This is a genomic window from Streptomyces sp. NPDC058691 (assembly GCF_042714775.1).
In the GTDB taxonomy this organism is placed as follows: domain Bacteria; phylum Actinomycetota; class Actinomycetes; order Streptomycetales; family Streptomycetaceae; genus Actinacidiphila.
Map to the genome: position 1 here is coordinate 1 of NZ_JBHXSO010000026.1, position 114,579 is coordinate 114,579.

The window sequence follows — 114,579 nt, forward strand, 5'->3', positions numbered from 1 at the left end:
CCGCCACTCGGCGGTCGCGGGCCCGTCGGCGTTTCCGGAGGGCTCTCCGGATGCGGGTGTGGATCACTCGGGCCACTCTGAGTGCACTTGTTGTTCCGGAGGGTGAGGAGAGTGCATGCGTTCCTCGATCCGCTCGATGATCGGCGGACTGACGCTGGCATCCGCGCTCGCGATGCCGCTGGTGGTCCCTGCGTACACCGCGTACGCCGCCGCCTTTGAGCCCGCCGCGCCGGGCGTGGAACCCGTGGCCCCGGAGGCGCGGAGCGTCGCCGTGCCCGAGGCCGCGTCGCAGGAGGGGGAGGGGGCCTCGTACGCCGCGGAGGCGGAAGGAGCCTCGGCCGCCGAACCGGGCCAGGAGTCCATAGCCCGGGGCGCGGGATCCTCCGCGCCACTCGGCCGGGCGGCGGCGCCCGCGGCACCTGAGGCGCGCCGCGACGTGGCGAGTCCGAAGACGCCGGCACAGGGTGCCACCGGAGCCGTCATAGGCGGTGCGCCCGTGTCGACCCAGCAGTACCCCTGGGCCGTGGCCCTCTCCAGTCGCTCCCGGTACGGGACGACACGCTCGGGGCAGTTCTGCGCCGGTGCCCTCGTGGGGCCGGCCACCGTGGTGAGCGCCGCGCACTGCTTCACCCCGGCCGCGCTGGGCGGGGACTGGAGGCAGGTGCCGGATCTGCGTGTCATCGGCGGTCGCACGGACCTGAGCGGCACGGGGGGCAAAGAGGTGCCGGTCAGCAAGGTCTGGGTGAACCCGGCCTACGATCCGGCGACCAACAACGGCGACGTGGCGGTGGTCACGCTCGCCGAGCGGCTTCCGGCGTCGTCCGCGATCCCCATGGCCAAGCCCGGCGACAGTGCCGTCTACCGTTCCGGCACCCCGGCGAAGGTGCTCGGCTGGGGCGACACCACGGGGCTCGGCACGTACTCGAACACCTTGCGGGCGGCCCCGGTCAAGGTGCTTTCCGATTCGGTGTGCCGGCAGGCCTACCCGGGAAGCGTCGACGGCAAGTACCTGCCCGGCTCCATGGTGTGCGCGGGTGAACTCACCGGCGGCCGGGACTCCTGCCAGGGGGACAGCGGCGGCCCGCTCGTGGCGGGACAGCGGCTGATCGGCCTGGTGTCCTGGGGCTCCGGCTGTGCCCAGGCGGGCCACCCGGGGGTCTACACCAGGGTCTCGTCGGTCTCCGGGCTGGTCGGGCAGCACTCGTGACCGGGTGATGACGGATGATCGTGCACCGTGGCGCGTCCAGGCGCCACGGATGCGCGGTGCGGATGGCGCCACGGGCCCCATGCCGCGATGACGAGGTGCGGACAAGCCGACGGGCGGCCTTCCATGCGGGAGGCCGCCCGTTGCTGCAAGCTCGTCGCAGTGCTACGCGTCAGCGTTCGTCATCGACCGCGACGGTCGGCGTGGCCGTGAGGCGGCCGCTCTCGTCCTGTATTTCCACAGCGATCTTCTTCAGTTCGGGCTCGAACTTACGCCCATGGTGCGCGCAGAAGAGCAGCTCACCGCCGCTGATCAGAACGACGCGCAGGTAGGCCTGGGCGCCGCAACGGTCGCAGCGATCCGCCGCCGTCAGCGGGCTCGCGGGGGTCAGAACTGTAGTCACGTCGCCTCTTCTCTAGCTCGACGAGCTGTCGTACCAGGGTCAACATCCAACCAGGCCGATACTGTTCCCGCTCATGCCTTTTTCCTGGAAACCGTTGTTGTAGCGGCTGGATGCTACCGATTGGCGGCGAATGATCCTCTGGTGTGGTTATTTGTCGTATTTGGGGCAATCAGGCGGAACTGGTCAGATTCTTCAGTTATGTCCCGCCGGCTGGCTTGCCGGTTGTTGATGAGGACGTGCCCGCAGCCTAAATGGTTCATGCCTCCAGGGGAACGTGACATGTGTATCACTCAAACGAGGGATCGAACATGCCTTCGATAGCGGGCTATCGTGGACCGCATACCGGGTCGCGGCGAAACGGCCGCGCGCGGCCTCGGTACGCTCTGACCGATACGGCTGTAGAACTTCATCGAGGAGACGTCCCGCGTGACCGCCGAAACATCCGTGCCGTCCACCGCGTTGCTGACCGGTGCAGATCGTGACGGCTCCAACTACACCGCGCGGCATCTGCTGGTACTCGAAGGCCTGGAGGCGGTGCGTAAACGCCCGGGCATGTACATCGGCTCCACCGACAGTCGCGGCCTGATGCACTGTCTCTGGGAGATCATCGACAACTCCGTCGACGAGGCCCTCGGCGGGCACTGCGACCACATCGACGTCGTCCTCCACGAGGACGGCTCGGTCGAGGTGCGCGACAACGGCCGCGGCATCCCCGTCGACATCGAGCCCAAGACCGGGCTGTCCGGCGTCGAGGTCGTCATGACCAAGCTGCACGCGGGCGGCAAGTTCGGCGGCGGGTCGTACGCGGCCTCCGGCGGTCTGCACGGTGTGGGCGCCTCGGTCGTCAACGCCCTGTCCGCCCGGCTCGACGTCGAGGTCGACCGCGGCGGCCACACCCACGCCATCAGCTTCCGGCGCGGCGTCCCCGGCCGCTTCGCCAAGCCCGGCCCGGAGGCGCACTTCGAGCCGGAGAGCGGGCTCGACAAGTCCAAGAAGGTGCCGCGGACCCGCACGGGCACCCGCGTGCGCTACTGGGCGGACCGCCAGATCTTCCTCAAGGACGCCAAGCTCGCCCTGGAGACGCTCCACCAGCGTGCCCGCCAGACCGCGTTCCTGGTGCCCGGCCTGACGATCGTCGTCCGCGACGAGCGCGCCGAAAACGGCTCCGAGGACGGCAAGCCGGTCGAGGACACCTTCCACTTCGACGGCGGCATCAGCGAGTTCGCCGACTACCTCACCCCGGACAAGCCGATCTGCGACGTGCTGCGGCTCTCCGGCAGCGGCACCTTCAAGGAGACCGTCCCGGTCCTCGACGACCGCGGCCACATGAGCCCCACCGAGGTCACCCGCGAACTCGGCGTGGACGTGGCGCTGCGCTGGGGCACGGGGTACGACACCACGCTGCGCTCCTTCGTAAACATCATCGCGACGCCCAAGGGCGGCACCCACGTCCGCGGCTTCGAGGGGGCCATCACCCGGACGGTCAACGAGGTGCTGCGCGCCAACAAACTGCTGCGCGTCGCCGAGGACGACGTCGTCAAGGACGACGCCCTGGAGGGCATGACGGCCGTCGTGACCGTGCGGCTCGCCGAGCCGCAGTTCGAGGGTCAGACCAAGGAAGTGCTCGGCACCTCCGCGGCCAACCGCATCGTCTCCAACGTGGTCGCCCGCGAGCTGAAGGCCTTCCTCACCTCGACCAAGCGTGACGACAAGCAGCAGGCCCGCGCCGTGATGGAGAAGGCCGTCGCCGCGGCCCGCACGCGGATCGCCGCCCGGCAGCACAAGGAGGCGCAGCGCCGCAAGACCGCGCTGGAGTCCTCGTCGCTGCCGGCCAAGCTCGCCGACTGCCGCAGCGACGACGTGGACCGCAGCGAACTCTTCATCGTCGAGGGCGACTCGGCGCTCGGCACCGCGAAGCTCGCGCGCAACTCCGAGTTCCAGGCGCTGCTGCCGATCCGCGGCAAGATCCTCAACGTCCAGAAGTCCTCGGTCTCGGACATGCTCAAGAACACCGAGTGCGGTGCGATCATCCAGGTCATAGGAGCCGGCTCAGGCCGTACCTTCGACATCGACCAGGCCCGCTACGGCAAGATCATCATGATGACCGACGCCGATGTCGACGGCAGCCACATCCGGTGCCTGCTGCTGACGCTCTTCCAGCGCTACATGCGGCCCATGGTCGAGGCCGGCCGGGTCTTCGCCGCCGTCCCGCCGCTGCACCGGGTCGAGCTCACCAACCCCCGCAAGGGGCAGGAGAAGTACGTGTACACGTACTCCGACCGCGAGCTGCGCGACACGCTGCTGGAGTTCGAGCGCAAGGGCATCCGCTTCAAGGACAACATCCAGCGGTACAAGGGCCTGGGCGAGATGGACGCCGACCAGCTGGCCGAGACGACCATGGACCCGCGCCACCGGACACTGCGCCGGATCAACATCAGCGACCTGGACGGCGCCGAGCTGGCGTTCGACTTGCTGATGGGCAACGAGGTGGCGCCGCGCCGCGAGTTCATCACCAACTCCGCGGCCACCCTGGACCGCTCGCGCATCGACGCCTGACGTCCACCCGGTGCGAACCGGGGCGCCCGCCAGGCTCTTTAGGCGAAACCGCCGTCCCCCACCCCTCGGGGTGGGGGATCGTCACCTGATGGGGTGAAGGTTTCTGCTTGGGGCCTCCCGGATCTTCCCGCAATGTCCATGCTTGGGCGCACGGCCGAACGGTCCGTGAAGCGAGGAGAGTCCGTGAAAGAGCACGACGGGGCGGAGCCCAGCGGGCTGCGGGTGGACGACCCCTGGTACGACGCCCTGGCCGCCGGGGACTGGGAGGGACCGCAACCGCCACCGGCGCCCGTACCCCCACAGACCCCGCCGTCCGGCCGCGCCGCCGTGTACCGGGAGGTGCAGCGCAGCGGCCCGTTCCAGGAGGTCCGCGGCCGCTACCGGCGGTTCGTCTTCCCGGCGACCCTGGCCTTCCTCGCCTGGTACCTGCTCTACGTCGTGCTCGCGACCACGGCCCCCCGCCTGATGGCCCGGCCGGTCGCCGGCGAGCTCAACGTCGCGATGGCCCTGGGACTCGCCCAGTTCGCCTCGACCTTCCTGCTGACCTGGGCCTACGCCCGGCACGCCCGGCTGCGCCGGGACCGGGCCGCCCTGGAACTGCGGTGGGACACCCAGGAGCGGATGCGGTGACCGGCAACCACCAGGGACTCGCACTGGTCCTCTTCACCGTCTTCGTCTCCGTCACCCTCGCCATCACCGCCTGGGCCGGGCGGCGGCGCAGTTCCTCCGTCGAGTTCTTCGCGGGCGGCCGGCTCTTCTCCCCCCTGGAGAACGGATTCGCCATCGCGGGCGACTACTTGTCCGCCGCGACCTTCCTCGGCATCTCCGGCCTCATCGCGCTCTTCGGGTACGACGGGATGCTCTACTCGGTCGGCTTCCTGGTCGCCTGGCTGGTCGTCCTGTTCCTCGTTGCCGAACTCGTCCGCAACTGCGGCCGCTACACCCTCGCGGACGTCCTCAGCGCCCGGATGAAGCAGCGGCCCGTGCGCATTGCCGCGGGCACCGCCTCGGTCGTCGTCTCCGTGCTCTACCTGGTCGCGCAGATGGTGGGCGCCGGAAGCCTGGTCGCACTGCTGCTCGGCGGCCAGGGGTCGGCCGCCCGCACGTGGACCGTGGTCGGGGTGGGCGCCCTCATGGTCTTCTACGTCACCTTCGGCGGCATGCGGGCCACCACATGGATCCAGATCGTCAAGGCGGTGCTGCTGATGGGCGGCACGCTCGCCCTCACGGTGCTGGTCCTGATCCGCTTCCACGGCGATCTCGGCGGCCTGCTGCGCGCGGCTGCCGACGGCAGCGGCCACGGCCGCGCCTATCTCGCCCCGGGCCTGAAGTACGGCGAGAACTGGACCTCCCGGCTGGACTTCATGAGTCTCGGCCTCGCCCTGGTGCTGGGCACGGCCGGCCTGCCGCACATCCTGTCCCGCTTCTACACCGTGCCGACGGCCCGCTCGGCCCGGCGCTCGGTGGTCTGGGCGATCGGCCTCATCGGCAGCTGCTATCTGATGATCATCGTGCTCGGGGTGGCCGCGGCCGCCGTCGTCGGCTCGGACGCCGTACGGACCTCCAACGCCGCCGGCAACACCGCGGTGCCCCTGCTCGCCCTCGACCTCGGCGGGGGAGCGGGCTCCACGGGCGGGACCGTGCTCTTCGCCATCGTCGGCGCCATCGCCTTCGCCACGATCCTCGCCGTCGTCGCGGGCATCACGCTGGCGTCCTCCGCCTCCGTGGCGCACGACCTGTACGCCACGCTGCGCCGCCCGCGCCCCGGCGGCGCCCCGCGCCGCGAGCACGAGGAAGTGCGTGTCGCACGACTGGCGGCCGTCGGGATCGGCGGCGTGGCGATCGGGCTGAGCCTGTTCGCGCAGGGGCAGAACGTGGCGTTCCTGGTGGGACTGGCGTTCGCGGTGGCGGCTTCGGCGAACCTGCCGGTGCTGCTCTTCACCCTGTTCTGGCGGAAGTTCACCACCCGGGGCGCGGTGTGGTCGGTGTACGGCGGGCTGGTGCCGGCCATGGCGCTGGTCGTGCTCTCACCGGTGGTCTCCGGTAGCCCGGACTCCCTCTTCCCGGGTATGGACTTCGCCTTCTTCCCGCTCCAGAACCCGGGGTTGGTGTCGATCCCGCTGGGCTTCCTGGCCGGCTGGGCCGGGACGTTGCTCACGCGTGAGCCCGCCGACGCCGACGCGTACGCGGAAGTTGAGGTCCGGGCCCTCACGGGCGCAGGAGCGGCGTAGGAGGCCTTGCCCCGCCCCGGAGTCCACACCGCGCCTCTCGACGCCCGAGGACGGCACCGGAACGCGTGGAGCGGGTCCTCCAGGCGTTCGGCCCGAACCCGTGGAACGCGGGCCCTACACCGCGGAGTTCGTCAGGACCGCCGGCTGAATGCCACTGATCTCCATGCGCAGCGGTGCCCCCAGGGCCGCCCCGCAGCTCTCGGGCCGGGGCGGCTCCGCCGCGACCGCGGTCACCCCGACGTCCCAGACCCGGCCGTCGACGTGCCGCACGCGCGTGCCGTCCACGGTCAGCGCTCCGGCTCCGTCCTCGCCGGTCAGCCGGCGCACGGCGAGCTCGGCCGCCTGACCCGGGCGCTCCCACGCGGAGCGCCCCCGGCAGCCCTCCAGCACGACACGGCCCTCGCGGGCGGCCTCCAGGACCTGCCGCGCCAGCGGGAGGTCCACGCGGCCGTAGGCGTAGCCGTACGGCAGCACCAGCATGGTCGGCGAGAAGCGGTGGCCGCCCAGGTGGGTCACCTCCCACACCTGACCGAGCCGTGCGGCGGCGAGTTCGGCCGCCAGCGGGCGGCCGTTGAGCGCGCAGCAGCGGTCGCGCTTGCCGTTGGTGCACACCAGGGCCAGCGGATCACCTTCGTACGGCATCCCGAAGCCGCGGTGGTCGCCGCGGCCGAGCGCCGTGAAGTCCAGCCCCAGCAGGGCCTTCGGGTCCTCCAGGACGGCCTCCCGCACCCACGAGCGCCCCGGCACGGTGTGCGCCACGTACGCCGTGCGCCGGGGGACGTCGCGCCGCCGGTCGGCATGCGGCCCGGGCCGCCGGATGAGCCCCACGCGCACCCCGGTACCCGCCGCGGCCCGCTCCAGCGCCCGTCCCACCCGCGGATCCAGATGGCTCCCGGTCAGCGCCTTGGGCCCCCACGGCCCTGGTTGCTCCAGCAGCAGCCATGTGCGCGCGGTCGCCGCGGTCGCGGCGACGGGCTCCGCCAACGAGCTGGACACGGTCGTGCAGGTGCTCATGAAGGTAAGCCTAACCTTCTGAATCACCCCACGGCTCTCCAGCCCCTCCCGTGTAGCGCGAGTGACCCCTCAGGCGTCCGGAATATCCACCTTTGCGCGCACCATGGTCTCGCGGGTGATGACCACGATCCGCTCGTACTCCGCCACCCCGGCGTCGGCGGGGAGGCTGTTCTTGAGTTCACCGGTCATGTCCGTGCCGATCACGGCGAAGCGTCCATCGCTCAGCTCGAAAATGTCTGGACATGTCGACCCGCTCATGCTTCCGCGCAGGCGAGGGGGCACACCAAGACGACGTGCGATCTTCACGAACACTCCTAAGCGCTCTCCCACGGGGAGGCGCCGGGAAGCGGGAAGTTCGCGCGCGGGCCGCCCCGCGGTCAGCGATGCGATTTTTATATGAATTGAGGTCAAAACGGGCAAGGTCATCGTGCCATGGCTGGGTTGGGCTGCGCGTCGACACGTCCCAGCGGCTGTGAAGTTACGGCATTCGAGTGACGGTTGTCGCTAAAACCTGGGACCTCGACCTGTGTGACGTGTGTTCTTAATACGGTTGTATGGATCTGCCGCGTTCGTACTCCGTGATCGCCGCGTCGACGAGCCTCCCGAACTGCACCTCGTCGCCGTCCGGGTCCAGGACGGCGCGGTGTGGGCTGGTGAACGCCCAATAGTCGCGGAACTTCGCGCTCTGCACCAAGACTCTCAAATGGCCCTGCATCTCGGAGGGTCGAAGATTGTCAAGGCGGAAGGCGAGCAGGTGCTGGGCGAACACCAGGTTCGCGTAGAGCAGTTCCTTGCCGCGTTCGGCCGGGACGGACTCGAAGCCGGGCCACACGGCGATGAGTTCCGGATTCTCAATGGCAATCTTGAGCAGTTCGACATGCACGGCCCGTACGTCCGCCTCGGCGCTGCGGTACAACTGCGCATGGGTGCGGGTGAGTTCACGCCGCTGCATGGACAGCTCGTGCCGGTGGTGGCGTGCCTTCCGCTGCTGCACGGCAAACGTCACCAGCACCGCTGCGAGTGCCAGTCCGGAGAACGCCGCGTTGGCCGCCATGAAGGTGGATGCGGCAGAGTCCGCGCCCGTGCCCGAGGGCGACGCGAGGGTGACCATGAGCTTGCCCAGTGCCACGGCGACGACGGCCGTGAGCACCAAGACGGTGGTGACCCCGATGACCAGCAGAGCGGCGATTCCGCCCACCTCTCGGGAACGCGCCATGTGACCCCCCGATCCGCGCATGGCCGTTGTCCCGACGGCCGCAGCCCGAAGAAACGATGCTCCGGGCAGGTGCGAGCGGCTCTGATCGGCTGCCTCGGAGAGGTGAGAAGCACGCAGGGAGGTGCGGATCCGGCACCCGCCGTCCAGGGAGTGTTACCCGCTGGGGCCTGGTGTGAAGCGCGCTATTCAGGTCAGGCGGCCGCTGTATTGGCCCAGGTTGTGGGAGTGTGCAGAGCTTTCACCTCATCCGCCCCTCCTGCGTACCCCCGATACCGCCGGCCCCAGTGGTTTGCGCAAGCGCGCAAACCACTTGCATGGCGTGTCGTATGCTTGCGCACATGACGCGACGGCTTGCCGAAGTAGCGAAGAAGGTCGGGGTCAGTGAGGCCACCGTCAGCCGTGTGCTGAACGGGAAGCCGGGGGTGTCGGAGGGGACCCGGCAGGCGGTGCTGACGGCGCTGGACGTACTGGGGTACGAGCGGCCCACACAGTTGCGGGGGAACCGGGCGCGGCTGGTGGGGCTGGTGCTGCCTGAGCTGCAGAACCCGATCTTCCCGGCGTTCGCTGACATCGTTGGCGCGGCGCTGGCGCAGCAGGGGCTCACGCCCGTGCTGTGCACGCAGACCGCGGGCGGGGTGTCGGAGGCGGACTATGTGTCGCTGCTCCTGCAGCAGCACGTCTCGGGCGTGGTGTTCGCCGGTGGGCTGTACGCACAGGCGGACGCGCCGCACGACCACTACCGGCTGCTCGCGGAACGCAATCTGCCGGTTGTGCTGATCAACGCGGCCATAGAGCACCTCGGCTTCCCGCGGGTGTCGTGCGACGACTCGGTGGCGGTCGAGCAGGCGTGGCGGCATCTGTCCTCGCTCGGCCACGAGCGGATCGGCCTGCTGCTGGGGCCCTCCGACCACGTGCCGTCGCGGCGCAAGCTGGTGGCGGCCCGCGCCGCGGCCGCCGCGACCGGGACGTCGCTGCCGGACGAGCACGTCGGCAGGGCGATGTTCACCCTTGAGGGCGGCCAGGCGGCGGCGGCGAAGCTGTGGGAGCGAGGGGTCACCGGGATCATCTGCGCCAACGACCCGATGGCGCTGGGTGCGGTGCGCGCGGCGCGCCGGATGGGGCTGTCGGTGCCGGGGGACGTCTCCGTGATCGGGTACGACGACTCGGCGTTCATGACGTGCACGGACCCGCCGCTGACGACCGTGCGCCAGCCGATCGAGGCGATGGGACGCACCGCGGTCGAACTCCTCGCGCTGAAGATCGCGGGCAAGCAGGTCGCCTCCGACGAGCTGCTGTACGAGCCGGAGTTGGTCGTCCGAGGCACGACGGGGCCGGTACGCGGCTGAGCCCCGCGCGCCGCGCGACGGCGTACCCCCACAGAGCCCGCGGTGCCCGGCACCGCGGGCTCCCTCGCGTCCCGGCCGGCTGCCTCCGCCCGGACGCGGCAGGCCCGCCGGTCACGCCCTGCCCCGGCGGTTGAAACGCTTCGCAGAGCACCTGCGCAAGCTCGTCAGTCTTTTGCGAAAACTGCGCGACATCTTGCGGACATCTGCGGGGAGTGCTTGAGTGTGCGGCGCCCCCGCTGTGCGTAGCCGGGGGCTTCCACGCTCATGCCCGAAGGGGACCACCGATGAGAAGCTCCTGGTTCCGCCCCGCCCGCCGTGCCTCCGCGGCCGCGCTCGTCTCCGCGCTGGCCCTGGTCGCCCTCTCCGCCTGCGGCACCAGCAGCAGCGGGGACAACGACGACAACGCCGGCGGCGCATCATCGTCCGACCCGACCGCCCCGCTGGACCCGAAGGCCAAGGTCACGCTCACCATCGACTGTATGCCGCCGGCCGCCAAGAAGGCGGAGCTCAAGGAGTGGAAGGAGGACGTCGCCACCTTCAACAAGCAGTACCCGAACGTGACGATCGACGGTAAGTCGACGCCCGGTCAGTGCGAGGAGCCGGCCCGCTTCACCGCGGCGCTGAAGGCGAAGTCCCAGCCGGACGTGTTCTACACGTACTTCACCGACCTGCAGCAGGTGCTGGACAACGACGGGGCCGCGGACATCTCCGCGTACGTGACGGACAAGACCGTCCCCGCGCTCCAGGACATCGACCCCAACGTGCTGAACGTCCTGAAGAAGGACGGCAAGCTCTACGGCCTGCCCACCAGCAACTACACCATGGGCCTGCTCATCAACCGCAAGCTCTTCACGCAGGCCGGCCTCGACCCCAACAAGCCGCCGACCACGTGGGAAGAGGTACGCACGGCGGCCAAGGCCATCGCGGGTCTCGGCAAGGGCATCGCCGGGTACGGCGACTACAGCGCCCAGAACACCGGCGGCTGGCACTACACCGCCACCATGTACGGCTTGGGCGGCGACGTCGTCTCCGAGGACGGCACCAAGGCGGCCTTCAACACCGACCTCGGCAAGCAGATCGTGCAGAACCTGCACGACATGCGCTGGACCGACAACAGCATGGGCCAGACCCAGCTGCTCAAGTGGGGCGACCTGCAGAAGCAGATGGCGGGTGACAAGCTCGGCATGTTCCTGGCCGCGCCCGACGACATCACGTACATGGTCCAGCAGCTCGGCGCCGACTACGCCAACTTCGGCATGGGCCCGATCCCCGGCGGCAAGGCCACCCTCTTCGGCGGCAACGACTACATGATCAAGAAGGGCAGCTCGCCCGACAAGATCAAGGCCGCCATCGCCTGGCTGAACTTCAAGACCCTCACCCCGGGCAAGGGCCAGTTCGAGTACGCACGGTCCAAGGCGGACGGCCTGCCCGTCGGTCTGCCCCAGCCGGCCTTCTTCACCGGCGCGAGCAAGGCCAAGGACGACCAGCTCAAGTCGGCCAGCGCCACCATGCCGGTGGAGAACTTCCGCGCCTTCATGGACAACCCGATTCCCGGCAAGGCCGAGCCCGCGAAGGCCCAGGAGATCTACAAGGTCCTGGACAACGTGATGTCCGGCGTCCTCACCAACAAGAACGCGGACGCCGCCAAGCTGCTGTCCACCGCGGAGACCCAGGTCAACCAGGTCCTCGCCAACCAGTAGCACCGGACCGGACCCCCGGCCCCCCGGCACTCAGGAGTAACGATGTCGGCCCCCAGCGCCCCCACCCTGCCCGCCAGCACTCCCGCGAAGAGCCGGTCGCGCCGCTCGGCACGCCGCCCTGCCCCGGATCCCCACCGTCCGGGGCGGGCCGGCCGCTCCGTGCGCCGCAACCTCACCGCGTACGGCTTCCTCATCGGCGCCGTGCTGTGCTTCGCGTTCTTCTCCTGGTACCCGATGGTCCGGGAGTTCGTACTGGCCTTCCAGAAGACCAAGGACGGGCACACCACCTGGGCCGGCTGGTCCAACCTGAACTACGTCTTCCACGACCCCGCCTTCTGGCAGGCCTGGCGCAACACCCTGCTCTTCACCGGCCTGGCGCTGCTGCTCGGATTCGCGGTGCCGTTCTTCGTCGCGCTGCTGCTGAACGAGCTGCGGAAGGCGCAGGGCTACCTGCGGCTGCTGGTGTACCTGCCGGTGATGCTGCCGCCGGTCGCCTCGGTGCTGCTGTTCAAGAACTTCTACAACCCCGAGTACGGCCTGTTCAACCGCATCCTCGAGACGCTGCACCTGCCCGCCCAGCAATGGCTGCAGTCCACCGACACCGCCATGCTGTCGGTGGTCATCGCGTCCACCTGGATGAACATGGGCGGCGCCACCCTGATCTACCTGGCCGCCCTGCAGGGCATCCCAGGCGAGCTGTACGAGGCCGCCGAGCTCGACGGGGCCGGACTGCTGCGCAAGATCTGGCATGTGACGATCCCGCAGACCCGGCTCATCCTCTCGCTGATGCTGCTGATGCAGATCATCGCCACGATGCAGGTCTTCACCGAGCCCTTCCTGCTGACCGGCGGCTCCGGCCCGGAGGGCTCCACGACCACCGTCGTCTATCTGATCTACCAGTACGCCTTCAACTTCAACAACTACGGCGGCGCCGCGGCGCTCGGCCTGGTCCTGCTCGTGCTGCTGGCGGTCTTCTCCGCCGGCTACGTGCGGCTCAGCCGGGCCGCGGACGAGTAGGGCGGGGAACCCCACGATGAGCAGCACGAGAACGCTGATATCGCCGACACAGCTGGCGACCCGGCGCGGCAAGATCCTCTACCGGACGGTCCTCGTCCTGGTGGTCGCCGTCTTCACGCTGGTCTTCCTCGGCCCCCTGTACTGGATGGCCGCCAACGGCCTGAAGTCCACGGAGGAGTTCGCGCAGATCCCGCCCACCGCCTTCCCGCAGGCCTTCCACCCCGAGAACTACAAGAGCGCCTGGGACGTGATGGATCTGTCCCACTTGCTGATCAACACCCTCTGGTACGCCTTCGGGGCGCTCGCCTTCCAGCTGGTCCTCGACGTGGCCGCGGCCTACTCGCTGTCCAAGCTGCGCCCGGTGCTGGGCAACGTGATCCTCGGCATGATGCTGGCGACGCTGATGATCCCGGCGGCCGTGCTGGTCGTGCCGCAGTACCTGACCGTGCTGGACGTGCCGATCTTCCAGCGCAACCTGCTCAACTCGCCCTGGGTGATCTGGCTGCCGTCGGTCACCAACGCCTTCAACATCTTCCTGCTGAAGCGGTTCTTCGACTCGGTGCCGCAGGAACTGCTGGACGCCTCCGCCATCGACGGGGCCTCCCAGTTGCGCACCCTGTGGTCGGTGGTCCTGCCGATCTCCCGCCCGATCCTCGGAGTGGTCTCCATCTTCGCGATCGTCGGAGTCTGGAAGGACTTCCTCTGGCCGATGCTCACGCTGCCGGATCCGACGAAGCAGACGCTCAACGTCGGCATCTACTCGCTCGCCAGCGGGGTGCCGGAGAACTGGCTGCTGGCGGCCATCGCCATGGCCTCCGTCCCCACCCTGCTGATCTTCCTCGTCTTCCAGCGCAACATCATGAGCGGCCTGACCGCCGGCGGCCTGAAGGGCTGAGGCCCGCACCCGCCCACCGCACGACCGCTTCCCACCAGCGCCACGCCGCCCGCCGCACGGGCCGGCGGCGTGGTCCCAGCTGCCCGAAAGGACCAGTCACGTGGCAGACACCCAGCCGACCGAGGCCACCGACGAGTGGTGGCGCGGAGCCGCCATCTACCAGGTGTACGTACGCAGCTTCGCCGACGGCGACGCGGACGGCACCGGCGACCTCGCCGGGGTGCGGTCCAGACTGCCGTACCTGGCGGCGCTGGGCGTCGACGCCCTCTGGTTCAGCCCCTGGTACCCCTCGCCCCTGGCGGACGGCGGCTACGACGTCGCCGACTACCGGGCCATCGACCCGGCCTTCGGGACCCTGGCCGAGGCGGAGAAGCTCATCGCGGAGGCCCGCGGCGTCGGCATCCGCACCATCATCGACGTCGTCCCCAACCACATATCCGACCGGCACGTCTGGTTCCAGGCCGCGCTCGCCGCGGGACCGGGCAGCGTGGAGCGTGAGCTGTTCCACTTCCGCTCCGGCCGCGGTGAGAACGGCGAACTGCCCCCGAACGGCTGGCGGTCCCAGTTCGGCGGCCCCGCCTGGACCCGGCTGCCCGACGGCGACTGGTACCTGCACCTGTTCGCACCCGAGCAGCCCGACCTCAACTGGGAGCACCCCGCGGTCCGCAAGGAGCACGAGGACGTCCTGCGCTTCTGGTTCGACCGCGGCGTCGCCGGGGTGCGCATCGACTCGGCGGCCATGGTCGCCAAGGACCCGGCGCTGCCCGACTTCGAGGAGGGGCGCGACCCGCACCCCTACATCGACCGCGACGAACTGCACGAGATCTACCGCTCCTGGCGCACCCTCGCGGACTCCTACGGCGGTGTCCTGATCGGCGAGGTGTGGCTGCCGGACGCCGAGCGCTTCGCCCGCTACCTGCGGCCCGACGAGCTGCACACGGCCTTCAACTTCGACTTCCTGTCCTGCCCCTGGGACGCGGAGCGGCTGCGTACCTCGATCGACGTGACGCTGGCCGTGCACGCGCCCGTGGGTGCGCCGGCGACCTGGGTGCTGGCCAACCACGACGTGACCCGCACGGCCACCCGCTACGGCCGCGCGGACACCGGTTTCGACTTCAAGACCAAGGCCCACGGGATCCCGACCGACCTGGCGCTGGGCACGCGCCGCGCCCGCGCCGCCGCCCTGCTCACGCTCGCCCTGCCCGGCTCGGTCTACCTGTACCAGGGCGAGGAACTGGGCCTGCCCGAGGTCGAGGACATCCCGGCCGACCGGCTGCAGGACCCCATGTACTTCCGCTCCGGCGGCACCGACCCGGGCCGTGACGGCTGCCGGGTGCCGCTGCCCTGGTCCGGCGACGCGCCGCCGTACGGCTTCGGCGGGGAGCAGCCCTGGCTGCCGCAGCCCGCGGACTGGGCGCGGTACACCGCCGATGCGGAGCAGGCCGACCCCGGTTCCATGCTCGCCCTGTACCGCACGGCGCTGGACATCCGCCGTGCCGAACCCGGCCTCGGCGAGGGGCCGATGAGCTGGCTCGACAGTGCCGGCGAGGTGCTCGCCTTCCGCCGCGAGGGCGGTTTCGCCTGCGTGGTCAACCTGTCGGGGACCCCGGTGGACCTTCCCCGCCACCGGCAGCTCGTGCTGGCCAGCGGCCCGCTCGGCGAGGACGGCCGGCTGCCCCAGGACACGGCGGTGTGGTTGCGCCTGGAGGAGTAGCCGCCGCACCGCGCCGCACCGGCGGCCCCCTCCGTCCCCACGCAGGAGAGGTGTGGTTGTCATGCGCGCAGCAAGGCTGGAGGTCCTGTCGAGCGCGCCCGCGTACGTCCGAGGACCTCGGCGCCAACCGGGGCGGCACCAGGCGCACTTGGAGCTTTCGGCGCACCGCTTCCCCGGCGCCCTGCGGGCCCCGCCGTCCTGCCCGCGGGCCCGCCCGTACCGGGGCACGCGTCCAGGTCGCCCGGACCACCGCCAGGCCCGCGAACGCCCTGTCCGTCACGGACCTCGTGGCCGGCCCCGCCGGAGCGGGCGGCTGACCTTCACGGGCACCACCGGCCGGCCCGCCGCCCGACTCGGCGGGCTGGAGGCGTACGCGTCCTGACCGCGTACGCCGAGGGGCGCGGCACCGCATCGGTGCCGCGCCCCTCGCCTTGCCGTGATCAGGCCCGTCACACCGGGCCGGCCACCACCGCGACCCTCTTGGTCAGCGCCACACCCGAGCCGTCCCGCCGCGGGTCCTTCGGCGGAAGGTCGGCGGGGGCACCGGTGGACGTGGCGGCGCGGGCGGGGGCGACGCCGGCCCAGGCCAGCAACAGCACGTCCTCGCCCTTCAGGAAGCGCTGGCAGCGCACGCCGCCGGTCGCCCGGCCCTTGCGCGGGTACTGGTCGAACGGCGTGAGCTTGGCCGTGCTCTCCTCGGCCCCGGTCAGCACCTCACGGGCGCCGGCGAGGGTGAAGACCACGGCGTCGGCCGACGGCTCCACCACCGTGAAGGAGATCACCTTGGCGCCCTCGGTGAGCTTGATGCCGGCCATGCCGCCCGCCGGGCGGCCCTGGGGACGCACCTGGCCCGCCGGGTAGCGCAGCAGCTGGGCGTCGTCGGTGATGAAGACCAGGTCCTCCTCGCCGGTGCGCAGCTCGACCGCGCCGACGATCCTGTCGCCCTCCTTGAGGGTGATGACCTCCAGGTCGTCCTTGTTCGCCGGGTAGTCCGGCACGACACGCTTGACGACGCCCTGCTCCGTGCCGAGCGCCAGGCCCGGTGAGGACTCGTCCAGTGTGGTCAGGCACACCACCTGCTCGTCCGGCTCCAGCGACAGGAACTCCGCGAGCGGCGCGCCGCCCGCCAGGTTCGGCGTGCCGGACATCTCCGGGAGGATCGGCAGGTCGATCACCGCCAGCCGCAGCAGCCGCCCGGTCGAGGTGACCGCCCCGATGTCCGCCCGCGCGGTCGTCGGCACGGCCGAGACGATCACGTCGTGCTTGACCCGCTTGCCGTCGCCCGGCGACAGGGCCTCGCCGTTCGCGGTGCGCGCCATCAGGCCGGTGGAGGACAGGAGCACGCGGCAGGGGTCGTCGGCGACCTCCAGCGGCACGGCCGCGATCGGCGTCGCGGCCGAGTCCAGCAGGACCGTGCGGCGTTCGGTGCCGTACTTCTTGGCCACCGCCGCCAGTTCGGTGCTGACCAGCTTGCGCAGTTCGGCGTCGGACTCCAGGATCCGGGTCAGCTCCTCGATCTCCGAGGTGAGCCGGTCCCGCTCGGACTCCAGTTCAATGCGGTCGAAGCGGGTCAGCCGGCGCAGCGGGGTGTCGAGGATGTACTGGGTCTGGATCTCCGACAGCGAGAAGCGCTCGATGAGCCGCTCCTTGGCCTGGGCGGCGTTGTCGCTGGAGCGGATGATCGAGATGACCTCGTCGATGTCGACCAGCGCGACGAGCAGGCCCTCGACCAGGTGGAGCCGGTCGCGGCGCTTCCCGCGGCGGAACTCGCTGCGCCGGCGGACCACCTCGAAGCGGTGGTCGAGGTAGACCTCGAGCAGTTCCTTCAGACCCAGCGTGAGGGGCTGGCCGTCCACCAGGGCCACGTTGTTGATGCCGAAGGACTCCTCCATCGGCGTCAGCTTGTACAACTGCTCCAGGACGGCCTCGGGGTGGAAGCCGTTCTTGACCTCGATGACCAGCCGCAGCCCGTGCTCGCGGTCGGTGAGGTCCTTGACGTCGGCGACGCCCTGCAGCCTCTTGGCGCCGACCAGGTCCTTGATCTTGGAGATGACCTTCTCCGGGCCGACCGTGAACGGCAGCTCGGTCACGACCAGGCCCTTGCGGCGGGCGGTGACGTCCTCCACCGAGACCGTCGCGCGGATCTTGAAGGTGCCGCGCCCGCTCTCGTACGCGTCCCGGATGCCGTCCATGCCGACGATGCGGCCGCCGGTCGGCAGGTCGGGGCCCGGCACGTGGCGCATGAGCGTCTCGAGGTCCGCGTTCGGGTAGCGGATCAGGTGGCGGGCGGCGGAGATGACCTCGCCGAGGTTGTGCGGCGGCATGTTGGTCGCCATGCCGACCGCGATGCCCGAGGCGCCGTTGACCAGCAGGTTCGGATACGCGGCGGGCAGGGCGACGGGCTCCTGCTCCTGGCCGTCGTAGTTCGGCGTGAAGTCGACGGTGTCCTCGTCGATCGACTCGACCATCAGCATCGCGGCCGGCGCCGTGCGGCACTCGGTGTACCGCATGGCGGCCGGCGGGTCGTCATTGCCGAGTGAGCCGAAGTTGCCGTGTCCGTCGACCAGCGGCACCCGCATCGAGAACGGCTGCGCCATGCGCACCAGGGCGTCGTAGATCGACGCGTCGCCGTGCGGGTGGAGCTTACCCATCACCTCGCCGACGACGCGGGCGCACTTCACGAAGCCGCGTTCGGGACGCAGCCCCATCTCGTTCATCTGGTACACGATCCGGCGGTGCACCGGCTTGAGCCCGTCGCGGGCGTCGGGGAGCGCGCGCGAGTAGATGACCGAGTAGGCGTACTCGAGGAAGGACCCCTGCATCTCGTCGACGACGTCGATGTCGAGGATCCGCTCCTCGAAATCGTCCGGCGGCGGGGTCTTCGTGGTGCGGCGGGCCATCAGGGCGCTGCTCCTTCGGCTGGACCTCATCGGGTGCGGACATGTGACTGACGCGGACCATTGTGGACCGCCCCACCGACAGCCCGGACCACCCCCCGGCTCCTGCGCGCCGGTGACGGGAACTTCGCAGGCTGTTTGTCCGCTGCCTAGAGTGGCAGGTCTAGGCACGAAACAACGAGTACGCGACGGGAAGGACAGCTTGCCCATGGGTCACACGGCCACGCCGGAGGCAGAATCCGGCGGCCTCACCGCGACCGAGCACCGCCTGGCCAACGGCCTGCGTGTGGTGCTCTCCGAGGACCACCTCACCCCGGTCGCCGCGGTCTGCCTCTGGTACGACGTCGGTTCCCGTCACGAGGTGAAGGGCCGTACCGGACTCGCCCACCTCTTCGAGCACTTGATGTTCCAGGGATCGGCGAACGTCAAGGGCAACGGACACTTCGAACTGGTCCAGGCCGCCGGCGGCTCGCTCAACGGCACCACGAGCTTCGAGCGGACCAACTACTTCGAGACCATGCCGGCCCACCAGTTGGAGCTGGCGCTGTGGCTCGAGGCCGACCGCATGGGCAGCCTGCTGTCCGCGCTGGACCAGGAGAGCCTGGATAACCAGCGCGACGTGGTCAAGAACGAGCGCCGTCAGCGGTACGACAATGTTCCCTACGGCACCGCGTTCGAGCGGCTGACGGCCATGGCGTACCCGGACGGGCACCCGTACCACCACACGCCCATCGGCTCCATGGCGGACCTTGACGCCGCCTCCCTGGAGGACGCGCGCGCCTTCTTCCGGACGTACTACGCCCCGAACAACGCCGTCCTGGCGGTGGTCGGCGACATCGACCCGGAGCAGACGCTCGCCTGGATCGAGAAGTACTTCGGCACCATCGCGTCCCACGACGGCAAGCCGGCGCCGCGCGACGGTTCACTCCCTGGAGTGATCGGCGGGCAACTCCGCGAGGTCGTCGAGGAGGACGTCCCCTCCCGTGCCCTCATGGCCGCCTACCGGCTGCCGGAGGACGGCAGTCGCGCGGCCGACGCCGCCGATCTGGCGCTCACGATCCTCGGCGGCGGGGAGTCCTCCCGGCTCCACAACCGGCTGGTCCGCCGGGACCGCAGCGCGGTCGCGGCCGGCTTCGGCCTGCTGCGGCTGGCCGGGGCGCCGTCGCTCGGCTGGCTGGACGTCAAGACGTCCAGTGGTGTCGAGGTGCCCGACATCGAGGCCGCCGTCGACGAGGAGCTGGCCCGCTTCGCCGAAGAGGGCCCCACTCCCGAGGAGATGGAGCGGGCCCAGGCCCAGCTGGAGCGGGAGTGGCTGGACCGGCTGGCCACGGTCGGCGGTCGCGCCGACGAACTGTGCCGCTACAGCGTGCTGTTCGGCAGCCCGCAACTGGCACTGACCGCGGTCAAGCGGGTCCTGGAGGTCACCGCCGACGAGGTGCGTGACATCGCGGCGGCCACACTGCGGCCCGACAACCGTGCCGTGCTCGTCTACGAGCCCACGGGCTCCGCGGCGGCTTCCGGCGAGGACTCCGACGAGTCCGACGAGTTCGAGGAGGGCGTGGAACAGTGACCGAGGTCCACAGCACCATGACGTTCCACCCGCGGCCCGAGCCCGGGGAGCCCAAGCCCTGGGACTTCCCGGCCCCCGAGCGGTCCCAGCTGCCCAACGGGCTGACCGTGCTGCGCAGCCACCGCCCCGGCCAGAAGGTCGTCGCCGTCGAGGTGCTGCTCGCGGCGCCGCTCGACGCCGAGCCCGAGGGCCTGGACGGCGTGGCCACGATCATGGCCCGCGCGCTGTCCGAGGGCACCGACAAGCTCACCGCCGAGGAGTTCGCCGCCGAGCTGGAGCGCTGCGGCGCCACGCTCGACGCGCACGCCGACCACCCCGGCGTCCGGGTCTCGCTGGAGGTCCCCGCCTCGCGTCTCGACAAGGCCCTCGGCCTGATCGCCGACGCGCTGCGCGCCCCGGCGTTCCCGGAGAGCGAGATCGAGCGCCTGGTCGGCAACCGCCTCGACGAGATCCCCCACGAGCTCGCCAACCCCGCGCGGCGCGCCGCCATGGCACTGTCCAAGGAGCTCTTCCCCGCGCAGTTGCGCTGCTCCCGGCCGCGCCAGGGCTCGGAGGAGACCGTCTCCCGGATCGACGCGCCATCCGTCCGCGCCTTCTACGACGCGCACGTACGGCCGTCCACCGCGACCGCGGTCGTGGTCGGCGACCTCACGGGGATCGACCTCGACGCGCTGCTCGGCAGCACCCTGGGGGAGTGGAGCGGCAAGCCCGCCGAGCGCCGCCCGCTGCCCGCGATCACCGCGGACGACACCGCGCGCGTGATCGTCGTCGACCGGCCGGGCTCCGTCCAGACCCAGGTGCTCATCGGGCGCACGGGCTCGGACCGCCACGACCCGGTCTGGCCGGCCCAGGTGCTCGGCACGTACTGCCTCGGCGGCACGTTGACCTCGCGCCTCGACCGTGTGCTGCGGGAGGAGAAGGGCTACACCTACGGCGTCCGCGCCTTCGGGCAGGTCCTGCTCTCCACGCCGGAGGGCACCGGCATCTCGCTGCTCGGCATCAGCGGCTCCGTGGCGACCGACGTCACCGCGCCCGCGCTGGCCGACACCTGGCAGGTGCTGCGCACCCTGGCGGCCGACGGGCTCACCGACGAGGAGCGGGACGTCGCCGTCCAGAACCTCGTGGGTGTCGCGCCGCTGCGCTACGAGACGGCCTCGGCCGTCGCCGGCACCTTCGCCGACCAGGTCGAGCAGTTCCTGCCCGACGACTTCCAGGCGCGGCTGTACGAGCGCCTGGCGGCCACCGGCACGGTCGAGGCCACGGCGGCGGCCGTCGCCGCGTTCCCGCTGGACCGGCTCGTGGTCGTGCTGGTCGGTGACGCCTCCGCGATCGCCGACCCGGTCCGCGAACTCGGCATCGGCCCGGTGACGGTCGTCACGGGCGCCTGACCCCACCCGCCCACCCCGCGGCCCCGGACGCCCCAGCGGCGCCCGGGGCCGCGTGCTGCGCGGCGGTCCCGCCGAGGGTGAGCCGGACCGGCGCCGACTGGAGGCCGGGGCCGGTCGCGAAGGGCCCCCGCCCCCGGCGCCTGCCCTGCGGGGCAGGACGGTGACGTCCGTCACGTCCCCTGGCAGCGGGTCCGCGGCGGAGGCGCGGAGGGTGCGTCGTGGTCCGTGCACACCGACGCCGGCCTGCGAAGACGTGGCTTTCAAGGCAGTTGGCGCCAGTTGGGCGGCAGTGTGGCATCCCGCACAAAAGGCCGGATTTTTTTGGAGCGGCCGAGGGGGCGCGGTTAGCGTCCTCGGGTTGTCCGGCGGAATCAGCCGCCTCCCGCGGCACCGGAGCAACGATCGCCGAGTCCCCGTCGGGCGTGAGCCTGGGGAGCCGGGGACCCACGTAAGTCGTCCCCCTGGGGTGAATCGGGCCCGCCCTCACCGGGGCGCCCGTAGGAGACCTTCCTGCTCCGAACCCGTCAGCTAACCCGGTAGGCGAGAAGGAAGGAAAGGATCTCCGCCTGCCCATGGCGTCATTCACCATACGTACCACCGTCGCCTGCGCCGCCGCGCTCACCGCCGTCACCACCGGCACACTCACCGCCTCCGCCCAGGCCGCGGACGCCGACCGCTCCGCGTTCGCCAAGTGCGCCGCCGTCAGCGGCGAACTGGCGGCCCACCTCGCGGAGCAGGCGGAAGCCCAGCACAAGGCGGCGGTCACCGCGGCGAAGAAGGCCAAGAAGCAGCACGCGGCGCACGTCGCGGACGTGATGAAGGAGCGGGCGGCCAAGAAGGCCGAGGCGGTCAGGGCCGCCAAGGCCGCCAAGGCGAAGGCCGCCGCCAAGCACCGCGCCGAGGCGCGGGCCGCGGCCCGCGGTGGCGCGGCGCACGCCTCGCGCTCGCACGGCCGCACGTCCCTGACGTCCTGGATGCTGCCGGTGCACGGCGGCATCGGCACCCCGTACCACGCGACCAGCAGCCTGTGGTCGTCCGGCTACCACACGGGCGTGGACTTCCAGGCGGCCACCGGCACCCCGGTGCACGCCGTCGGCGCCGGCACGGTCGTCCAGGCCGGCTGGGGCGGCAGCTACGGCAACAACGTCGTGATCCGGCACGCGGACGGCATGTACACCCAATACGGCCACCTGTCCTCGATCGGCGTCTCGGTCGGCCAGACGGTCTCCGCGGGCACGCGGATCGGCCTGTCGGGCGCCACGGGCAACGTGACCGGCCCGCACCTGCACTTCGAGGCCCGGACCACCCCGGAGTACGGCTCCGACGTCGACCCGGTGTCCTACCTGCGCTCCCACGGCGTTCTCTTCTGACGGTCCCGACGGTCCCGACCGTCCTGACTGTCCCTGGCCTTCCCGGCCTCCCAGTCCACCTCCCTCCCCCCACCCGAAGGCCCCGGTTCCCCCCGCCGGGGCCTTCGGCATGCCCGGAGGTGTGTCCAAAAACGCTCCATGAATTCAGGGCCGCCGCCGGAATCGGCCGCGTACTGGAATAGAGTCGCCACGGAAACGCCGGCACCTGCGTTACGCGGAAATTAAGCAGCAGTCGTCGGCAGCAAATGGAAGGAACCGGCGATGTGGGACCGGACGTGAACGGGACGGGCGGCGCGGGGCGCCGTATCTCCGCCCAGGCGGTGTGCACGGCGATCCGTGACGACATCATCAGCGGGCACTTCGCGCCGGGCAGCCGGCTGACCGAGGAGCAGCTCGCCAAGCGCTACGGGGTGTCGCGGGTCCCGGTCCGCGAGGCGCTGCGCACCCTGGAGTCCGAGGGCTTCGTCCGTACCCGCCGGCACGCCGGCGCTTCCGTGGCCGAGCCCACCGACCAGGAAGCCGCGGACCTGCTGGAGATCCGCGGCCTGCTGGAGCCGCTGGGCGCCGCGCGCGCTGCCCAGCGGCGTACGGAGGCGCACGTCAAGGTGTTGCGCGGACTCGTACGGCTCGGACAGGAACGTTCCGCGCAGGGGCAGTTGTCCGATCTGCCGGCGCTGGACGGCTGGTTTCACGAGACGCTGGCGCAGGCCTCGGGAAGCCCCACGCTGGTGGCGCTGCTGACGCAGCTGCGACACAAGATCGCCTGGGTCTACGCGGTCGACTCGCCGGGCCGCGCGGTGGAGTCCTGGGAGGAGCACGGATCCGTCGTGGACGCCGTCGCCCGCGGGGACGCGGAGCGCGCACGCACGGTGATGGCCGACCACGTGGAGCGCGCCACCTCGGTGCACCGGCTGCGCCGCCCGGAGCGCGCGGGCCGCGGTGCGCCCCCTCGGTGAGGAATTGGAAACATGCCGTACACACAGCGAGCGGTCACGTTTAACAGTAGTGCCGTATACAACTGGGAGAATAGGGCCGCACTGTAATTCGCGCGCCTGATTCCGCCGTGTGCCGCGCCGAATTCGACAGCTGCGCGAAAAAACCCGGGCCGCGAAATCCGGTCGGATTTCGCGGCCCGGGCTCACATATCCGGCGACCGGGTCACACGGTCTCGGGAAGCTCTTCCAGGCCCTCGGACACGAGCTTCGCCAGGCTGTCGAGCGCGGCGTCGGCGCCCTCGCCGTCGGAGGCCAGGACGATCTCCTCGCCACCCGCGGCGCCCAGGCTCAGCACGGCGAGCATCGAGGCGGCGTTGACGGGGGCGCCGTCGGCCTTGGCGATGGTGACGGGGACGCCGACGGCGGTCGCGGCGCGGACGAAGATCGCTGCGGGACGTGCGTGGAGGCCCTCGGCCCAGCCGACGGTGACGCGGCGCTCAGCCATGGTGTTGTCCTTCTGGTCGTTCCAGGGTGGTCTAGACCAGTCTGCCACGCCGGGCGCACCGATCCGTCCCTGCCATCGTCGCACCGTGCCGCGCACCCCGATGCCCGTACGCTGGGCCCATGACGACCCCGCCGCCCACGGCAGAGCGCGAGTACCCGGTGCACTGGGAGGCGGACGTCGTCCTGCGCGACGGCGGGATCGCCCATGTCCGGCCGATCAGGCCCGACGACGCGGGCCGGCTGGTCAGCTTCTACGAACAGGTCTCGGACGAGTCCAAGTACTACCGCTTCTTCGCGCCCTACCCCCGGCTCTCCGACCGGGACGTGCACCGCTTCACGCACCACGACTACCGCGACCGGGTGGGGCTCGCGGCCCTCGTCGGCGGCGAGTTCATCGCGACCGTCCGCTACGACCGCACGGAGACCGACGAGGCCGAGGTCGCCTTCCTCGTCCAGGACGCGCACCAGGGCCGCGGTGTCGCCTCCGCGATGCTGGAGCACGTCGCCGCCGTCGCCCGCGAGCGCGACATCCGGCGGTTCATCGCCGAGGTGCTGCCCTCCAACCGCAAGATGATCAAGGTCTTCACGGACGCCGGCTACACCCAGCAGCGCAGCTTCACCGACGGCGTCGTCCGGCTCGAATTCGACCTGGAACCCACCGAGCAGTCCGTCGCCGTCATGCGCGCCCGCGAGCAGCGCGCCGAGGCGCGGTCCGTACGGCGGCTGCTCAGCCCGTCCTCGATCGCCGTGATCGGCACCGGACGGCGGCCCGGAGGCGTCGGCCGCAGCGTGCTGCGGCACATCACCGAGGCCGGCTTCACCGGCCGCGTACACGCGGTGAACCGTTCCTTCGACGCCGGCCTCCCGGTCCTGGAACCCGAGGGCGTCCCCGCTCACCGCTCCCTCGCGGAGATCCCCGGACAGGTCGACCTCGCGGTGATCGCCGTGCCCGCGGAGAGCGTCGCCGAGGTGGTCGACGACTGCGGGCGGCACGGCGTCCTCGGCCTGCTCGTCCTGTCCTCCGGCTATGCCGAGTCCGGTCCTGAGGGCGGCCGCCGGCAGCGCGCCCTGGTCCGCCAGGCCCGCTCCTACGGCATGCGCGTCATCGGGCCCAACGCCTTCGGCGTCCTCAACTCCGCCGACGACGTCCGGCTCAACGCCTCGCTGTCCCCCGAGCTGCCCCAAGGAGGTCGGCTCGGGCTGTTCACCCAGTCCGGGGCCATCGGCATCGCCATGCTGTCCGGGCTGCACCGGCGCGGCGCCGGGCTGTCGTCCTTCGTCTCCGCGGGCAACCGCGCGGACGTCTCCGGCAACGACATCCTCCAGTACTGGCACGACGACCCGGCCACCGACGTCGCGCTGCTCTACCTCGAAACCCTCGGCAACCCGCGGAAGTTCTACCGCCTCGCCCGCCGCACCGCCGCGGTCAAGCCGGTCGTGGTGGTCAAGGGCGCCCGCCACTTCGCGGCCACCCCGCCCGGCCACACCGTGCCGGCCACCCGCATCCCGGACAGCACCGTGTCGGCGCTGCTGCGCCAGGCCGGCGTCATCCGCACCGACACCGTCACCGAGCTCATGGACACCGGACTGCTGCTGTCCTGCCAACCGCTGCCGGCCGGACCCCGCGTCGCCGTGCTCGGCAACTCCGAGTCGCTCGGGCTGCTCACCTACGACGCGTGCCTCACCGCCGGGCTGGAACCAGGCCGCCCCGCCGACCTCACCACCTCCGCGACGCCCGAGGATTTCCGGGCCGCGCTCACCGCCGCGCTGCGCGACCCCGCCCACGACGCCGTAGTCGTCACGGCCATCCCGCGCGTCGGCGACGAGCTGCAGGGGCACCCCGAGACCGGCGACGACCCCGAGCTCGCCGCCGCCCTGGAGCGCGCCGTCGCCGAGGCCGGGGTCGCCAAGCCCGTGGCGATCGTCCACACCGCGCTGGAGGCCATGGGCACCCGCCTCGCCGCCGCCGGCATCCCCGCCTACGCCGCCGCCGAGCGCGCCGTGAAGGCCTTCGCCCAGGCGGCCGCCTACGCCCAGTGGCGGCGGGACGCCGGGACCCCCGGCAGGGTGCCCCAGTTCGACGACGTGGACGAGGCGCAGGCCCGCCTGGACGTGGCGCGGCTGCTCGGGAACACGGGCGAACGGGCCGCGGACGGTGCCCCCGGCGTCACCTTGGACGACGCCTCCGCCGCCGCGCTCCTGGCCCGCTACGGCATCGCCGTGCGCCCCACCCTGCCCGCGCCGGATGTTGCCGCCGCCCTGGACGCCGCCCGCCGCCTGGGCCACCCCGTGGCGCTGAAGACCACCGCCCCGCACCTGCGCCACCGCGCCGACCTCGGCGCGGTCCGCCTCGACCTCGCCGACCCCGACGACCTGCGCCGGGCCTACGAGGAGCTGACCGCGCGCCTCGGCAAGCCCGAGGAGCTGCACCTGGTCGTGCAGGCCATGGCGCCGCGCGGGGTGGACACCGTCGTCCGCGCCACCGTCGACCCGGGCGCCGGCGCCGTGCTGTCCTTCGGCCTGGCCGGCGCGGCCTCGGAACTGCTCGGTGACACCGCGCACCGTCTCGTCCCGGCGACCGACCGGGACGCCGCCCAGCTGGTGCGCTCCATCAAGGCGGCCCCCCTGCTCTTCGGCTGGCACGGTTCCGAGCCGGTGGACACCGCCGCCCTGGAGGAGCTGCTGCTGCGGGTCTCGCTCCTGGTCGACGACCTGCCGGAGGTCGTCTCCGTCGACCTCGAACCGGTCGTCGTGGCCGCCGAGGGGCTGACGGTGCTCGGCGCCTGCGTACGCCTCGCGCGTCCCCCTGCCCGAACGGACCTCGGACCACGCGCACTGTCGTCCTTCTGAACACATGCGCCGCACTAGGATGGTGCGCATGGCGAAGACCGGTACGACCACTCAGGGGCTGCGCGCGGCGATCGAGCGCAGCGGCTACTACCCGACCCTCGTGGCCGAGGCCGTGGAGGCCTCCGTCGGCGGGGAGCCGGTCCACTCGTACCTGGTCCACCAGGAGACCACCTTCGACGCCAACGAGGTCCGCCGGCACGTCACCGTGCTCGTCCTGACCAGCACGCGCTTCATCGTCAGCCACACCGACGAGCAGGGCGCCGACGACACGTCCCCGACGCCGTACGCCACCACCTCCACCGAATCGGTGAAGCTGGAGCGGATCTCCTCGGTCGTGCTCAGCCGGGTGGTCGCCAACCCCGAGTCCTACACCGTGGGCACCCTGCCCCGCGAGGTCGTGCTCACCATCGGCTGGGGCGCCGTCAGCCGCATCGACCTGGAGCCCGCCGCCTGCGGCGACCCCAACTGCGAGGCCGACCACGGCTACACCGGCTCCTCCACCGCCGACGACCTGAGCCTGCGGGTCAGCGAGGCGGGCGACGGCCCCGAGACCGTCCGCCAGACCCTGGCCTTCGCGCAGGCCCTCTCCGAGGCGACCGCGAGCACGGCCGCCTGATGGCCCATCCCGTCCCCCCGTACGAGTCCGCGCCGCTGGATCCCGCGGGCGCGCCCGCCCCGCGCTACGGCACCGCCTCGCTCAGCGACGTGCTGCCCGCGGTGGCCGCCGGCCTCGGTGTGACCACGGTGCCGCCGACCGCGTTGCGGCTCGAACCGGCCGACCGGGTCTGCGTCTTCCTCGTCGACGGCATGGGCTGGGAACTGATCCGGCGCCACCCCGACGAGGCACCCTTCCTCACCTCGCTGCTGGGCTCCTCGACCGGCGGCACCGGGCAGCCGCTCACCGCGGGCTTCCCCTCGACCACCGCGACCTCGCTCGCCTCGGTCGGCACGGGTCTGCCGCCCGGCGCCCACGGGCTGGCCGGCTACACCGTCCTCAACCCGGGCACCGGCGAGCTGATGAACCAGCTGCGCTGGCAGCCGTGGACCTCCCCGCAGGAGTGGCAGCCGCACCCCACCGTCTTCCAGCTCGCCCAGGACGCCGGCATCGAGACCTGCCAGGTCACCTCGCCCACCTTCCAGCACACCCCGCTGACGAAGATCGCCCTGAGCGGCGGCACGTTCCACGGGCGGCTCACCGGCGACGAGCGCATGGACTTCACGGCCGAACGGCTCGGCGCGACCGACCGGGCGCTGGTCTACACCTACTACAGCGAGCTGGACTCCATGGGCCACCGGCACGGCGTCGACTCCGACGCCTGGCGCGGCCAGCTCATGATGGCCGACCGCCTGGTCCAGCGGCTCGCGGAGCAGTTGCCGCCACGCAGCGCGCTCTATGTCACCGCGGACCACGGCATGATCGACATCCCCTTCGACCCGGAGTCGCGGATCGACTTCGACGAGGACTGGGAACTGGGCGCCGGTGTCGCCGTCCTCGGCGGCGAGGCCCGGGCCCGGCACGTCTACGCCGTCCCCGGCGCCGCCGCCGACGTGTTCGCCGTGTGGAGCGAGGTCCTCGGCGAGCAGATGTGGGTCGCCACCCGTGACCAGGCCGTCGCGGCGGGCTGGTTCGGCCCGCACGTGGAGGACCGGGTGCGCGGCCGTATCGGCGACGTCGTCGCTGTCGCCCGGGACGACGTCGCCGTCGTCGCCACCCGCCGCGAGCCGGGGGAGTCCACGATGGTGGGCCTGCACGGTTCGATGACCCCCGTCGAGCAGTTGGTGCCGCTGCTCGAAGTACGCTCCTGAGTCCCGCACTTCCCGCCCGCCCCCGCTGTCCCGCCCCGCCGCCGTCCACCGCCGCCCGCCCCGAAAGGCCGTCGCCTCCTCATGCCTGAGCTTGTGTTCTTCTCCGGAACGATGGACTGCGGAAAGAGCACGCTCGCCCTGCAGATCGAGCACAACCGCTCGGCCCGGGGCCTGGAAGGGCTGATCTTCACCCGCGACGACCGGGCCGGGAAGGGCGTCCTGTCCTCCCGGCTGGGGCTGGAGACCAAGGCCGTCGAGGCCACCGACGACTTCGACTTCTACGCCTACCTCGTCTCCCACCTGTCCGGCGGCAACCGCGCCGACTACGTCATCGTGGACGAGGCGCAGTTCTTCGCCCCCGGGCAGATCGACCAGCTCGCCCGCATCGTGGACGACCTGCGCCTGGACGTCTTCGCCTTCGGCATCACCACCGACTTCCGCACCAAGCTCTTCGCCGGCTCGCAGCGGCTGGTCGAGATGGCCGACCGCATCGAGGTGCTCCAGGTCGAGGCGCTGTGCTGGTGCGGCGCCCGTGCCACCCACAACGCCCGTACGGTGGGCGGCACGATGGTCGTCGAGGGCGAGCAGGTCGTGGTCGGCGACGTGGGCCGTCCCGATGGCGAGACCGGCTACGAGGTCCTCTGTCGGCGGCACCACATCCGCAGGATGACCGCGGCCGCGGCCCGTGCGTCCGCGATCTCGCCGGACGTTCTGCCCGTGGACTGAGTCAGGCCGGCAGCGGCTCGGTGCGAGGGCTGCCCGGTGGGCGCGTTCACGGCGTGGGCCGGGGGTCCGCCGCGCGATCGTGGTGCTACGGGTCGAGGCGTTGTGCTGGTGCGGCGCTCGTGCCACCCATCACGCCCGCATTGTGGTCGGCACGACATCCGCAGGATGACCGCGGCCGCGGCCCGTGCGTCCGCGATCTCGCCGGATGTCCTGCCCGTGGACTGAGTCAGGCCGGCAGCGGCTCGGTGCGGATCACGGTGAACACCGCGCCCTCGGGGTCGGTGACGGTCGCCACCCGTCCGTACGCGGAGTCGCGCGGTGCGCGCAGGACGCTGCCGCCGAGCTGGACGACCTGGCGGGCGGCCGCGTCGGTGTCGGCCACCTCGAAGTACGCCATCCAGTGCGCGCCGCGGTCGCGCGGCAGACCCCGGCCGACGCCGTGGATGCCGCCCACCGGGCGGCCGTCGAGCTGGAGGGTGAGGTAGTCGAAGTCGGTCGAGACGACGTGCTGGGTCTCGAAGCCGAAGACCAGCGAGTAGAACGTGGCGACCATCGACGTCTCGCGGGTGACCAGTTCGTTCCAGACGGGCGAGCCCGGTTCGCCGGAGGTCTCGATGCCCCGGTGGTGCACGGCCTGCCAGATCCCGAACACCGCGCCCAGCGGGTCCAGGGCGATCGCCAGGCGTCCCGCGTCGTCCGCGTCCAGCGGGCCCACGCCGACGGTGCCGCCGCAACCGCGGACCAGTTCGGCGGTCTTGTCCGCGTCGTCGGCGGCGAAGTACGTGGTCCACGCAATGGGCAGGGGCCGGTCGCGCGGCAGTTCCCCGATGCCCGCCACGTTCTTCCCGTTCAGCGAGGCGCGCACATAGGTGCCCAGCGAGGACGGACCAGGGTGGAACTCCCAGCCGAACAGACGGCCGTAGAACTCCTGCGTGGCCTCGACGCCGCGTGCCAGCAGGCTGACCCAGCACGGTGTCCCGTGCGGGTGGCGGTTCCCTACCTCGGTCATCAATTCTCTCCTGGGGAGCGGCGCTCGGGGTTGCGGAGGAGGTACCACAGCAATGCTCGCACCACAGGGCGTGCCGCGTACGGGGGCCGCGCCGCAGGGTCCCCGTGCCGGGTGACCACAATGGGCTTATGCATCCTGTCATTACCGTAACCGAATTGGCCGCGCAGCCGAAGGGCGCGTCAGGCGAGGGGCCCGTACTGCTCGACGTCCGCTACCGGATGGGCGGGCCGCCCGGACGCCCCGAGTACGAGGCGGGCCACCTCCCCGGCGCGCACTACGTCGACCTGGAGAGGGAACTCGCCGGGCCGCCCGGCGACGCGGGCCGCCATCCCCTGCCGGACGTGGCGGTGTTCACGGCCGCCATGCGCCGCGCGGGCGTCGGCCCGGACCGCGATGTCGTCGTCTACGACGACTGGCTGGGCTGGGGCGCCGCCCGCGCCTGGTGGCTGCTGCGCTGGGCCGGGCACGAGCGGGTGCGGGTCCTGGACGGCGGCCTCGCGGCCTGGAAGGCGGCGGGCCTCCCGCTGGAGACGGACGTCCCTGCGGGCGAGGACGGGGACTTCACGGCCGTCCCCGGCGGAATGCCCCTGCTCGACGCCGACGGCGCGGCGGCACTCGCGCGCGGCGGAGTGCTTCTCGACGCCCGGGCCTCCGAGCGCTATCGCGGTGAGGTCGAGCCCATCGATCCCGTCGCCGGCCACATCCCCGGCGCGGTCAGCGCCCCCACGACGGAGAACGTCGACCCCGCCACCGGCCTCTTCCTCGCGCCCGCCGACCTCGCCGCCCGCTTCTCCGGCGTCGGCGCCACCGCGGGCGCCCCGGTCGGTGTCTACTGCGGCTCGGGTGTCTCCGGTGCCCACGAGGTCCTCGCCCTCGCCGCGGCCGGCGTCCCCGCCGCCCTCTACGTCGGCTCCTGGAGCGAGTGGTCCCACACCGACCGCCCGGTCGCGACGGGCCCGCAGCCGGGCTGAGGCCCGGGACTCCCGGTGCCCCCCTTCCCGCCCGGCGGTTCCGGCCCGCGGGCGGGCGGGGGAGCCGGACAGCGCTCATGGACGCGCCTTCCGACGCGCCCCCAGCCGCCGTGAAGTGACGGCGTATCCGGTCAGTCCTGCTTCTTGCGCCGGCTCCCGAAGACGATCTCGTCCCAGCTCGGCACCGTCGCCCGGCGCCCCGGCCGTACCCCGTCCGCCTCGGCCTGCCGGTCGGTGGAGCCGACCAGCCGGTCACGATGGGCGCCCACGGACCGCGGCATGAGGACGTCCGCGTACGCGGATCCCGCGCTCGCGGCGGGCGCCGGAGGCACGGCCTCCTCCGCCTCGGGGTCGTCGGCCACACCGTCGGCGGCCGCGGCCGCCGCGGGGGGAACCTCGGGTGCCGCGGGCGATGCGGTCTGCGAGGGGACGACCATGTCACCGCGGAAGCTCGGCACGGCCTCCAGGAGGCTGGTCAGGGAGTCACGTTCCTCCTCGGCCCGCTCCTCGGCGCCGGTCGCGCGCTCCGGCCGCTCCAGTGCCCGGTCCCGAGGCAGTCGCGCGATCCGCGGCACGAAGGGGTAGCTCGGTTCCGCGGCTTCCTGCGTGGCCTCGCCGATCAGCGCGCGCGCCTCGTCGTCGACGGCCTGGACCAGCCGCCGCGGCGGGTCGTACGTCCAGCTCGCCGAGTGCGGCTCGCCCGCGACGCGGTAGACGAGCAGCACCTCCCAGGTGCCGTCGTCGCGTCGCCAGGAGTCCCAGACGACGGAGTCCTTCTCGGCGCCCCGCAGCAGCAGCCGTTCGGCGACGGCCTCGCCGAGCTGCGGACCGGTGCTCTCGCCCTGGCGCCGTACCGGCGTCTTGCGCGCCCGCTCCGCCATGAAGGCCCGCTCCGCGAGCACGGGGCCCTCGAAGCGCCGCACCCGCTCGACGGGGATGCCGGCGAGCTGCGCGACCTCCTCGGCGGTGGCGCCCGCTCTTATCCGCGCCTGGATGTCGCGGGGGCGCAGATGGCTCTCGACCTCGATCTCGATCTGGCCCAGCCGCGCCCGGTCGTTGCGAATGGCGGCACGCAGGCGCTCGTCGATCGGAAGTGTGTATTCCGTGCTGTCGGCAGCCTTGAGCACCAGTCGTGTGCCGTCGTTGCTGACGGCCACGACACGCAATTCGGGCACGGTTACCTCCCGGGTGGTGCCTGCCGACGTCACGTGCGTCGCTGCTCCCGATGGACGAGTGTGACCTGCCCGGGTGCAGCCTGCCACAACCTTGCTGAGTTTCCCGGCGTGTCGGGCATGTGCCGTGACGCGCCGTTATGGCACGGTTACCTCTTTGCAACGCTGAGTGACCAAAGGCTTCACTCGGCGTCACGTGTCTCCGGGTCGCTCGACAGCACCCCGGGATGAAGTGCGCCGTCTCCCCCCGGAGCCAGGATTTGTCACAGTACTCCATTTGGGCCACGCTGGTGGGGCGCCGCGCCGTCGAACTTTGTGCGGGTCAAGGGAGTTGACCCAGGGCCGTTACGAAATCTCCACAACCGGAAGCCTGGGGACTACTCGCCCAGCACCCGCCGCAGGTAGTCGTTGCGGAACAGCCGGTCGGGGTCGAGTCGGTCCCGCAGCGCGGTGAACTCCCCGAAACGCGGGTACACCTTGGCGAACCAGTCCGCGTCCCGGGTGTGGATCTTGCCCCAGTGCGGCCGGCCCTGATGGCCGGTCATGATCTCCTCGACGGCCGTGAAGTACTCCTGGTAGCGGCTCCCCCGGTACATGTGGACCGCCACATAGGCGCTGTCGCGGCCGGACGCCGTCGACAGCGCGATGTCGTCCGCGGGGGCGACCCGCACCTCCACCGGGAAGCTGATCCGCAGGGCCGAGGAGTCGACCATCGACTTCAGCTCCCGCAGCGCCTCCACCGCCGCGGCCCGCGGAACGGCGTACTCCATCTCCACGAAGCGGACCCGGCGCGGGTGGGTGAAGACCTTGTACGGGATGTCGGTGTAGGTGCGTGCCGACAGAGCGCGGCTGGAGACCTGCGCGATCCCGGGGATCAGCGACGGGGCGGCCTGCCCCAGCGCGCAGGCGGCCCGGAAGACGCCGTTGGACAGGAACTCGTCGTCGATCCAGCCGCGGACCGCGGGCACCGGCGCGGCGGGACCCTGGCTGCGGTTGTTGCGCTTGGTGTTGCAGCCGTCGGTGTGCGGGAACCAGTAGAACTCGAAGTGCTCGTTCTCCTCGACCAGTTGGTCGAACTCCCCGAGCACCCGGTCGAAGCGCATCGGCTCCTCGCGCGCGCTGAGCAGGAAGAGCGGCTCCACCGCGAACGTGATCGCGCTGACCACCCCGAGGGCGCCCAGCCCGATCCGGGCGGCGGCGAAGACGTCGGCGTTCTCCTCGGCGGAGCACGAGAGCACCGAGCCGTCGGCCGTCACCAGTTCCAGCGCCGTGATCTGGGCGGCGATGGAGGCCGAGTCGCGCCCGGTGCCGTGTGTGCCGGTGCTGGTCGCCCCGGCCGCGGTCTGCTCCATGATGTCGCCCATATTGGTGAGCGAGAGTCCCTCGGCGGCCAGGAACGCGTTCAGGTGCTTCAGCTGGACGCCCGCCTCGACGGTCACGGTCCCGGCCGTGCGGTCGAGGGAGCGTATGGAACTCATGCGTTCCGGGCGGATCAGGACGCCCGCGGTGGCCGCGGTGGAGGTGAAGGAGTGCCCGGTGCCGACGGCCTTCGCCGGGAGCCCGTCCTCGGCCGCCTTCCGTACGGCGGCGGCGAGTTCCTCCACCGAGGCGGGCGACACCTCCCGCGCCGGGACGGATCGCACGTTGCCCGCCCAGTTATGCCATGTGGCCTTCCCGGCGGTTCTGTTCGTCGTAGCCATGCGTACGCGATCCCTCCAGCTCCGGCGCCGGCTCCAGCCGGCGGTACCCCAGGAAGGCCGCCACCACGGCGAGCGCCGCGGCGGAGGCGGGTACCGCGAACGCCGCCCGGGCCCCCGCCGCGTCGATCACCCACCCGGCCAGCGAGGCCCCGAGCGCCACACCGACCGCGAGCCCCGTGCTCGTCCACGTCATGCCCTCGGTCAGCTTCGCGCGCGGTACCAACTGCTCGACGAGCGCCATGGTCGTGACCATCGTCGGCGCGATGGACAGGCCCGCGACGAACAGCGCCACGGCCAGGAACGGCAAGTTCCCGACCAGTAGTGGCGGGATCATACTCACGCCCATGGCCCCCACGCCCAGCAAAAAGCGACGGGAGGCCGTCCCGCGCGGTTTCATCAGGCCGAAAAGGACTCCCGCGAGGCAGGATCCTGATGCGTACACGGCGAGGACGAGGCTGGCCGCGGCCTTGTGGCCCTGCTCCTGGGCGAACGCGACGGTGGTGACGTCCACCGCGCCGAAGATCGCCCCGGTCGCCACAAAGGTGATCACGAGGACCTGCAGCCCGGGCGAGCTCAGCGCCGAGCCCCGGGTGTGCTTCGCCGGAGGGTGCGGCGGCGGCTCGGTGGCGCGCTGCGCGGTGAGCAGGAAGGTGCCGATGGCGAGGAAGACGGCGGCCAGCAGGGGACCGGCCTCGGGGAACCAGACGGTGCACAGCCCGATGGAGAGGATCGGGCCCACGATGAAGCAGACCTCGTCCACGACGGACTCGAAGGAGTAGGCGGTGTGCAGCAGGGCCGGCGAACCCCGGTGGATGGCCGCCCACCGCGCCCGCACCATCGCGCCCAGGCTCGGCGTCAGCCCGGCGGCCGCGACGCACGCGAACAGCGTCCAGTCCGGCGCCCCGGTCCGTACGCACACCAGCAGCGCGGCGACGGCCAGCACCGTGGTGCCCGCCGCCGGGCGCAGCACCCTGCGCTGCCCGTACCGGTCCACCAGCCGGGAGACCTGCGGCCCGAGCGCCGCCGCCGACAGCGCCAGCACGGCGGCGAGCGCGCCCGCGATCCGGTAGCGGCCGGTGACCTGGGACATCATCGTCACGATCCCGATGCCGAGCATGGACAGCGGCATCCGGCCGATGAGGCCGGCGGCGGCGAAGCCCCTGGTCCCCGGGGCGGAGAAGATCGCGCGATAGGGACTGGGCAAGGGGCGCTCCTCGGCTTCGCCGCCGATGTACGGGGGTGCGGGTAAGGAATGTGGCTGCTCGTCACAGCTTACAAATGGAGCGCAAGCGATTTTTTGCCGTCACCGGGCGGTGGGAGGATCGGAGACATGTCCGATCACACCGAGGCCGCCACTGCCGCTCCGTACGACGCGCTGCTCCTGCTGTCCTTCGGGGGGCCCGAGGGGACGGACGACGTCGTCCCCTTCCTGGAGAACGTCACGCGGGGGCGCGGCATCCCGCGCGAACGCCTGAAGGAGGTGGGGCAGCACTACTTCCTGTTCGGCGGGGTCAGTCCCATCAACGCGCAGAACCGCGAACTGCTGCAGGCGCTGCGCAAGGACTTCGCCGAGCACGGCCTCGACCTTCCCGTGTACTGGGGCAACCGCAACTGGGCGCCCTACCTCACCGACACCCTGCGCGAGATGGCCGGCGACGGCCGCCGCCGCGTCCTGGTGCTGGCCACCAGCGCGTACGCCTCCTACTCCGGCTGCCGGCAGTACCGCGAGAACCTGGCCGACTCCCTTGCCGCGCTGGAGGCCGAAGCCCTCCCCGTGCCGCGCGTGGACAAGCTGCGCCACTACTTCAACCACCCCGGTTTCGTGCGGCCCATGGTCGACGGCGTCCTGGCCGCGCTCGCCGAGCTGCCCGAAGAGGTGCGCGCCGGTGCGCACCTGGCCTTCACCACGCACTCCATCCCCACGGCCGCCGCCGACACCTCCGGCCCGGCCGACGCGCACACCAGGGACGGGTCCGGCGGCGCCTACGTCGCCCAGCACCTGGACGCCGCCCAGGTGATCGCCGACGCCGTACGTGAGGCCACCGGCGCCGACCGGCCCTGGAAGCTCGTCTACCAGTCCCGCAGCGGCGCCCCCCACATCCCGTGGCTGGAGCCCGACATCTGCGACCACCTGGAAGAACTGCACGCCTCCGGGGCGGCGGCCGCCGTCATGGTGCCGATCGGCTTCGTCTCGGACCACATGGAGGTCCGCTACGACCTCGACACGGAGGCCACCGCCAAGGCCGCCGAGCTGGGGCTGCCCGTGGCCCGCTCGGCCACGGTCGGCGCCGACCCCCGGTTCGCCGCCGCCGTCCGCGAGCTGGTCCTGGAGCGGGCCGCGGCCGAACGCGGCCTCACCCCCGAACGCTGCGCGCTGGGCCGGCTCGGCGCGAGCCACGACGTCTGCCCGGTGGGCTGCTGCCCGGCCCGCAGCCCGCGTCCCGCCGCGGCGGGCGCCGAATGAACGACACATCCCGCCGCACAAGGAGCGCCGTGACCGACCAGCTGAAGGACGAACTCCTGGCCGTGGCCCTGGAGGCCGCCCGCAGGGCCGGGGAACTGCTGCGCGACGGCCGCCCGGCCGACCTCGGGGTGGCCGCGACCAAGAGCAGCCCGATCGACGTCGTCACCGAGATGGACATCGCCGCGGAGAAGCTGATCACCTCCTTCATCGGCGAGCGCCGGCCGGACGACGGGCTGCTCGGCGAGGAGGGCGCCAGCGCGCCCGGCACCACCGGTGTCCGCTGGGTCATCGACCCCCTGGACGGCACCGTGAACTACCTCTACGGACTGCCCGGCTGGGCGGTGAGCATCGCCGCCCAGGTCGACGAGGAGACCGTCGTCGGCGTCGTCGAGGCACCCATGAGGCGCGAGAGCTACCGCGCCGTCCTCGGCCGCGGCGCGTGGGTGGGCGACGTCCGGGCCCGGCCGCGTCCCGCGCCGCCGTTCGAGCAGGCGCTGGTCGCCACGGGCTTCGGGTACGACACCAAAGTGCGCACCGGACAGGCCGAGGTGGCCCGCCGCCTGATCCCGCGGGTGCGGGACATCCGCCGGGCCGGTTCGGCCGCCATCGACCTGTGCGACGTCGGCTGCGGCCGGCTCGACGCGTACTTCGAGCGCGGCCTGAACATCTGGGACTACGCGGCGGGCGACCTCTTCGCCCGCGAGGCGGGCGCACTCACCGGTGGCCGCCCGGGGCAGCCGCCGTCCCCGGAACTGACGGTGGCGGCGACCGTGGGGGTCTTCGAACCGCTGCAAACGCTCCTGGAGGAGTTCGGCGCCTGGCACGACTGACCCGGCGGGTCCGGTCCGGACCCGACGTTCGCGTGCCCGTCGCTCTACGCGCGCAGCGCCGGGCGCGCGAACGCCCCGGCACCTGTCAGGTGTCCGGGGCGCGGCGTTCGGGTCCGGTCGCGCTCAGGCGATCTTGGGCAGCACCTGTACGCCGTGGTCGGCGGCGAGGCGGCGCAGATCGGCCAGTTCGGCTTCCTCGACCTCGGCCAGGAACTCGTCCCCCGCCTCCCGGGCGGCGAGCAGGTCCGACTCAGTGCTGTGTATGCGCTGCAGGATGCCAGTGGTGAATGCGTCCATCAGGTGGCGCCCCCTCGTCGTCGATAGGTGACACAGGGTGTGGGTGTCTAGGGGTCGGTACGGGTAGCGGGCAGTTCTTCGAGGTCCCCGCGGATCGCGCGACGGCTCTGCCACACGTCGGTTGCGAACGCCCTGGGGGCGCGATCGGGGGTGTGCAGTCGTCCTCCCCAGGGCTGCCGGAGCGGAAACCTCCGCAACCCGAAGAATTCCGCGCCCGATTCCCGTCCGCGCCGCGCGCGGGCCGCGACCGGCGCGTACGCCGTGGATCGCGGCGTACGGTGTGGCACGCGTCACGTGAGGTGACGGGCCGCCCCAGGCCGGAGGGCGGTCAGCAAGGCCGCCGGGACGGCCGCACGCGGCCCGTGAGCGCGCTCTTACCGCCGGTTTACGGCCTTCAGGTGCAGGATGGAGACGCATTCGGCCTGCGCACAGGCCATTGAGAAGTGTTCAGGGAAGGAAGGGCGCCTTGCGCGTACTGGTCGTCGAGGACGAACAGCTGCTCGCCGACGCGGTGGCCACGGGACTGCGCCGCGAGGCCATGGCCGTGGACGTCGTCTATGACGGCGGAGCCGCTCTGGAGCGGATCGGGGTGAACGACTACGACGTCGTCGTCCTCGACCGGGACCTGCCCGTGATCCACGGGGACGACGTGTGCCGCAAGGTCGTGGAGCTGGGCCTGCCCACGCGGGTCCTGATGCTCACCGCCGCCGGCGACGTGAGTGACCGCGTCGAGGGCCTGGAGCTCGGCGCCGACGACTACCTGCCCAAGCCGTTCGCCTTCACCGAGCTGATCGCCCGCGTGCGCGCGCTCGGCCGGCGGACGACCGCCCCCCTGCCGCCGGTGCTGGAGCGCGCGGGCATCCGTCTCGACCCCAACCGCCGCGAGGTCGTCCGCGAGGGGCGGCAGGTGCATCTGGCGCCCAAGGAGTTCGCGGTGCTCGAGGTGCTGCTGCGCAGCGAGGGGTCCGTGGTGTCCGCGGAGCAGCTGCTGGAGAAGGCCTGGGACGAGAACACGGACCCCTTCACCAATGTGGTCCGGGTCACGGTCATGACGCTGCGCCGCAAGCTCGGCGAGCCCGCCGTGATCGTCACCGTTCCCGGCTCCGGCTACCGGATCTGATGCGCCGTGGCCACTTCATCGTCCTCGCCGACGACCCCGCCGCGCGTTCCGCCCAAGCCCACCTGGGAGCCGACGCCGACGGCCCGCCGCGGCCCGCTGTTCCGTCCCACGATCCGGATACGGCTCACCCTGCTCTACGGCGGCATGTTTTTGATCGCCGGTGTCGTATTGCTGTGGATCATCTACCTGCTGGCCGCACAGGCCCTGCACGACGGCAATATGCTGCCCTTCCGGCTGGTGAGCGGCCAGGTGCGCACCACGACGGCCAGCTGCCAGCTGCCGCGCGAGGGGTCGAGCGACCAGTTCACCGTCGCCATCAACGCCTGCATGTCGTACCAGCGCGAGGCCGCTCTCGACACCCTGCTGCGCCGGTCGCTGTTCGCGCTGGTGGGTCTCGCCGTCCTGGCCTTCGCCTTCGGATACCTGCTGGCGGGCCGTGTCCTGTACCCGCTGGGCAGGATCACCCGCACCGCGCAGGCCGTGGTCTCCTCCGACCTCAAGCGCCGCATCCACCTGGACGGTCCGGACGACGAGCTCAAGGAGCTCGCGGACACCTTCGACGAGATGCTGGAGCGGCTGGAGCGGTCCTTCGACGCGCAGCGCCGGTTCGTGTCCAACGCCTCCCATGAGCTGCGGACCCCGCTGGCGATCAACCGGACCCTGCTGGAGGTCCAGCTGTCCGACACCGCGGCCGGCCCGGAGGTCCAGCAGCTCGGGAAGACCCTGCTGGCCACCAACACGCGCAGCGAGCAGCTCGTGGAGGGCCTTCTGCTGCTCGCCCGCAGCGACAACGAGATCGTGGACCGCAAGCCCGTGGACGTGGCCGAGGCGGCCTCCCAGGCCCTGGAGCAGACCCGCAGCGAGGCCGACGCCAAGGGCGTGGCGCTCCGCAGGGAGCTGCACCCGGCGGTGGTCCAGGGCAATGGCGTGCTGCTGGAGCGGATCGCGCTCAACCTCGTGCAGAACGCCGTCCGCTACAACGTCCCCGAGAACGGCTGGGTCGAGGCCACCACGGGCCTGGAACCGGGCCTCGCGGTCCTGACGGTCTCCAACACCGGCCCGGTGGTCCCGGCCTACGAGATCGACAACCTCTTCGAGCCGTTCCGGCGGCTGCGCACCGAGCGCACCGGGAGCGACAAGGGCGTGGGACTCGGCCTGTCCATCGCGCGATCGGTGGCGCGGGCCCACGGAGGCACCATCTCGGCGGTGCCGCGCGAGGGAGGCGGCCTGGTCATGCGGGTTGCGATCCCTGTCTGACGCATCCCGGAACCATCCCGCGACACCCCCGGGGTCGTGTTCGCTTTGCGCTGAATTTTGCGGTCTGATCCCGGCGGCGGCATGCTGTGAGCGATTGCACATACGATTCCGGCCGCGGGTACGCTCCGTGATCGCAAGTCCGGGAAAAGAGCGGAAAAATCCATGTTTCCGCAGGTCATGATCACGGGAAGTACACGTGGAGGCGTGAGCAAGGTGCGACAACACGGCCCTTTCCGGTCATGACCGGCAGTGGATCCGATCACCTCTTCGGAGGTGCGGTTGGGTGTCGATTGAGTAACGGCACTTGATGTAAGGCAAAATCTCCGCTTCGGGCCGGGCACAAGAACGGCCTCCCATGCGTTACGTGCGCTGGAGACACCGCAGACACCCAAAGGGGGAGAGCGATACATGGCTACTGATTACGACACACCACGCAAGACCGACGATGACGTCAACGAAGACAGCATCGAGGAACTCAAGGCCCGCAGGAACGACAAGTCCACCTCCACGGTGGACGTCGACGAGTTCGACCAGGCCGAAGGCCTCGAACTGCCCGGCGCCGACCTTTCCAACGAGGAGCTCTCGGTCCGGGTCCTGCCCCGGCAGGCCGACGAGTTCACCTGCATGAGCTGCTTCCTTGTGCACCACCGCAGCCAGCTGGCCTCGGAGAAGAACGGCAACCCGATCTGCCGCGACTGCGCGGCCTGACGGGACACCGGGATCGTGGACAGCGACGACGAGCGAGGCCGCGCGGCCTCGCTCGCGGGCGCATCGGAGGAACCGGCGGGCGACAGCGCCCTGCCCGGGCCTCCGAGCCGTGCCGCCCGCGGACGTGCTCGCGCCAGGGCGGCACTGTCGACCCTCGCCGAGGGTTTCCTCGAGACGGCCCCGCGGATACCCGTACGGGATCTGGAGACGCTCCGCCGGCAGTTCCCCGGGCTGGGGCCCGAGGAGCTGGCGGACAAGCTCGTGAGCGCCGCCACGATGGGCACCGCGACGGTCGGCGCCGGCATCGGCGCCGCCGCGATGCTGCCCAATCCGCCCGCCATGCCCGCCGAACTGGCGAGCGAGACGATCGGGGTCGCCCTGATCGAGTACAAGCTCATCGCCGAGCTGCACGAGGTCTACGGGCTGCGCGCCCCGGGCACGCTGCGGCAGCGCGCGATGATGTACATCGCCGAGTGGACCGAGCGACGCGGCATCGACTTCTCCAAGCCGTCCACGCTGAACGTGGCGCTCGGCGGCCGGATGAAGCGCGAGCTGCGCCAGCAGCTCATGAAGCGCACCATGCGCAATCTGCCGACGCTGACCCCGTTCATGGTCGGCGCGGCCGTCGGCGCGGTGATGAACCGGCGCGACACCAGGAAACTCGCGGAGCAGATCCGCAAGGACCTCCGCGAGCGGCAGGTGCCCTGGGCCCTGCTCGCCGCAGAGGAGCCGCCGTCCGCCCTGGAAGCCGGGGAGCCTGGCGAGTCCGGCAGGCGCGGGGAGCTGCCGGGGAAATCCATCGGCCAGGACGACTGAGGCCGCCCGGCGGGACGCCTCAGGCCGTCCGCACGTCCCGCAGCGCCGCGGCCAGCCGCTCGGGGGCGCGGGTGGAGAGGTACAGGTAGGGGGTCGGATCCGCGGGGTCGGTGACCTCGACCTTCAGTGCGGTCGGCACATACGACCGCAGCAGCATGAACGCGCGAGGATCGGCCTTGTACGAGCGCCAGGCCAGCGCTTCCTCGTGGTCCAGCACGGTCGCCTCGCCGAGCGCTCCCACCGGGATCCGCGCGTCGCCGGCGACCAGTGACCCGGCCACCACCCGCAGTCGCGCCGAGCCGTACGAGCTCACCGCGACCGCCCCGGCGGCCGTGCCGCCGACGAGACCGCCCAGCAGCGGCAGCGCCCCGAAGGGCAGCAGGATCAGCGCCAGTGACACACCCGCGCCGAAGGCGAGCAGCCACCAGGAACGCGGCGCGGTCAGCCGCTCCTCATAGGTCATGCCGGTCATGGCACCCAGCTTGTCATGCCGCCCTGTCAGCGCCCGCCGCGGGACCGCAGGCGCGAGAGGGCCTGAGCGGCGCGCGGGGCCGTGCGCAGGCCGGTGGCGACCTGCTTGGCCCAGTCGGTGGCGGCGGTGGGCAGCGCGGCGTCCAGGACGGCCGAGGAGCGGGCGTCGTTCCCCACCAGGTACCGGGGGAGCGGCCGGGGCGCCGAGAGTGCCTTGAGGACCGTACGCGCCACCGGGCGCGGGCCGGGCAGTTCGCGCTTGAGCAGGTCCTCCGCGGCCTCGTACTGGTCGCGGTAGGGCGACGTGGTGCCCTGCGGCAGCCGGGAGGCGCCGCGCTCCCAGATGTCCGTTCCGAAGGACCCGGGTTCGATCAGCACCACCTTCACCCCGAACGGCGCGGCCTCCATGCGCAGCGCGTCCGTGATCGCCTCCAGGCCCTGCTTGCTCGCGCAGTACCAGCCGAGCAGCGGCATCGAGACCCGGCCGGAGACCGAGGAGATGTTGACGATGCGGCCCGCGCGCCGGGCGCGCATGGTCGGCAGAACGAGCCGGGCGATGCGCGCCGGTGCCACCAGGTTGATCTCCAGCTGCTGGCGCACCTGCTCGTCGTCGACGTCCTCGATCGCGCCGGGCTGCGCGATGCCGGCGTTGTTGACCACCGCCCAGGGACCCCCGTCCGTCACCGTGGCGATCTCCGTGAACGCCCGTACGGACGACGTGGCGTCCGCGACGTCCAGCAGCACGGTGCGCACGGAGGCGCCGGTCCGGGCAACCGCCGCGCGCAGGGCCTCGGCCTTCTCCTCGGTGCGCACCGTTCCGATGACGTCGTAGCCGGCGTGGGCCAGTTCGAGGGTGATCGCCAGGCCGATCCCGCATCCGGCTCCGGTGACGACGACGGACCTGGGGGTCATGGGGTGCTCCAAGGGATGGGGGGACACGTGCCGCGTGGCCGGAAGGACAACGGGCGGGCGGCGGGAAAGGATCCCGCAGGAGGGTAGGGTCTCCCGCGTGAGTGGAGCTACACCCGACGTCCCGGCCCGCCCGGCCCTGACACCGCCGAAGGACGCGTCGCCGCCGGTGCGGCACCCCGACGCGCCCGCGCCCGGCGAACCGCTCGGCGCGCACTACGAGCACTGCTTCGGCTGCGGCGGGGCCCAGCCCCACGGCCTGCACCTGGAGGCGCGGGCCGGTGAGGGCGTCGCCGTCACCGCCGAGTTCACCGTACAACCGGCGCACCAAGGGGCCCCCGGCCTCGCGCACGGCGGGGTGCTGGCGACCGCGATGGACGAGGTACTGGGCTCGCTCAACTGGCTTCTGCGCAGGATCGCGGTCACCGGCCGCCTGGAGACCGAGTTCGTCCGGCCCGTCCCGGTCGGCTCCACCCTCCACCTGGACGCACACTGCACGGCGGTCGCCGGGCGCAAGATCTACTGCACCGCCACCGGCCGGATCGGCGGCCCCGACGGCCCGGTCGCGGTACGCGCGGACGCGCTGTTCGTGGAGGTGAAGCCGGCGCACTTCACCGAGCACGGGCGCGCGGAGGAGATCCAGGCCGTCATCGACGACCCCGACCAGGTCAAGGTCGTCCGCGCCTTCGAGGTGAACCCGTGACCCGGCCGCCGGTCGACGTGCTGATCCGTCGGCTCGACGCGGACGTCCCGGTTCCCTCGTACGGGCATCCCGGCGACGCGGGCGCGGACCTCGTCACCACCCGGGCGGCGGAGCTGGCCCCCGGAGAGCGGGCGGTGCTGCCGACAGGCGTTTCGATCGCCCTGCCGGAGGGGTACGCGGCTTTCGTGCATCCGCGCTCCGGGCTCGCCGCCAGGTGCGGAGTGGCCCTCGTGAATGCCCCAGGAACGGTTGATGCCGGGTACCGTGGGGAGATCAAGGTGATCGTGGTCAACCTGGACCCGCGCGAGAGTGTGCGGTTCGCCCCGGGGGACCGGATCGCGCAGTTGGTCGTCCAGCAGGTCGAGCGGGTCCGCTTCCACGAAGTGGCGGAACTGCCCGAGTCGGCGCGGGCGACGGGGGGCTTCGGCTCCACGGGGGGTCATGCCGCGGTGGACGGCCCGCCGGTCGGACCGTCCGGCCATGGATACGCATCGGTCAACGCTGACCGGGAAGGACAGTGACGTGTTCCGTCGTCGTCGCAAGGAGCGCGAAGACGCCCTCGACGAGCTCGAGGCCGAGAGCCCTGACGAGCTGGCCGAAGACGCCGAGGAGTCGGACGACTCCATGGAGTCCCGTCGGTACAACCTTCCGCCCGCCCCGAGGCCGGACGGTCCGTGGGACGTGAGCGAGGTCGGCACGCCCGGCGAGGGCCGGGTGGACCTCGGTGGCCTGTTCGTGCCCGGTGTCCAGGGCATGGAACTGCGGGTCGAGGTGGCCGGCGAGTCCATCGTCGCCGCCACCGTGGTGCTGCGGGACAGCGCCATCCAGCTGCAGGGCTTCGCCGCGCCGAAGTCCGAGGGCATCTGGGGCGAGGTCCGTGACGAGATCGCGTCGGGGATCACCAAGCAGGGTGGCATCGTCGACGAGGTCGAGGGCCCGCTCGGCTGGGAGCTGCGCGCCCAGGTGCCGGTGCAGCTGCCCAACGGGAACAACGGCGTGCAGGTGGTGCGCTTCGTCGGCTGCGACGGACCGCGCTGGTTCCTGCGCGGCGTCATCTCCGGCCAGGGGGCCGTGCAGCCGGAGACGGCGGGCCTGCTGGAGCAGATCTTCCGTGACACCGTCGTCCTGCGCGGCGACACCCCGATGGCGCCCCGCGACCCGATCGTGCTGAAGCTGCCGAACGACGCGCAGATGGTTCCCGAGGGCATCACCCAGGACCAGGACGGCGGCCGCTTCTCCGACGGCATCGACCCGATGCGCCGTGGACCGGAGATCACCGAGGTGCACTAGCGCCGCCCGCACAGCCCGATCGATGGGCCGACCCGCTTCCGCGGGTCGGCCCTCGTCGTTTTCGCAGGTCATACGGGCTTCTGCCAAGGGATCATCAAGACGGCGCCATGGCCCCTCGGGAAGGCGTCAGCGCGCTCGGACAGCCCGTTGACCGGATGTTTGCTGTCCTGGTTGATGTCCGTTCCTTCCTGATCCGGGAGCACACGATGGCCGATCTGGTCTTCGTGGTCACCACGGTCGCGGTTTTCGCGCTGGTGGCCTTCATCGCCAAGGCGGTGACGAAGCTGTGAGTGCCGAGAACATCGTCGGCCTCGTCGTGGCCGTCGCCCTACTGGGCTATCTCGTCCTCGCCCTCGTCCTTCCCGAGAGGTTCTGAGGCCCGGACATGAGCCCCGTACTCGCGCAAGTGCTCCAGGTCCTCGCCCTGGTGGCGGCTCTGGCCCTGGTGTACCGCCCCTTCGGCGACTACATGGCCGCCGTCTACAGCTCCGGCAAGCACCTGCGGGTCGAGCGCGTCATGTACCGCTGCTTCGGCGCCGACCCCGACGCCCAGATGCGCTGGCTGTCCTATCTCCGGGCGGTCCTGGCCTTCTCCTTCGTCGGCGTGCTGTTCCTCTACCTGTTCCTGCGGGTCCAAAGCCACCTGCCGCTCTCCCTCGGATTCGCCGCGATCACCCCCGACCAGGCGTTCAACACCGCGACCTCGTTCGTGACCAACACGAACTGGCAGTCGTACATGGGTGAGAACGCCATGGGGCACGCCGCCCAGGCCGCCGGCCTGGCGGTGCAGAACTTCGTCTCGGCGGCGGTCGGCATGGCCGTGGCCATGGCGCTGGTCCGTGGCTTCGCCCGGTCCCGCACCGGCGATCTCGGCAACTTCTGGACCGACACGGTCCGCGGCACCATCCGCGTCCTGCTGCCGATCGCCTTCGTCGCCGCGATCGTCCTGACCGCCTTCGGTGTGGTGCAGAACTTCGCCGGCTGGCACGAGGTCACCACGCTCGCGGGTGGCCATCAGACCCTGACCGGCGGGCCGGTCGCGTCCCAGGAGGCCATCAAGGAGCTGGGCACGAACGGCGGCGGCTTCTACAACGTCAACTCGGCCCACCCCTTCGAGAACCCGGACCCTTTCACCAATGTCTTCGAGATCTTCCTGATGCTGGTGATCCCGGTCTCGCTCACCAGGACTTTCGGCAAGATGGTCGGCAACGAGAAGCAGGGCTACGCAATCCTCGCCGCCATGGGCGTCATCTGGGCCGGCTTCGTCGTCCTGATGAGCTGGGTGGAGTTCGCGCACCCCGGCTCGGCGGACCAGATCGCGGGCGCCGCGCTGGAGGGCAAGGAGCAGCGTTTCGGCGTCGGCGCCTCGTCGCTCTTCGCGGTGAGCACGACGCTGACCTCGACCGGCGCGGTGGACTCCGCCCTCTCCTCCTTCACCGGGCTCGGCGGCGGCATCACCCTGCTGTCGATGATGCTCGGCGAGATCGCCCCAGGCGGCACCGGTTCCGGCCTGTACGGCATCCTGATCATGGCGATCATCGCGGTGTTCATCGCGGGCCTGATGGTCGGCCGCACGCCGGAGTACCTGGGCAAGAAGATCGGCACGCGCGAGATCAAGCTCGCCGCGCTCTACATCCTCGTCACCCCCGCGATCGTGCTCTGCTTCACGGCGCTGGCCATGGCGCTGCCGACCCCGCCGCACTCCATGCTGAACAGCGGCCCGCACGGCTTCTCGGAGGTGCTGTACGCCTACACCTCGGCGGGCAACAACAACGGCTCCGCTTTCGCGGGCCTGAGCGCCAACACGCAGTGGTACAACACCACGCTCGGCCTCGCGATGGTCCTCGGCCGGTTCGTGCCGATGATCTTCGTTCTGGCCCTGGCGAGCTCGCTCGCCCAGCAGAAGCCGGTCCCGGCCACCGCCGGCACCCTGCACACCGAGAAGCCGCTCTTCGCGGGCCTGCTCGTCGGCGCGATCCTGATCATCACGGGTCTGACCTACTTCCCGGCGCTGGCCCTCGGCCCGCTGGCGGAGGGACTGTCATGAGCCGCGCGGACCAGGGAGGGTCGGCGCCGCACGCCCCCGACACGGCCCACGGCAGCCGCGTCTCGGGTGGCCTGTTCGACCCGGCGCAGCTGCTGAAGTCCCTGCCGGACGCCCTGCGCAAGCTCGATCCCCGGGTGATGATCAAGTCCCCCGTCATGTTCGTCGTGCTGATCGGCTCGGTGCTCACCACCGTGCTGGCGGCGCTGTCCCCGCGCGACTGGTTCGGCTGGGCGATCACCGTCTGGCTGTGGCTGACCGTGATCTTCGCCAACCTGGCGGAGGCCGTCGCGGAGGGACGCGGCAAGGCCCAGGCCGACACCTTGCGCAAGGCCAAGACCGACACCGTCGCCCGCCGGCTGGCCGGTGGCAAGGAGGAGCGCGTCCCGGGCGCCGAGCTGCGGATCGGCGACCTGGTGGTGTGCGAGGCCGGCGACGTCATTCCGGGCGACGGCGATGTCGTGGCCGGTGTGGCCTCGGTGGACGAGTCGGCGATCACCGGTGAGTCGGCCCCGGTCATCCGGGAGTCCGGCGGCGACCGCTCGGCCGTGACGGGCGGCACCAAGGTGCTGTCGGACCGCATCGAGGTCCGGATCACCACCAAGCCCGGTGAGACCTTCATCGACCGGATGATCGCCCTGGTCGAGGGCGCCGCCCGGCAGAAGACGCCCAACGAGATCGCGCTCAACATCCTGCTGGCCTCGCTGACCATCGTCTTCCTGCTGGCGGTCGTCACCCTGCAGCCGTTCGCGATCTACGCGGGCGCCGAGCAGTCGATGATCGTCCTGGTCGCGCTGCTGGTCTGTCTCATCCCGACGACGATCGGCGCCCTGCTGTCGGCGATCGGCATCGCGGGCATGGACCGCCTGGTGCAGCGCAATGTGCTGGCCATGTCCGGCCGTGCCGTCGAGGCCGCCGGTGATGTCTCCACCCTGCTGCTGGACAAGACCGGCACCATCACCCTCGGCAACCGCCAGGCGGCGGAGTTCCTCCCCGTGTCGGGGGCGGGCGAGGCGGAACTGGCGGACGCGGCGCAGCTGTCGTCGCTGGCCGACGAGACGCCCGAGGGCCGCTCCGTCGTCGTCCTGGCGAAGGAGAGGTACGGGCTGCGGGCCCGCAGCGAGGGTGAGCTCGGCCACGCCGAGTTCGTGCCCTTCACCGCCCAGACCCGTATGTCCGGCGTCGACCTGGAGGACCGGCAGGTCCGCAAGGGCGCCGCGTCCGCGGTGACCGCGTGGGTCGCCGAGAACGGCGGCAGCGTCGCGGCGGACGCCCAGCGGGTCGTGGACTCCATCTCCGCCGCCGGCGGCACGCCGCTGCTGGTCGCGGTCAAGGACGGCGACGGGGCCAGGGTGCTGGGCGTCATCCACCTGAAGGATGTCGTCAAGGAGGGCATGCGCGAGCGGTTCGACGAGCTGCGGCGGATGGGTATCCGCACGGTGATGATCACGGGTGACAACCCGTTGACCGCGAGGGCGATCGCGCAGGAGGCGGGTGTCGACGACTTCCTCGCGGAGGCGACGCCCGAGGACAAGATGGCGCTGATCAAGCGGGAGCAGGCGGGCGGCAAGCTCGTCGCGATGACCGGTGACGGCACCAACGACGCCCCGGCGCTGGCGCAGGCCGATGTCGGCGTGGCGATGAACACCGGTACCTCGGCCGCCAAGGAGGCCGGGAACATGGTGGACCTGGACTCCAACCCGACCAAGCTGATCGAGATCGTGGAGATCGGCAAGCAGTTGCTGATCACCCGTGGCGCGCTGACGACCTTCTCCATCGCCAACGACGTGGCGAAGTACTTCGCGATCATCCCCGCGATGTTCGCGATCGTCTACCCGGGCCTGGACAAGCTCAACATCATGCGGCTGACCTCGCCGGAGTCCGCGATCCTGTCCGCGGTCGTCTTCAACGCGCTGATCATCATCGTGCTGGTGCCGCTCGCCCTGCGCGGTGTCCAGTACAAGCCGAGCAGCGCCGACCGGATGCTCCGCCGCAACATCGGGATCTACGGCCTCGGCGGCCTGGTCGCCCCGTTCGTCGGTATCAAGATCATCGACCTGCTCATCTCCCTGATCCCCGGGATCGGCTGACGGCCATGAACACTTCCGTACGCAACTCCGCCCGGCTGCTGTGGAGCGCCCTGCGCGCCCTGCTGGTCCTGACCGTGGTGCTCGGCGTCGTCTACCCCGTCGCGGTGTGGGGCGTGGGCCAGGCGGCCTTCCACCGGCAGGCCAACGGCTCGGAGGTGAAGGCCGACGGCAGGGTCGTCGGCTCGAAGCTCATCGGCCAGAACTTCACGACCGGCAAGGATTTCGCGCCCGACCCCCGGTGGTTCCAGCCGCGCCCCTCGGCCGCGGACGCGGGCGCCGGTGCGGGCCCCTACGACCCGACCTACACCAGCGCCTCCAACCTGGCGGTCACCGGCAAGGCGCTGACCGACCTGGTGAAGGAGCGCAAGCGGGAGGTCGCCGCCTTCAATAACGTGCCGCAGTCCGAGGTCCCCGCCGACGCGGTCCAGGCCTCCGGTTCCGGCCTCGACCCGGACATCTCCCCGGCCTACGCGGCCATCCAGACCGCGCGCGTCGCCAAGGCCAACGGCCTGCCCACCGCCGAGGTCGCCAGGCTCGTCAAGGAGCACACCGACGGCCGCGAGTGGGGCTTCCTCGGCGAGCCGACCGTCAACGTCCTGGAGCTCAACATCGCTCTCCAGCAGCTGGCCGGCTGACCCGCGGCGCTGTCCGCTGCCGCCGTGCGAGGAGAGGCGCACAGCAGTGCGTCAGGGACGCGTCAAGGACGGCGCGGGGGCCGTACGGAACCCGCCAGGGCGGCGGGACGGGGCGACGATCGCGGGAAGAGTGGGGAACCGCGAGGGGGGCCGGCGGAGGCCGCTCCGCGTGGCGGAGGGGGGCGCAGCCCGATGGCGGTTGCCGTCATTGCTGCGGAAGGCCGGAAGGCGCCTGCGGGGGCGCCGGAACCGGACCCGGAAGAACGCCACCGCGTTCCGCCGGAGCCCGCCGCTCGCCGGCCACGGAGGCCGCGCGACCGTCGTACGGTCACCGTACCGGCACGGTTGCGCGGCCTTCGCGCGCTCGTGACGGCCGCGTGCGCCGCGCTCGCGGCCGTCCTGGTGACGGGCGGTGTGGCCGCCGACGCCTCGTGGGACGCGGTCCGGGAGCACTCCGCACCCCGTGTGACCAGCGCGACCGGGCTGTACTTCGCCCTCAACGACATGGACGCCCAGATCGCCAACCAGCTGCTGGCCGGTCATACCCCCTCCCTCGCCCGCACCCGCTCCGACGCCGTCCGCGTCTACGATCAGCGCCGGACCGAGGCCGCCGGCTACCTAGGCGATCTGGCCGGGGCGGCCGCCGGGGATCCGGTCGGCGAGCGCGAAGTGGCCACCGTCATCGCGGACTTCGGGGCGTACGAGGAGCTGGCCGCCCGCGCCCTGGCCCTCGGCGGCACCGCGGAGTACCGGAACGCCTCGCACCTGATGCGCACGCGCCTGCTGCCCGAGGCCGACGCCCTGGTGACGGCGAACGACCGCGCCTTCGAGCACACCTACCGGGACGCCCTCGGGCGGGCGGCATGGGTGCGCGCCGCGCTGCTCGGCACGGGCCTGGTCCTGCTCGCGGTCCTCGTCGCGCTGCAGGTGTACCTCTCCAGGCGTTTCCGCCGCGTGGTCAACCCCGGTGCCGCCGCGGCCACGCTCCTCGTTCTCGCGGTGACGGTGGCGGGCGCGGCCGGACTCGGCGCCCAGCGGCACGACCTGGACGTCGCGCGGCGGGACGCCTTCGACTCCGTCCTGGCCCTCACCCGCGCCCGCGCCATCGCGTACGACGCCAACGCGGACGAGTCCCGCTACCTGCTGGACCGGTCGCACGCCGGCGCGCAGGAGGCCGCCTTCCTCGGCAAGAGCCAGCGGCTGCTGGGCGTGCCGGGTGCCACGATCGACACGTACGCCACCGGGCTCGACCGGGTCCGCGTCGACGACGGCGCGACGGGCTACCTCGGCGACGAGTTCCGGAACATCACCTTCCCCGGCGAACGCGCCGCCGCCGGCCGCGTGCTCGACCGTTATCGCGCCTACCAGCGCGACGACCGCACCATTCGCGCACTCGCCCGGTCCGGCCGGCGGACTGAGGCCATCGCCTACTGCACCGGGTACGGCCCCGGTGAGTCCAACCACGACTTCGCCGCCCTCGACGCGGCGCTGCGTGACGTCATCGCCATCAACATGTCCGCCTACGAACGCGCCTCCGCCGACGGTGCCCGCCGCGCCCTCCCGCTGCCGCTGGGGCTCGCGGGCGGCGTGGCCGCGGCGGCGGGTCTGGTCCTGCTCGGCCTGCGCCCCCGCCTCGCCGAGTTCCGCTGACCGGTGCCGGCGGCCGCGCCGGCGGCGTCAAGGGGGTGTAAAAGGCGCTCCACGCAACGTCATGGCTTCGCAAACGGTCTGGGCGGCGGCGACGGCGAGGCGCTTCGCTGCCAGTGAGGCGGTGTTCTCCACCGCACACTCCGCGCAAGGAGGCGCATCAGGTGGCGCACAGCGTCGTCGCGGGCGATCCGCCGGGCCGGGCGCCCGGCCGGCTCAAGGTGTACCTCGGCGCGGCTCCGGGGGTCGGAAAGACGTACCGGATGCTCGACGAGGGCCGCCGGCGGGCCGCGCGGGGCACGGACGTGGTCGTCGCCCTCGCCGAGTGCCACGGCCGCCCGCGCACCCTGGAGATGCTGCACGGCCTGGAGGCCGTGCCCACGGCGCGGCGCACGCACCAGGGCGTGGAACGCGCCGAACTCGACGTGGCCGCCGTACTCGCCCGCCGGCCCGCGATCGCGCTGGTCGACGAACTCGCCCGCGCCAATGTGCCCGGCGGCCGGAACGCCCAACGGTGGCAGGACGTCGCCGAACTGCTGGCCGCCGGGATCGACGTGGTCACCACCGTCAACATCCAGCACCTGGAGTCGCTGAACGACGTGGTGCGGGAGATCACCGGCGTCCCGGAGGCGGCGACCGTGCCGGACGCGATCGTCCGCCGAGCCGACCAGATCGAACTCGTGGACATCTCGCCGGAGGGGCTGCGCCGGCGCCTGGCGCACGGCAACGTGTGCGAACCCGGCGGCATCGACGCCGCGCTCGCCCACCGCTTCCGGATCGGCAATCTCACCGCGCTGCGCGAGCTGGCCCTGCTGTGGCTGGCCGGGCGGGTCGACGAGGCGCTGCAGAGGTACCGCACGGAGCACGGCATCGGGCGGGTCTGGGAGACCCGCGAGCGCGTCGTGGTGGCGCTGACCGGCGGGCCGGAGGGCGAGACGCTGATCCGCCGGGCGGTGCGGATCGCCGACCGCGCGGCGGGCGGGCGCACCCCCGGCACGGGCCGGGCGCGCGACGTACTGGCCGTGCACGTGGTCCGCAGCAACGGCCGCATCGACGTCCCGCCCGGCGCCCTCGTCCAGCAGCGGCAGCTCGTGGAGAGCCTGGGCGGCACTTTCCACACCGTCGTCGGCGACCATGTGCCCACCGCGCTGCTGGAGTTCGCCCGTGCCGAGAACGCCACCCAGCTCGTCGTCGGGGTGAGCCGGCGCGGCCGGCTGACCCGGCTGCTGACCGGGCCGGGCGTCGGTGAGACCACCGTCGAGCACTCCGGCGACATCGACGTCCACATGGTCACGCACGAGCGGTCCGGGCACGGGCGCCTGCTGGCGTCCGCGCCCGGCGGCGGGCTGCCGTTGGTGCGCAAGGTCGCCGGGCCGGTGGCCGGCCTCGTACTGCCGTTGCTGCTGACAGCGGTGCTCGCGAACACCCGGGGGCACCTCAACCTCACCAGCGAGGCCCTGCTCTTCCTGCTCACGGTGGTCGGGGTTGCCTGCTTCGGCGGGGTGGTCTCCGCGCTGCTCGCGTCGGTCACGGCGTCGGTGCTGCTCAACTACTGGTTCATCCCGCCCTTCGGGCGGTTCACGATCGGCGACACCAACAACGCGCTGGCCACCGTCGTGTTCGCCGTGGTCGCCGTGACCGTGGCGGCCATCGTCGACCGTTCGCTGCGGCTGTCCCGCCGGGCCGCCCGTGCGACGGCCGAGGCGGAGACGCTGTCCTCGCTCGCGGGCGACGTCCTGCGCGGCGACCAGGCCGTGCCGCTGCTGCTGGAGCGCACCCGCGAGGTCTTCGGGATGGACAGCGCCGAGCTGACCGCGGCCGGCGAACCCGTGACCGGAGAGGAGCCGCCGCCGGTCACCGTGCCGATCGGCGCGGACGCCCGCCTGGTGCTGCGCGGCCGGGACCTGGCCGCCTCGGAACGCCGTGTGCTCACCGCGTTCGCCGCCCACTTGACCGCCGCGGTCGACCACGCGCGGCTGGCCGAGGCCGCCGCCGAGATAGAGCCGGTCAAGGCGGCCGACCGGATGCGCACCGCCGTCAGCCACGATCTGCGCACCCCCCTGGCCAGCGGCTGGGCGGCGGTGAGCTCGCTGCGCAGCAGCGACGTCGACTTCTCCGCCGAGGACCGTGAGGAACTGCTCGCCACGGCCGACGAGTCCATGGCCCGGCTCAACCGGCTGGTGGACAACCTGCTCGACATGAGCCGCCTGCAGGCCGGCGCCCTCACGTTCCGGCCGGTGCCCACGGCGCTGTGCGAGGTGCTGCCGCTCGCCCTCGACAGCCTTCCGGAGGACCGGGCGCCGGTCCTCGCGCCGGAGCTGGAGGGTGCCCCCGACGTCCTGGCGGACGCCCCGCTGCTGGAGCGGGTGCTCGCCAATCTGGTCGGCAACGCCGTCCGGTACGCGCCCGTGGGCAAGCCCGTGCTGGTCACCGCCAGCTCGCTGGCCGGCCGGGTGGAGCTGCGGGTCGCCGACCGGGGACCGGGGCTGCCGGCGGCCGACCGCGAGCGGGTCTTCGAGGCGTTCCAGCGCATGGGCGACACCGACAACAGCACCGGGCTGGGCCTGGGCCTGGCCCTGTCCCGAGGCCTCACCGAGGCCATGGGCGGAACCCTCGTCCCCGAGGACACACCGGGCGGCGGCCTCACCATGGTGCTGTCCCTGCCCGCCGCCACGGCACCGGAGCACGCGGCCGCCTGAGAACCTGAGGAGTATCCGGAGGCGTCAAGGCCACGTCAACATGGCCAGGTGTCGGGCACCGTGTCCGGTTTGTCCTTTGCTGGGACCATAGGATTTGCTACGTCGACGCGCCGGAGGTCGGCACAACGAAGCGGAACGTGGAGTCATGGCACGCGGCATTTTGCGGATCTATCTGGGGGCCGCCCCTGGAGTGGGCAAGACCTACGCCATGCTCTCCGAGGCCCACCGGCGGCTGGAGCGCGGCACCGACCTGGCCGTGGCCTTCGTCGAGCACCACAGGCGCCCCCGCACCGAGGTCATGCTGCACGGCCTTGAGATCTTGCCGCGCAAGGAGATCGAGTACCGGGACACCACGTTCACCGAGATGGACGTCGACGCGGTGCTCGCCCGCCGGCCCGAAGTGGTCCTCGTCGACGAACTCGCCCACACCAACGTTCCCGGCAGCCGCAACGAGAAGCGCTGGCAGGACGTCGAGGAACTGCTGCAGGCCGGGATCAACGTCATATCGACGGTGAACATCCAGCACCTGGAGTCGCTCGGCGACGCCGTCGAGTCGATCACGGGAGTGCGGCAGCGCGAGACCGTCCCCGACGAGGTGGTCCGCCGGGCCGACCAGATCGAGCTGGTCGACATGTCGCCGCAGGCCCTGCGCCGCCGCATGGCGCACGGCAACATCTACGCCCCCGACAAGGTCGACGCGGCCCTGTCCAACTACTTCCGGCCGGGCAACCTGACCGCGCTGCGCGAACTCGCGCTGCTGTGGGTCGCCGACCGGGCCGACGAGTATCTGCGCCAGTACCGCGCCGACCACCACATCTCCACCACCTGGCAGGCCCGCGAGCGCATCGTCGTCGGCCTCACCGGCGGCCCCGAGGGGCGCACCCTGATCCGGCGCGCGGCCCGGATGGCCGCCAAGGGCGCGGGCGGCGAGATCCTCGCCGTCCACATCGCCCGGAGCGACGGTCTGGCCGCCGGCTCGCCCAAGGAGATCGCGGTCCAGCGCACGCTGGCCGAGGACCTCGGCGGCTCCTTCCACCACGTCGTCGGCGACGATGTGCCGGGCGCCCTGCTGGACTTCGCGCGCGGCGTGAACGCCACCCAGATCGTGCTGGGCACCAGCCGCCGCCCGGCCTGGCAGTACGTGTTCGGCCCCGGCGTCGGCGCGACCGTGGCCCGTGAGTCCGGCCCCGACCTCGACGTGCACATCGTCACCCACGAGCAGGCCGCCAAGGGCCGCGGCCTGCCCATCGCCCGCGGCGCCCGGCTCGGCCGCTCGCGGGTGATCGCGGGCTGGCTGACCGGTGTGCTCGGCCCGATCCTGCTCTGCGTCCTGCTGACCAATCTGCACGACGGCCTCGGCCTGGCCACCGACATGCTGCTGTTCATGGCCCTGACGGTCGCGGCCGCGCTCACCGGCGGCCTGTACCCGGCGCTCGTCTCCGCCGTCGGCGGCTCCCTGCTGCTGAACTACTACTTCGCGCCACCCCTGCACACCCTCACGATCTCCAAGCCCGAGAACCTCATCGCCATCGTGATCTTCGTGGTGGTCGCGCTCGCCGTCGCCTCGGTCGTGGACCTGGCGGCCCGCCGCACGCACCAGGCGGCCAGACTCCAGTCCGAGGCGGAGATCCTGTCCTACCTCGCCGGCAGCGTGCTGCGCGGCGAGCACTCCATGGACGCGCTGCTGGACCGGGTCCGGGAGACCTTCGGCATGGAGTCCGTGACTCTGCTGGAACGCGCCGGCGAGCACGATGCGTGGACCTGTGCCGCCGGTGTCGGCGGCCGTCAGTGCCTGCGCCCCGAGGACGCCGACGTGGAGGTGCCGGTCAGCGACAACCTCTCGCTCGTCCTCAGCGGCCGCGTGCTGCCCGCCTCGGACCGCCGCGTGCTGTCCGCCTTCGCGGCCCAGGCCGCCGGGGTCCTGGACCGGCAGCGGCTGGAGGACGAGGCCGCGCTGGCCCACGGGCTCGCCGAGGGCAACCGCATCCGCACCGCCCTGCTCGCGGCCGTCTCCCACGACCTGCGCACCCCTCTGGCGGCCATCAAGGCCGCCGTCAGCTCGCTGCGCTCGGACGACGTCGCCTGGTCCGAGGAGGACGAGGCCGAGCTGCTGGAGGGCATCGAGGACGGCGCCGACCGGCTGGACAACCTGGTGGGCAACCTGCTCGACATGTCCCGGCTGCAGACCGGCACCGTCAACCCGCTGATCCGCGAGATCGACCTGGACGAGGTCGTGCCCAAGGCGCTGCGCGGCGTCCCGGACGGCAGCGTCACCCTGGACGTCCCCGAGACGCTGCCCATGGTCTCCGTCGACCCCGGTCTGCTGGAGCGCAGCGTCGCCAACATCGTCGAGAACGCCGTGAAGTACAGCCCCGACGGCACGAAGGTCCTGGTGGCCGCCAGCGCCCTCGGTGACCGCGTCGACCTGCGGGTGGTCGACCGCGGACCCGGCGTTCCCGACAGCGCCAAGGACCGCATCTTCGAGCCTTTCCAGCGCTACGGCGACGCGCCCCGCGGCAACGGCGTCGGCCTGGGCCTGGCTGTCGCCCGCGGCTTCGCCGACGCCATGGGCGCGACGCTGCACCCGGAGGACACCCCCGGCGGCGGGCTGACGATGGTGCTCACCCTCAAGGCCGCGCCCGGCAGCCCTCCCACGATGCCGGACCTTCCCGCCGAGGCGACCACATGAGCGCGCCGGCCGGCGCCGTGACCGCAGCCCCCATGACCGTCGCAGTGAACGAAAGGCAGGCACCATGAACCGGGTGCTCGTGGTCGACGACGAGCCGCAGATCGTGCGCGCTCTCGTGATCAATCTGCGTGCCCGCAAATACGAGGTCGATGCCGCCCATGACGGTGCGACCGCGCTCGCGCTCGCGGCCGCCCGCCACCCCGACGTCATCGTGCTCGACCTCGGTCTGCCCGACATGGACGGCGTCGAGGTGATCCGGGGGCTGCGCGGCTGGACCCGGGTCCCGATCATCGTGCTCTCCGCCCGCCAGGCGTCCGACGAGAAGGTCGAGGCGCTGGACGCGGGCGCGGACGACTACGTCACCAAGCCCTTCGGCATGGACGAACTGCTGGCCCGGCTGCGCGCCGCGGTCCGGCGGGCCACGCCCGGCGGCCCCGAGGACGGCGCCGCCACCGTGGAGACCGAGTCCTTCACCGTCGATCTGGCCGCCAAGAAGGTCAACCGCGACGGAGCCGACGTCCGGCTCACCCCGACCGAGTGGCACCTGCTGGAGGTCCTGGTCCGCAACACCGGCCGCCTGGTCAGCCAGAAGCAGCTGCTCCAGGAGGTCTGGGGACCCTCGTACGGCACGGAGAGCAACTACCTGCGGGTCTACATGGCGCAGCTCCGGCGCAAGCTGGAGGCGGACCCCGCGCATCCCCGGCACTTCATCACCGAGCCGGGTATGGGCTACCGCTTCGAGAAGTGACCGGCCGCGCGGGCCGGTACCCTTCGGAGTATGAGTGGTGCCACCCGTTCGGACCGACCCGCCGGCCGTTTTCGCCGGATGCTCGACCGCTTGTCCACCTCCCAGGAGGAGCTGCACTCCGATGAACTGCGGCAGGACACCGCGGACGTCGGGTGCACCCGGATCTGCGACTGCCACGACCGTGACATCGTCACGGTGACGGGTACACTGCGCGCTGTCACGCTGCGTCCTCGCGCGGGTGTCCCCGCGCTGGAGGCGGAGCTGTTCGACGGCTCGGCACCGCTCGATGTGGTGTGGCTCGGCCGGCGGAGCATCGTCGGCATCGAGCCGGGCCGCAGGATCATCGCGTCGGGGCGGATCTCCATGAACCGCGGCCGTCCGGTGCTGTTCAACCCCAAGTACGAGTTGCGTCCGGTCGGACAGGAGTAGCCGGTGGTGTCGATCGACAAGCGGACCGGGACAGAGCCCGGCACCGATGCCGGGCCCCAGGGCCCGGAGCACGACGCGGCCGCTTCCAGGGCGGCCGCCGACCACGCGCTCCTGCAGGCCTTCGGTGGCGTCTGGGGCATGGTGGACACCACGGTGCCCGGCCTGGTCTTCGTGCTGATCTACACGATCAACCGCGACATCAAGACCGCGGCCGTCGCCGCGCTCGGCCTCTCGCTGGTGCTGGCACTCGCGCGGGTGGTGCGCAAGCAGACCCTCAAGCACGCCTTCAGCGGTGTCTTCGGCGTCGCCTTCGGCGCGGTCTTCGCGATGCTCTCCGGGGACGCGAAGAACTTCTACCTGCCGGGCATGCTCTACACCCTCGGGCTCGCGGTCGCCTATGTGGTCTCCGCGCTGGTGGGCTATCCACTGATCGGACTGCTCCTCGGCCCGATCCTGAAGGAGAACCTGTCCTGGAAGACCAGGAACCCCGGGCGGCTCGTGGCGTACACCAAGGCCACCTGGGCCTGGGGCATCATCCTGCTGGCCAAGTCGGCGGTCCTGTTCCCGCTGTACTTCTGGGGCAACGCCACCCAGCTCGGCTGGGTCAAGGTCGCGCTGGGCATCCCGCCGTTCCTGCTCGCGGTCTACCTGACCTGGATCTTCCTCGCCAAGGCCCCGCCGCCGATCGACGTGATCGCCGAGATGGAGGCCGAGGAAGCGAAGGAAGCCAAGGAACGGGCCGCCAAGGAGGCCGCGGAGCGCTGACGCGGACTGCTCGCGCTCCCGAGCAACAGACGAAGGGGCGCCCGGAACCGCATGGTTCCGGGCGCCCCTTCGCGTGTGCCGTACCGCCCGTTACGCGCCGCTGCGCACCGAGAGCAGGTCCTCCAACTGCTCCTCGCGGTGCGGGGCCGCGACGAACAGCAACTCGTCGCCCGCCTCCAGCGCGTCGTCCTTGGAGGGGGTGAGCACCCGGTGGCCGCGGATGATGGTCACCAGCGCGGTGTCCTCGGGCCAGTTCACGTCGCCGACGCGGGTGCCGACCAATGCGGCCTCCTCGGGCAGTGTCAACTCGACCAGGTTCGCGTCACCCTGGCTGAAGCGCAGCAGCCGGACCAGGTCGCCGACGCTCACGGCCTCCTCGACCAGGGCTGACATCAGCCGCGGTGTCGAGACCGCCACGTCCACGCCCCAGGCCTCGTTGAACAGCCATTCGTTCTTGGGGTTGTTCACCCGGGCGACCACGCGCGGCACGCCGTACTCCGTCTTGGCCAGCAGCGACACCACGAGGTTGACCTTGTCGTCACCCGTGGCGGCGATCACCACATTGCAGCGCTGCAGCGCCGCCTCGTCCAGCGAGGTGATCTCGCAGGCGTCGGCCAGCAGCCACTCCGCCTGCGGCACCCGCTCGACCGAGATCGAGGTCGGGTTCTTGTCGATCAGGAGGACCTCGTGGCCGTTCTCCAGCAGTTCACCCGCGATCGAGCGGCCCACGGCCCCCGCCCCGGCGATGGCGACCCTCATCGGCCCGCCTCCTCGGGGCCCTTGGCGAACGCGGCCTCGACCTGCTCGACCTCGTTCGTGCGCATCATCACGTGCACGAGGTCGCCCTCCTGCAGGACGGTCTCGGACGTGGGCAGCATCGCCTCGCCGAGCCGGGTGAGGAACGCCACGCGCACTCCGGTCTCCTCCTGAAGCCGGCTGACCTTGTGGCCCACCCACGCGGTGTCGGTGTGCACCTCGGCGAGTTGCACCCCACCGCTCGGATCGCGCCACAACGGCTCGGCCCCCGAAGGCAGCAGGCGGCGCAGCATCTGGTCGGCCGTCCAGCGCACCGTGGCCACGGTCGGGATGCCCAGGCGCTGGTACACCTCGGCACGGCGGGGGTCGTAGATCCGGGCGGCCACATTCTCGATGCCGAACATCTCACGGGCCACCCGGGCCGCGATGATGTTGGAGTTGTCCCCGCTGCTGACCGCGGCGAACGCGCCGGCTTCCTCGATGCCCGCCTCGCGCAGCGTGTCCTGGTCGAATCCGACCCCGGTCACGCGGCGTCCGCTGAAACCCGAGCCCAGGCGGCGGAACGCCGTCGGGTCCTGGTCCACTACGGCCACTGTATGACCTTGCTGCTCAAGGGAGTGCGCGAGAGTGGAACCCACTCGCCCGCAACCCATAATCACGACGTGCACGACCGTCCTTCCGGCTGTCAACAATGTGGCCGATTCCCTCTCAGGGTCTCAGACCGCGGCCAAAGCTACACACGCACGTAACCGCTTGATAGGTGGGCGGTGGATCGAAAACCTTGACGATCCTCTAACATCCTCGGGTGTCCAAACTGACCGACCTTCCGAAACGGATCCTGATCGGGCGGGCGCTGCGGAGCGACAAGCTCGGGGAGACCCTCCTGCCCAAGCGGCTGGCCCTCCCGGTCTTCGCCTCGGACCCGCTGTCCTCCGTTGCGTACGCGCCGGGCGAGGTGCTCCTCGTCCTGTCGATCGCGGGAGTGTCGGCCTACCACTTCAGCCCCTGGATCGCGGTCGCGGTCGTCGTGCTGATGTTCACGGTCGTCGCCTCGTACCGGCAGAACGTGCACGCCTACCCCTCCGGCGGCGGCGACTACGAGGTCGCGACCACCAACCTGGGGCCCCGCGCCGGTCTCACGGTGGCCAGCGCGCTGCTCGTGGACTACGTGCTCACCGTGGCCGTGTCGGTCGCCTCGGGCGTGGAGAACCTGGGCTCGGCGGTGCCGTTCTTCGTCGAGCACAAGGTGATCGGCGCGATCGGCATGATCGTGCTGCTCATGCTGATGAACCTGCGCGGCGTCCGCGAGTCCGGGACGATCTTCGCGATCCCCACCTACGCCTTCGTCTTCGGCGTCTTCTGCATGCTGCTCTGGGGCATCTTCAAGATCGCCACCGGCAGTGAGATGCACGCCCCGACGGCGGGCTACACGATCAAGGCCGAGCACACCGGACTGGCGAGCTTCGCCCTGGTCTTCCTGCTGCTGCGCGCCTTCTCCTCCGGCTGCGCGGCGCTCACCGGAGTCGAGGCGATCAGCAACGGCGTGCCCGCCTTCCGCAAGCCGAAGTCGAAGAACGCCGCCACGACGCTCGCCGCCATGGGCCTGCTCGCGGTGACGATGTTCTGCGGCATCATCGCCCTCGCGCTCTACACCAAGGTGCGCATGGCCGAGAACCCGGCCACCGACCTGCTGGTGAACGGCAAGCCGGTCGGCGCCGGTTACACCCAGGACCCGGTGATCGCCCAGGTCGCCTCGGCCGTCTTCGGCGACGGCTCGATCCCCTTCATCTTCCTGGCGGGGGCCACCGCCCTGGTGCTCTTCCTGGCCGCGAACACCGCCTACAACGGCTTCCCGGTGCTCGGCTCGATCCTCGCCCAGGACCGCTACCTGCCGCGGCAGCTGCACACCCGCGGCGACCGGCTCGCCTTCAGCAACGGCATCGTGCTGTTGGCCGCGTTCGCCGCCGTGCTGGTCTACCTCTACGGGGCCGACTCGACCCGGCTGATCCAGCTCTACATCGTCGGCGTCTTCGTCTCCTTCACCCTCAGCCAGATCGGCATGGTCCGGCACTGGAACCGGCACCTGGCCGACGAGACCGATCCGGCGGTGCGCCGCCACATGATCCGCTCGCGCGCGATCAACACCTTCGGCGCCTTCTTCACCGGCCTGGTGCTGGTGGTCGTCCTGCTGACCAAGTTCACCCACGGCGCCTGGGTCGCGGTGCTCGGCATGGGCCTGTTCTACGCGACGATGACCGCCATCCGCCGCCACTACGACCGGGTCTCCAGCGAGCTCGCCGCCTCGGAGGAACCCGGCGAGGAGGAGGCCAAGCCCTCCCGGGTGCACTCGATCGTGCTGGTCTCCAAGGTCCACAAGCCCACGCTGCGCGCCCTGTCGTACGCCAAGCTGTTCCGCTCGGACTCGCTGGAGGCCCTCAGCATCAACGTCGACCCCGCCGACACCAAGTCGCTGCAGGCGGAGTGGCAGCGGCGCGGCATCGACGTCCCGCTCAAGGTGCTGGACTCGCCCTACCGCGAGATCACCCGGCCGATCGTCGACTACGTCAAGAGCCTGCGCCGCAGCAGCCCCCGCGACGTCGTCTCGATCTTCATCCCGGAGTACGTGGTCGGCCGCTGGTACGAGCACCTGCTGCACAACCAGAGCGCCCTGCGGCTCAAGGGCAGGCTGCTGTTCACCCCCGGTGTGATGGTCACCTCGGTGCCCTGGCAGCTGGAGTCCTCCGAGCGCGCCAAGGTCCGGGCCCGCAAGGGCGCCGAGTGGAACGCCCCGGGCTCGGTGCGCCGCGGCGAGGTCGGGCGCCCGCGCAGGCGCCGGGAGCCCAGCGGACGAGCGTGAGGGGAGGGCGGCGGCGCACCGTAGACTGGTGAGCTGCCGTCCTCATCCCGCCCCCGTTGTCAGGAGCCCGTTCCGAGATGCAGCACCGTACGAAGGCCCCTGAGGCCGACGCCCTCGTCGGCGAGCGCTACGAGGTCGAGGTCGGCCCCGTCGCGCACGGCGGTCACTGCGTCGCCCGCCACGAGGGCCAGGTGCTGTTCGTCCGGCACGCCCTCCCCGGCGAGCGCGTGATCGCCGAGGTCACCGAAGGCGGCCCGGACTCCCGCTTCCTGCGCGCCGACGCGGTGGAGATCCTTCAGGCCTCCCCGGACCGGGTCGAGGCGCCGTGCCCCTTCTCCGGACCGGGCAAATGCGGAGGCTGCGACTGGCAGCACGCGGCGCCCGGCGCTCAGCGGCGGCTGAAGGTCCAGGTCATCACCGAGCAGCTGGAGCGGCTCGGCGGCCTCACCCCGCAGGAGGCCGGCTGGGACGGCACCGTGGAGCCCGCTCCCGGCGACAAGGTCGCCAAGGGCGAGGTCCCGGCTTGGCGCACCCGCGTCCAGTACGCGGTCGACGCCGACGGGCACGCGGGGCTGCGCCGCCACCGCTCCCACGAGGTCGAGCGGATCGACCGCTGCCTGATCGCCGCTCCGGGCGTCTCCGAGCTGGGCGTGGAGTCCCGCGACTGGCCCGGCATCGCCACCGTCGAGGCGATCTCCGCCACCGGCTCCTCCGACCGGCAGGTCATCATCACGCCGCGTCCCGGCGGCCGGCTTCCCATCGTGGAGCTCGACCGTCCGGTGTCGGTCATGCGGGTCGACGAGCAGGGCGGCGTGCACCGCGTCCACGGCCGCGGCTTCGTACGCGAGCGCGCGGACGACCGCACCTGGCGCGTCGGCTCCGGTGGTTTCTGGCAGGTCCACCCCATGGCTGCCGAGCTTCTGGTCGAGGCCGTCATGCAGGGCCTCACCCCCCGCAAGGGCGAGACCGCCCTCGACCTGTACTGCGGCGTCGGGCTCTTCGCCGGCGCCCTGGCCGAGCGCGTCGGCGAGACGGGTGCCGTGCTCGGCATCGAGTCCGGCAAGCGCGCGGTGGAGGACGCCCGGCACAACCTCGGCGACCTCGACCGGGTCCGCATCGAGCAGGGCAAGGTCGAGACGGTCCTGCCCCGCACCGGCATCACGGAGGCCGACCTCGTCGTCCTCGACCCGCCCCGCACCGGCGCCGGCCACGCCACCGTCCGCCACGTCGCCTCCCTCGGCCCCCGCCGTATCGCCTACGTCGCCTGCGACCCCGCCGCCCTCGCCCGCGACCTGCGCTGGTTCGGCGAGGCCGGCTATGTCCCGCGGCGCATGCGGGCGTTCGACCTCTTCCCGATGACCCACCACGTGGAGTGCGTGGTGATCCTGGAGCCGGCTCCCAAGAGCAGCTGACCCGGGCCCCGGCAGGGGCGTGCCGGGACCGCGGGGCGGGGCGTGCAGACTGGTGGCATGCAGACTTCCGAGGCCCGGCAGAGGGAACCGGCAGGGGCCGTGCCGCTGCGGCGGGCGGACGCGCGCCGTAATCACGAGCGGGTCGTCGCCGCCGCGATCGAGGTGTTCGCCGAACTCGGCCCGCAGGCCACCGTGCCGCAGATCGCGGCACGGGCGGGGGTCGGCAAGGCCACGGTCTACCGGAGCTTCCCGGCCAAGGAGGACCTGGTCGAGGCGATCGCGCGGCTGCGCCTGGAGGAACTGGAGCGGGGCATGCAGGCCGCGCTCGGTGAGACCGGCCCCGATCGCGCCTTCCACACCTATGTGCTGCGGCTCTTCGAGAACCTGGCCCGCGACCGGCTGCTGGCCGAACGGCTGGCGGAGGCGACCTCGCCCGCGGCCGGCTCCGTCCTGACCGTGCTGTCGGAACTGATGCAGGCGGCCAAGGCGTCCGGGACCGTTCGCGAGGACGCGACGTCGCTGGATCTGCGGGTCATCCTGTGCGGCGCGGCCCTGCAGCTCATGGCCGTCGCGGAACGCGATCCGGCGGTGTGGCGACGCTACGGGGAACTCGTGCTGCAGGCCCTGCGGCCCTGAGGAGCAGGGACTCAGAAACCGCGGAAGACCCCGTCGTCGTCCGCGAATCGTGTGAAGTGCGCCCAGTCCATGTGGGCCAGGGCGATGTTGTTCTCGATCGCGTACAGCTGACTCGCGACGACGCGCAGCGCGTCGAACCGCCCCCGCTCGTCGATGCGCAGGGCGAGCAGTGGCAACTCGGGGGAGGCGAGGCAGGCCTCGTCGGCCACGACGACGAGCCGTTCCCCCTGCCGTGCGAGCGCCGCGATCCGGGCGGGCGACAGGTCGCGGTACGCGGGGTCGTCCACGATGTGCAGGTAGGCGATGAAGCCCTCCTTGGCGGGGGTGGCGAGCGCCCGGCGCAGGAGGTGCCAGGCCTCGTCGTCGGAGAAGTCGACACGGACGAGGGGGGTCTCGTCGCCGGCCACCTGGGGGAGGGTTTTCACGGAACTTCCTTGGAATGCGAGGCGGTTGCCGGAGGTCCGGTGGCGTCAGCGCGTGGCGGAGCCGGGGCCGGGAGCGTCGGTCAGGAGGGGTTCCCCGGCGCCGTACACCTTGGTGATCTCGACGTCGAGCACGGTGCACACCCGGCTGAACGACCAGTAGTAGCCCGCCACCTGCAGCACCTCGACGATTTCCCGCTCGCTGAGGAACCGCCGCGCCTCGTCGAAGAATTCGTCGGACACCCGCGGTCCCCGCACCACCTCGGCGGTGAGGCGGACGAGGGCCCGGTCGTACGGGGACAAGCCCGGGCTCCCCAACTCCCGGCCCGCGATGAGCCGGCGGGTCGCTTCGTCGACACCGGCGGCCTCCGCCATCGGCTCGTGCTGGGCGGTGACGAAGGCGCAGTCGGTGTACTCGGCCACCGTGAGGATCACCAGTTCCCGTGAGCGGGCCGGCAGTTCGAGCGAGGTGAACTGCGCCTTGGCGAGCTCGATGAAGGGGCGCACCGTGCCGGCCGAGTGGGACAGCATCTTGACCAGCGGGTCCGGCGGGAGGAAGGAGAGGAATTCGCGGACGTCGGCCGGGAGGGTGGCGGGGTCGGGGTTCGCCAGGCGGGGCATGTGGTTCTCCGTTCGTTTGTGTGTGGGGGCGCGTGGGCGGTCAGGCGGCCGGGTCCGGGTCGACGCTGAAGCCCGTCTCGCTCAGGTGCCGGAACCGGCCGTCCTCGGCGAGCGTGCCGAAGAGGGCGATCTCCCGGTGCTGGGTGGAGCCGTCCGCCAGGGTGATCTCGAAGACGTGCCGCTCGGCGTAGGAGGAGCCGTCCCGCAGTTCGTCGAGCACGGTCACCGTGCCCTTGGTGATCCCGGTGCGGCTGCGGGCGACCATGGCGGCGAACTCCGCGCGGTTCATGGTCCGTCCGTCGCTGCGGTGGGTGTAATCGGGGGCGTAGTACGTGTCCAGGGCCTCGTCGAGGGGGAGTTCGGGATCGAACACCAGGGCTCGGAGGGCTTCGCTGATCCGTGCGTGGGTCATCGCTCGTGCGTCTTTCCGAGAGGCGGCGGAGGGATGCGGACTCCAGGGTCCGGATGACGGGAACGGTACCGGACCCACGGGTCCGGTACCAATGTGAGGGTCGTCATGCCGACGCGTGGTGGCAGGGGGGAGCGCCCGTCCCGGCATCGGCGCCGCCGGGGCGGGCCGGCGTGATGGGGTTGCGGACGTCGAACGGATCGGTCCCGCGTCAGACGGCGGGGGTCTGCGTCTCCGTGAGCGTCTCCGTGTGCGTCTCCGTGTGGACGCCGCGGATCCCGGCGACGAGGAGCTCGACGCCGTGTGCGTAGTAGACGTCGTCGCTCGCGCATGATGCGAGTGCGCCCGCCGCCGCGACGACGTGCGGGTACTGCTCGGGGGAGAGCGTTGCCAGTGATGCCTGCTTGCCCCGGACCGCATCGTCCCGGCTCTCGGCGGCCTCGGGCTGACTGCGCCCGGGCTCGGTCACGACGAGCGTGACCATCGAGCACAGGGACTGGCTCGCGATCTCCGCGGCCTGCTCGACCTCGAAGCCGGCGGTGGCCAGCAGTTCCAGGGTCCGCTCCGCGAGGTCGAGCCCCGGCGGCGAGTCCAGGATCCGGGTGGTGACGAGCCCGGCCGCGGCGGCGTGCGGGCGCAGAACGCTGAGCAGTGACGTGAGCACGTCGTGCAGCTGGGCGTGCCAGACGCGGTCGTCCCGCTCGGGCAGGTGGACCTCGGACAGGAGGCGCTCGGCGATGGCGTCGAGGATCTGGTCCTTGTCGCGGAAGTGCCGGTAGAGGGCCATCGGGGAGACCCCGTGCTCCTGGCCCACGCGGCGTGTGGTCACGGCGGCCAGCCCTTCCGCGTCGGCGAGGGCGAGGGCCGTGGCCACGAGTACGTCGCGGTCCAGACGCTTCCTCGGTGACGCCATGTGCGACCTCCCTGACCGACCGGGTTTACAGCGTACATGTGAGTGGGCTTACGCGAGGACGCACTTGTTTACGTTGTAATCTCCGACCTATGCTTACGCTGTAAACATCGCTCGCCGGGACCACTTCCGGCGTGCTCCCGCTCCGGCGCGCGGCATTCGAAGACGCGTCAACCTCCCTGACTCACCCTCCCGTTCCGATGAGGAATTCCATGCGGCGCAGTCCCTGGGCGACCCTGACGGTGTTGGCCCTCGCACAATTCATCGTGGTGCTCGACGTGACGATCGTGAACGTCGCACTGCCTCATATCCAGAGCGATCTGGACTTCACCGCCGATGCCCTGCAGTGGGTCATCAGCGCGTACACGTTGTTGTTCGGCGGGTTCCTGCTGCTCGGTGGCCGCGCCTCCGACCTGCTGGGCTCCCGGCGGGTCTTCCTCGCCGGCCTCGCCCTCTTCGGCGTCACCTCGCTCGTCGCCGGCCTGGCCGACACCCCCGGTCAGCTCATCGCCGCCCGCGCGGTACAGGGACTGGGCGGAGCGCTGATGTCCCCGGCGGCACTGTCGATCCTGACGGTCACCTTCCCGCACGGCAGGCAGCGCAACATCGCCATGGGCGTGTGGGGCGGTCTGGCCGGCCTCGGCGGCACCCTGGGGGTGGTGGCCGGCGGTCTGCTCGTCGACTCCCTCAGCTGGCGCTGGGTCTTCTTCGTCAACGTCCCCATCGTCGTGGCCCTGATCGCGGCCACCCCGCTGATCATCCGCTCCGTCGCCCGGCAGGTCGGTCGCGGCTTCGACTTCCTGGGTTCGCTGCTGAGTACTGCGGGACTCCTGGCCGTGGTCTACGGCGTGGTGCGGGCCGAACCGGTGGGCTGGGGGTCGGCCGAGGTGGTCGTCTGCCTCGTGGCCGGCGTGGCCCTGCTGGCCGCCTTCGTCCGGGTCGAGGCCCGTTCCGCGGCTCCCCTCGTGCCGCTGCGGCTCTTCCGCTCGCGGGCCCTCAGCTCGTCCAGCGGCGCCCTGGCACTCAACGGCGCGGCCTTCCTGACGATGTTCTTCCTCACCGCGATCTACCTGCAGCAGGTCCGTGGCGCTTCGGCGCTGCGGACCGGCATGGAGATCCTGCCGATGGGTGCCGCCGCCATCCTCACGGCCGTCGTCACCCCTCAGTTGGTGCACCGCCTCGGCACGCGCACCGTCCAGTTGTCCGGTGCCGTACTGAGTGCCCTGAGCCTGCTGCTCCTCGCCCGCACGGGTGCGGACAGCGGATACGCCTCGCACCTGCTGCCCGGCCTGATCCTTTTCGGCGCCGGCATCATCGCCGTCGGTGTTCCCGCCCAGATCGCGGCCGTCGTGGACGTCGAACACCACGAGGCCGGCGCGGCCTCAGGTGTCGTCACCGCCTTCTACCAGGTCGGCGGCGCGATGGGCCTGGCCCTCGCGACGACCTTGTCCGTCTCGCGCGCCAATGCCGCGCTCGCCGACGGCATGGCCCAGCAGCAGGCACTGGTCGAGGGCTTTCACCGTGGACTGCTCGTCGCGGCCGCCTTCGCCGTGGTCAATGTGCTGGTGACCGTTGCCTCGCCCAGGATCGCGCCGAGTGCTGAGCAGATCGCCGAGGCGGCGGCCGCGGCCTGATGTCAGGTCATCTTCCCTTGCTCCTTTACTGCGTTGGGGTCGCTTTCCCGGCGGGCTGGGCAGGGCGTGGTGCGACGCCGGGTGAGGGGTGTGGTGAGGGGTGTGGTGAGACGCGTGCCACTTCTGCGGCCTGAACTGGCGGCGGGAGGCAGAGTCGTTTAATGTTCAACCATGCGCAGGGCGGTGCCCTGCTGCGGGAACCGGCACAGCAAGGAGCGACTCACGTGACACGCGTCTCGATCATTTTCTACTCGTCCACCGGCTCGGTGCGGAGCCTGGCGCAGGCGATCGCCGAAGGCGCGCAGAAGGAGGGCGCGGAGGTCCGGCTGCGCCGTGTTGCGGAGCTCGCGCCCGAGGCCGCGATCAACAGCAACCCCGTGTGGGCCGAGAACCACCGCGTCTCGCAGGAGATCCCCGAGGCCACCAACGACGACCTCGAGTGGGCGGACGCCGTGCTGTTCGGTTCGCCGACCCGCTTCGGCCTGCCGGCCGCGCAGCTCAAGCAGTTCCTCGACCAGACCGGTCCGCTGTGGGCCCAGGGCAAGCTGGCCAACAAGGTCTACGCCTCCTTCACCTCCGCGGCCAACGCCCACGGCGGTCAGGAGAGCACCATCCTCGCGATGAACAACACCTTCTACCACTGGGGTGGACTCATCGCGTCCCCCGGCTACACGGACCCGCTGCTGTTCGCGGCCGGTGGCAACCCCTACGGCCCCTCGCACCCCTCCAACAACGGTGCCGATCTGCCCGACACCGCGCGTCTGGACGCCGCCACCTACCTGGGCGCCCGCGTGACCCGCATCGCCGCCGCGCTCAAGCCCGGTGGCTCCCTCTGACCTCTCCGGTCCCGCCGAGTGCCGTCATCCCTCCGGGGGTGGCGGCCTTCGCGCGTCCGGGGCAGGCCGGGTAAACCAGGAGGGAACTCTTGGTCATTGATTCCTCTCGGAAGCGTTCCGGCTCGATCGCGCTGCCTAGCATGAGGTGAATCGGCGCACGATACGACACCGGGGGAAGGCCTGCGCGTCCCGGCCGGTGCTTCGGTGGCAGCCGTCACCGCTCTGCGCTACAGCTGGTCGCAGGCCCGTAAGGACCCCGGCCCAACTGGCCTGCGGGCACACGAGATCCTGGAGAAACGCCGTGCAGTTCGAGCTGACCGGACGGGCCGATCACGGCTGCGGCAGCGACCCGGCCACCGCACGCGCCGACCTCGGCGGCACCCGTGAGGCCCTGTCCGAGTGGAGCCCGTTGTCCCGGCTTTCGCAAGCCCAGCGGGAGAAGGTGGACGCCGCCCTGGACGAGTTGGTCCAGCGACTGACGTTGGTGGCCACCGTGGGCGAGCCCCGGGGAATGGTGTGAGTTCTGCCTAGCGGCGGGGGACCGGGGGAGCCCGTCACTTCGCGGCGTCGTTGCAGTCGGGGCACAGGCCCCAGAAGGTGACGGCGGCCTCGTCGACCTCGTAGCTGTCGGGCAGTCCGGGGTCGAGACAGGGAGCACGGCCCACGGCGCACTCCACGTCGCGGACGGTGCCGCAGGACCGGCAGACGAAGTGGTGGTGGTTGTCGCCGCGCTCGGTCTCGTAGCGGCCGGGGTGGCCCGGGATCATCGTGCAGCGGATGAGCCCCGCGTTCGTGAGGGCGCGCAGGACGTTGTAGGTGGCCTGCAGGGACAGGCCCCCCGTGACACGGCGGGCCACGTCGCGCAGCGTGTCGGCGTCCGCATGGCCCGCCGACTCGTCCACCGCCATGAGCAGTGCGATGCGCTGCGCCGTCACCCGCAACCCCGCCGCACGCAGCCGGGCGGTGGCAGCGGCCATGGGCTCGACTGCGGTCATCGGTCGTCCTCCGCATGCGCAGAGGCACCGCCGGGACGGGTGGGCAGCTCGAACCACACGGCCTTGCCGGCGGGGCTGCTGTCGGAACCCCAGCGCGTGGCGAGCAGTTCGACGAGCGCCAGTCCGCGGCCGTTCTCGTCCTCGGGATCGGCCCCCATGACCCGGGGCAGATCCTGACTTCCGTCGATGACGACGCAGCACACGGTGTCGCCCAGGAGCAGGCAATTCAGAGTCAACGGGGCGCGGGCGTGACGCAGAGCGTTGCCGACCAGCTCGCTGACCAGGAGCTCCGCGGTGTCCGCGACATCGTCCAAGCCCCACTGGCGCAGCGCCGCCCGGACCGCCTCACGCGCGTGGCGGCAGGCCTCGGTGGACCAGGGAAGCGCCCAGGAACCCACGGCAGCGGCGGGCGTGGACGATGGTCCGTCGTCGCCGGAACAAGGAGCCTCGGAGTGGAGTAGTGCGGTGCCCATGATCAACACCTGCCCGAGAGACGAATGGCTAGAAAAGCACCAAATTCGACAGTACTCCTCTTCTGGAGTCAGTCAAGTGAAGTGACGGCCTCCTGGAAAAGCCTCGCTCCAGTAACTGGAGCCATCCACATACTTACGCCGTGTCATCCGGTCGCAGGACTGGCCGGGGCGGGGCCCGATCGGAGTCCGTCATTGCCCTGGCCGGGTGTGGGTGCGCTCGCGGCATGCTCTTGGATGTGGGCATGACCGTTCACGACATCGCCCGCCGCCTGCCCGGCATTTCGGTACTCCGCGACCACTGCCGTGCGTTGGCCGTGCTGGATGCGATCCTCAGCCCCGAATGGACCGGCCGCTATTACTCCTACGACTCCCAGTGGTCCGGGACCGAGGAGATGGCCTCGATGCGCAACGGCTCCGGCGACGAGTACGCGATCGTCTTCTCGCCGGTGGGTGCCTATGTCTGCGGGTTCGCCCACGAGTCGCACATGAGCCCCTATGCGGCGGACGGCCCGTGGCCGGGTGTACTCGACGAGGTTCCCGAAGCCTTCCGCCCGTACGTCGATGAGCCGGCGTTCTCGGACGAGGACGGCATGCCGGTGGTGACCGCCTGTATGTGGCGTGGGCCGCAAGATGCCGCCTGGCAGGCCGGGACGATCGACTTTCCCGAGGACGGGACGGACGACCCGGATGGCGCGGGCTATCTCTTCAAGTTGCTGGCCGACCGCTCGGCGGAGGCCTACCAGAAGTTCGCCGAGGACTACTACGGGCTCCCGGTCGACCTGGAGGCCGTCCGGCACGTCCATGCGCTTCGCCCGCTCACTTCCGAGGTGATCTCCGCCCTCAACCCGGACATAGGCCCTTCCGATCTTGCCGAGGACTTTGAGCGGATCGGCTATCCCCGCGGCTGAGCACCCGCTCCCGCGCGGGCTCCGTGCTCTGCGGCGGCCTTGACGGCGGCCAGCCATATCCCGTGCTGGGCGCGGAGCTTGGCAGGGCTGATCAGGAGGCGGACGAGCGGGGCCGCCATCGACTCCTCGATGCGCAGGACGGTGCCGCCGTCCGGCGTCGCCGTGAGCACTTGGCGGTCGACCGCCTTGACGCCCATGGCGACGCCGGTCCAGGTGAGCTCACGTCCCTCGTCGACCACGGCGAAGCGGGACTTGATCGTGGTCCGCCCCATGGCCCAGACGAACTCGGCGTCCTGACTCACGCCGTTGTTGAGCCGCACGACCCGGCGGCCGGGCAGCACCGACGACCAGCCGGACGGGTCGGCGATGATCCGCCAGACCCGTTCCGGCGGTGCCGCGATCCGCATCTCCGACACGCTGACGACAGGCGCGTCGGAGTCGATGCGGCGGTGCTTGGCGAACTCGTCGTGCAGGGCCTGCCGCTTCGGGCCGCGGTAGAGCAGTTTCATGGCGAACTCCCTCGTGAGTCATGCTTCGAACTGTGAGCAATGCTCTCGCGGGCCATTGCTCGGAGTCAAGAGCAGTGCTCTCGAATGAGTGAAAGGGAGTTTGCCGGGCAACGATCGGCGGTGCGGAAGGGGTCAGGTCAGCCCGTGCCGCTGATGCTCTCCGGAGCGATGACGAAGAGGACGCGCACCTGGTCACGGCCGCCGAACCACGCGTAGGGCCCGCCCGTGTACTTGTGGGACAGCTTCTCGATGTGCTCCGCGGCGCCGTCGGTCGTCACCTCGACCACGCGCCCGCGGACCTGGAAGTAGCGGGACGGGTGGTCGGGGTCCGAGATCGTCACCGCCACGCGCGGATCCCGCTGGATGTTCCGGGTCTTCACGTGGGTCTGGACGCTGTTGACGAGCACATGCTCGCCGTCGGTGTCGACCCAGGTCTGGGTCAGCTGCGGTGAGCCGTCGGGCATCGTCGTCGCGAGGTAGCAGGTGCTCGGGCGGTGCAGCAGATCGAGCAGTTCGGCGGAGAGCTTCACGGTGATCCCTCGGTGCGGTGGTTCCTGGCGGCCGCAGCCTATGGGGTCGCTCGGTCGGTCCCCGGATGGGTCCCCCCCGGGGGTCCTGGGGCGGTCGTTCGCCGCGCAGGGCTCAGATCGTCTTGTTCTGGCCGCCGTCGATGAGGACCTCGGCCCCGGTGATGTTGGCCGCCACCGGTGAGGCCAGGAAGAGTGCGAGGTCGGCGACCTCGTGGGCCTCGGTGACGCGGCCCGTGCTGATTCCCATGCTCTGCGGCACGACCACGTCGAGGGCCTCCTGGGCCGTGGTGCCCGCGGCGGCGGCCGTGGCGTCCGCGAAGCCGCCCGGGGCCGTCCAGAAGGGCGTGCGGACCGGCCCGGGGGAGATCGCGTTCACGCGTACGCCGCGCGGCGCGAACTCCTCCGACAGCGACTTGGTCAGGTTGGTCAGCGCGGCCTTCGCCGCCGAGTAGTCCACGACCATGGGGAAGGGCAGCCGCGCGTTGATCGAGCTGATGTTGACGATCGAGGCGCCTTGGGCCCGGAGCAGGTGGGGAAGCGCGGCGCGGCTCGCGCGCACCGCGCTGAAGAAGTTGAGCTCGAAGCCCCGCTGCCACTCGGCGTCGCCGACCTCCAGGAATCCGGGCCGTGGGTCCGTCGCGCCCAGGTTGTTGACGAGGATGTCGATCCGGTCGTGCTGTTCCACGGCGTGCCGCACCAGGGTCTCGGCCCCCTCGGCGGTGGACAGGTCGACCGGGACGACCGTGATGTCGAACGTGTCGCGCAGTGCGTCGAGTTCGGGGGTGGAGCCACGGCTGCCGGCGACGACATGGACCCCTTCGCGGCCCATCGCCTCGACGATGGCCAGGCCGATGCCCTTGCTGGCCCCGGTGACGACGGCGACCTTGTCCTTGAGGTGCAGTTCCATGACGCGTCCTTTTCTGGATTGATTGATAAACAATTACGGTAGGGAGTGATGCGCACCGGCGCCATTGGAGCGCCGCCGCCGGGGTGACGGGGTGCGGGGGAGGGTCAGTCCAGGCTGCGCAGCGCGGTCGCGACCGCGTCCTCCGTGAACGTCCGGCCGAGACGTGCCTGGCCGACGACGCGGAGTCCCTGGACGAAGGTGGTCAGGAAGCGGGCGAGCTCCGCCGGGTTCTTGTCGGGGGACAGCTCGCCACGGGACTTCGCCCGCTCCAAGGCGCCCGCGAGGGCCGACTCGACCACTCGCATGGCGGTCGCGACGCGGTCCACCGTGGCGGGGTCGTCGCCTCGCTCGGTGGCGGCGTTGACCACGAGGCACCCCCGGCTGGGGTCCGTCAGGTCGGCCTCGACCATGTCGGTGAGGACCCGGCGCACCGCGGGCCGGATCTCGGTCGCGTTCTCCAGGATCTCGGCCAGACCGCCGGCCTGGAGTGAGCAGTAACGCTCCAGGGCTCGGGCGTAGAGCTGCTCCTTCGACCCGAAGGCCGAGTAGAGGCTTCCGCTCCCGATCGACAGCTCCTTGATCAGGTCCTGCAGGGACGTCTCGGCGTAGCCGCGGCGCCAGAACAGGTCCATCGCGCGATCGATGGCCTGATCGGTGTCGAACTCCCGGCTGCGTCCCATGGGTATGACCGTATCACGATTCTGGATTGATCAATAAAATATCGATGTGCGTCCCTGCCCCGTCCGGCCCTAATTCGGTTGCCCGCCGCGCGCGCCCTCTGTTGCACTGCGGGAAAGGCCCATTTCGACCCAGGAGAAGTGATCATGCGAGGACTGTCGATGTCCGTTCAGCCGGGAATCATCGCCTACGCGAAGGACACGACACTCCATGCACATGCTGAACCTGGGAATCCTGGCGCATGTTGACGCCGGCAAGACCAGCCTCACCGAGCGGCTCCTGCACGCCGCCGGCGTCATCGACGAGATCGGCAGCGTCGACGACGGCAGTACACAGACCGACTCCATGGCGCTGGAACGACGGCGCGGCATCACCATCAAGTCCGCCGTCGCCTCCTTCGGGATCGGCGACATCACGGTCAACCTGATCGACACACCCGGTCACCCCGACTTCATCGCCGAGGTCGAGCGGGTGCTCGGTGTCCTCGACGGAGCCGTTCTCGTCATCTCGGCGGTGGAGGGTGTCCAGGCCCAGACCCGGGTCCTGATGCGGACGCTGCGGCGGCTGCGGATCCCCACCCTGATGTTCGTCAACAAGACCGACCGCGCCGGCGCCCGCTGCGAAGAGGTCCTGCGCGCCGTCACCGGCAGACTCGCCACCGCCAGTGTCGCGATGTGCCGTGTCGAGGACTCGGGCACGCGCCGCGCACGTACCGTCCCGCTCACAGCGGACCACGCGGACTTCACGGCACGACTGGCCGAGGTCCTCGCCGAAGGTGACGAGACGCTGCTCACCGCCTATGTGGCGGACGAGACGGCCCTCTCGTACGACGGGCTGCGCGCCGCGCTCGCCGAGCAGACCCGCCGGGCGATGGTCCACCCGGTCTACTTCGGCTCCGCGATCACGGGCGCCGGCGTGGACGCCCTGATCGACGGCATCGCCGAACTGCTGCCCGCCGCCGGGGGCGACCCGGAGGGCCCCGTCTCGGGCACGGTCTTCAAGGTCGGGCGGGGGCCCGCCGGGGAGAAGATCGCCTACGTCCGCATGTTCTCCGGCACCGTCGGCGTCCGGGACCGGCTGCGCTACGGGGCGCAGGGGGAAGAGGGCAAGGTCACCGCGGTCAGCGTCTTCGACCAGGGGGCCGACGTCCCGTGCGCCTCGGTGTCCGCGGGGCGGATCGGCAGGTTGTGGGGGCTCGGCGGTGTCCGCATCGGCGACACCATTGGCGAGCCGGACGGCACGCCGCAAGGTGGTGGCCGCCACTTCTCCCCGCCCACGCTGGAGACGGTCGTGGTCCCCTGCCGGGACGCCGACAGGGCCGCCCTGCACCTCGCGCTGAGCCGCCTCGCCGAACAGGACCCGCTGATCGATCTGCGGCAGGACGACGTGCGCCGGGAGTTGTCCGTGTCGCTCTACGGCGAGGTGCAGAAGGAGGTCATCCAGGCGACCCTGGCCGACGACTTCGGTGTCGATGTCACCTTCCGCGAGACCACGACGATCCACATCGAACGTCCCGTGGGCACCGGTCGCGCCGCCGAGATCCTGCACGCCGAGTCCAATCCGTTCCTGGCGACCGTGGGACTGCGCGTCGATCCCGCGCCCGTCGGAAGTGGCGTGGACTTCCGGCTGGAGGTCGAACTCGGCTCGATGCCCTACGCGTTCATCCGCGCCGTGGAGGAGACCGTCCATGCGACGCTGCGGCGCGGCGGGCTCCACGGCTGGCAGGTCACCGACTGCACGGTCACCATGACGCACTCCGGGTACGCGGCCCGCCAGAGCCACGCACACGCCGTCTTCGACAAGAGCATGTCGAGCACGGCGGGCGACTTCCGCGGACTCACGGCCCTGGTGCTGGCGCGCGCTCTGCGCCAGGCCGGCACAAAGGTGTACGAGCCCGTGCACCGCTTCGGCCTCGACATCCCGGCGGACGTCTACGGCGCGGTCCTGCCGGTGCTCGGACGGCTGCGCGCGGTGCCGCGCACCTCGTCCCCGCACGGGGTCTCGTACGTCGTCGAGGGCGACATCCCCGCGGCGTCCGTGCACGCCCTGGAGCAGCGGCTGCCGTCGCTGACCCGCGGCGAGGGCGTGCTGGAGTACGACTTCGACCACTACCAGGAGGCCCCGACTCCCCGGCGTGCAGACGGCGAACACCGCTTGTGAGCCGCGGCTCCGGACACCACGCCGGGCCCGCGCGCTGTGGTGCCCCGTCCCATGTCGGCGGCGGGACGGGGCACTTACCGTCCGGGACCATGACCACACACGCAGCCGCACATCGCACGGGCCGCTTGCGCGCGGTCCTGCTCGTCCTGGTCGCGGCGCTGGCCGCCGCTTTCCTGCCGTCCACCACCGCCCGGGCCGCGGGCACGATCGAGGAGGTGACCGGCTTCGGCAGCAATCCCGGCGCGCTGAGGATGTACCGGTACGTCCCCGCCGGGCTCCCCCAGGGGCGGCCCGTCGTCGTCGCCCTGCACGGCTGTACGCAGAACGCCCGCGACTACGGGACGCAGAGCGGATGGACGACCCTGGCCGACCGGTGGGGCTTCTCCGTCGTACTGCCGGGCCAGACCAGCGCCAACAACATCAGCCAGTGCTTCGACTGGTTCCAGGCCGGGGACATCGCGCGCGGCCAGGGCGAGGCCGCGTCCATCCGGCAGATGACCGCACGCCAGGTCACCGACACGGCGGCCGACCCCGCGCGCGTCTACGTGACCGGGCTGTCCGCGGGCGGTGCCATGACCGCGGTCATGATGGCCGCCTACCCGGACGTGTACGCGGGCGGCGGCGTCGTCGCCGGACTGCCCTACGGGTGCGCACAGGCGGCGGGTTCGCCGTACGTGTGCATGTACGTCGGCGCGACGCAGACGCCCCGCCAGTGGGGCGACAGGGTGCGCGGCGCCTATCCCGGGTACACGGGGCCGTGGCCGACGCTGACCGTGTTCCAGGGAACGGCCGACTACACCGTCAAGCCCGTGAACATGGACGACCTGGTGCGGCAGTGGACGGACGTCCATGGCGCGGACCAGAGCGCCGACGCGAGCGACACCGTTGCCGGATTCCCGCACCGCACGTACAAGGACCCGTCCGGTGTCCCGGTCGCGGAGACCTACAGCATCACCGGCATGGGACACGGACAGCCCGTCGACCCCGGCGCGGGCGCGACCCAGTGCGGCGCGGCCGCCGCCTACATGCTCGACGTCAACCTCTGTGCCGCCCAGCGACTCGGACAGGGGTGGGGGCTGGGCTGACCGCGGCGGCCGGGGTTCACTCCGCGGCCATGGCCGCCAGCTTGGTGACGGTGTTCCAGTTGCGGGCCGTGGCCGTCAGGCCCAGCCGCTTCTCCCAGAAGGCGTGCGAAAGGCGGGTCTTCTGCACGCCTTCGGGGCAGTGCACGTAGATCTCCTGCTCGCCCGGGCGGAAGTCGTCCGGGGCGAAGTCGGCGGGGTCGAGACCGGCGATCCGGCCCGGCTCGACCGGGCCGGACAGAAAGGTGACGAGGAAGCGTGCCGGGTTGACGCCGGTCATGTCGAACGGATTGCGTTCGATCACCGTGCGCAACCCGGCCGCCTCGCGCACCACGCAGGGCACGTCGCGGCCGAACTCGCCGCGGATCGCCTTCTCCAGCCCGGCGGCGAGTGCCACCGGATCCGCGCGGTCGTGGTCGAACAGCGCGTTGCCGCTCTGGAGGTGGGTGCGCACCTCGGTGCCGCCGATGCCCTCCAGCAGCACGCGCAGGTCCTGCATGGGGAGTCTGGTCGTCGGCCCGACATTGATCCCGCGCAGGAGCGCCACGTATCTGGTCACGACGCCACATTAACCACGGGCTCGCCAGAGGTACCCACTTTCGGAGGACCGGTGGCCCGGCGGAACGGTTCGGCACCCCACGGCACCGATACGTTCGCGTGCATGAGCACGAACAGTCACCGGCCTTCCGTGACCGAGCTGCGGCTTTCCGCCTTCAAGGCACACCGCGGCGCGAGCTTCCCGCTCGGTCCGCTCACCCTGCTCGCCGGGCCGAGCGGATCGGGCAAGTCCAGCGTGCTGGAAGCGCTGGGTGTGCTCGGGCAGCTTGCGGCCGGGGAGGAGCTGGAAACGGTCTTCGACGGGGTACGCGGGGGAGTCGCGGCCTGCGTGCCGGACGGGGCACAGCCGGACGCCGAGGGCCGGCGCGGATTCCGTATCGGCTGCACGGTGCAGGGTCCCGTCGGTCCGGTGCAGCTCGATGTCGCCGTGCAGACCGAACCCGAACTGCGCATCGTGGGGGAGCGGTTGGTCGGGGCCGGGGAGACACTGCTGTCCACGGCGCTGCGCGATCCCGGCCGGCGCCAGGTTCAGGCGGCCTGGCACACGGCGGGCCTGGTCCCGGTCACCCGGGCACCCCTGCCGGACGACCGGCTGGCCACCTCGCTGCTGCCACTGCGCGTCGCGGGAACCACGAACGGACAGCGCCTGGTGCTGGCTGCGGCCGAGCAGGTCGTGCTCGCGCTGCGCGGGGTCTTCCAAGTCGACCCGCGTCCGCAGGCCATGCGGGCTCCCGCCGCGGTGTCGGACGGGATGCTGCGCGGCGGCTGCGACAACCTCTCGGCGGTGCTGCGCCGCACTCAGGGCGAATGCCGCACACGGCACGCCGCACTGGTGGGAGCCCTGCGGGAGGTGTGCAGGCCGCCCGTGGAAGGACTGACGGTGGTCCCGGGGGAACGGCCGGAGCCGGGCCCGGACACCGTGCTCGCGGCGATCGACCGGGGGCCCTTCGGGCTGGTGCCCGTGGACCGGCTCGGTGACGGTGAGCTGCGCTTCCTGGCCCTGTCCCTGGTCCTGCTCACCGGACCGGGTGTGCTGGAGGTCGACACCAGTGGCGAGGTGCCGGACGCGGTCCAGGTGCTGACGGTCCTCGCCGACGGTCTGGACGCCGGCCTGGACCGGGCGCAGTCCCGGAAACTGCTCGACCTCGCGCGGCAGGTGGCCGAGCGCGGTCACATCAGGCTGGTGGGGACGGTCCACGACGAGACGGTGGCGGAGGGCGCCGAGGGCGTGACGCTGCTGCGCCTCGGGCTCGCGGCGGAGGACCGGGAACGCGTCCCCGTCCAGGGAACCGGGCCGGACTCGGAGCGCACCGACGCGGCGATGCGATAGACCTTGGCGGTGTGACCGAGGATCTGCACGCCCTGCAGCGCCGGCTGGCCGCTTTCGCGGCCGCCCGGCACTGGGAGGGCTACCACACCCCGAAGAACCTGGCCGTGGCGCTGAGCGTCGAGGCGTCCGAGCTGCTGGAGATCTTCCAGTGGCTCACGCCCGAGGAGGCGGCCCGGGTCATGGAGGACCCGGAGAGCGCCCACCGGGTCCGGGACGAGGCCGCGGACGTCCTCGCGTATCTGCTGCAGTTCTGCGAAGTGCTGGGCGTCGATCTGCCGGCCGCCCTCTCGGCGAAGATCGACCGAAACGAACTGCGCTTTCCGCTGCCGGGCGCCCCGCGGGAGCCGGAACGGCCAGCGGCGGCCGAGGAGTCGGAGACCGCGCCGGACGAGCAGGGACCCGTCGGCTGAGGCCGTCGGGCCGTCGGGTCGTCCGGCGATCCGGCAGTCCGGCGGTCCGGGACCAGTGGGGTTCGCGCGGTCCGCTGGACCCGCTCGATCGGGTGAGCGAGTTTTCCACAGGCGCGATGTTGTCCACAGCTCCGAACCGGGCCCTTTCGCTGATCGTCGCGATCCGTCACGCTGAGTGACCGGAGGGTTTCTCGGGGATCTGGCGGAGGTGCGAAATGGACGCGGTACGGCTGATCCGGGCGACGCGGGACGCGCTGCAGGGTGGCGGCGCGGAGCGCGATCTGATGGCGGAGGCCTGGCAGGCCCAGGCGCTGACGCAGGCGATCGGCAGCCATCTCGCCCTGCACGGCGCGCCGGAACTGCGGACACCGGGCTTCTGGGTGTGCGAGGCGAGCGGCCGCGCGTGCGGCTCGACGGGGCCGCCCGGCGCGGGTGCCGGTCCGCTGCGGGCCGCGATACTCACCGAGGTCCGCGAGCCGGCGGGCACGCTGCGTGAATTGCGCGAGCTGCTTGCGGAACTCTGCATGGCCCTGGTGTCGGTCGCGTGCACGGCCGAGTCCGAGACCGAGTACTGGCAGTGCATCGAGGCGGTCGACGCCGCGGATGAGTCCAAGGACCGGGTCGGTGCTCTGTTGCGCGCGGTCGAGTCGTGGCAGCGGCACGGTGTGTGATCCGCGGCGGCCCGGGACCCGCAGGACACGGCGAAATCATCGCCAACTCCTTTTCTCGCGCGGGAAGTCGGCGGGCATTCGCCCCATAGGGGGACCGTTTGTGCGGTCCGGCAGCCATGGGCCGGCGATCACTTTCGCCGTATGAGGTGCAGGATGGAAGTATGGATCTTCGAATTTTCACAGAGCCCCAGCAGGGGGCCACCTATGACACCCTTCTCACCGTCGCCAAGGCCACCGAGGAACTCGGCTTCGACGCATTCTTCCGCTCCGACCACTACCTGAAGATGGGCGGTGTGGACGGTCTTCCCGGGCCCACCGACGCGTGGATCACGCTGGCCGGCCTCGCCCGTGAGACCTCCCGCATCCGGCTCGGCACGCTGATGACGGCGGCGACCTTCCGGCTGCCGGGTGTGCTCGCCATCGAGGTCGCGCAGGTGGACCAGATGTCCGGAGGCCGGGTCGAGCTGGGCATCGGGGCCGGGTGGTACGCGGAGGAGCACAGCGCGTACGGCATACCCTTCCCGAAGGCGAAGTTCGCGCGGCTGGAGGAGCAGCTCGCCGTCCTCACCGGACTGTGGGCCACGCCCGCCGGAGAGACCTTCGACTTCGACGGCGAGTACTACACGCTCAAGGACTCTCCCGCCTTGCCCAAGCCGGCCCAGGCCAAGGTGCCCGTCCTCATCGGCGGGCACGGCGCCGAGCGCACACCGCAGCTCGCCGCCCGCTACGCCGACGAGTTCAACCTGCCCTTCGGCTCGTTGGAGGACACGGCCCGGCAGTTCACCCGGGTGCGGAAGGCGGCCGAGCAGCACGGCCGGGGCAAGGACGACATCGTCTACTCCAACGCCCTGGTGGTGTGCGTCGGCAAGGACGATGCCGAGGTCGCCCGGCGTGCCGCCGCCATCGGCCGCGGGGTCGACGAGCTCAAGGCCGACGGCCTGGCCGGTTCGCCCTCCGAGGTCGTCGACAAGATCCACCGCTACGCGGAACTCGGCGCGAGCCGCTTCTACCTCCAGATCCTGGACCTGTCCGACCTCGACCACCTGGAACTGATCGCCTCGGGCGTCCAGCCGCAGCTGGACTGACCGGGCACCGTCCCGCACGACGCACAGCAAGGAGCACCCGCGATGTCCGCACCGACCAGGGCTTTGGCGCAGGCCCTCGCCGAGGGAACAGTGGTCCTCGACGGCGGCCTGTCCAATCAGCTCGCCGATCAGGGCTGCGACCTGTCCGACGAGCTCTGGTCCGCCCGGCTGCTCGCCGACGACCCGGAGCAGATCGAGGCGGCCCACACGGCCTACGTCCGGGCGGGCGCGCGGGTGCTCATCACCTCCAGCTACCAGGCGACGTACGAGGGCTTCGCCCGGCGTGGCACAGGCCGCGAGGCCGCGGCCGGGCTGCTGCGGCGCAGCGTCGAACTCGCCAGGGCCGCCGCGGACCGCGTCGACGAGGAAGTGTGGGTGGCGGCGTCGGTCGGCCCGTACGGCGCGATGCTGGCGGACGGCAGCGAGTACCGCGGGCGCTACGGACTGAGCATCGCGGAGCTGGAGCGTTTCCACCGCCCACGGATCGAGACCCTGGCCGAGGCCGGGCCCGATGTCCTGGCGCTGGAGACCGTGCCGGACACCGACGAGGCAGAGGCGTTGCTGCGCGCGGTCGACGGGCTCGGTGTGCGCGTGTGGCTCACCTACACCGTCGAGGGCGAGGTGACCCGCGCCGGCCAGCCGCTGGAGGAGGCCTTCCGGATCGCCGCCGGCAGCGACGCCGTGATCGGCGTCGGGGTCAACTGCTGCTCTCCGGCGGACGCGGACCGGGCGGTCGAGACGGCCGCCGGGATGGAAATCCCGCTCGTGGTGTACCCCAACAGCGGCGAGAGATGGGACGCGACGGCCCGGGTCTGGCGCGGCGGTTCGTCCTTCGACCCGGAGCGGGTCCGCGACTGGGAGAAGGCCGGGGCCCGTCTCATCGGCGGATGCTGCCGGGTCGGGTCCGGCGCGATATCCGGCCTGGCCGGAGCCCTCGGCCGCTGACGTCCCGGAAAACCGCTGGTCGGAGCAGGCATGGCAGGGTGATACTCAGGCGGTGTTCCTGACGATATCGACCACCGGCAGCGGCGGCGCGCCCGCCACGGATCTCGGCTTCCTGCTGCACAAGCATCCGGAAAAAGCCCAGGTCTTCTCGACCTCCTACGGCGACGCCCATGTGTTCTACCCCGAGGCGTCCGAGCAACGCTGCACGGCGGCACTGCTCCTGGAGGTCGATCCCGTGGCGCTGGTGCGGCGCGGCAAGGGCAAAGGCCGCGGCGGCGCACCTGACTCCGCGCTCGCGCAGTACGTCAACGACCGCCCGTACGCGGCGTCGTCGCTGCTCGCGGTCGCCCTCCGCACGGTCTTCGCCAGCGCGCTCAGGGGGGTGTGCGACGCCCGTCCGGAGCGTGCGGCGAACCCGCTGCCGTTGCGGATCGGGATCCCGGCCGTTCCCGCGCGCGGTGGCGCCGCCCTTGTGCGGCGGCTGTTCGAGCCGCTTGGCTGGACGGTCGAGGCCGAACCGGTCGTGCTGGACGCGCAGTTCCCCGCCTGGGGCGACTCGCGGTACGTACGGCTGGTACTGGAGGGCGAGCTGCGGCTCGCCGAGGCGCTGCGCCACTTGTACGTGCTGCTGCCGGTGCTGGACGACGCCAAGCACTACTGGGTGTCGCCCGACGAGGTCGACAAGTTGCTGCGCATGGGAGAGGGCTGGCTCGCCGGCCACCCCGAGCAGCGGCTGATCACCAACCGCTACCTCGCCCGGCGCTGGTCGCTGACCCGGCAGGCCATGGAGCGGCTGGAGCTGGCCCGGCTGGCCGAGGCCGACGACAGCGAGCCCGAGGAATTGGACAACGCCGTGGACGAGGAGGTGGACACCGAGGAGAAGCCGGTACCGCTGGCCGTGCAGCGCCGCGAGGCGATCCTGACGGCCCTGCGCTCCGCCGGTGCCGCCCGCGTCCTCGACCTCGGCTGCGGGCAGGGGCAGCTGGTCGGTGAACTCCTCAAGGACGCCCGGTTCACCGAGATCGTCGGTGTCGATGTGTCGATGCGGGCGCTCGGCGAGGCCGCGCGGCGGCTGCGCCTGGACCGCATGGGCGACCACCGGGCGGCGCGCGTGCGGCTGATGCAGGGCTCGCTCGCGTACTCCGACACCCGGCTCAAGGGGTACGACGCCGCGGTGCTCAGCGAGGTCGTCGAGCATCTGGACCTGCCGCGGCTGCCGGCCCTGGAGTACGCGGTCTTCGGTACGGCGCGGCCCGCAACGGTGGTCGTGACCACGCCGAACGTCGAATACAACGTGCGCTGGGAGACGCTGCCGGCCGGACACGTCCGGCACGCCGACCACCGCTTCGAGTGGACCCGCGAGGAGTTCCGCTCCTGGGCCGGGCAGGTCGCGCAGCGGCACGGCTACGACGTGCGTCACGTCCCCGTCGGGCCGGACGACCCCGAGGTCGGCCCGCCCACCCAGATGGCAGTCTTCACCACGACCGCGAAGGAGGCGGTGGCATGACCGGCAAGCGCACCCTGCCCGTGACCGACCTCTCCCTCGTGGTCCTGATCGGCACCACCGGCTCGGGCAAGTCCACCTTCGCCCGGCGGCACTTCAAGCCGACCGAGGTGATCTCCTCCGATTTCTGTCGCGGCCTGGTCAGCGACGACGAGAACGACCAGAGCGCCAGCGGCGACGCCTTCGACGTCCTGCACTACATCGCGGGCAAGCGCCTGGCCGCCGGCCGGCTCACCGTCGTCGACGCCACCAGCGTGCAGCAGGAGAGCCGCCGCCAGCTGGTCCGGCTCGCCCGCGAGTACGACGTGCTCCCCATCGCGATCGTCCTGGACGTCCCCGAGCAGGTCTGCATCGAGCGCAACGCCGCCCGACCCGACCGCGCCCACCTGCCGCGGCACGTCGTGCAGCGCCAGCACCGCGAACTGCGCCGCTCCCTGCGGCAGCTGGAGCGCGAGGGCTTCCGCAAGGTGCACGTGCTGCGCGGCGCGGAGGAGATCGAGGCGGCCGAGGTCGTGCTGGAGCGCCGCTTCAACGACAAGCGCGAGCTCACCGGCCCGTTCGACATCATCGGCGACGTGCACGGCTGCAGCTCCGAGCTGGAGACCCTGCTCGGCAAGCTCGGCTACACCGACGGCGCGCACCCCGAGGGCCGCACCGCCGTCTTCGTCGGCGACCTCGTCGACCGCGGACCCGACAGCCCCGGCGTGCTGCGCCGCGTCATGAGCATGGTCGCCTCCGGCAACGCCCTGTGCGTGCCCGGCAACCACGAAAACAAGCTCGGCCGGTACCTCAAGGGCAAGAAGGTCCAGCACACCCACGGACTCGCCGAAACCATCGAGCAGTTGGAGAAGGAGGACGCGAAGGACCCCGCCTTCCGCGAGCAGGTCCAGGGGTTCATCGAGGGACTGGTCAGCCACTACGTCCTGGACGGCGGCAAGCTGGTGGTCTGCCACGCAGGCCTGCCCGAGAAGTACCACGGCCGCACCTCCGGCCGGGTCCGCTCGCACGCCCTCTACGGCGACACCACCGGCGAGACCGACGAGTTCGGCCTGCCCGTGCGCTACCCCTGGGCCGAGGACTACCGCGGCCGTGCCACCGTCGTGTACGGCCACACGCCCGTGCCGAACACCTCGTGGATCAACAACACGATCTGCCTGGACACCGGTGCGGTGTTCGGCGGGCGGATGACCGCGCTGCGCTGGCCCGAGCGCGAGATCGTCGACGTGCCCGCCGAGCGGGTCTGGTACGAGCCGGCCAAGCCGCTGGCCGCCGAGGCCCCCGGCGGCCACGAGGGGCGCCCGCTGGCCCTCGCCGACGTCACCGGCCGCCGGATCGTGGAGACCGCGCACCACGGCCGGGTCGCCGTCCGCGAGGAGAACGCGGCGGCCGCGCTGGAGGTCATGAGCCGCTTCGCGGTCGACCCGCGGCTGCTGGCCTACCTGCCGCCGACGATGTCGCCGTGCGCGACGTCGCACGTCGAGGGGTACCTGGAGCACCCGCACGAGGCGTTCGCCGCCTACCGCGAGGACGGTGTGCGCGAGGTGCTGTGCGAGGAGAAGCACATGGGCTCCCGCGCGGTGGCGCTGGTCTGCCGCGACGCGGAGGCCGCCGCCGTGCGCTTCGGCGTCGGCGACGGCACCACCGGCACCCTGCACACCCGCACCGGCCGGCCGTTCTTCGACGACCCGGCCGTCACGGAGGCGGTGCTCGGCCGGTTGCGTGCCGCCGTCACCGCCGCCGGACTGTGGGACGAGCTCGGCACGGACTGGCTGCTGCTCGACGCCGAGCTGCTGCCCTGGTCGCTCAAGGCCTCCGGTCTGCTGCGCAAGCAGTACGCCGCCGTGGGTGCCGCCTCGGGAGCCGTCTTCCCCGAAGCACTGGCCGCCCTGGAGGCCGCCGTGGCGCGCGGCACCGATGTGGCCGGTCTGCTGGGCCGGCAGCGCGAGCGCGCCGCGGACGCCGCCGCCTTCACCGAGGCGTACCGGCGCTACTGCTGGACGACCGAGGGGCTGGACGGGGTGCGTCTCGCGCCGTTCCAGATTCTGGCCGTGCAGGGCCGCAGCCTGACCGCGCTGCCGCACGACGAACAGCTCGCGCTGATAGACCGGCTGGTCGCGGGCGACCCGACGGGCCTGCTCCAGGAGACCCGCCGGATGTTGGTCGACACCGCGGACGAGGAGTCGGTGGCCGCCGGCACCCGCTGGTGGCTGGAGATGACGGAGGCCGGCGGCGAGGGCATGGTCGTCAAGCCGCTGCGGGCGCTGCTGCGCACCGAGGACGGCAACCGGCTGGTGCAGCCCGGCATCAAGTGCCGCGGCAGGGAGTATCTGCGGATCATCTACGGCCCGGAGTACACCCGGCCCGACCAGCTGGCCCGCCTGCGCTCCCGGGCGCTGGGCCACAAGCGCTCGCTCGCGCTGCGCGAGTACGCCCTCGGGCTGGAGGCACTGGACCGGCTGGCCGCGGGCGAGCCCCTGTGGCGGGTGCACGAGGCGGTCTTCGCCGTCCTGGCGCTGGAGTCGGAGCCGGTGGACCCCCGGCTGTGACGGGTGAGGGGCGGGCACACCGGTGCCCGTCCCTCGCAGGCGGTAAACCCCGGCCAAGTGGGAATGTCTAGCGCATGGCATTCCATGTGGACTCCGAGGCCGGGCGGCTGCGCAGCGTCATCCTCCACCGCCCCGGTCTGGAGCTGAAGAGGCTCACGCCGTCGAACAAGGACGCCCTGCTCTTCGACGACGTCCTGTGGGTGCGCCGGGCGCGCGCCGAGCACGACGGCTTCGCCGACGTGCTGCGTGACCGGGGGGTGACGGTCCACCTCTTCGGCGATCTGCTGAGCGAGTCGCTGGCGCTGCCCGAGGCCCGGCGCCTCGTCCTGGACCGGGTCTTCGACGAGAAGGAGTACGGGCCGGTCGTCACCGACCACTTGCGCGCCGCCTTCGAGGAGCTGACCGCCGCCGAGCTGACCGAGGCGCTGGTCGGAGGCATGACCAAGCGGGAGTTCCTTGCCCGGTTCGCCGAGCCGACCTCGGTGCGCTTCCACGTCATGGAGCTGGACGACTTCCTGCTCAATCCGCTGCCGAACCACATCTTCACCCGTGACACCTCGGCCTGGGTCTACGACGGTGTGAGCATCAACGCGATGCGCTGGCCCGCCCGCTGGCACGAGACCGTCCACTACGAGGCGCTCTACCGGCACCACCCGCTCTTCGCCGGTGCGGGCTTCAACGTGTGGTCCGAGGGCCAGGCCGCCTACCCCTCCACCATCGAGGGCGGCGACGTGCTGGTGATCGGCAACGGTGCCGTGCTGATCGGCATGAGCGAGCGCACCACTCCGCAGGCCGTGGAGATGCTGGCGCAGCGGCTGTTCAACGCCGGGTCGGCGACCACCATCGTGGCCCTCGACATGCCCAAGCGGCGGGCCTTCATGCACCTGGACACCGTGATGACCATGGTGGACGGCGACACCTTCACCAAGTACGCGGGCCTGGGCATGCTGCGCTCGTACACCATCGAGCCCGGCGCGGGCGAGCGCGACCTCAAGGTCACCGACCACCCGCCGGAGCACATGCACCGCGCCATCGCCGCCGCCCTCGGCCTCGACGACATCCGGGTCCTGACCGCCACCCAGGACGTGCACTCCGCGGAGCGCGAGCAGTGGGACGACGGGTGCAACGTGCTGGCGGTGGAGCCGGGTGTGGTGCTGGCGTACGAGCGCAACAGCACCACCAACACCTTCCTGCGCAAGCGCGGCATCGAGGTGATCGAGATCCCCGGGAGCGAGCTGGGCCGGGGGCGTGGCGGTCCGCGCTGCATGAGCTGCCCCGTCGAGCGCGACGCCGTGTGACGGCCCGGCGACGGCGTGGCTGTGCCGGTGGACCCGGCGCTCCGGACGGCGGGTCCGGCCGGTGCGTCCGGTGCGTCCGGTGCGTCCGGGCGGTAAATCGTGTGCCCCGCGAACACGGGAGGGGCTACCCTCGGCGCTGTGAACGTCATGGGCCGAAGCACCACCGCGACCGCGCGAGCGACCAGCTCGCCGGTTGCCGCCGCCTGACGTACGTCCTGCTTCCACCGGCGACCGGAAACGGTCCGCCGATGGCTCCATGGCTTCCCCGCCCCGGTTCCGATGATCGTGCGGACTGTTGTCCGGTGCCTCCCCGCTGCGCACGCGAAGGAGTCATCCCATGCACACCGACCGGATCATGAGCACCGATCAGATCGTCCGCACGTTCGTCGAGTACTACGAGGAGCGCGGCCACCGCCGGATCACCGGCTCGACCCTGCTGCCGCCGCCCGGGGATCCGGTGCTGTTCACCACCTCGGGCATGCACCCGCTCACCCCGTACCTCGAGGGGCGCCCGCACCCGCTCGGCAGGCGGCTGGTCAACGTCCAGCGCTGTCTGCGCACCACGGACCTCGACGAGGTCGGCGACAGCACCCATCTGACCGTGTTCGAGATGCTCGGCACCTGGTCGCTCGGCGACTACGAGGGCCCGTCGAGCCTCGAGTGGGGCTACGGGCTGCTCACCGAGGGGTTCGGCGTCGATCCGGGCCTGCTCCATGTCACGGTCTTCGGTGGCGACGACCGGACCGGCCCGGACACCGCCTCCCTGGAACTGTGGCAGGGGCACGGGGTGCCGGTGGAGCTCACCGTCGAGGACAACTGGTGGTCCAACGGACCGACCGGCCCGTGCGGCCCCGACTCGGAGATCTTCCTGTGGACCGGCGACACCCCGCCGCGGTCCACGCCGACCGGGGACGACCGCTGGGTGGAGGTGTGGAACCACGTGATGATGCGCCATCGACGGCTCGCCGACGGTTCACTCGTGCCGCTCCCTCAGCGCAATGTCGACACCGGACTCGGCCTGGAACGGCTGGCCTCGCTGCTGCAGGACCGGACGTCGGTGTTCGAGTGCGACGTCTTCGACCCCTGGCGCCGCCTCGTGCCGGCCCTGTGGCCGTTGGACGAACCGTCGCTGCGCCTGGTCTACGACCACCTGCGCTCGGCCGTCGTGGTGATCGGCGACGGGACGCTCCCGGCCAACACCGGCCGCGGCTACGTGCTGCGCCGGCTGATCCGGCGGGTGCTCACCGTGTTGCGGCGGGACGATCCGTCGCGCGGCCTGGGGGACCTGCCGGACGAGCTGGTCCGGCACACCCTGGACCACTTCCGGCAGGAGATGGACCCCGACACCGTGCACCGGGTGCTGCTCGAGGAGGAGCACCGCTTCGGCCGGCTTCTGGAGCGCGGCCGACAGGTGCTGGCCCGGCCCCGGTTCCGTGGCCTGCTGGGCGAGGAGGACTTCCACTACCTCCACGACACCCACGGCCTGCCGCGCGACCTCGTCCTGAGCCTCCGGCCGGAGTGACGTGCCGACACGAGAATCGGTGTGCGGAGTCATGGTGGCGTCACCCACTCTTCATCCGGAAGCTCTGTATAAACATGCGAAATCTCGTATATACTTCCACGTCATTGGTGTACGCGTGTTCGGCGCCCGGCCGACGACGACCTAGGAGCCCCTCATGGCCATCGACCTCACCGGTCGCCCTTTCCTCAAGGAGCTGGACTTCGCCCCCGAGGAGTTCCGCGGCCTGGTGGAGCTGGCGGGCGAGCTGAAGGCGGCCAAGAAGGCGGGCGCCGAGGTGCGGCGGCTGGCCGGCCGGAACATCGCGCTGATCTTCGAGAAGACCTCGACCCGCACCCGTTGCGCCTTCGAGGTCGCCGCCGCGGACCAGGGCGCCTCCACGACCTACCTCGACCCTGCCGGTTCCCAGCTCGGCCACAAGGAGTCGGTCAAGGACACCGCCCGTGTGCTGGGCCGCATGTTCGACGGCATCGAGTACCGCGGGACCGGCCAGGAGGTCGTCGAGGAGCTGGCGGCGCACGCCGGGGTCCCGGTGTGGAACGGGCTCACCGACCAGTGGCACCCCACCCAGATGCTCGCCGACGTCCTCACCATGACCGAGCACTCCGGCCGCCCGGCCGGCGACACCGCCGGCATCGCGTACGCCTACCTCGGCGACGCCCGCTCCAACATGGGCAACTCCCTGCTGGTCACCGGGGCCCTGCTGGGCATGGACGTGCGCATCGCCGCCCCGAAGGGGTTGTGGCCGGACGAGTCCGTCGTCGCCGAGGCGCACCGGCTGGCCGCCGCCACCGGTGCGCGCGTCACGCTCACCGAGGACGTCGCCGAGGGGGTGTCGGGCGCGGAGTTCGTCCACACCGACGTCTGGGTCTCGATGGGTGAGCCCAAGGAGGTCTGGGACGAGCGCATCGCGCTGCTCGGCCCCTACGCCGTGACCGCGGACGTCCTGCGGGCGACGGGCCGGGCGGACGTGAAGTTCATGCACTGCCTGCCGGCCTTCCACGACCTCGGCACGAAGGTGGGCCGGGAGATCCACGAACGGCACGGCCTGACCTCGCTGGAGGTCACGGACGAGGTCTTCGAGTCGCCGCACTCGGTCGTCTTCGACCAGGCGGAGAACCGGATGCACACCATCAAGGCGGTCCTCGTGGCCACCCTCGGGGGCGCGACGCATATCGCGTAGTCGTGACGGCGGTCACGAAGGGGTGATAACTTCGCGGTGAAGGCAGTCTGCCTCCCCCGCGAAGGAGGACACGCCCATGAGCCCCTACCGAGGCTCCGCAGGCCGCACCGAGGAATGGCGGCACCTGCGGGTGGACCGGGCCGACGGCGTCGTCACCGTCACCCTCGACCGTCCGGACAGGCTCAACGCGCTCACCTTCGGCGCCTACGCCGATCTGCGCGACCTGCTCACCGAACTGCCGCACCACGGCGACACCCGCGTCCTCGTGCTCGCCGGCGCCGGCCGCGGCTTCTGCTCCGGCGGCGACGTCGATGAGATCATCGGTGCGACCCTCGCCATGGGCGCGGGCCAACTGCTGGACTTCACGCGGATGACCGGGCAGGTCGTCCGGGCCATCCGCGAGGCGCCCTTCCCGGTGATCGCGGCGGTGCACGGCGTCGCGGCGGGCGCCGGTTCCGTCATCGCCCTCGCCTCGGACTTCCGGGTGGTCGAACGCTCCGCCCGCTTCGCCTTCCTCTTCACCAAGGTGGGCCTGGCCGGCGCCGACATGGGCGCCGCCTATCTGCTGCCCCGCATGGTGGGCCTCGGCCACGCCACCCGGCTGCTCATGCTCGGCGACACGGTCGGCGCCGCCGAGGCCGACCGCATCGGCCTGGTCAGCGAACTCGTCGACGAGGGGCAGGCCGACGCGAGCGCCGCCGCCCTGGCCAAGCGCCTGGCCGCCGGGCCCGCGCTGGCGTACCAGCAGACCAAGGCGCTGCTCACCGCCGAGCTCGACATGCCGCTGGCCGCCGCCGTGGAGATGGACGCCGCCACCCAGGCGCTGCTGATGACCAGCGCCGACTACGCCGAGTTCCACGCGGCGTTCACCGAGAAGCGCAGCCCCAACTGGAAGGGCCGGTAGCCGTGCGGGTGGCCATCATCGGCGGCGGCCCGGGCGGGCTGTACGCGGCCGCGCTACTCAAGCGCCTCGACCCCGAGCGGTCCGTCACCGTCTGGGAACGCGGCGCCCCGCAGGACACCTTCGGCTTCGGTGTCGTGCTGTCCGACGAGACGCTCGGCGGCATCGAGCACGCCGACCCGGTCGTCTTCCGCGCGCTGGAGGGCGAGTTCACCCGCTGGGACAACATCGACGTCCACCACCGCGGACGGGTCGTGACCTCCGGCGGCCACGGCTTCGCGGCCGTGGACCGGCGCCGGCTGCTCACGATCCTGCACGACCGCTGCCGCGCCCTCGGCGTGACGGTCCGCAGCCGTGAACTCGCCCCCGCCGCAGCCGAACTGGCCCGCACCCATGACCTCGTCGTCGCCGCCGACGGCGCCAACAGCGCCACCCGCGGCGCCCACGCCGCGTCCTTCCGCCCCACCCTGACCGGCCACGGCTGCCGCTACATCTGGCTCGCCACCGACCTGGCCCTGGACGCCTTCCGCTTCGAGATCGTGGAGACCGAGCACGGGATCATGCAGGCCCACGCCTACCCCTACCGGGCCGGCGCCGCCACCTTCATCGTCGAGATGCGCGAGGACGTCTGGCGGCGCGCGGGCCTGGACCGCGCGGACGAGACGGAGTCCATCGCCCGCTGCGAGAAGATCTTCGCCGACGCCCTCGGCGGCCACTCCCTGCGCGGCAACCGCTCCCGCTGGGGCGCCTTCACCACGGTCGTCAACGAGCGCTGGCGGCACGAGAACATCGTGCTGCTGGGCGACGCCGCGCACACCGCGCACTTCTCCATCGGCTCCGGCACCAAGCTCGCCATGGAGGATGCCCTCGCACTCGCCGCTTCCCTGCGCGAACAGCCGGACATCCCGGGGGCGCTGGCCGCGTACGAGGCCGAGCGCAGGCCCGTCGTCGCCAGCACCCAGCGGGCGGCCCGGGCGAGCCTGGAGTGGTTCGAGCACCTGGAGCAGTACGCGGCGCAGCCGCCGCGGCAGTTCGCGTTCAACCTGCTCACCCGCAGCCGTCGCGTCACCCACGACAATCTGCGGCTGCGCGACGCGGATTTCGCCGCCGCCGTGGAGCGGGACTTCGGCACCGACCCGGACACCCCGCCGATGTTCACGCCGTTCACCCTGCGCGGGCTGACGCTGCGCAATCGCGTCGTCGTCTCCCCGATGGACATGTACTCGGCCGGCGACGGCGTCCCCGGCGACTTCCACCTCGTCCACCTGGGCGCCAGGGCGCTGGGCGGCGCCGGTCTGGTCATGACCGAGATGGTCTGCGTCAGCCCCGAGGGTCGCATCACCCCCGGCTGCGCGGGCCTGTGGAACGACGAGCAGGAGGCGGCCTGGCGCCGCGTCACCGACTTCGCGCACACCCAGCCCGGCGCCGCGATCGGCCTCCAGCTCGGCCACAGCGGCCGCAAGGGCTCCACCCGCCTGATGTGGGAGGGTATCGACCAGCCGCTCCCGTACGGCAACTGGTCACTGGCCGCGCCCTCCCCGCTGCCGTACCGCCCCGGCACCAGCCAGATCCCGCACGCCCTGGACACGGATGGACTCGCCCGCGTCCGCGAGCAGTTCACCGAGTCCGCGCGGCGCGCCGCCCGGGCCGGCTTCGACCTGCTGGAACTGCACTGCGCCCACGGCTATCTGCTCTCCGGCTTCCTCTCCCCGCTCACCAACCGCCGCACCGACGCCTACGGCCGCGGCCTGGCCGGCCGGTTGCGCTTCCCGCTGGAGGTCTTCGACGCCGTACGCGAGGTCTGGCCGGCGGACCGGCCCATGACGGTGCGCATCTCCGCCACCGACTGGGCCGAGGGTGGCACCACGGCCGAGGACGCCGTGGAGATCGCCCGCGCCTTCGCCGACCACGGCGCCGACGCCATCGACGTCTCCACCGGTCAGGTCGTCCACGACGAGCGGCCCGACTTCGGCCGCTCCTACCAGACCCCGTTCGCCGACCGCATCCGCAACGAACTCGGCGTCCCCGTCATCGCCGTCGGTGCCATCTCCTCCTGGGACGACGTCAACTCCCTGCTCCTCGCGGGCCGCGCCGACCTGTGCGCGCTGGCCCGCCCGCATCTGTACGACCCCCACTGGACCCTGCACGCCGCCGCCGAACAGGGCTACTCCGGCCCCGGCGCCCCGTGGCCGCTCCCGTACCAGGCGGGCAGCCGCAAGCCGCCCACCGGGCGCACGGACGCGCCGAGGCCACGCCTGACGCTGGACGTGTGACGTAGGGCGTGCGTCAGGCGAAGACGGACGTGTCAAGGGAGAACGCGAACGGCTCGGGGAGGTCGAGTTCCTTCCCGAACAGGACGCGGACGTCCTGGCGGTAGTCCCCGTCGGCCGGCTCGCTGTAGAGGGTGACGGTGCCCTCGGTGCGGTCCACCAGCAGGTAGAAGGGGATGCCGGCGGCCGCGTAGCCGCGCCGTTTGGGGCCGCGATCCTTGTCCGGGCGGGTCGATGTGACCTCGACGGTCATGACGACTCCCTCGGGCGCTGCCCAGGCGTCCAAGCCGCGGAAGAAACGTCGCGGAGCCACAGTGGCGTCTGGGATGAAGCGGCCGAGGGGGGTGATCAGTCCCTTCGTGCCGGCGCCGTAAAGGTCCGCTGAGGATTCCCTGGCGATCTGCCAGAGCAACTCCCCTACGGCGTCCTCGTGGTCTCCGTCGGGCGGCGGGGTCACGACGATCTCCCCCTCGATCAGCTCGGCGCGGTACCCCTCGGGCACCGTGAGGTCGAGGAAGGCGGCCAGCACGGCGTCGCCGCCGGAGTCCGGGCGTTCGGTCGCGGGCAGTGCCATGTCGCGTACCTCCTCGATCGTCATGGTTCCGCTCCGATGTGGTCAGGTTATGCCCGGCCGGGTGGCGGGGGCACGCGTCCTGTCAACGATCACCCGCGGCGTCGGTCACGTCATGCGATCAGCGGACCGGCGGGGAACGCCACGCCCGCGTCCCGGAGCCGGTCGTGCAGGGCGTGGAAGACCTCGGCGCTCCTGCCGCCCGGCCAGTCGGGCGGCAGGAGGGCAGGGGCCAGACCGGGGTCGGCGTAGGGCAGTCGGCGCCAGGAGTCGAGGGCGCGGAGGTAGTCGGCGAAGGCGTCCTTCGCCGGGGTGGTGCGGCGGGCGGTCCAGCGGCGCAGGACGGGCTCATGGGCGTCGAGGAAGGCGAGGTGGAGCTTGGCGATGCCGTCCAGGTCCCACCACCGGCGCACCGCGGCGGCCGTCGGCTCGAAGCCCAGGTGGGTGCCCGTGAAGAGGTCCACATAGGTGTCCAGGCCGAGGCGGCGCAGGGTGTGCCCGGCCTCGTCGTACAGCCGGGCGGGGGCGATCCACACGCCGGGGGCGGCGGTGCCGAAGCCGAGGCGGGCCAGCCGGGAGCGCAGCAGATGCCGCTTGTGGCGCTCGCTCTCGGGGACCGAGAAGACCGCGAGCACCCACTGCTCGCCGGGCGCATCGTCGTCCTGGCGGCCGTAGATGCGCCGGTCACCGTCGGCGAGCAGTTGCCGCGCGTCGTCGGACAGGGCGTACCCGGCGGCGCCGTCGACCCGGTCGGGGGCGAGCAGGCCGCGCCGCTTGAGCCGGGAGACCGCGGAGCGGACCGACTGCGGGTCGACGTCCAGTGCGCCCATGAGCCGGATCAGTTCGGCGACCGGGATGCGGCCGTCCCACTCGCCGGTCCGCCCATAGGCGCCGAAGTAGGTCACGATCAGCGAACTGGGAGTGTGCTCTGTCACGCGATCAATGTAGGTCGCGCAGCCGGAAGCGTTGCAGCTTCCCCGTCGGCGTGCGCGGAAGGGCCTCCAGGAAGCGGATCTCGCGCGGGCACTTGTAGCCCGCGATCTCCTCCTTGACGAAGGCGCGCAGCGCCTCGGCCGTTCCCGTGCGCCCGTCGTGCGGCAGCCCGTCGCGCAGGACGACGAAGGCCCGTACGACCTGCCCGCGGCCCTCGTCCGGCACGCCGATCACCGCCGCCTCCCGGACGTCGGGGTGGCGCAGCAGGGCCTCCTCGACCTCGGGGCCCGCGATGTTGTAGCCGGCCGAGATGATCATGTCGTCGGCGCGGGCCACATAGCGGAAGTAGCCGTCGGGCTCGCGCACATAGGTGTCGCCGGTCAGGTTCCAGCCGCCGCGCACGTAGTCGCGCTGCCGTTCGTCCGCCAGGTAGCGGCAGCCGGTGGGGCCGCGCACGGCGAGCAGCCCCGGTTCGCCGTCCGGCAGCGGCGTGAGCGTCAACGGGTCGACCACGCGGGCCTCGTAGCCCGGCACGGCGATCCCGGTCGTGCCGGGCCGGATCGCCTCGTCGGCGGCGGAGATGAAGATGTGCAGCATCTCGGTGGCGCCGATGCCGTTGATGATGCGCAGCCCGGTCGCCTCGTGCCAGGCCCGCCAGGTCGCCGCCGGCAGGTTCTCGCCCGCGGACACGCAGCGCCGCAGCGAGGACAGGTCGTGCTCGCCCGGCAGTTGCAGCATCGCCCGGTACGCGGTGGGCGCCGTGAAGAGCACGCTGACCCGGTGGGTGCCGACGGCCCGCGCCAGTTGCTCCGGCCCGGCCTGCTCCAGCAGCAGCGTCGACGCCCCGGCCCGCAGCGGGAAGACGACGAGCCCGCCGAGCCCGAAGGTGAAGCCGAGCGGCGGGCTGCCCGCGAACACGTCGTCCGCGCGCGGTCGCAGGACGTGCGCCGAGAAGGTGTCGGCGATGGCGAGCACGTCGCGGTGGAAGTGCATACAGCCCTTGGGCCGGCCCGTCGTCCCCGAGGTGAAGGCGATGAGCGCGACGTCGTCCGCGGAGGTGGCCACGGCCTCGAAGCGCTCCGGCTTGGCCGCCGCCAGCCGCAGCAGGTCGTCGGACGCCTCCCCGCCGTACGTCGCGATCCGCAGCCCCGGCACCTCGGCCTTGGCGAGGTCGTCCACCGACCGGATGTCGCACAGCGCGTGCCCCACGGCGGCGAGGCGGCAGATCGTCGCCAGCTCCTGGGCGCGGTGCGCCGCCAGCACGGTGACCGCGACGGCCCCCGCCTTCATCACCGCGAACCAGCACGCCACCAGCCACGGCGTGGTCGCCCCGCGCAGCAGCACGCGGTTGCCGGGCACCACGCCGAGGTCGTCGGCGAGCACGTGCGCGATGCGGTCGGCGGTGGCGCGCAGGTCGCCGTACGACCAGACCTCGCCGTCCGGCATGCGCAGGCAGGGCGCGTCGGGGGAGCCCCCGGCGAGCAGTTCGGCGCCGCAGTTGAGCCGGTCGGGGTAGGCCAACCCAGGGAGGTCGCAGGAGAGGACGGGCCACTGGTCACGCGGCGGGAGGTGCTCCCGCGGGAAAGTGTCCACGTGTGCGGATGGCAGCAGGTCCATGGCGGGTTCGCCCCTCGTTGGCACCTGGTTGCGGACGGATTCAGCGTAACGTGTTTGTGACGGCAGTCAACGGTACGCGATACGGGAGGTGCCCGGTGGCATCGTTCGCGCTCGACCCGGAACAGCTCAAGTGGTGCGCGCAGGTGCGCGAATGGGCCGCGGAGCGGCTGCGGCCGTTCGCGGAGGCGGGTGAACCGGGCCGCGTCAACCGCCCGTTGCTCGCCGCACTCGGCGAACTCGGCCTGCTCGCACCCCTCTTCTCCGGCACCGCACTCGACCTGTGCCTGCTGCGGGAGTCCCTGTCCCGTGAGTGCACCGAGGCCGAGACCGCCCTCGCGCTGCAGGGCCTGGGCGCGCACGCCCTGCTGGGGTCCCCGGAACTGGCCGCCCGCTGGATCCCGCGCGTCGTCTCCGGCGAGGCGGTCGCCGCCTTCGCGCTCACGGAGCCGGAGGCGGGCTCGGACGCCGCGGCCCTCGAACTGGCCGCCGACAGCGCTCCGGAGGGCGGCTGGCGGCTCACCGGCGAGAAGTGCTGGATCTCCAACGCCCCCGACGCCGACCTCTACACCGTCTTCGCCCGGACGACCCCGGGGGCAGGAGCCCGCGGCGTCACCGCCTTCGCCGTGCCCGCCGACCGTCCCGGACTCGGCGGGCAACGGCTCGACATGCTCTCCCCGCATCCGATCGGCCGGCTGCGCTTCGACGCCGTACCGGTGGGGGAGGGCGACGTGATCGGCGAGGTGGACCGCGGCTTCCGCGTCGCCATGACCACCCTCAACCGCTTCCGGCCCAGCGTCGGGGCCTTCGCCGTCGGCATGGCCCAGGCCGCGCTGGACGCGGCCACCGCCCACGCCGCCTCCCGCACCGCCTTCGGCGGCCCCCTGAAGGACCTCCAGTCCGTCTCCCACAGCCTCGCCGAGATGGCCACCCGCACCGAGGCCGCCCGCCTGCTGGTGTACGCGGCCGCCGAGGCGTACGACGCGGGTTCGCCCGGTACGGCCCGCAGCTCCGCCATGGCCAAGCTCTTCGCCACCGAGACCGCCCAGTTCGCCGTGGACAGCGCCGTCCAGATCCACGGCGCCCGCGCGCTGGAGCGCGGCCATCTGCTCGAACACCTCTACCGCGAGGTCCGCGCGCCGCGTATCTACGAAGGCGCCACCGAAGTCCAGCGGTCGATCATCGCCAAGGAGCTCTTCGCATGACCCTGCATCGCGTCAACCCGCCAGAACTCTCCCCGCCCACCGGCTTCAGCCACGCCGTGACGGCGACCGGCCGCACCCTGGTGCTCCTCGCGGGCCAGACCGCGCTCGACGGCTCCGGGAAGATCGTCGGGGACACCCTCCCGGACCAGTTCGAGCGGGCCCTGACCAATCTCCTCACCGCGCTCCGCGCCGCCGGCGGCACGCCCGCCGACCTCGCCCGCCTCACCGTCCACACCACCGACGTAGCGGCCTACCGCGCGCACGCTCCCGAACTGGGCCGCGTCTGGCGGGCCCTGGCCGGCCGGGACTATCCGGCCATGGCCGTCATCGGCATCACCAGGCTGTGGGACGAGGAGGCCATGGTCGAGCTCGACGGCCTCGCGATGCTGCCGTAGCGGCCGCGGCCCGCGCGGGCCGAGGGCTGTCCACGGCCCTCACGTCACGTCGAGCTCCGCGCGTCTGCGCCGCAGGAAGGCCTGCTCGGCCGCGTTGCCGGTGCGCGCGATCGCCGCCTCGTACGCACGGGCGGCCTCGGGGGCGCGGCCGAGGCGCCGGAGCAGGTCCGCGCGGACGGCGTGCAGGACGGAGTAGCCGTCGAGCGCCAGGTCGTCGACGAGGGCCAGCGCCGCCGCCGGGCCGTCCACCTCGGCGACGGCGACGGCCCGGTTGAGGGCGACGACCGGGCCGGGGGCGATGGCCATGAGCTGGTCGTACAGGGCCAGGACCTGGACCCAGTCGGTCGCCGCGGCCGTCGGCGCGTCACTGTGCACGGCGTTGATCGCGGCCTGGATCTGGTAGGGGCCCGGCCGGCCGCGGCGTAGGCAAAGGCGGACGAGAGCCTGCCCCTCGGCGATCAGTTCGCGGTCCCAGCGGCCGCGGTCCTGCTCGTCGAGGGGGACCAGGACCCCGTCGGCGGCGGTGCGGGCGGGCCGGCGCGCCTCGGTGAGGAGCATGAGCGCGAGCAGTCCCAGCACCTCGGGCTCGTCGGGCATCAGCGCGGCGAGCAGCCGCCCCAGCCGTACCGCCTCGGGGCACAGGTCCCCGCGCGTCAGTTCTTCGCCGGAACTCGCCCGGTAGCCCTCGTTGAAGATCAGGTAGACCACCGCGAGCACCGGCCGGAGCCGGTCGGGGAGGTCCGCCTCGGCCGGGACCCGGTACGGGATGCGCGCGTCGCGGATCTTGCCCTTGGCCCGGACCAGGCGCTGCGCCATGGTGGGCTCGGGGACCAGGAAGGCGCGGGCGATCTCGGCGGTGGTGAGCCCGCCGAGCAGCCGCAGTGTCAGGGCGACCTGTGCGGCGGGGGCCAGGGCGGGGTGGCAGCAGGTGAAGATCAGGCGGAGCCGGTCGTCGCGCACGGGACCCTCCTCGGCCGGTTCGTCGCGGTCGTACAGCAGCGCGGCCTCGGCATGCCGGTCCTCGCGGGTCGCCTCGCGGCGCAGCCGGTCGATGGCCCGGTTGCGCGCGGTGGTGATGATCCACCCCGCCGGGCTCGGCGGCACCCCCGTGGACGGCCAGCGCCGCAGGGCCGTCGTGAAGGCGTCCTGGACCGCCTCCTCGGCGATGTCGATGTCGCCGAAGCGGCGGACCAGGACGGCCACCGCGCGTCCGTACTCCGCGCGGAAGACGCGCTCGATCTCGGCGGCGGGGGCCGGCGTGCCGCTCGTCAGTGCCCGGCCTCCCCGGCCTCCCCGGCTCCGTCCGGTTCGCCGGCGAACGGCCGCACCTCGATGGGCAGCGTGGTCGCGCGGGCGAGTTCGCGGCCCCAGGCCAGCGCGGCGTCCAGATCGGGCGCGTTGACGACGGTGAACCCGCCGAGGTACTCCTTGCCCTCCAGGAAGGGCCCGTCGGTGGTCAGCATCCCGCCGTCCGTCAGCCGCACGACGGTCGCCGTGCCGGGCGAGTTCAGCCCTCCGGAGAAGACCCAGGCGCCGGCGGCCCGCATCCGCGCGTCCACGGCGTCGACGTCCCGCATGATCCCTTCCAGGACCTCCGGCGGGGGAGGGGTGCCCTCCGGCTGGTACACGCTGAGCAGGTACTGCTTCATGGCGGTCTTTCCTGTCGTCGGCCGCCGGCTTCGGTACCGGCGTCTCACCTTCTGTACGAACGGGCCCGGCCCGGATCGACATCCGCCGCCGCCCGGTTTCCGCGCGAGCCCTCCGCGGCCCCGCCCTCCCCTTCCCTGCCCTCCTCCCCGGTCCCGGACGCGCCGATGCCCCGCCGGTCGGCCGAACGGGGGACCGGCGGGGCATCGCGGGGGTGCGGCGTCAGCGCTTCGGCGCGGACACCTCGTCACGGAGCCGGGACAGGATCTGCGCCGCGTGGTCGAGACCGGCGGCCTCGCAACGGGCGATGGCGGCGCCGAGCCGGGCACGGGCCGCGGCGGGCGACTCCAGGCCGTTGGCCTCGATGAGCGCCGCGACCCGGACGGCCTCGGCGCGGGGCGCTTCGCCGGCCGGCCCGCCCGCGTCGTGGGCGGTGATCGCCCGCTCCATCTCGGCCAGGGCCTCGGGGAAGCGCTCGGCCGCGGCGAGGGCGCGGCCCCGCTGGTAGTGCGTGACGCCGCTCTCGTACCACAGCGCGATGTCCTCGGCGCCCTCGTCCACGACCGCCAGCAGTTCCTCGGCCTCGCGGAGATGGCCCAGCGCCGTGTCGAGGCCCTCGGCGCCCTCGGACGCCATGGTGTACGCGGCGAACCGCCGCATCATCTCCGCCACCATGGGCGCGTTGGGGGCCTTGCCGTGCGAGGCGACGGCCCGTTCGTACGCGGACCGGGCCGCGTCCGGGCGTTCCGCCTCCAGCAGCGCGACCGCGGCCTCCGAGGCGGCGAGCGTGTGCGTGAACTGCTCCTCCCACGGGGCGACCAGGTCCGCCAGGAGCAGGAACTGCTCGGCGGCGGAACGGTGTTCCTCCAGCTCCCGCAGCCCCCGGGCCAGGCTCAGCCGCGCTTGGGCGAGCACGCGTTCGTCGGTGCCGGCCGGGACGTCGTCCGTGACCAGGAGGGACTCAAGGACGGCCACGGCGTCGGCCTGCCGGTCGGCGCGGGCGAGGACGTCGGCCAGCTCCAGCCGCACCTCGACGGCACCGGCGGCGTCGTCCTCCCGTTCCAGCCTGGAGGCGCCCTCGGACAGATGGCGTACGGCGCCGGCCAGGTCGCCCGCGTGCGAGAGGGCGTGACCGAGCATCGCGTGCGTGCGCGCCACAGGGAAGGCGGTGTCGCCGTGCGCGGCCGCCGCCGCGAGCGCCATGCGCAGGTGCTCCACGGCCTCGTCGGGGCGGTGCTGCTGCATCAGGATCTGGCCGAGCAGTCCGTGCGGACGCTGCGCGCGCCAGGGCGCCCCGGCACTCTCGATGGCCTCCAGCGCGGCGCGCAACTCCCGCTCCGCGCCGTCGAAGTCCCCGGAGCGCGCCGTCAGATCGCCCACGTACAGGCGGACGTTGATGGCCCGCTGCGGCACACCGAGCCGTGTGGCCTCCGCGATGGCCTCCTGGGCGGTGGCCCGGAAGCGCGACTCCACCTCCGCAGGGATGTCCGGGAGTGCCGCGGCGGCCTCGGTGTACGCCAGGAAGGCGCGGCACTGCAGCACGATGCAGTAGGACCGCCGGTCGTCCTCCGCACCGTCCTCAGACCTGTCCTCCGACCCGTCCTGCCACGTGTCCTGCGGCAGTTCGCGTGCCCGCGCCAGGACGGCGTCCAGCTCCGCCCACCCCTCGGCGCTCTCCTCGCCGGGGGTGACCCCGACCGAGGCGCGTCGTGCCCTGGCCGCCAGGGCCCGCCACTCGGCGCCCGCGCGGCCGAACAGCTCGATCGCCTCGGTCAGCGCCTCCCGGATCACGGGGCGGTCCGGCCCGTCGGCCAGGTCCGAGGCCGTGAACGCGCGCTGCTCGGCCAGTTCGGCCCGCAGCACCTCCTCCGGCCCGAGCCGCGGGTCGTGCGTGTGGTCCCCGGCCTCGACGCGTTCGGCGATCCGCTGCCAGAGCCGGTCGTCGCCGGGACGCGCTTGCGCGGCGTGCGCGCGGGCCAGCTCGACCAGTTCAACGAAGTCCTCGGGGATCGCCTCCACCGGCGCCGCCGGCCGTGGCGGGGTCGCGGGAGCGCCCGTCGCGGACGGTACCGCGGCCGTGCGCAGGCCCAGCTCCAGCGGCTCGGCGAGCAGCGGCCGCCGCGCGAGCCGCGCGCGCCGCCGGTCGCCCACCGTCGTGGTGCCGTTGCGGCCGTCGAAGGCCGCGGTCAGCGCGTCCGCCTCCCGCTCGACGTAAGCCAGCAGAGTCTGCGCCGTCCAGTTGCGGCCCAGCGGCCCGGACACGGGGACGGCGGAGTGGCCGTCCTCGGTCAGCCGCCGCAGCAGGACCTGCACCCCGGTGAGGAAGCCGAGGAGCGACAGCGGCGCCCCGGTGGTCTCGAAGAGCGGACGGCTCTCCGCGAGGATCTCCAGGGCGCGGCCCTCGTTGCCGGACAGCGCGCAGAACTCCAGGTGCAGCCCGACCTCCTCCGCCATGCCGATCTGGCCCCGGACCCTCCGGTAGCCCGACAGGTGGTACGAGCGGGCCTCCTCGGTGCGTCCGAGGCGCAGCAGCGGCAGCAGGGCGTGGGCCTGGCTGACCCAAGGCTCCTCCTGGCAGCTCTGCCCCCCGTCGAGCACCGGCTGCCAGGTCTCCAGCGCCCGGCCGTCGTCGCCCGCGACCAGGTGGTGCAGCGCCCGGTGCCGGGTCTCGCACGCCTCGCAGTCGCTCAGCGCCTCCCGCTGCCGGGTGGCCCACAGGTCGAACGCGTGCTCCGGGTCCAGGCCGGTGTGGGCGGCGACCCGGTGCCGCATGGCGGCGACGGGCTGGAGCCCTTGCTCCGCGTCGCGGTAGCGGTCGCGCATCTGGCCGATCCAGCCGTGGATCGTGGCCAGCGGCACTTCGGGCACCTGGAGCAGGGAGGTCGCCACCCACTTGTGGCGCCACAGGACCTGGCGGGCCTCCCACTCGCTGAAGGAGCCGGGCACCTCGTCCCACAGCTTCAGCACACGGGCGAAGACGACCGGCGACTTGCGGTGCTCGGCGGCGTACTCGTACGCCGACATCAGCTCCAGCAGCGCCGTGACCAGAGCCTCCTTCTCGTCGAACTGCTCGGCGGCCTCGACGAGTTCCTCGGCCGTCACCGTCCGGGGGAGCCCGTAGGGGCGCTCGTTGTTCTCACGCAGGGCCTCGAAGACGGCCTCGGGGGTTTCCAGCATCACTGCTCCTTGGCGTCCGGCCCGGGCGCGGGGGTGTCCTGGTCGTGCATGGCGTGGGTGAGCAGGCCGATGAAGGCCCGGTTGAGCAGGGCGCTCTCGGAGGCCTTCAGCGGGCGGCGGGTGAGCAGCAGCGCCTGCCCGTACAGCGCCTCGGCGGTGGTGACGGCCAGCCCGCGTTCGGTGACGGTGGCGGCCCGGCGCACCAGCGGGTTGAGGTGGTTGAGGACCAGCTGGGCCCGCGGCGCCTCGGCCTTGAGCGAGCCCAGGATGTCCGCCCACAGCCCGTCGCTGCCCTCGGCGACACCGGCCCGGGTGCGTTCGTGGCGGGCCTCGCGGTTGTCCAGCAGCAGCGCGGGCGCGGTGACGGGCTGGAAGGCCCGCAGCACCACGTCGCAGTCGTACGTCCCGACGACCTCGCGGGCGACGGCGAGGAAGGCGGCGGCGGCGAGTTCGGCCCCGGAGTCGACGGGGTCGAGGTGGGCGGTCACCGTCGCGGGGTCCAGGTCGGTGACGGTGGTGCCGGGTCGGATCTCCGGCAGCCGGTGCACCAGGTCCCGGTCGTAGGTGTAACCGCCGTTGACGACGCCGAGTCCGGCCGCCGCCGCGATGGGCGCGACCTGCCGGAACTCGTCCACGCTCCGGGTGACCAGCACCGTCGGGTGGGCGCGCGCGAACTCCTCCAGGGTGACGTTGCCGTCCGTGGTCTCGAACGGCAGCCAGGGCAGGAGCATCCGCAGCAGGTCGTCGTCGTAGCGGGCGAGCGCCTTGACCGCGAGGTGGTGGCTGTCGATGAAGCGCTGCAGCAGCGCCGGGTCGCTGGCGGCGAGTTCGGTCAGCCAGTCGCGGATGCGGACGCCCAGGGCGTCGCGGACGGCGGCCAGCGTCTCGTCCTCGTACAGCGCCTCGCGGGAGGCCGTCGGGCGCAGGCTGGTGACGTCCACGACGCAGCGGACGAAGAAGGCCCACTCCGGGAGGAGTTCGGCGGCCTGGTCCGACAGGAGCATGCCCTTCAGGTGCACCCGGTGCCCGGCGCGCTCCGAGGGGTTGACGGCGGTGGGCAGGACGTACGCCACGCCGCGCAGCCCGGCGACGGGCAGGTCGAGGTCGATGGTGTCCAGGGGCGTGAAGCCGAAGGTGGTGCGGCAGTGCTCGGCCAGTGCCTCGCGGCGGGCCAGCGGCGAGCCGTGGCGGCGCTCCCAGGGCGGGGTGTCGTTGATCCGGGTGGTCTCCCCGCCCGGGTCGACCACGGTGACCTCGTGGCGGAGCAGGCTGCCGTAGTGCCGGGCGAGCGAGGTCACCCGGTCCGGCCGCGTCCACTCGCTGCCGTCGGCGCGCGGCGTCAGCGTCACGCGCGTGCCCGGCTCGGGCATCGCGTCGGCGGGCAGCGTGCGGATGGTGTAGCTGCCGTCGGAACGGCCGCGCCACTCGACGGCCGGGGCACCGGGGACGGCGGCGTGACGGCTCAGGACGGTGATCTCGTCGGCCACGACGAAGCAGGCCAGCAGGCCGATGCCGAACTGCCCGATGAAGTCGCCGCGGGCGGCTTCCAGTTCACCCTCGGCGGCGCGCTTGGAACTGCGCCCGATGGTGGCGAGGAAGGTGTGGACGTCGGTCTCGCTCAGACCGACACCGGTGTCGGTGACGGTCAGCGAGTCACCGGTCGTCACGGTGATCCGGGCCGGGGCGCCCGGCTGGAGCGCCTGCCGCGCGGTGATCGCGTCGACGGCGTTCTGCAGCAGCTCGCGGAGGTAGACACGCGGGCTGGAGTAGAGGTGGTGGGACAGCAGGTCGACCAGGCCGCGCAGGTCGACCTGGAACGTGTGGGCTGTCGGGGACGGGGAGTGGGACACGTGGATGGCCTTCTCGATCGGCGCGCCGGCGAGCGTGTGCCGTCCGGCACGGCACGGGGTGCGGAGTGCGGCGGCGGGGTCCTAGTGGCGGCCGGCGCCGGAGCGCAGGGCGCGGTAGGGCACCCGCGGGTCGCCTCCGTTGATGTACTGCCACGGGGAGCGGGTGACGAGGCCGCGGGTCGCGGCGAAGGCCGCGGCGGCCGCCCGCTTCTCCCCGGCGAGGGCGAAGGCCATGGCGAAGGCGTTGTAGCACTCGACGGCCTCGATCCGGCCGGCGAAGCCGGGGTGGCGGATCGACCGGTCGGCGGCCTCGTGGAGCTCCCGGCGCACGCGGTCCTGCATGATGTAGGCGCTGTCGGCGCCCTGGTCCAGGTGCAGCCAGTGCTCCAGGTGCGCGATGGCCACGAGCATGCCCAGCGGCCCGCCCTCCGGCCCGTTCTCCATCGACTCCCGCGCGAAGGCGTGCATCTCCTCGTGCGAGCCGCTCCACTTGGCGCACACCTGCTGCAAGTGCTGCTGGTGCGCGCCCAGATGGCCGGGCACGCGGCGCACGGAGGCCTCGAAGCGCAGGCGCGCGAGGTCCGGGCCGATTTGCAGGCCCCGCCCGCACATCTGCAGGAAGTACCAGGGGGAGGCCCACCCGGGTTCGAGCTCGGCCGCCCGGTACAGCAGGTCCTCCGCGGTCTCCAGGCGCTCGTGGAAGATCCGGAACTGCTCGCGGGAGACATGCGAGGCGCGCGCCCCCGTGCGGGCCTCCCACGCCCAGCTCACCCCGCGGGCGCCCGCCACCAGCAGGGCGAGTCCCGAGTCCCCCTCGGCCTCGACGACCTTGGGCATCCACTGCTCGTACCCGGCGACGTCGGTCGCCGCCACGATGAGCCAGCTGCGCTCCCAGTCGTCCGCGACCGCGGACAGCTGTGCCCGCATCGCGGGCCAGTCGCCCGCGGCGGCGGACGCGAGCAGCCGCGCACGGTCCGGGTTCCCGTGTGCCGGGTCCAGCCGTGCCGGCGGGCGCGGCGCCCACCGTCTCAGTGAGAACGCCGACGCGCGTTCCCGCATCCCGTCCGATGCGGTGCTGCCGGCACGTTGACCGACTTGTCGGACTTGTCGGACCTGTCGGACCGCTGTCATGAAGACCCCCTCCTGGCCTGGCCTTTTCCCCCCGGGCCATGATCCGGTGACCGCAGCATGATTATCACGGCGGGTTCGGCGAGGGCCAAGGGGTTCCGGGTTGCCGGGAGGGGGCCCAAGGCGGCGGGGTCAGATGTCGCGGAACGTCTCGATCTGCGCCCCGATCGAGTTCAGCCGCTCCGCCAGTTCCTCGTAGCCGCGGTTGATGACGTACACGTTCCGCAGGACCGACGTGCCCTCGGCGGCGAGCATCGCCAGCAGGGTGACCACGGCGGGCCGCAGCGCGGGCGGGCACATCATCTCGGCGGTGCGCCAGCGGGTGGGGCCCTCGACCAGGACGCGGTGCGGGTCCAGGAGCTTGACGTTGGCGCCGAGGCGGGTCAGCTCGGTGAGGTAGATGGCGCGGTTGTCGTAGACCCAGTCGTGGATGAGGGTCGAGCCCTGCGCGGTCGCGGCGATCGCGGCGAAGAAGGGCACGTTGTCGATGTTGAGACCCGGGAAGGGCATCGGGTGGATCTTGTCGATGGGGGAGCGCAGCTTGGAGGGGCGCACCGTGAGGTCGACCAGCCGGGTGCGGCCGTTGTCGGCCTTGTACTCGGCCGTGCGCTCGTGGTCCAGGCCCATCTCCTCCAGGACGGCGAGCTCGATCTCCAGGAACTCCACCGGCACGCGGCGGATCGTGAGCTCGGACTCGGTGACCACGGCCGCGGCGAGCAGGCTCATCGCCTCCACCGGGTCCTCCGAGGGCGCGTAGTCCACGTCCCGGTCGATGTGGGTGACGCCGTGCACGGTCAGCGTGGTGGTGCCGATGCCGTCGACCCGCACCCCCAGCTCCTCCAGGTAGAAGCACAGGTCCTGGACCATGTAGTTGGAGCTGGCGTTGCGGATGACGGTGACGCCGTCGTGCCGGGCGGCGGCCAGCAGAGCGTTCTCGGTCACGGTGTCGCCGCGTTCGGTCAGCACGATGGGCCGTCCGGGGGTCACCGCGGGGGTGACCCGGGCGTGGTACATGCCGCTGGTGGCGGTGACCTCCAGGCCGAAGTGGCGCAGGGCCGTCATGTGCGGCTGCACCGTGCGGGTGCCCAGGTCGCAGCCGCCCGCGTACGGGATGCGGAAGCGGTCGGTGCGGTGCATCAGGGGGCCGAGGAACATGATGACGCTGCGTGTGCGCCGCGCGGCCTCCATGTCCATGGAGTCCAGCTCCAGCGCGGCCGGAGGCACGATCTCCAGGTCGTTGCCGTCGTTGATCCAGCGGGTGCGCACCCCGATGCTGTTCAGCACCTCCAGGATGCGGTACACCTCCTCGATCCGCGCGACGCGGCGCAGGGTGGTCCGCCCGGAGTTCAGCAGCGTGGCGCACAGCAGCGCGACGCACGCGTTCTTGCTCGTCTTGACGTCGATGGCGCCGGACAGCCGGCGTCCGCCGACGACTCGCAGGTGCATCGGGCCGGCGTACCCGAGGGAGACGATCTCGCTGTCGAGCGCTTCACCGATTCGGGCGATCATCTCAAGGCTGATGTTCTGGTTTCCGCGTTCAATACGGTTCACCGCGCTCTGACTGGTGCCGAGCGCCTCCGCCAGCTGGGATTGTGTCCAACCCCGGTGCTGGCGGGCGTCACGGATGAGTTTGCCGATACGTGCGAGGTAGTCGTCTCCCATGGGGCGAGGGTATCTCACATATGAGATGGCAGCCCGCGTTCCAAGTCGAGCAGGTACCTCTTTCGGCCGAGGCCGCCCCCGTAACCGGTCAGGCTCCCCGAGGCGCCGATCACCCGGTGGCAGGGCACGACGATGCTGATCGGGTTCCGCCCGTTGGCGAGCCCCACGGCACGTGAGGCGCCGGGGCTGCCCAGCTTGTCGGCCAGCCCGCCGTACGTCATGACGGTGCCGTACGGGATCTCCCGCAGGGCCGCCCAGACGCGCTGCTGGAACGGCGTGCCCCGCATCGCGAGCGGAACGTCGAAAGTGGTCAACTCGCCCGCGAAGTAGGCCCGGAGCTGCTCGGCGACCTGCGCGAAGGGAGCCTCCGCGGGGTCGCGGCGCTCGCCGAAGGTCTCCATCGGCGGGTGGTGCCGCTGCTCGGTCATGTAGAGACCGGACAGGACGCCGTCGGTCGCCACCAGGGTCAGCGGCCCGACCGGGCTGTCGGTCGAGGCGTGTGTGCAAAGGGACATGACGATTACTCAGTTCTCTTCCGAGGGGATGGAGTTGATCGCGTGGTCGCCGGTGGCCCACAGGTGCTGGACGGCGTATGCCCGCCAGGGCCGCCACGCGGCGGAGCGCCGGACCAGGGCGGCGGGGGTCACCGGAAGGCCCAGCGAACCCGCCGCGAGCCGTACGCCCAAATCGGTGGGAAGGAAGGCGTCGGGGTCGCCGAGCGCGCGCATCGCGACCGCCTCGACCGACCATGGGCCAAAGCCCGGCAGGGCGGCCAGTTGCCCGCGCGCCTTGTCCCAGTCGCTGCCGACGTCCAGGTCGAGTCCGCCCTCGGTGAGCGCCTCCACCAGGCCGGTCAGCGTGGCCCGTCGCGTCCGCGGCATGGCCAGCCGTTCCGGGGCCAGTGAGGTGAGTGCCCAGGGCGATGGGAAGAGGTGGGTCGGGCCGCCCCCGGGGTCGGCGACCGGCTCACCGTGGGCTGCCACCAGACGCCCGGCCAGGGTGCGCGCCGCCGCCGTGGACACCTGCTGTCCCAGCACCACGCGCACCGCGAACTCCGCGCCGTCCACGGTGCGCGGCACCCGGCGGCCCGGGCTCTTGTCCACGTACGGGGCGAGCAGCGGGTCCTCGCGCAGCAGCCCGTCGACCGCGACCGGGTCGGCGTCCAGGTCCAGCAGCCACCGGCAGCGGCTGATGGCGTGCGACAGGTCGCGCCAGTCCGTGAGCGACAGCCGGCACCCGATGTGCCCGGCCTCCGGCCGCAGGGCCACGATCCCGTGCCCGTACGGCAGGCGCAGCGTGCGGCGGTAGGCGCCGCCGCGCCACTCCTCCACGCCGGGTACCGCGGTCGCGGCCAGGTGCCCGAAGAGGTTGTCGGGGCACAGCGGGGTCCGGTATGGCAGCCGCAGTGACAGCGTTCCGGAGACGTCGGGGGTGGCCGCCGTCCGCTGCCGCCCCGTCCGGACCCGCAGTTCGCTCGGCGTCAGCGCGAAGACCTCGCGCACGGTGTCGTTGAAGGTGCGGATGCTGGAGAAGCCCGCGGCGAAGGCGACGTCGCCCATCGGCAGCGCCGAGGTCTCGATGAGCAGCCGGGCGGTCTGCGCCCGCTGCGCCCGGGCGAGCGCCAGCGGACCCGCCCCGAGCTCGGCGAGCAACTGCCGCTCCACCTGCCGGGTGCTGTAGCCCAGCCGCGCCGCCAGGCCCGGGACGCCGTCGCGGTCCACGACCCCGTCGGCGATCAGCCGCATCGCGCGGGCCACCAGGTCCGCCCGCTCGTTCCACTGGGGAGAGCCGGGACTGGCGTCCGGACGGCACCGCTTGCAGGCCCGGAAACCGGCCTGCTGGGCGGCCGCCGCACTCGGGTAGAACGACATGTTCTGCGGCTTCGGCGGGTGCGCGGGACAGCCCGGGCGGCAGTAGATGCGGGTGGTCAGCACCGCGGTGAAGAACCACCCGTCGAAGCGGGAGTCCTTCGACTGCACGGCACGCACACAGCGTTCGAAGTCCTCATGCACACCACCCAGCATCCGTGGCCCGGGGCCCGGGGGCTAGCGAGATTCCGACATGGTGGTGGCGGGACGTCCCTGTCGGAAATCCGCCGGACGGCCACCCCGTCCTGCTGATGGACTGCCCTGTGTGAATCCTGAACTCAAGGCCAAGGCCGAACTCTTCCGCTCCCTCCATGTCCCCGGCCGCCCCCTCCTGCTGGCCAACGCGTGGGACGCCGCGAGCGCCCGCGTCGCCGAGCGCGCGGGGGTCGCAGCCGTCGCCACCACCAGTTCCGGCGTCTCCTGGACCCTCGGCACCGCCGACGGCGGGCATGTCGACCCCGCCCTCGCGCTGGCGCTCACCGCCCGGGTCGCGGCGGCCGTCTCGGTCCCCGTGAGCGCGGACATCGAGGGCGGCTACGCGGCCGGCCCCGAGGGCGTCGCCGGCACTGTGCGAGAGGTCCTCGCGGCGGGCGCCGTCGGCGTCAACATCGAGGACTCGTACGACGACGGGCCGCAGCCGCTGCGCACCCCGGCCGACCAGGCCTCCCGCATCGCCGCCGCGCGCCGGGCCGCCGACGAGGCAGGGGTGCCGCTCTTCGTCCACGCCCGCACCGACACCTTTCTGCGCGGCCCCGGCGACATCAAGGAGACCCTGGAGCGGGCCGCCGTCTACCTGGATGCCGGCGCCGACGGCATCTTCGTCCCCGGCGTCACCGACCCGGCGCTCGTCTTCGAACTCGCCGCCGGCATCGACGCTCCCCTCGGCGTCCTCACCGGCCCGGGGGCGCCTCCCGTCGCCGACCTCGCCGCCGCAGGCGCCGCCCGCGTGAGCCTGGGCAGCGCCGTCGCGGAGGCCGCCTACGCCTTGGTCGACCGCGCGACCCGCGAGCTGCTGACGAGCGGCACCTGTGCCGGCCTCGCGGGCGGCATCCCCTGGGGCGAGCTCAACGCCCTGATGCTCCCGGAGGCGTGAGCGAAGGGCTCGGGTGGGCGGAGGGCTCGGGCCGGCGGAGAGCGTGGTGCGGCGGGCGCCTCGGCACCGCCGGCCCGCTCCCGGCGGACGTACCGATCCGCCCGTGATCGCACGGGGCCGCGAAGTGCCAGTTCAGAGGTGGCGGTTGAGTTCGGGCGATCCACGGGCCCCGGTTCGCCCCCTCCCGGCCGCGGCCGGGCGAACCGGGAAGGAGAACGGGCTATTTCACGGGGGTTACGCGCTCCACTCTTGACAACGTTGTCTGGTAAGGAACAGGCTAACCGCGATCTACGACAGGGTGTGCCCTTTCACGAGTCCCCCATCCCTTATGGAGCTTCCGCATGGTCCAGGACCTTCGCCCCAACTCGTGGCTGAGGCCAGGGCGGTTGTCGCCGCCTTGCACCGACGATCGCGGCACCGCTCCCCACTGACCTGTTCTCCGGGCCGAACCGCCTCCTGGCGCTGATCCAGGACGTCCCGCGGCAAGCCCGACGTGATGCTCCCGACCTCCAATGACGAAAGGTCTCTCCGTGTCACCTTCCCCCTCCGCCCGCCATTTGTCCCTGCGAAGATGGGCCAGCGCGGCGATAGCGCTGGCGCTGCCCGTGGGAGTGCTCGCCGTCGCACCCGGGGCGAGCGCCGCGGCGCCGCCGCCCGGCAGCTTCGGCTCCTCCTTCGAGTCGGCCGACCCGCAAGCCGCCCAGAGCACCGTCGAGGTCGACGGCAGCGGCAAGCCGGTCCAGGCGAACCTGAGCGGATCGACCGCCAACGGCCTGCCCGGCAGCCTGCTCGACCAGGTCGGCGCGGTGACCGCAAGCGCCGAGAACCCGCCGGGCGAGGTCGCCTCCAACGTCAAGGACGCCAATCCGTCGACCAAGTGGCTGACGTTCGACAAGACCGGCTGGGTGACCTACCGGCTGGCCAAGCCCGCGGCGGTGGTGAAGTACTCCCTGACCTCCGCGAACGACGCACCCGGCCGCGACCCCAAGAACTTCACCGTGCAGGGGTCGGACAACGGCAGTACGTGGACCGACCTGGACACCCGGACCGGTGTGACCTTCAGCGGGCGGTTCGCCACCAACACCTACAGCTTCAGCAACTCGACCGCATACGAGTACTACCGGCTGAACGTCACCGCGAACTCCGGTGACTCGCTCATCCAGCTCGCCGACTGGAACATCAGCGACGGCTCGAACGACCTGCCGCCGGCCACCCCGATGGTCAGCGTCGCCGGGGCCGGTCCGGTCAGCGGCTACAACATGAAGGCGGCTGCCGGATTCACCGGCGTGGCCTCGCTGCGGTACTCGGGCGGCGCCCGCGCCGACGGTCGCTCGTACGCGACCAACAAGCTGTACGACGTCGACATCCCGGTCGGGCCGAAGACCCGGCTGTCGTACCGGATCTTCCCCGAGTTCACCGGCAAGGACACCCAGTACCCGTCCACCTACGCGGCCGTCGACCTGCACTTCACCGACGGCACGTACCTGAGCGGGCTTTCCCCCGTCGACAGCCACGGCTACGCGCTCACGGCCGCCGGGCAGGGCGCGTCGAAGGTGCTCTACGCCGACCAGTGGAACGCGGTGCAGTCCGAGATCGGCGCGGTCGCGAACGGCAAGACGATCGACCGCGTCCTGCTCTCCTACGACGACCCCAAGGCAACCGCCGCGACTCGTTTCCAGGGCTGGCTCGACGACGTCACCGTGACGGGCACGCCGACTCCGGTCGACGGCTCCAGCCGGACCAACTACGTCGACACCCGGCGTGGCAGCAACGCGTCGGGCGGGTTCTCGCGCGGCAACAACCTGCCGATCTCCGCGGTGCCGAACGGCTTCAACTTCTTCACACCGGTCACCAACGCCGCGTCCAACTCCTGGGAGTACGACTACCAGCAGGGCAACAACGCGGCCAACCTGCCGACGTTGCAGGGACTCGCGATCTCGCACGAGCCCAGCCCGTGGATGGGTGACCGCAACCAGATGTCGGTCATGCCGGTCGCGGCCGGCGGATCGCTGACCGGAGCGCCCAGCACGCGCGCACTCGCCTTCAGCCACAACGACGAGATCGCGCGGCCGGACTTCTACCGGGTCACCACGCAGAGCGGCCTGATCGCGCAGATGTCGCCCACCGACCACGGTGGGATCATGCAGTTCACCTTCCCGTCCGGCAAGGCCACCGGAAGCCTCGTCTTCTTCAACGGCACGTTCACCATCGGGACGGATGGCACGTTCACCGGCTGGGTCGACAACGGCAGCGGCCTGTCGGCCGGTCGTAGCCGGATGTTCGTGTCCGGCACCTTCGACCGGGCGCCGACGGCGTCCTCGGCGACCTCCGCGACCTTCGACACCTCCGCGAACTCGCAGGTGACGATGCGGATCGCGACGTCGTTCATCTCGGTCGACCAGGCGCACCGGAACCTCGGCCTGGAGGTCACCGGCAAGAGCTTCGACCAGATCCACGATGCCGCCACCGCGGCGTGGAACGACCGGCTCGACCGGATCGAGGTGAAGGGCGCCAACGAGACGCAGCAGGTCACGTTGTACTCCAACCTCTACCGGCTGAACCTGTACCCGAACTCGCAGTCGGAGAACACCGGCACCGCCGCCGCGCCGCGCTGGCAGTACGCGAGCCCGGTGTCGGCGCCGACCGGCACGTCGACCGCGACGCAGACCGGCGCCAAGGTCGTCGACGGGCAGATCTACGTCAACAACGGGTTCTGGGACACCTACCGCACGGTGTGGCCCGCGTACTCGCTGCTCTACCCGGACGTCGCCGCCAAGATCGCCGACGGGTTCGTCCAGCAGTACCGCGACGGCGGTTGGATAGCCCGCTGGTCGTCACCCGGCTACGCCGACCTGATGACCGGCACCAGCGCGAACGTCGCGCTGGCCGAGGCCTACCTCAACGGCGTCAAGGTGCCCGACCCGCTCGCCGCGTACAACGCGGCCGTCAAGGACGCGACCGTGGCGTCCGGGCGCAGCGAGGTCGGCCGCAAGGGCATCGAGAACGCGCTGTTCCTCGGCTACACGCCGACCTCCACCGGCGAGTCCGTGTCGTGGGCGCTGGAAGGCTTCATCAACGACTACGGCATCGGGAACATGGGCGCGGCCCTGGCCAAGGACACGTCCGTGCCCAAGGACGACCGCAAGCGGATCAAGGAGGAGTCCGAGTACTTCCTCCAGCGCGCCCGCAACTACGTCAACCTCTTCGACACGAAGTCCGGGTTCTTCGAGGGACGCGACGCCAAGGGCAACTTCCTCACCGGCAACCCGCTGGACTGGGGCAACGCCTACACCGAGACGAACGGCTGGAACTTCGCGTTCACCGCGCAGCAGGACGGCCAGGGGCTGGCCAACCTGTACGGCGGCAAGAAGGGGCTGGAGCAGAAGCTCGACCAGTTCTTCGCCACCCCGGAGAACGCCGACCACCCGGGCGGCTACGGCGGCACGATCCACGAGATGCTCGAGGCGCAGGCGGTCCGCATGGGCCAGCTCGGCATGAGCAACCAGCCGTCGCACCACATCCCGTACATGTACGACTACGCCGGTGCGCCGTCCAAGACGCAGGCGATCGTGCGGGAGATCATGCAGCGCCTGTACGTCGGCGACGAGATCGGCCAGGGCTACCCGGGTGACGAGGACAACGGCGAGATGTCGTCGTGGTACATCCTCAGCTCGCT

Annotated in this window: 100 protein-coding genes and 1 riboswitch (1 of these 101 only partly in view); of the genes, 63 read left to right on the plus strand and 37 right to left on the minus strand. The window is 71.8% G+C overall.

Annotated features, from left to right (window positions below; genetic code table 11):
• Positions 1–436 precede the first annotated feature (436 nt).
• A complete protein-coding gene (locus ACFWVC_RS19715) occupies positions 437–1,207 on the plus strand; it encodes a serine protease (RefSeq protein WP_384287447.1) in 771 nt (256 codons plus the stop codon).
• Between the two features lie 169 nt (positions 1,208–1,376).
• Here the strand turns inward: ACFWVC_RS19715 and ACFWVC_RS19720 are convergent, their stop codons facing one another.
• Positions 1,377–1,607, minus strand: a complete 231-nt coding sequence (locus tag ACFWVC_RS19720) for a hypothetical protein (protein WP_384287162.1) — start codon at positions 1,605–1,607, stop codon at positions 1,377–1,379.
• 426 nt (positions 1,608–2,033) lie between these two features.
• On the opposite strand from ACFWVC_RS19720, the gene ACFWVC_RS19725 reads away from it, so the two are divergent.
• From ACFWVC_RS19725 to ACFWVC_RS19735, 3 genes are all read left to right on the plus strand, one after another.
• Positions 2,034–4,163, plus strand: a complete 2,130-nt coding sequence (locus ACFWVC_RS19725; protein WP_384287164.1) for a type IIA DNA topoisomerase subunit B — start codon at positions 2,034–2,036, stop codon at positions 4,161–4,163.
• 183 nt (positions 4,164–4,346) lie between these two features.
• A complete protein-coding gene (locus ACFWVC_RS19730) occupies positions 4,347–4,793 on the plus strand; it encodes a DUF485 domain-containing protein (RefSeq protein WP_384287166.1) in 447 nt (148 codons plus the stop codon).
• Positions 4,790–6,394 (plus strand): cation acetate symporter, encoded by a 1,605-nt coding sequence (locus tag ACFWVC_RS19735; RefSeq protein ID WP_384287169.1) that lies wholly within the window; start codon positions 4,790–4,792, stop codon positions 6,392–6,394. The genes ACFWVC_RS19730 and ACFWVC_RS19735 overlap by 4 nt, the downstream gene beginning before the upstream one ends.
• A 114-nt stretch (positions 6,395–6,508) precedes the next feature.
• Here the strand turns inward: ACFWVC_RS19735 and ACFWVC_RS19740 are convergent, their stop codons facing one another.
• From ACFWVC_RS19740 to ACFWVC_RS19750, 3 genes are all read right to left on the minus strand, one after another.
• Positions 6,509–7,408: a sucrase ferredoxin gene (locus tag ACFWVC_RS19740; RefSeq protein WP_384287172.1), complete on the minus strand. Its 900-nt coding sequence runs from the start codon at positions 7,406–7,408 to the stop codon at positions 6,509–6,511.
• A gap of 69 nt (positions 7,409–7,477) precedes the next feature.
• The gene (locus ACFWVC_RS19745) at positions 7,478–7,714 is read right to left on the minus strand and encodes a hypothetical protein (RefSeq protein ID WP_384287174.1); all 237 of its coding nucleotides are present in this window, start codon (positions 7,712–7,714) and stop codon (positions 7,478–7,480) included.
• Between the two features lie 235 nt (positions 7,715–7,949).
• The gene (locus tag ACFWVC_RS19750) at positions 7,950–8,624 is read right to left on the minus strand and encodes a DUF6082 family protein (protein WP_384287177.1); all 675 of its coding nucleotides are present in this window, start codon (positions 8,622–8,624) and stop codon (positions 7,950–7,952) included.
• 338 nt (positions 8,625–8,962) lie between these two features.
• On the opposite strand from ACFWVC_RS19750, the gene ACFWVC_RS19755 reads away from it, so the two are divergent.
• From ACFWVC_RS19755 to ACFWVC_RS19775, 5 genes are all read left to right on the plus strand, one after another.
• A complete protein-coding gene (locus ACFWVC_RS19755; RefSeq protein ID WP_384287179.1) occupies positions 8,963–9,970 on the plus strand; it encodes a LacI family DNA-binding transcriptional regulator in 1,008 nt (335 codons plus the stop codon).
• 284 nt (positions 9,971–10,254) lie between these two features.
• On the plus strand, positions 10,255–11,670 hold the full coding sequence (locus ACFWVC_RS19760; protein ID WP_384287181.1) for an extracellular solute-binding protein: 1,416 nt from the start codon (positions 10,255–10,257) through the stop codon (positions 11,668–11,670).
• Between the two features lie 42 nt (positions 11,671–11,712).
• Positions 11,713–12,687: a carbohydrate ABC transporter permease gene (locus ACFWVC_RS19765; protein WP_384287183.1), complete on the plus strand. Its 975-nt coding sequence runs from the start codon at positions 11,713–11,715 to the stop codon at positions 12,685–12,687.
• 16 nt (positions 12,688–12,703) lie between these two features.
• Positions 12,704–13,582: a carbohydrate ABC transporter permease gene (locus ACFWVC_RS19770; protein WP_384287186.1), complete on the plus strand. Its 879-nt coding sequence runs from the start codon at positions 12,704–12,706 to the stop codon at positions 13,580–13,582.
• A gap of 100 nt (positions 13,583–13,682) precedes the next feature.
• Positions 13,683–15,296, plus strand: a complete 1,614-nt coding sequence (locus ACFWVC_RS19775; RefSeq protein ID WP_384287187.1) for a glycoside hydrolase family 13 protein — start codon at positions 13,683–13,685, stop codon at positions 15,294–15,296.
• A gap of 449 nt (positions 15,297–15,745) precedes the next feature.
• On the opposite strand, the gene ACFWVC_RS19780 is transcribed toward ACFWVC_RS19775, so the two are convergent.
• Positions 15,746–18,196 (minus strand): DNA topoisomerase (ATP-hydrolyzing) subunit A, encoded by a 2,451-nt coding sequence (locus tag ACFWVC_RS19780; protein ID WP_384287189.1) that lies wholly within the window; start codon positions 18,194–18,196, stop codon positions 15,746–15,748.
• A gap of 205 nt (positions 18,197–18,401) precedes the next feature.
• On the opposite strand from ACFWVC_RS19780, the gene ACFWVC_RS19785 reads away from it, so the two are divergent.
• The 4 genes from ACFWVC_RS19785 (at position 18,402) to ACFWVC_RS19800 (ending at position 23,477) form a co-directional block, all read left to right on the plus strand.
• Positions 18,402–19,763, plus strand: a complete 1,362-nt coding sequence (locus tag ACFWVC_RS19785; RefSeq protein ID WP_384287192.1) for a M16 family metallopeptidase — start codon at positions 18,402–18,404, stop codon at positions 19,761–19,763.
• Between the two features lie 17 nt (positions 19,764–19,780).
• Entirely contained in the window at positions 19,781–21,151 is a 1,371-nt protein-coding gene (locus tag ACFWVC_RS19790; protein ID WP_384287449.1) for a M16 family metallopeptidase, read from the plus strand.
• A 393-nt stretch (positions 21,152–21,544) separates the two neighbouring features.
• Positions 21,545–21,708: riboswitch (cyclic di-AMP (ydaO/yuaA leader) on the plus strand.
• A gap of 15 nt (positions 21,709–21,723) precedes the next feature.
• Entirely contained in the window at positions 21,724–22,521 is a 798-nt protein-coding gene (locus tag ACFWVC_RS19795) for a M23 family metallopeptidase (RefSeq protein WP_384287194.1), read from the plus strand.
• Positions 22,522–22,766: 245 nt separating this feature from the next.
• A complete protein-coding gene (locus ACFWVC_RS19800; protein ID WP_384287196.1) occupies positions 22,767–23,477 on the plus strand; it encodes a GntR family transcriptional regulator in 711 nt (236 codons plus the stop codon).
• A gap of 202 nt (positions 23,478–23,679) precedes the next feature.
• Here the strand turns inward: ACFWVC_RS19800 and ACFWVC_RS19805 are convergent, their stop codons facing one another.
• Positions 23,680–23,961: an HPr family phosphocarrier protein gene (locus tag ACFWVC_RS19805; RefSeq protein WP_384287198.1), complete on the minus strand. Its 282-nt coding sequence runs from the start codon at positions 23,959–23,961 to the stop codon at positions 23,680–23,682.
• A 119-nt stretch (positions 23,962–24,080) separates the two neighbouring features.
• On the opposite strand from ACFWVC_RS19805, the gene ACFWVC_RS19810 reads away from it, so the two are divergent.
• From ACFWVC_RS19810 to ACFWVC_RS19825, 4 genes are all read left to right on the plus strand, one after another.
• Positions 24,081–26,810, plus strand: a complete 2,730-nt coding sequence (locus ACFWVC_RS19810; RefSeq protein WP_384287200.1) for a GNAT family N-acetyltransferase — start codon at positions 24,081–24,083, stop codon at positions 26,808–26,810.
• A 28-nt stretch (positions 26,811–26,838) separates the two neighbouring features.
• Positions 26,839–27,426, plus strand: coding sequence for a DUF5998 family protein (locus ACFWVC_RS19815; protein ID WP_319659120.1), 588 nt, complete (start codon positions 26,839–26,841; stop codon positions 27,424–27,426).
• The gene (locus ACFWVC_RS19820) at positions 27,426–28,616 is read left to right on the plus strand and encodes an alkaline phosphatase family protein (protein WP_384287203.1); all 1,191 of its coding nucleotides are present in this window, start codon (positions 27,426–27,428) and stop codon (positions 28,614–28,616) included. Before ACFWVC_RS19815 ends, ACFWVC_RS19820 begins: the two co-directional genes overlap by 1 nt.
• A gap of 81 nt (positions 28,617–28,697) precedes the next feature.
• Positions 28,698–29,342, plus strand: a complete 645-nt coding sequence (locus ACFWVC_RS19825; protein ID WP_384287205.1) for a thymidine kinase — start codon at positions 28,698–28,700, stop codon at positions 29,340–29,342.
• 226 nt (positions 29,343–29,568) lie between these two features.
• On the opposite strand, the gene ACFWVC_RS19830 is transcribed toward ACFWVC_RS19825, so the two are convergent.
• Positions 29,569–30,351 carry a VOC family protein gene (locus tag ACFWVC_RS19830; RefSeq protein WP_384287207.1) on the minus strand — a complete coding sequence of 261 codons (783 nt, stop codon included), beginning with the start codon at positions 30,349–30,351 and terminating at the stop codon, positions 29,569–29,571.
• 128 nt (positions 30,352–30,479) lie between these two features.
• Here ACFWVC_RS19830 and ACFWVC_RS19835 point away from each other — a divergent pair, with 128 nt between their 5' ends.
• Positions 30,480–31,322, plus strand: a complete 843-nt coding sequence (locus ACFWVC_RS19835; RefSeq protein WP_384287209.1) for a sulfurtransferase — start codon at positions 30,480–30,482, stop codon at positions 31,320–31,322.
• A gap of 131 nt (positions 31,323–31,453) precedes the next feature.
• Here the strand turns inward: ACFWVC_RS19835 and sepH are convergent, their stop codons facing one another.
• The 3 genes from sepH to ACFWVC_RS19850 all read right to left on the minus strand — a co-directional run bounded on the left by sepH (position 31,454) and on the right by ACFWVC_RS19850 (position 35,398).
• Positions 31,454–32,530, minus strand: coding sequence for a septation protein SepH (gene sepH / locus ACFWVC_RS19840; RefSeq protein WP_384287211.1), 1,077 nt, complete (start codon positions 32,528–32,530; stop codon positions 31,454–31,456).
• A 341-nt stretch (positions 32,531–32,871) separates the two neighbouring features.
• Positions 32,872–34,194: a D-arabinono-1,4-lactone oxidase gene (locus tag ACFWVC_RS19845; protein ID WP_384287214.1), complete on the minus strand. Its 1,323-nt coding sequence runs from the start codon at positions 34,192–34,194 to the stop codon at positions 32,872–32,874.
• Positions 34,151–35,398, minus strand: a complete 1,248-nt coding sequence (locus tag ACFWVC_RS19850; RefSeq protein ID WP_384287217.1) for an MFS transporter — start codon at positions 35,396–35,398, stop codon at positions 34,151–34,153. Before ACFWVC_RS19850 ends, ACFWVC_RS19845 begins: the two co-directional genes overlap by 44 nt.
• A 126-nt stretch (positions 35,399–35,524) precedes the next feature.
• Here ACFWVC_RS19850 and ACFWVC_RS19855 point away from each other — a divergent pair, with 126 nt between their 5' ends.
• Both ACFWVC_RS19855 and ACFWVC_RS19860 read left to right on the plus strand, forming a co-directional pair.
• Entirely contained in the window at positions 35,525–36,658 is a 1,134-nt protein-coding gene (locus tag ACFWVC_RS19855; RefSeq protein WP_384287218.1) for a ferrochelatase, read from the plus strand.
• Positions 36,655–37,488 (plus strand): inositol monophosphatase family protein, encoded by an 834-nt coding sequence (locus tag ACFWVC_RS19860; protein ID WP_384287221.1) that lies wholly within the window; start codon positions 36,655–36,657, stop codon positions 37,486–37,488. The genes ACFWVC_RS19855 and ACFWVC_RS19860 overlap by 4 nt, the downstream gene beginning before the upstream one ends.
• A gap of 123 nt (positions 37,489–37,611) precedes the next feature.
• Here the strand turns inward: ACFWVC_RS19860 and ACFWVC_RS19865 are convergent, their stop codons facing one another.
• A complete protein-coding gene (locus ACFWVC_RS19865) occupies positions 37,612–37,785 on the minus strand; it encodes a hypothetical protein (RefSeq protein WP_319659104.1) in 174 nt (57 codons plus the stop codon).
• 466 nt (positions 37,786–38,251) lie between these two features.
• Between ACFWVC_RS19865 and ACFWVC_RS19870 the strand changes: the two genes are divergently transcribed.
• The 4 genes from ACFWVC_RS19870 (at position 38,252) to ACFWVC_RS19885 (ending at position 41,686) form a co-directional block, all read left to right on the plus strand.
• A complete protein-coding gene (locus tag ACFWVC_RS19870) occupies positions 38,252–38,905 on the plus strand; it encodes a response regulator transcription factor (RefSeq protein WP_384287224.1) in 654 nt (217 codons plus the stop codon).
• A gap of 6 nt (positions 38,906–38,911) precedes the next feature.
• Positions 38,912–40,162 carry a sensor histidine kinase gene (locus ACFWVC_RS19875; RefSeq protein ID WP_384287226.1) on the plus strand — a complete coding sequence of 417 codons (1,251 nt, stop codon included), beginning with the start codon at positions 38,912–38,914 and terminating at the stop codon, positions 40,160–40,162.
• A 408-nt stretch (positions 40,163–40,570) separates the two neighbouring features.
• Positions 40,571–40,870 (plus strand): DUF4193 domain-containing protein, encoded by a 300-nt coding sequence (locus ACFWVC_RS19880; RefSeq protein ID WP_384287228.1) that lies wholly within the window; start codon positions 40,571–40,573, stop codon positions 40,868–40,870.
• A gap of 15 nt (positions 40,871–40,885) precedes the next feature.
• Entirely contained in the window at positions 40,886–41,686 is an 801-nt protein-coding gene (locus tag ACFWVC_RS19885) for a hypothetical protein (protein WP_384287232.1), read from the plus strand.
• Positions 41,687–41,705: 19 nt separating this feature from the next.
• On the opposite strand, the gene ACFWVC_RS19890 is transcribed toward ACFWVC_RS19885, so the two are convergent.
• Both ACFWVC_RS19890 and ACFWVC_RS19895 read right to left on the minus strand, forming a co-directional pair.
• A complete protein-coding gene (locus ACFWVC_RS19890; RefSeq protein WP_384287235.1) occupies positions 41,706–42,158 on the minus strand; it encodes a DUF3093 domain-containing protein in 453 nt (150 codons plus the stop codon).
• A 26-nt stretch (positions 42,159–42,184) separates the two neighbouring features.
• Positions 42,185–43,069 (minus strand): SDR family oxidoreductase, encoded by an 885-nt coding sequence (locus tag ACFWVC_RS19895; protein WP_384287240.1) that lies wholly within the window; start codon positions 43,067–43,069, stop codon positions 42,185–42,187.
• Between the two features lie 97 nt (positions 43,070–43,166).
• On the opposite strand from ACFWVC_RS19895, the gene ACFWVC_RS19900 reads away from it, so the two are divergent.
• From ACFWVC_RS19900 to ACFWVC_RS19965, 14 genes are all read left to right on the plus strand, one after another.
• Entirely contained in the window at positions 43,167–43,769 is a 603-nt protein-coding gene (locus tag ACFWVC_RS19900) for a PaaI family thioesterase (RefSeq protein ID WP_384287244.1), read from the plus strand.
• Positions 43,766–44,290: a dUTP diphosphatase gene (gene dut / locus ACFWVC_RS19905; protein ID WP_384287247.1), complete on the plus strand. Its 525-nt coding sequence runs from the start codon at positions 43,766–43,768 to the stop codon at positions 44,288–44,290. Before ACFWVC_RS19900 ends, dut begins: the two co-directional genes overlap by 4 nt.
• A 1-nt stretch (position 44,291) precedes the next feature.
• Positions 44,292–45,059 carry a DUF3710 domain-containing protein gene (locus tag ACFWVC_RS19910; RefSeq protein WP_384287251.1) on the plus strand — a complete coding sequence of 256 codons (768 nt, stop codon included), beginning with the start codon at positions 44,292–44,294 and terminating at the stop codon, positions 45,057–45,059.
• Positions 45,060–45,166: 107 nt separating this feature from the next.
• Positions 45,167–45,349: a hypothetical protein gene (locus ACFWVC_RS19915; RefSeq protein ID WP_384287255.1), complete on the plus strand. Its 183-nt coding sequence runs from the start codon at positions 45,167–45,169 to the stop codon at positions 45,347–45,349.
• Positions 45,346–45,435 carry a K(+)-transporting ATPase subunit F gene (gene kdpF / locus ACFWVC_RS19920; protein WP_384287259.1) on the plus strand — a complete coding sequence of 30 codons (90 nt, stop codon included), beginning with the start codon at positions 45,346–45,348 and terminating at the stop codon, positions 45,433–45,435. The genes ACFWVC_RS19915 and kdpF overlap by 4 nt, the downstream gene beginning before the upstream one ends.
• A 9-nt stretch (positions 45,436–45,444) precedes the next feature.
• On the plus strand, positions 45,445–47,106 hold the full coding sequence (kdpA, locus tag ACFWVC_RS19925) for a potassium-transporting ATPase subunit KdpA (protein ID WP_384287264.1): 1,662 nt from the start codon (positions 45,445–45,447) through the stop codon (positions 47,104–47,106).
• Entirely contained in the window at positions 47,103–49,193 is a 2,091-nt protein-coding gene (gene kdpB / locus ACFWVC_RS19930; protein ID WP_384287269.1) for a potassium-transporting ATPase subunit KdpB, read from the plus strand. The genes kdpA and kdpB overlap by 4 nt, the downstream gene beginning before the upstream one ends.
• A gap of 5 nt (positions 49,194–49,198) precedes the next feature.
• A complete protein-coding gene (gene kdpC / locus ACFWVC_RS19935; RefSeq protein ID WP_384287274.1) occupies positions 49,199–49,828 on the plus strand; it encodes a potassium-transporting ATPase subunit KdpC in 630 nt (209 codons plus the stop codon).
• Positions 49,829–50,173: 345 nt separating this feature from the next.
• Positions 50,174–51,478 carry a hypothetical protein gene (locus ACFWVC_RS19940; protein WP_384287277.1) on the plus strand — a complete coding sequence of 435 codons (1,305 nt, stop codon included), beginning with the start codon at positions 50,174–50,176 and terminating at the stop codon, positions 51,476–51,478.
• A 161-nt stretch (positions 51,479–51,639) separates the two neighbouring features.
• Positions 51,640–54,174 carry an ATP-binding protein gene (locus ACFWVC_RS19945; RefSeq protein ID WP_384287281.1) on the plus strand — a complete coding sequence of 845 codons (2,535 nt, stop codon included), beginning with the start codon at positions 51,640–51,642 and terminating at the stop codon, positions 54,172–54,174.
• A 145-nt stretch (positions 54,175–54,319) separates the two neighbouring features.
• Entirely contained in the window at positions 54,320–56,863 is a 2,544-nt protein-coding gene (locus ACFWVC_RS19950) for a DUF4118 domain-containing protein (RefSeq protein ID WP_384287283.1), read from the plus strand.
• Positions 56,864–56,927: 64 nt separating this feature from the next.
• Positions 56,928–57,611: a response regulator gene (locus ACFWVC_RS19955; RefSeq protein WP_319659086.1), complete on the plus strand. Its 684-nt coding sequence runs from the start codon at positions 56,928–56,930 to the stop codon at positions 57,609–57,611.
• 30 nt (positions 57,612–57,641) lie between these two features.
• On the plus strand, positions 57,642–58,040 hold the full coding sequence (locus tag ACFWVC_RS19960; RefSeq protein ID WP_384287289.1) for an OB-fold nucleic acid binding domain-containing protein: 399 nt from the start codon (positions 57,642–57,644) through the stop codon (positions 58,038–58,040).
• 3 nt (positions 58,041–58,043) lie between these two features.
• Positions 58,044–58,805, plus strand: coding sequence for a DUF3159 domain-containing protein (locus tag ACFWVC_RS19965; protein WP_384287291.1), 762 nt, complete (start codon positions 58,044–58,046; stop codon positions 58,803–58,805).
• Between the two features lie 90 nt (positions 58,806–58,895).
• Here ACFWVC_RS19965 and ACFWVC_RS19970 read toward each other — a convergent pair whose 3' ends face one another.
• Together ACFWVC_RS19970 and ACFWVC_RS19975 are read right to left on the minus strand one after the other, a co-directional pair.
• Positions 58,896–59,564, minus strand: coding sequence for a TrkA family potassium uptake protein (locus ACFWVC_RS19970; RefSeq protein ID WP_319659083.1), 669 nt, complete (start codon positions 59,562–59,564; stop codon positions 58,896–58,898).
• Positions 59,561–60,229, minus strand: a complete 669-nt coding sequence (locus tag ACFWVC_RS19975) for a potassium channel family protein (RefSeq protein ID WP_384287297.1) — start codon at positions 60,227–60,229, stop codon at positions 59,561–59,563. Before ACFWVC_RS19975 ends, ACFWVC_RS19970 begins: the two co-directional genes overlap by 4 nt.
• Positions 60,230–60,366: 137 nt before the next feature.
• On the opposite strand from ACFWVC_RS19975, the gene ACFWVC_RS19980 reads away from it, so the two are divergent.
• The 3 genes from ACFWVC_RS19980 to ACFWVC_RS19990 all read left to right on the plus strand — a co-directional run bounded on the left by ACFWVC_RS19980 (position 60,367) and on the right by ACFWVC_RS19990 (position 64,466).
• Positions 60,367–62,418 carry an APC family permease gene (locus ACFWVC_RS19980; protein WP_384287302.1) on the plus strand — a complete coding sequence of 684 codons (2,052 nt, stop codon included), beginning with the start codon at positions 60,367–60,369 and terminating at the stop codon, positions 62,416–62,418.
• A gap of 77 nt (positions 62,419–62,495) precedes the next feature.
• Complete coding sequence (locus ACFWVC_RS19985) at positions 62,496–63,830, plus strand: class I SAM-dependent RNA methyltransferase (RefSeq protein ID WP_384287304.1); 1,335 nt, start codon at positions 62,496–62,498, stop codon at positions 63,828–63,830.
• Positions 63,831–63,887: 57 nt separating this feature from the next.
• The gene (locus tag ACFWVC_RS19990) at positions 63,888–64,466 is read left to right on the plus strand and encodes a TetR/AcrR family transcriptional regulator (RefSeq protein ID WP_384287308.1); all 579 of its coding nucleotides are present in this window, start codon (positions 63,888–63,890) and stop codon (positions 64,464–64,466) included.
• Between the two features lie 11 nt (positions 64,467–64,477).
• Here the strand turns inward: ACFWVC_RS19990 and ACFWVC_RS19995 are convergent, their stop codons facing one another.
• The 4 genes from ACFWVC_RS19995 to ACFWVC_RS20010 all read right to left on the minus strand — a co-directional run bounded on the left by ACFWVC_RS19995 (position 64,478) and on the right by ACFWVC_RS20010 (position 66,831).
• The gene (locus tag ACFWVC_RS19995) at positions 64,478–64,891 is read right to left on the minus strand and encodes a DUF6924 domain-containing protein (protein WP_384287312.1); all 414 of its coding nucleotides are present in this window, start codon (positions 64,889–64,891) and stop codon (positions 64,478–64,480) included.
• Positions 64,892–64,936: 45 nt separating this feature from the next.
• The gene (locus ACFWVC_RS20000; RefSeq protein ID WP_384287314.1) at positions 64,937–65,509 is read right to left on the minus strand and encodes a carboxymuconolactone decarboxylase family protein; all 573 of its coding nucleotides are present in this window, start codon (positions 65,507–65,509) and stop codon (positions 64,937–64,939) included.
• 40 nt (positions 65,510–65,549) lie between these two features.
• Positions 65,550–65,921, minus strand: a complete 372-nt coding sequence (locus tag ACFWVC_RS20005; protein ID WP_384287316.1) for a nuclear transport factor 2 family protein — start codon at positions 65,919–65,921, stop codon at positions 65,550–65,552.
• A gap of 208 nt (positions 65,922–66,129) precedes the next feature.
• Positions 66,130–66,831 (minus strand): TetR/AcrR family transcriptional regulator, encoded by a 702-nt coding sequence (locus tag ACFWVC_RS20010; protein WP_384287320.1) that lies wholly within the window; start codon positions 66,829–66,831, stop codon positions 66,130–66,132.
• A gap of 242 nt (positions 66,832–67,073) precedes the next feature.
• Between ACFWVC_RS20010 and ACFWVC_RS20015 the strand changes: the two genes are divergently transcribed.
• From ACFWVC_RS20015 to ACFWVC_RS20025, 3 genes are all read left to right on the plus strand, one after another.
• Entirely contained in the window at positions 67,074–68,462 is a 1,389-nt protein-coding gene (locus ACFWVC_RS20015) for a DHA2 family efflux MFS transporter permease subunit (RefSeq protein ID WP_384287323.1), read from the plus strand.
• Between the two features lie 224 nt (positions 68,463–68,686).
• Entirely contained in the window at positions 68,687–69,298 is a 612-nt protein-coding gene (gene wrbA / locus ACFWVC_RS20020) for an NAD(P)H:quinone oxidoreductase (RefSeq protein ID WP_384287327.1), read from the plus strand.
• 301 nt (positions 69,299–69,599) lie between these two features.
• On the plus strand, positions 69,600–69,818 hold the full coding sequence (locus tag ACFWVC_RS20025) for a hypothetical protein (RefSeq protein ID WP_384287331.1): 219 nt from the start codon (positions 69,600–69,602) through the stop codon (positions 69,816–69,818).
• A 34-nt stretch (positions 69,819–69,852) separates the two neighbouring features.
• Here ACFWVC_RS20025 and ACFWVC_RS20030 read toward each other — a convergent pair whose 3' ends face one another.
• Positions 69,853–70,293 carry a Fur family transcriptional regulator gene (locus ACFWVC_RS20030; RefSeq protein ID WP_384287336.1) on the minus strand — a complete coding sequence of 147 codons (441 nt, stop codon included), beginning with the start codon at positions 70,291–70,293 and terminating at the stop codon, positions 69,853–69,855.
• A complete protein-coding gene (locus ACFWVC_RS20035; protein ID WP_384287338.1) occupies positions 70,290–70,691 on the minus strand; it encodes an ATP-binding protein in 402 nt (133 codons plus the stop codon). Before ACFWVC_RS20035 ends, ACFWVC_RS20030 begins: the two co-directional genes overlap by 4 nt.
• Positions 70,692–71,008: 317 nt before the next feature.
• On the opposite strand from ACFWVC_RS20035, the gene ACFWVC_RS20040 reads away from it, so the two are divergent.
• Positions 71,009–71,674: a hypothetical protein gene (locus tag ACFWVC_RS20040; protein ID WP_384287341.1), complete on the plus strand. Its 666-nt coding sequence runs from the start codon at positions 71,009–71,011 to the stop codon at positions 71,672–71,674.
• Here the strand turns inward: ACFWVC_RS20040 and ACFWVC_RS20045 are convergent.
• The 4 genes from ACFWVC_RS20045 to ACFWVC_RS20060 form a co-directional block, all read right to left on the minus strand.
• Positions 71,659–72,183 (minus strand): SRPBCC family protein, encoded by a 525-nt coding sequence (locus ACFWVC_RS20045; RefSeq protein WP_384287346.1) that lies wholly within the window; start codon positions 72,181–72,183, stop codon positions 71,659–71,661. The two genes, ACFWVC_RS20040 and ACFWVC_RS20045, sit on opposite strands and share 16 nt — an antisense overlap.
• A 137-nt stretch (positions 72,184–72,320) precedes the next feature.
• Positions 72,321–72,713 (minus strand): PPOX class F420-dependent oxidoreductase, encoded by a 393-nt coding sequence (locus tag ACFWVC_RS20050; protein WP_384287350.1) that lies wholly within the window; start codon positions 72,711–72,713, stop codon positions 72,321–72,323.
• Positions 72,714–72,825: 112 nt separating this feature from the next.
• A complete protein-coding gene (locus ACFWVC_RS20055) occupies positions 72,826–73,620 on the minus strand; it encodes an SDR family NAD(P)-dependent oxidoreductase (protein WP_384287355.1) in 795 nt (264 codons plus the stop codon).
• Positions 73,621–73,724: 104 nt separating this feature from the next.
• Positions 73,725–74,300 (minus strand): TetR/AcrR family transcriptional regulator, encoded by a 576-nt coding sequence (locus tag ACFWVC_RS20060; RefSeq protein WP_384287360.1) that lies wholly within the window; start codon positions 74,298–74,300, stop codon positions 73,725–73,727.
• Positions 74,301–74,508: 208 nt separating this feature from the next.
• On the opposite strand from ACFWVC_RS20060, the gene ACFWVC_RS20065 reads away from it, so the two are divergent.
• Together ACFWVC_RS20065 and ACFWVC_RS20070 are read left to right on the plus strand one after the other, a co-directional pair.
• Positions 74,509–76,458: a GTP-binding protein gene (locus ACFWVC_RS20065; RefSeq protein ID WP_384287367.1), complete on the plus strand. Its 1,950-nt coding sequence runs from the start codon at positions 74,509–74,511 to the stop codon at positions 76,456–76,458.
• A gap of 89 nt (positions 76,459–76,547) precedes the next feature.
• Positions 76,548–77,543, plus strand: a complete 996-nt coding sequence (locus ACFWVC_RS20070; RefSeq protein ID WP_384287370.1) for a PHB depolymerase family esterase — start codon at positions 76,548–76,550, stop codon at positions 77,541–77,543.
• Between the two features lie 16 nt (positions 77,544–77,559).
• On the opposite strand, the gene ACFWVC_RS20075 is transcribed toward ACFWVC_RS20070, so the two are convergent.
• A complete protein-coding gene (locus tag ACFWVC_RS20075; RefSeq protein ID WP_384287372.1) occupies positions 77,560–78,099 on the minus strand; it encodes a DUF1697 domain-containing protein in 540 nt (179 codons plus the stop codon).
• Between the two features lie 102 nt (positions 78,100–78,201).
• Between ACFWVC_RS20075 and ACFWVC_RS20080 the strand changes: the two genes are divergently transcribed.
• The 12 genes from ACFWVC_RS20080 to ACFWVC_RS20135 all read left to right on the plus strand — a co-directional run bounded on the left by ACFWVC_RS20080 (position 78,202) and on the right by ACFWVC_RS20135 (position 93,763).
• Complete coding sequence (locus ACFWVC_RS20080) at positions 78,202–79,428, plus strand: AAA family ATPase (RefSeq protein ID WP_384287375.1); 1,227 nt, start codon at positions 78,202–78,204, stop codon at positions 79,426–79,428.
• Between the two features lie 11 nt (positions 79,429–79,439).
• Positions 79,440–79,838, plus strand: a complete 399-nt coding sequence (locus tag ACFWVC_RS20085) for a nucleotide pyrophosphohydrolase (protein WP_384287378.1) — start codon at positions 79,440–79,442, stop codon at positions 79,836–79,838.
• A 215-nt stretch (positions 79,839–80,053) separates the two neighbouring features.
• Positions 80,054–80,509 (plus strand): DUF6099 family protein, encoded by a 456-nt coding sequence (locus ACFWVC_RS20090; protein WP_384287380.1) that lies wholly within the window; start codon positions 80,054–80,056, stop codon positions 80,507–80,509.
• Positions 80,510–80,670: 161 nt separating this feature from the next.
• The gene (locus ACFWVC_RS20095) at positions 80,671–81,594 is read left to right on the plus strand and encodes an LLM class F420-dependent oxidoreductase (protein ID WP_384287384.1); all 924 of its coding nucleotides are present in this window, start codon (positions 80,671–80,673) and stop codon (positions 81,592–81,594) included.
• A gap of 42 nt (positions 81,595–81,636) precedes the next feature.
• Positions 81,637–82,539: a homocysteine S-methyltransferase gene (gene mmuM, locus ACFWVC_RS20100; RefSeq protein WP_384287386.1), complete on the plus strand. Its 903-nt coding sequence runs from the start codon at positions 81,637–81,639 to the stop codon at positions 82,537–82,539.
• A 52-nt stretch (positions 82,540–82,591) separates the two neighbouring features.
• A complete protein-coding gene (locus ACFWVC_RS20105) occupies positions 82,592–84,046 on the plus strand; it encodes a 3' terminal RNA ribose 2'-O-methyltransferase Hen1 (protein ID WP_384287393.1) in 1,455 nt (484 codons plus the stop codon).
• Entirely contained in the window at positions 84,043–86,589 is a 2,547-nt protein-coding gene (locus ACFWVC_RS20110; protein WP_384287396.1) for a polynucleotide kinase-phosphatase, read from the plus strand. Before ACFWVC_RS20105 ends, ACFWVC_RS20110 begins: the two co-directional genes overlap by 4 nt.
• A gap of 74 nt (positions 86,590–86,663) precedes the next feature.
• Complete coding sequence (locus ACFWVC_RS20115; protein ID WP_384287401.1) at positions 86,664–87,887, plus strand: arginine deiminase; 1,224 nt, start codon at positions 86,664–86,666, stop codon at positions 87,885–87,887.
• A gap of 355 nt (positions 87,888–88,242) precedes the next feature.
• Positions 88,243–89,409 carry an alanine--tRNA ligase-related protein gene (locus ACFWVC_RS20120; RefSeq protein ID WP_384287451.1) on the plus strand — a complete coding sequence of 389 codons (1,167 nt, stop codon included), beginning with the start codon at positions 88,243–88,245 and terminating at the stop codon, positions 89,407–89,409.
• A 154-nt stretch (positions 89,410–89,563) separates the two neighbouring features.
• Positions 89,564–90,589 (plus strand): ornithine carbamoyltransferase, encoded by a 1,026-nt coding sequence (argF, locus tag ACFWVC_RS20125; RefSeq protein ID WP_384287405.1) that lies wholly within the window; start codon positions 89,564–89,566, stop codon positions 90,587–90,589.
• Positions 90,590–90,665: 76 nt separating this feature from the next.
• The gene (locus ACFWVC_RS20130) at positions 90,666–91,493 is read left to right on the plus strand and encodes an enoyl-CoA hydratase family protein (protein WP_384287409.1); all 828 of its coding nucleotides are present in this window, start codon (positions 90,666–90,668) and stop codon (positions 91,491–91,493) included.
• Positions 91,494–91,495: 2 nt separating this feature from the next.
• On the plus strand, positions 91,496–93,763 hold the full coding sequence (locus tag ACFWVC_RS20135) for a bifunctional salicylyl-CoA 5-hydroxylase/oxidoreductase (protein WP_384287414.1): 2,268 nt from the start codon (positions 91,496–91,498) through the stop codon (positions 93,761–93,763).
• Between the two features lie 13 nt (positions 93,764–93,776).
• On the opposite strand, the gene ACFWVC_RS20140 is transcribed toward ACFWVC_RS20135, so the two are convergent.
• From ACFWVC_RS20140 to ACFWVC_RS20150, 3 genes are all read right to left on the minus strand, one after another.
• Complete coding sequence (locus tag ACFWVC_RS20140) at positions 93,777–94,358, minus strand: Uma2 family endonuclease (protein WP_384287418.1); 582 nt, start codon at positions 94,356–94,358, stop codon at positions 93,777–93,779.
• 86 nt (positions 94,359–94,444) lie between these two features.
• A complete protein-coding gene (locus ACFWVC_RS20145; RefSeq protein WP_384287421.1) occupies positions 94,445–95,266 on the minus strand; it encodes a PaaX family transcriptional regulator C-terminal domain-containing protein in 822 nt (273 codons plus the stop codon).
• A gap of 4 nt (positions 95,267–95,270) precedes the next feature.
• Positions 95,271–96,881, minus strand: coding sequence for an AMP-binding protein (locus ACFWVC_RS20150; RefSeq protein WP_384287423.1), 1,611 nt, complete (start codon positions 96,879–96,881; stop codon positions 95,271–95,273).
• 95 nt (positions 96,882–96,976) lie between these two features.
• Between ACFWVC_RS20150 and ACFWVC_RS20155 the strand changes: the two genes are divergently transcribed.
• Both ACFWVC_RS20155 and ACFWVC_RS20160 read left to right on the plus strand, forming a co-directional pair.
• Complete coding sequence (locus tag ACFWVC_RS20155; RefSeq protein ID WP_384287425.1) at positions 96,977–98,083, plus strand: acyl-CoA dehydrogenase family protein; 1,107 nt, start codon at positions 96,977–96,979, stop codon at positions 98,081–98,083.
• The gene (locus ACFWVC_RS20160) at positions 98,080–98,478 is read left to right on the plus strand and encodes a RidA family protein (protein WP_384287427.1); all 399 of its coding nucleotides are present in this window, start codon (positions 98,080–98,082) and stop codon (positions 98,476–98,478) included. The genes ACFWVC_RS20155 and ACFWVC_RS20160 overlap by 4 nt, the downstream gene beginning before the upstream one ends.
• A gap of 39 nt (positions 98,479–98,517) precedes the next feature.
• On the opposite strand, the gene ACFWVC_RS20165 is transcribed toward ACFWVC_RS20160, so the two are convergent.
• From ACFWVC_RS20165 to ACFWVC_RS20200, 8 genes are all read right to left on the minus strand, one after another.
• Entirely contained in the window at positions 98,518–99,750 is a 1,233-nt protein-coding gene (locus ACFWVC_RS20165; RefSeq protein ID WP_384287453.1) for an RNA polymerase sigma factor, read from the minus strand.
• Entirely contained in the window at positions 99,747–100,127 is a 381-nt protein-coding gene (locus ACFWVC_RS20170) for a YciI family protein (RefSeq protein WP_384287455.1), read from the minus strand. Before ACFWVC_RS20170 ends, ACFWVC_RS20165 begins: the two co-directional genes overlap by 4 nt.
• Positions 100,128–100,347: 220 nt before the next feature.
• A complete protein-coding gene (locus tag ACFWVC_RS20175; RefSeq protein ID WP_384287429.1) occupies positions 100,348–103,302 on the minus strand; it encodes a hypothetical protein in 2,955 nt (984 codons plus the stop codon).
• Positions 103,302–105,152: an HSP90 family protein gene (locus tag ACFWVC_RS20180; protein WP_384287431.1), complete on the minus strand. Its 1,851-nt coding sequence runs from the start codon at positions 105,150–105,152 to the stop codon at positions 103,302–103,304. Before ACFWVC_RS20180 ends, ACFWVC_RS20175 begins: the two co-directional genes overlap by 1 nt.
• An 81-nt stretch (positions 105,153–105,233) precedes the next feature.
• Positions 105,234–106,211 carry a hypothetical protein gene (locus ACFWVC_RS20185; RefSeq protein ID WP_384287433.1) on the minus strand — a complete coding sequence of 326 codons (978 nt, stop codon included), beginning with the start codon at positions 106,209–106,211 and terminating at the stop codon, positions 105,234–105,236.
• Between the two features lie 201 nt (positions 106,212–106,412).
• Positions 106,413–107,942, minus strand: coding sequence for a helix-turn-helix domain-containing protein (locus ACFWVC_RS20190; protein ID WP_384287435.1), 1,530 nt, complete (start codon positions 107,940–107,942; stop codon positions 106,413–106,415).
• A 14-nt stretch (positions 107,943–107,956) separates the two neighbouring features.
• Complete coding sequence (locus ACFWVC_RS20195) at positions 107,957–108,457, minus strand: methylated-DNA--[protein]-cysteine S-methyltransferase (protein ID WP_384287437.1); 501 nt, start codon at positions 108,455–108,457, stop codon at positions 107,957–107,959.
• Positions 108,458–108,466: 9 nt separating this feature from the next.
• On the minus strand, positions 108,467–109,954 hold the full coding sequence (locus tag ACFWVC_RS20200; protein ID WP_384287440.1) for an AlkA N-terminal domain-containing protein: 1,488 nt from the start codon (positions 109,952–109,954) through the stop codon (positions 108,467–108,469).
• Between the two features lie 121 nt (positions 109,955–110,075).
• Here ACFWVC_RS20200 and ACFWVC_RS20205 point away from each other — a divergent pair, with 121 nt between their 5' ends.
• Together ACFWVC_RS20205 and ACFWVC_RS20210 are read left to right on the plus strand one after the other, a co-directional pair.
• Positions 110,076–110,903, plus strand: a complete 828-nt coding sequence (locus ACFWVC_RS20205; RefSeq protein ID WP_384287442.1) for an isocitrate lyase/phosphoenolpyruvate mutase family protein — start codon at positions 110,076–110,078, stop codon at positions 110,901–110,903.
• Between the two features lie 530 nt (positions 110,904–111,433).
• On the plus strand, positions 111,434–114,579 hold the 5' portion of the coding sequence (locus tag ACFWVC_RS20210) for a GH92 family glycosyl hydrolase (RefSeq protein WP_384287444.1). It continues 2,479 nt past the right edge of the window; 3,146 of the gene's 5,625 nt are visible here — the first part of the coding sequence; it begins with the start codon at positions 111,434–111,436; its stop codon lies off the right edge, out of view.

Excerpts from the sequence above, each read along its gene's own strand:
- ACFWVC_RS19740 (WP_384287172.1), bottom strand. The coding sequence starts at position 7,408 with ATGAGCACCTGCACGACCGTGTCCAGCTCGTTGGCGGAGCCCGTCGCC.
- ACFWVC_RS19750 (WP_384287177.1), bottom strand. The coding sequence starts at position 8,624 with ATGGCGCGTTCCCGAGAGGTGGGCGGAATCGCCGCTCTGCTGGTCATC.
- ACFWVC_RS19755 (WP_384287179.1), top strand. The coding sequence starts at position 8,963 with ATGACGCGACGGCTTGCCGAAGTAGCGAAGAAGGTCGGGGTCAGTGAG.
- ACFWVC_RS19760 (WP_384287181.1), top strand. The coding sequence starts at position 10,255 with ATGAGAAGCTCCTGGTTCCGCCCCGCCCGCCGTGCCTCCGCGGCCGCG.
- ACFWVC_RS19765 (WP_384287183.1), top strand. The coding sequence starts at position 11,713 with ATGTCGGCCCCCAGCGCCCCCACCCTGCCCGCCAGCACTCCCGCGAAG.
- ACFWVC_RS19770 (WP_384287186.1), top strand. The coding sequence starts at position 12,704 with ATGAGCAGCACGAGAACGCTGATATCGCCGACACAGCTGGCGACCCGG.
- ACFWVC_RS19780 (WP_384287189.1), bottom strand. The coding sequence starts at position 18,196 with ATGGCCCGCCGCACCACGAAGACCCCGCCGCCGGACGATTTCGAGGAG.
- ACFWVC_RS19785 (WP_384287192.1), top strand. The coding sequence starts at position 18,402 with ATGGGTCACACGGCCACGCCGGAGGCAGAATCCGGCGGCCTCACCGCG.
- ACFWVC_RS19790 (WP_384287449.1), top strand. The coding sequence starts at position 19,781 with ATGACGTTCCACCCGCGGCCCGAGCCCGGGGAGCCCAAGCCCTGGGAC.
- ACFWVC_RS19795 (WP_384287194.1), top strand. The coding sequence starts at position 21,724 with ATGGCGTCATTCACCATACGTACCACCGTCGCCTGCGCCGCCGCGCTC.
- ACFWVC_RS19800 (WP_384287196.1), top strand. The coding sequence starts at position 22,767 with ATGGAAGGAACCGGCGATGTGGGACCGGACGTGAACGGGACGGGCGGC.
- ACFWVC_RS19805 (WP_384287198.1), bottom strand. The coding sequence starts at position 23,961 with ATGGCTGAGCGCCGCGTCACCGTCGGCTGGGCCGAGGGCCTCCACGCA.
- ACFWVC_RS19810 (WP_384287200.1), top strand. The coding sequence starts at position 24,081 with ATGACGACCCCGCCGCCCACGGCAGAGCGCGAGTACCCGGTGCACTGG.
- ACFWVC_RS19815 (WP_319659120.1), top strand. The coding sequence starts at position 26,839 with ATGGCGAAGACCGGTACGACCACTCAGGGGCTGCGCGCGGCGATCGAG.
- ACFWVC_RS19820 (WP_384287203.1), top strand. The coding sequence starts at position 27,426 with ATGGCCCATCCCGTCCCCCCGTACGAGTCCGCGCCGCTGGATCCCGCG.
- ACFWVC_RS19825 (WP_384287205.1), top strand. The coding sequence starts at position 28,698 with ATGCCTGAGCTTGTGTTCTTCTCCGGAACGATGGACTGCGGAAAGAGC.
- ACFWVC_RS19830 (WP_384287207.1), bottom strand. The coding sequence starts at position 30,351 with ATGACCGAGGTAGGGAACCGCCACCCGCACGGGACACCGTGCTGGGTC.
- ACFWVC_RS19835 (WP_384287209.1), top strand. The coding sequence starts at position 30,480 with ATGCATCCTGTCATTACCGTAACCGAATTGGCCGCGCAGCCGAAGGGC.
- ACFWVC_RS19845 (WP_384287214.1), bottom strand. The coding sequence starts at position 34,194 with ATGGCTACGACGAACAGAACCGCCGGGAAGGCCACATGGCATAACTGG.
- ACFWVC_RS19855 (WP_384287218.1), top strand. The coding sequence starts at position 35,525 with ATGTCCGATCACACCGAGGCCGCCACTGCCGCTCCGTACGACGCGCTG.
- ACFWVC_RS19860 (WP_384287221.1), top strand. The coding sequence starts at position 36,655 with ATGAACGACACATCCCGCCGCACAAGGAGCGCCGTGACCGACCAGCTG.
- ACFWVC_RS19865 (WP_319659104.1), bottom strand. The coding sequence starts at position 37,785 with ATGGACGCATTCACCACTGGCATCCTGCAGCGCATACACAGCACTGAG.
- ACFWVC_RS19880 (WP_384287228.1), top strand. The coding sequence starts at position 40,571 with ATGGCTACTGATTACGACACACCACGCAAGACCGACGATGACGTCAAC.
- ACFWVC_RS19890 (WP_384287235.1), bottom strand. The coding sequence starts at position 42,158 with ATGACCGGCATGACCTATGAGGAGCGGCTGACCGCGCCGCGTTCCTGG.
- ACFWVC_RS19895 (WP_384287240.1), bottom strand. The coding sequence starts at position 43,069 with ATGACCCCCAGGTCCGTCGTCGTCACCGGAGCCGGATGCGGGATCGGC.
- ACFWVC_RS19915 (WP_384287255.1), top strand. The coding sequence starts at position 45,167 with ATGGCCCCTCGGGAAGGCGTCAGCGCGCTCGGACAGCCCGTTGACCGG.
- kdpA (WP_384287264.1), top strand. The coding sequence starts at position 45,445 with ATGAGCCCCGTACTCGCGCAAGTGCTCCAGGTCCTCGCCCTGGTGGCG.
- kdpB (WP_384287269.1), top strand. The coding sequence starts at position 47,103 with ATGAGCCGCGCGGACCAGGGAGGGTCGGCGCCGCACGCCCCCGACACG.
- kdpC (WP_384287274.1), top strand. The coding sequence starts at position 49,199 with ATGAACACTTCCGTACGCAACTCCGCCCGGCTGCTGTGGAGCGCCCTG.
- ACFWVC_RS19950 (WP_384287283.1), top strand. The coding sequence starts at position 54,320 with ATGGCACGCGGCATTTTGCGGATCTATCTGGGGGCCGCCCCTGGAGTG.
- ACFWVC_RS19955 (WP_319659086.1), top strand. The coding sequence starts at position 56,928 with ATGAACCGGGTGCTCGTGGTCGACGACGAGCCGCAGATCGTGCGCGCT.
- ACFWVC_RS19960 (WP_384287289.1), top strand. The coding sequence starts at position 57,642 with ATGAGTGGTGCCACCCGTTCGGACCGACCCGCCGGCCGTTTTCGCCGG.
- ACFWVC_RS19970 (WP_319659083.1), bottom strand. The coding sequence starts at position 59,564 with ATGAGGGTCGCCATCGCCGGGGCGGGGGCCGTGGGCCGCTCGATCGCG.
- ACFWVC_RS19985 (WP_384287304.1), top strand. The coding sequence starts at position 62,496 with ATGCAGCACCGTACGAAGGCCCCTGAGGCCGACGCCCTCGTCGGCGAG.
- ACFWVC_RS19990 (WP_384287308.1), top strand. The coding sequence starts at position 63,888 with ATGCAGACTTCCGAGGCCCGGCAGAGGGAACCGGCAGGGGCCGTGCCG.
- ACFWVC_RS20000 (WP_384287314.1), bottom strand. The coding sequence starts at position 65,509 with ATGCCCCGCCTGGCGAACCCCGACCCCGCCACCCTCCCGGCCGACGTC.
- ACFWVC_RS20005 (WP_384287316.1), bottom strand. The coding sequence starts at position 65,921 with ATGACCCACGCACGGATCAGCGAAGCCCTCCGAGCCCTGGTGTTCGAT.
- ACFWVC_RS20010 (WP_384287320.1), bottom strand. The coding sequence starts at position 66,831 with ATGGCGTCACCGAGGAAGCGTCTGGACCGCGACGTACTCGTGGCCACG.
- ACFWVC_RS20030 (WP_384287336.1), bottom strand. The coding sequence starts at position 70,293 with ATGACCGCAGTCGAGCCCATGGCCGCTGCCACCGCCCGGCTGCGTGCG.
- ACFWVC_RS20040 (WP_384287341.1), top strand. The coding sequence starts at position 71,009 with ATGACCGTTCACGACATCGCCCGCCGCCTGCCCGGCATTTCGGTACTC.
- ACFWVC_RS20045 (WP_384287346.1), bottom strand. The coding sequence starts at position 72,183 with ATGAAACTGCTCTACCGCGGCCCGAAGCGGCAGGCCCTGCACGACGAG.
- ACFWVC_RS20055 (WP_384287355.1), bottom strand. The coding sequence starts at position 73,620 with ATGGAACTGCACCTCAAGGACAAGGTCGCCGTCGTCACCGGGGCCAGC.
- ACFWVC_RS20060 (WP_384287360.1), bottom strand. The coding sequence starts at position 74,300 with ATGGGACGCAGCCGGGAGTTCGACACCGATCAGGCCATCGATCGCGCG.
- ACFWVC_RS20065 (WP_384287367.1), top strand. The coding sequence starts at position 74,509 with ATGCACATGCTGAACCTGGGAATCCTGGCGCATGTTGACGCCGGCAAG.
- ACFWVC_RS20070 (WP_384287370.1), top strand. The coding sequence starts at position 76,548 with ATGACCACACACGCAGCCGCACATCGCACGGGCCGCTTGCGCGCGGTC.
- ACFWVC_RS20080 (WP_384287375.1), top strand. The coding sequence starts at position 78,202 with ATGAGCACGAACAGTCACCGGCCTTCCGTGACCGAGCTGCGGCTTTCC.
- ACFWVC_RS20090 (WP_384287380.1), top strand. The coding sequence starts at position 80,054 with ATGGACGCGGTACGGCTGATCCGGGCGACGCGGGACGCGCTGCAGGGT.
- ACFWVC_RS20095 (WP_384287384.1), top strand. The coding sequence starts at position 80,671 with ATGGATCTTCGAATTTTCACAGAGCCCCAGCAGGGGGCCACCTATGAC.
- mmuM (WP_384287386.1), top strand. The coding sequence starts at position 81,637 with ATGTCCGCACCGACCAGGGCTTTGGCGCAGGCCCTCGCCGAGGGAACA.
- ACFWVC_RS20110 (WP_384287396.1), top strand. The coding sequence starts at position 84,043 with ATGACCGGCAAGCGCACCCTGCCCGTGACCGACCTCTCCCTCGTGGTC.
- ACFWVC_RS20115 (WP_384287401.1), top strand. The coding sequence starts at position 86,664 with ATGGCATTCCATGTGGACTCCGAGGCCGGGCGGCTGCGCAGCGTCATC.
- ACFWVC_RS20120 (WP_384287451.1), top strand. The coding sequence starts at position 88,243 with ATGAGCACCGATCAGATCGTCCGCACGTTCGTCGAGTACTACGAGGAG.
- argF (WP_384287405.1), top strand. The coding sequence starts at position 89,564 with ATGGCCATCGACCTCACCGGTCGCCCTTTCCTCAAGGAGCTGGACTTC.
- ACFWVC_RS20130 (WP_384287409.1), top strand. The coding sequence starts at position 90,666 with ATGAGCCCCTACCGAGGCTCCGCAGGCCGCACCGAGGAATGGCGGCAC.
- ACFWVC_RS20140 (WP_384287418.1), bottom strand. The coding sequence starts at position 94,358 with ATGACGATCGAGGAGGTACGCGACATGGCACTGCCCGCGACCGAACGC.
- ACFWVC_RS20150 (WP_384287423.1), bottom strand. The coding sequence starts at position 96,881 with ATGGACCTGCTGCCATCCGCACACGTGGACACTTTCCCGCGGGAGCAC.
- ACFWVC_RS20160 (WP_384287427.1), top strand. The coding sequence starts at position 98,080 with ATGACCCTGCATCGCGTCAACCCGCCAGAACTCTCCCCGCCCACCGGC.
- ACFWVC_RS20170 (WP_384287455.1), bottom strand. The coding sequence starts at position 100,127 with ATGAAGCAGTACCTGCTCAGCGTGTACCAGCCGGAGGGCACCCCTCCC.
- ACFWVC_RS20175 (WP_384287429.1), bottom strand. The coding sequence starts at position 103,302 with ATGCTGGAAACCCCCGAGGCCGTCTTCGAGGCCCTGCGTGAGAACAAC.
- ACFWVC_RS20185 (WP_384287433.1), bottom strand. The coding sequence starts at position 106,211 with ATGCGGGAACGCGCGTCGGCGTTCTCACTGAGACGGTGGGCGCCGCGC.
- ACFWVC_RS20190 (WP_384287435.1), bottom strand. The coding sequence starts at position 107,942 with ATGGGAGACGACTACCTCGCACGTATCGGCAAACTCATCCGTGACGCC.
- ACFWVC_RS20195 (WP_384287437.1), bottom strand. The coding sequence starts at position 108,457 with ATGTCCCTTTGCACACACGCCTCGACCGACAGCCCGGTCGGGCCGCTG.